The organism is Streptomyces sp. TE5632 (assembly GCF_054061295.1).
Window position 1 is genome coordinate 914618 of sequence record NZ_JBSSEA010000003.1, and the last position, 111715, is coordinate 1026332.

Annotated in this window: 108 protein-coding genes, 1 tRNA gene, 1 other RNA gene, 5 pseudogenes and 1 riboswitch (1 of these 116 only partly in view); of the genes and pseudogenes, 54 read left to right on the forward strand and 61 right to left on the reverse strand. The window is 71.8% G+C overall.

Features of this window, described 5'->3' with window-relative positions; all coding sequences use genetic code 11:
- Positions 1-136: 136 nt before the first annotated feature.
- A complete protein-coding gene (locus ACVW19_RS09275; RefSeq protein ID WP_457458293.1) occupies positions 137-1561 on the forward strand; it encodes a sugar porter family MFS transporter in 1425 nt (474 codons plus the stop codon).
- Between the two features lie 8 nt (positions 1562-1569).
- Here ACVW19_RS09275 and ACVW19_RS09280 read toward each other — a convergent pair whose 3' ends face one another.
- On the reverse strand, positions 1570-2214 hold the full coding sequence (locus tag ACVW19_RS09280) for a PhzF family phenazine biosynthesis protein (protein WP_457458294.1): 645 nt from the start codon (positions 2212-2214) through the stop codon (positions 1570-1572).
- Positions 2215-2325: 111 nt separating this feature from the next.
- Here ACVW19_RS09280 and ACVW19_RS09285 point away from each other — a divergent pair.
- Positions 2326-2454, forward strand: a pseudogene (locus ACVW19_RS09285) (iron transporter); the annotation flags it as partial.
- A complete protein-coding gene (locus ACVW19_RS09290; protein ID WP_457458295.1) occupies positions 2420-3427 on the forward strand; it encodes a hypothetical protein in 1008 nt (335 codons plus the stop codon). The pseudogene ACVW19_RS09285 and the gene ACVW19_RS09290, both read left to right, overlap by 35 nt.
- A gap of 42 nt (positions 3428-3469) precedes the next feature.
- On the opposite strand, the gene ACVW19_RS09295 is transcribed toward ACVW19_RS09290, so the two are convergent.
- Together ACVW19_RS09295 and ACVW19_RS09300 are read right to left on the reverse strand one after the other, a co-directional pair.
- Positions 3470-4207 (reverse strand): bifunctional DNA primase/polymerase, encoded by a 738-nt coding sequence (locus ACVW19_RS09295; protein ID WP_457458297.1) that lies wholly within the window; start codon positions 4205-4207, stop codon positions 3470-3472.
- A gap of 195 nt (positions 4208-4402) precedes the next feature.
- Entirely contained in the window at positions 4403-5038 is a 636-nt protein-coding gene (locus tag ACVW19_RS09300) for a TetR/AcrR family transcriptional regulator (protein ID WP_457458299.1), read from the reverse strand.
- A 120-nt stretch (positions 5039-5158) separates the two neighbouring features.
- Here ACVW19_RS09300 and ACVW19_RS09305 point away from each other — a divergent pair, with 120 nt between their 5' ends.
- Complete coding sequence (locus ACVW19_RS09305; protein ID WP_457458301.1) at positions 5159-5422, forward strand: DUF6243 family protein; 264 nt, start codon at positions 5159-5161, stop codon at positions 5420-5422.
- A 32-nt stretch (positions 5423-5454) separates the two neighbouring features.
- Here the strand turns inward: ACVW19_RS09305 and ACVW19_RS09310 are convergent, their stop codons facing one another.
- From ACVW19_RS09310 to ACVW19_RS09320, 3 genes are read right to left on the reverse strand one after another with little or no spacing between them, the layout of a single operon-like run.
- Complete coding sequence (locus ACVW19_RS09310) at positions 5455-6471, reverse strand: small ribosomal subunit Rsm22 family protein (RefSeq protein WP_457458303.1); 1017 nt, start codon at positions 6469-6471, stop codon at positions 5455-5457.
- Positions 6472-6505: 34 nt separating this feature from the next.
- The gene (locus ACVW19_RS09315; RefSeq protein WP_457464502.1) at positions 6506-7624 is read right to left on the reverse strand and encodes a serine hydrolase domain-containing protein; all 1119 of its coding nucleotides are present in this window, start codon (positions 7622-7624) and stop codon (positions 6506-6508) included.
- An 11-nt stretch (positions 7625-7635) separates the two neighbouring features.
- Positions 7636-9015, reverse strand: coding sequence for a multidrug effflux MFS transporter (locus ACVW19_RS09320; protein ID WP_457458305.1), 1380 nt, complete (start codon positions 9013-9015; stop codon positions 7636-7638).
- Positions 9016-9155: 140 nt separating this feature from the next.
- Between ACVW19_RS09320 and ACVW19_RS09325 the strand changes: the two genes are divergently transcribed.
- On the forward strand, positions 9156-10181 hold the full coding sequence (locus ACVW19_RS09325; protein ID WP_457458307.1) for a Gfo/Idh/MocA family protein: 1026 nt from the start codon (positions 9156-9158) through the stop codon (positions 10179-10181).
- Between the two features lie 254 nt (positions 10182-10435).
- On the opposite strand, the gene ACVW19_RS09330 is transcribed toward ACVW19_RS09325, so the two are convergent.
- A complete protein-coding gene (locus ACVW19_RS09330) occupies positions 10436-10762 on the reverse strand; it encodes a nuclear transport factor 2 family protein (RefSeq protein WP_457458309.1) in 327 nt (108 codons plus the stop codon).
- 128 nt (positions 10763-10890) lie between these two features.
- On the opposite strand from ACVW19_RS09330, the gene ACVW19_RS09335 reads away from it, so the two are divergent.
- The 3 genes from ACVW19_RS09335 (at position 10891) to ACVW19_RS09345 (ending at position 13156) form a co-directional block, all read left to right on the forward strand.
- Complete coding sequence (locus tag ACVW19_RS09335; protein ID WP_457458311.1) at positions 10891-11433, forward strand: DoxX family protein; 543 nt, start codon at positions 10891-10893, stop codon at positions 11431-11433.
- Between the two features lie 198 nt (positions 11434-11631).
- A complete protein-coding gene (locus tag ACVW19_RS09340; protein ID WP_457458313.1) occupies positions 11632-12678 on the forward strand; it encodes a PP2C family protein-serine/threonine phosphatase in 1047 nt (348 codons plus the stop codon).
- Positions 12679-12754: 76 nt separating this feature from the next.
- The gene (locus ACVW19_RS09345) at positions 12755-13156 is read left to right on the forward strand and encodes a MazG-like family protein (RefSeq protein ID WP_457458315.1); all 402 of its coding nucleotides are present in this window, start codon (positions 12755-12757) and stop codon (positions 13154-13156) included.
- A gap of 112 nt (positions 13157-13268) precedes the next feature.
- Here ACVW19_RS09345 and ACVW19_RS09350 read toward each other — a convergent pair whose 3' ends face one another.
- Positions 13269-13997, reverse strand: coding sequence for a lytic polysaccharide monooxygenase (locus tag ACVW19_RS09350; protein ID WP_457458317.1), 729 nt, complete (start codon positions 13995-13997; stop codon positions 13269-13271).
- Positions 13998-14538: 541 nt separating this feature from the next.
- Here ACVW19_RS09350 and ACVW19_RS09355 point away from each other — a divergent pair.
- Both ACVW19_RS09355 and ACVW19_RS09360 read left to right on the forward strand, forming a co-directional pair.
- Positions 14539-14799: a hypothetical protein gene (locus ACVW19_RS09355; RefSeq protein WP_457458319.1), complete on the forward strand. Its 261-nt coding sequence runs from the start codon at positions 14539-14541 to the stop codon at positions 14797-14799.
- A 423-nt stretch (positions 14800-15222) separates the two neighbouring features.
- On the forward strand, positions 15223-20394 hold the full coding sequence (locus tag ACVW19_RS09360) for a class I SAM-dependent DNA methyltransferase (RefSeq protein ID WP_457458320.1): 5172 nt from the start codon (positions 15223-15225) through the stop codon (positions 20392-20394).
- Between the two features lie 76 nt (positions 20395-20470).
- Here the strand turns inward: ACVW19_RS09360 and ACVW19_RS09365 are convergent, their stop codons facing one another.
- The 3 genes from ACVW19_RS09365 to ACVW19_RS09375 form a co-directional block, all read right to left on the reverse strand.
- Positions 20471-20671, reverse strand: coding sequence for a DUF397 domain-containing protein (locus ACVW19_RS09365; protein ID WP_457458321.1), 201 nt, complete (start codon positions 20669-20671; stop codon positions 20471-20473).
- Positions 20668-21537, reverse strand: coding sequence for a helix-turn-helix domain-containing protein (locus ACVW19_RS09370; RefSeq protein WP_457458323.1), 870 nt, complete (start codon positions 21535-21537; stop codon positions 20668-20670). Before ACVW19_RS09370 ends, ACVW19_RS09365 begins: the two co-directional genes overlap by 4 nt.
- A gap of 288 nt (positions 21538-21825) precedes the next feature.
- Positions 21826-22911: a hypothetical protein gene (locus ACVW19_RS09375; protein ID WP_457458324.1), complete on the reverse strand. Its 1086-nt coding sequence runs from the start codon at positions 22909-22911 to the stop codon at positions 21826-21828.
- Between the two features lie 175 nt (positions 22912-23086).
- Between ACVW19_RS09375 and ACVW19_RS09380 the strand changes: the two genes are divergently transcribed.
- A complete protein-coding gene (locus ACVW19_RS09380) occupies positions 23087-23557 on the forward strand; it encodes an ATP-binding protein (RefSeq protein WP_457458326.1) in 471 nt (156 codons plus the stop codon).
- Between the two features lie 347 nt (positions 23558-23904).
- Here ACVW19_RS09380 and ACVW19_RS09385 read toward each other — a convergent pair whose 3' ends face one another.
- Positions 23905-24354 (reverse strand): VOC family protein, encoded by a 450-nt coding sequence (locus tag ACVW19_RS09385; RefSeq protein ID WP_457458328.1) that lies wholly within the window; start codon positions 24352-24354, stop codon positions 23905-23907.
- Between ACVW19_RS09385 and ACVW19_RS09390 the strand changes: the two genes are divergently transcribed.
- The 3 genes from ACVW19_RS09390 (at position 24316) to ACVW19_RS09400 (ending at position 27882) form a co-directional block, all read left to right on the forward strand.
- Positions 24316-24891 carry an IS607 family transposase gene (locus ACVW19_RS09390; protein ID WP_452986005.1) on the forward strand — a complete coding sequence of 192 codons (576 nt, stop codon included), beginning with the start codon at positions 24316-24318 and terminating at the stop codon, positions 24889-24891. The two genes, ACVW19_RS09385 and ACVW19_RS09390, sit on opposite strands and share 39 nt — an antisense overlap.
- Positions 24884-26512: an IS200/IS605 family accessory protein TnpB-related protein gene (locus tag ACVW19_RS09395; protein WP_457458330.1), complete on the forward strand. Its 1629-nt coding sequence runs from the start codon at positions 24884-24886 to the stop codon at positions 26510-26512. Before ACVW19_RS09390 ends, ACVW19_RS09395 begins: the two co-directional genes overlap by 8 nt.
- A gap of 725 nt (positions 26513-27237) precedes the next feature.
- On the forward strand, positions 27238-27882 hold the full coding sequence (locus tag ACVW19_RS09400; RefSeq protein ID WP_457458332.1) for a dihydrofolate reductase family protein: 645 nt from the start codon (positions 27238-27240) through the stop codon (positions 27880-27882).
- Positions 27883-28174: 292 nt separating this feature from the next.
- On the opposite strand, the gene ACVW19_RS09405 is transcribed toward ACVW19_RS09400, so the two are convergent.
- The 5 genes from ACVW19_RS09405 to ACVW19_RS09425 are packed head-to-tail and all read right to left on the reverse strand — an operon-like array spanning position 28175 to position 32086.
- A complete protein-coding gene (locus ACVW19_RS09405) occupies positions 28175-28621 on the reverse strand; it encodes a lipoprotein (RefSeq protein ID WP_457458334.1) in 447 nt (148 codons plus the stop codon).
- A 12-nt stretch (positions 28622-28633) separates the two neighbouring features.
- Positions 28634-29464, reverse strand: a complete 831-nt coding sequence (locus tag ACVW19_RS09410; RefSeq protein WP_457464504.1) for an ABC transporter ATP-binding protein — start codon at positions 29462-29464, stop codon at positions 28634-28636.
- 38 nt (positions 29465-29502) lie between these two features.
- Complete coding sequence (locus ACVW19_RS09415; protein WP_457458336.1) at positions 29503-30294, reverse strand: ABC transporter permease; 792 nt, start codon at positions 30292-30294, stop codon at positions 29503-29505.
- A complete protein-coding gene (locus ACVW19_RS09420) occupies positions 30291-31094 on the reverse strand; it encodes an ABC transporter permease (RefSeq protein ID WP_457464505.1) in 804 nt (267 codons plus the stop codon). Before ACVW19_RS09420 ends, ACVW19_RS09415 begins: the two co-directional genes overlap by 4 nt.
- A 26-nt stretch (positions 31095-31120) precedes the next feature.
- Positions 31121-32086, reverse strand: a complete 966-nt coding sequence (locus ACVW19_RS09425; RefSeq protein WP_457458338.1) for an ABC transporter substrate-binding protein — start codon at positions 32084-32086, stop codon at positions 31121-31123.
- 232 nt (positions 32087-32318) lie between these two features.
- Here ACVW19_RS09425 and ACVW19_RS09430 point away from each other — a divergent pair, with 232 nt between their 5' ends.
- Positions 32319-33098, forward strand: a complete 780-nt coding sequence (locus ACVW19_RS09430) for an IclR family transcriptional regulator domain-containing protein (RefSeq protein ID WP_457458340.1) — start codon at positions 32319-32321, stop codon at positions 33096-33098.
- Positions 33099-33383: 285 nt separating this feature from the next.
- Positions 33384-34190 (forward strand): thioesterase family protein, encoded by an 807-nt coding sequence (locus ACVW19_RS09435; protein WP_457458342.1) that lies wholly within the window; start codon positions 33384-33386, stop codon positions 34188-34190.
- Between the two features lie 37 nt (positions 34191-34227).
- On the opposite strand, the gene ACVW19_RS09440 is transcribed toward ACVW19_RS09435, so the two are convergent.
- The 3 genes from ACVW19_RS09440 to ACVW19_RS09450 all read right to left on the reverse strand — a co-directional run bounded on the left by ACVW19_RS09440 (position 34228) and on the right by ACVW19_RS09450 (position 37028).
- On the reverse strand, positions 34228-34794 hold the full coding sequence (locus tag ACVW19_RS09440) for a GNAT family N-acetyltransferase (protein ID WP_457458344.1): 567 nt from the start codon (positions 34792-34794) through the stop codon (positions 34228-34230).
- A 221-nt stretch (positions 34795-35015) separates the two neighbouring features.
- Positions 35016-36002 carry a polysaccharide deacetylase family protein gene (locus ACVW19_RS09445; RefSeq protein WP_457458346.1) on the reverse strand — a complete coding sequence of 329 codons (987 nt, stop codon included), beginning with the start codon at positions 36000-36002 and terminating at the stop codon, positions 35016-35018.
- Positions 36003-36035: 33 nt separating this feature from the next.
- The gene (locus tag ACVW19_RS09450; RefSeq protein ID WP_457458347.1) at positions 36036-37028 is read right to left on the reverse strand and encodes a glycoside hydrolase family 11 protein; all 993 of its coding nucleotides are present in this window, start codon (positions 37026-37028) and stop codon (positions 36036-36038) included.
- A gap of 455 nt (positions 37029-37483) precedes the next feature.
- On the opposite strand from ACVW19_RS09450, the gene cutA reads away from it, so the two are divergent.
- Together cutA and ACVW19_RS09460 are read left to right on the forward strand one after the other, a co-directional pair.
- Complete coding sequence (gene cutA, locus ACVW19_RS09455) at positions 37484-37807, forward strand: divalent-cation tolerance protein CutA (protein ID WP_457458348.1); 324 nt, start codon at positions 37484-37486, stop codon at positions 37805-37807.
- A 178-nt stretch (positions 37808-37985) separates the two neighbouring features.
- Positions 37986-39884, forward strand: coding sequence for a DEDDh family exonuclease (locus ACVW19_RS09460; protein ID WP_457464507.1), 1899 nt, complete (start codon positions 37986-37988; stop codon positions 39882-39884).
- A 200-nt stretch (positions 39885-40084) separates the two neighbouring features.
- Here the strand turns inward: ACVW19_RS09460 and ACVW19_RS09465 are convergent, their stop codons facing one another.
- Genes ACVW19_RS09465 through ACVW19_RS09475 form a run of 3 tightly spaced genes read right to left on the reverse strand, consistent with a single transcriptional unit; the run spans position 40085 to position 41445 of the window.
- Positions 40085-40417 (reverse strand): hypothetical protein, encoded by a 333-nt coding sequence (locus ACVW19_RS09465; protein ID WP_457458349.1) that lies wholly within the window; start codon positions 40415-40417, stop codon positions 40085-40087.
- Positions 40414-40941: a DUF6232 family protein gene (locus ACVW19_RS09470; RefSeq protein ID WP_457458351.1), complete on the reverse strand. Its 528-nt coding sequence runs from the start codon at positions 40939-40941 to the stop codon at positions 40414-40416. The genes ACVW19_RS09465 and ACVW19_RS09470 overlap by 4 nt, the downstream gene beginning before the upstream one ends.
- Before the next feature lie 45 nt (positions 40942-40986).
- Positions 40987-41445: an ATP-binding protein gene (locus ACVW19_RS09475; protein WP_457458353.1), complete on the reverse strand. Its 459-nt coding sequence runs from the start codon at positions 41443-41445 to the stop codon at positions 40987-40989.
- Here ACVW19_RS09475 and ACVW19_RS09480 point away from each other — a divergent pair.
- Positions 41434-41544, forward strand: a pseudogene (locus ACVW19_RS09480) (DUF397 domain-containing protein); the annotation flags it as partial. The gene ACVW19_RS09475 and the pseudogene ACVW19_RS09480 sit on opposite strands and share 12 nt — an antisense overlap.
- A 97-nt stretch (positions 41545-41641) precedes the next feature.
- On the opposite strand, the gene ACVW19_RS09485 reads toward ACVW19_RS09480, so the two are convergent.
- Positions 41642-42988 carry a serine/threonine-protein kinase gene (locus tag ACVW19_RS09485; RefSeq protein ID WP_457458355.1) on the reverse strand — a complete coding sequence of 449 codons (1347 nt, stop codon included), beginning with the start codon at positions 42986-42988 and terminating at the stop codon, positions 41642-41644.
- Positions 42989-43257: 269 nt separating this feature from the next.
- A complete protein-coding gene (locus tag ACVW19_RS09490) occupies positions 43258-44358 on the reverse strand; it encodes an NAD(P)-dependent alcohol dehydrogenase (RefSeq protein WP_457458357.1) in 1101 nt (366 codons plus the stop codon).
- 296 nt (positions 44359-44654) lie between these two features.
- Here ACVW19_RS09490 and ACVW19_RS09495 point away from each other — a divergent pair, with 296 nt between their 5' ends.
- Positions 44655-45320, forward strand: coding sequence for an NADPH-dependent F420 reductase (locus tag ACVW19_RS09495; RefSeq protein WP_457458358.1), 666 nt, complete (start codon positions 44655-44657; stop codon positions 45318-45320).
- A 163-nt stretch (positions 45321-45483) separates the two neighbouring features.
- Here the strand turns inward: ACVW19_RS09495 and ACVW19_RS09500 are convergent, their stop codons facing one another.
- Both ACVW19_RS09500 and ACVW19_RS09505 read right to left on the reverse strand, forming a co-directional pair.
- Complete coding sequence (locus ACVW19_RS09500; RefSeq protein ID WP_457458360.1) at positions 45484-46032, reverse strand: hypothetical protein; 549 nt, start codon at positions 46030-46032, stop codon at positions 45484-45486.
- 181 nt (positions 46033-46213) lie between these two features.
- Positions 46214-46510 carry a hypothetical protein gene (locus ACVW19_RS09505; protein ID WP_457458362.1) on the reverse strand — a complete coding sequence of 99 codons (297 nt, stop codon included), beginning with the start codon at positions 46508-46510 and terminating at the stop codon, positions 46214-46216.
- Positions 46511-46738: 228 nt separating this feature from the next.
- Here ACVW19_RS09505 and ACVW19_RS09510 point away from each other — a divergent pair, with 228 nt between their 5' ends.
- Together ACVW19_RS09510 and ACVW19_RS09515 are read left to right on the forward strand one after the other, a co-directional pair.
- Positions 46739-47887: a site-2 protease family protein gene (locus ACVW19_RS09510; protein ID WP_457458364.1), complete on the forward strand. Its 1149-nt coding sequence runs from the start codon at positions 46739-46741 to the stop codon at positions 47885-47887.
- Between the two features lie 103 nt (positions 47888-47990).
- On the forward strand, positions 47991-48857 hold the full coding sequence (locus tag ACVW19_RS09515; protein WP_457458365.1) for a hypothetical protein: 867 nt from the start codon (positions 47991-47993) through the stop codon (positions 48855-48857).
- 192 nt (positions 48858-49049) lie between these two features.
- Here the strand turns inward: ACVW19_RS09515 and rnpB are convergent.
- The 4 genes and pseudogenes from rnpB to ACVW19_RS09535 all read right to left on the reverse strand — a co-directional run bounded on the left by rnpB (position 49050) and on the right by ACVW19_RS09535 (position 51791).
- Positions 49050-49453, reverse strand: an RNA gene (gene rnpB, locus ACVW19_RS09520) — RNase P RNA component class A.
- A gap of 115 nt (positions 49454-49568) precedes the next feature.
- Positions 49569-50348 (reverse strand): annotated as a pseudogene (locus ACVW19_RS09525) (DMT family transporter); the annotation flags it as partial.
- A 19-nt stretch (positions 50349-50367) separates the two neighbouring features.
- On the reverse strand, positions 50368-51198 hold the full coding sequence (locus ACVW19_RS09530) for an AraC family transcriptional regulator (RefSeq protein ID WP_457458367.1): 831 nt from the start codon (positions 51196-51198) through the stop codon (positions 50368-50370).
- A gap of 26 nt (positions 51199-51224) precedes the next feature.
- Positions 51225-51791: a Uma2 family endonuclease gene (locus ACVW19_RS09535; RefSeq protein WP_457458368.1), complete on the reverse strand. Its 567-nt coding sequence runs from the start codon at positions 51789-51791 to the stop codon at positions 51225-51227.
- A 134-nt stretch (positions 51792-51925) separates the two neighbouring features.
- On the opposite strand from ACVW19_RS09535, the gene ACVW19_RS09540 reads away from it, so the two are divergent.
- The 4 genes from ACVW19_RS09540 to eda all read left to right on the forward strand — a co-directional run bounded on the left by ACVW19_RS09540 (position 51926) and on the right by eda (position 54847).
- Positions 51926-52684, forward strand: a complete 759-nt coding sequence (locus ACVW19_RS09540) for a MerR family transcriptional regulator (RefSeq protein WP_457458369.1) — start codon at positions 51926-51928, stop codon at positions 52682-52684.
- Positions 52681-53280, forward strand: a complete 600-nt coding sequence (locus tag ACVW19_RS09545) for a hypothetical protein (protein ID WP_457458371.1) — start codon at positions 52681-52683, stop codon at positions 53278-53280. The genes ACVW19_RS09540 and ACVW19_RS09545 overlap by 4 nt, the downstream gene beginning before the upstream one ends.
- Before the next feature lie 49 nt (positions 53281-53329).
- Positions 53330-54112 carry a peroxide stress protein YaaA gene (gene yaaA / locus ACVW19_RS09550; RefSeq protein ID WP_457458373.1) on the forward strand — a complete coding sequence of 261 codons (783 nt, stop codon included), beginning with the start codon at positions 53330-53332 and terminating at the stop codon, positions 54110-54112.
- A gap of 72 nt (positions 54113-54184) precedes the next feature.
- Entirely contained in the window at positions 54185-54847 is a 663-nt protein-coding gene (gene eda, locus ACVW19_RS09555; RefSeq protein WP_457458374.1) for a bifunctional 4-hydroxy-2-oxoglutarate aldolase/2-dehydro-3-deoxy-phosphogluconate aldolase, read from the forward strand.
- Here the strand turns inward: eda and ACVW19_RS09560 are convergent.
- Genes ACVW19_RS09560 through ACVW19_RS09570 form a run of 3 tightly spaced genes read right to left on the reverse strand, consistent with a single transcriptional unit; the run spans position 54822 to position 57883 of the window.
- Entirely contained in the window at positions 54822-56210 is a 1389-nt protein-coding gene (locus ACVW19_RS09560; RefSeq protein ID WP_457458376.1) for a bifunctional RNase H/acid phosphatase, read from the reverse strand. The genes eda and ACVW19_RS09560 overlap by 26 nt on opposite strands.
- Positions 56211-56222: 12 nt before the next feature.
- Positions 56223-56966 (reverse strand): zinc ribbon domain-containing protein, encoded by a 744-nt coding sequence (locus tag ACVW19_RS09565; RefSeq protein ID WP_457464509.1) that lies wholly within the window; start codon positions 56964-56966, stop codon positions 56223-56225.
- On the reverse strand, positions 56963-57883 hold the full coding sequence (locus ACVW19_RS09570) for a Nif3-like dinuclear metal center hexameric protein (protein ID WP_457458378.1): 921 nt from the start codon (positions 57881-57883) through the stop codon (positions 56963-56965). The genes ACVW19_RS09565 and ACVW19_RS09570 overlap by 4 nt, the downstream gene beginning before the upstream one ends.
- Before the next feature lie 197 nt (positions 57884-58080).
- Here ACVW19_RS09570 and ACVW19_RS09575 point away from each other — a divergent pair, with 197 nt between their 5' ends.
- Both ACVW19_RS09575 and ACVW19_RS09580 read left to right on the forward strand, forming a co-directional pair.
- On the forward strand, positions 58081-59424 hold the full coding sequence (locus tag ACVW19_RS09575; RefSeq protein ID WP_457458380.1) for a hypothetical protein: 1344 nt from the start codon (positions 58081-58083) through the stop codon (positions 59422-59424).
- 97 nt (positions 59425-59521) lie between these two features.
- Positions 59522-59695 carry a hypothetical protein gene (locus tag ACVW19_RS09580; protein ID WP_457458382.1) on the forward strand — a complete coding sequence of 58 codons (174 nt, stop codon included), beginning with the start codon at positions 59522-59524 and terminating at the stop codon, positions 59693-59695.
- 116 nt (positions 59696-59811) lie between these two features.
- Here the strand turns inward: ACVW19_RS09580 and ACVW19_RS09585 are convergent, their stop codons facing one another.
- Entirely contained in the window at positions 59812-60669 is an 858-nt protein-coding gene (locus tag ACVW19_RS09585; RefSeq protein WP_457458384.1) for a MaoC/PaaZ C-terminal domain-containing protein, read from the reverse strand.
- A gap of 93 nt (positions 60670-60762) precedes the next feature.
- Between ACVW19_RS09585 and ACVW19_RS09590 the strand changes: the two genes are divergently transcribed.
- Positions 60763-61326, forward strand: coding sequence for a response regulator (locus ACVW19_RS09590; protein ID WP_457464511.1), 564 nt, complete (start codon positions 60763-60765; stop codon positions 61324-61326).
- Here ACVW19_RS09590 and ACVW19_RS09595 read toward each other — a convergent pair.
- The 3 genes and pseudogenes from ACVW19_RS09595 to ACVW19_RS09605 form a co-directional block, all read right to left on the reverse strand.
- Positions 61270-62013 carry a class I SAM-dependent methyltransferase gene (locus tag ACVW19_RS09595; protein WP_457458386.1) on the reverse strand — a complete coding sequence of 248 codons (744 nt, stop codon included), beginning with the start codon at positions 62011-62013 and terminating at the stop codon, positions 61270-61272. The two genes, ACVW19_RS09590 and ACVW19_RS09595, sit on opposite strands and share 57 nt — an antisense overlap.
- 264 nt (positions 62014-62277) lie before the next feature.
- Positions 62278-63465 (reverse strand): MFS transporter, encoded by a 1188-nt coding sequence (locus tag ACVW19_RS09600; protein WP_457458388.1) that lies wholly within the window; start codon positions 63463-63465, stop codon positions 62278-62280.
- Positions 63386-63853: pseudogene (locus ACVW19_RS09605) on the reverse strand (MFS transporter); the annotation flags it as partial. The gene ACVW19_RS09600 and the pseudogene ACVW19_RS09605, both read right to left, overlap by 80 nt.
- Before the next feature lie 56 nt (positions 63854-63909).
- On the opposite strand from ACVW19_RS09605, the gene ACVW19_RS09610 reads away from it, so the two are divergent.
- The 4 genes from ACVW19_RS09610 (at position 63910) to ACVW19_RS09625 (ending at position 67042) form a co-directional block, all read left to right on the forward strand.
- Positions 63910-64572 carry a class I SAM-dependent methyltransferase gene (locus ACVW19_RS09610; protein WP_457458390.1) on the forward strand — a complete coding sequence of 221 codons (663 nt, stop codon included), beginning with the start codon at positions 63910-63912 and terminating at the stop codon, positions 64570-64572.
- Between the two features lie 59 nt (positions 64573-64631).
- The gene (locus tag ACVW19_RS09615; protein ID WP_457458392.1) at positions 64632-65636 is read left to right on the forward strand and encodes an N-acetylmuramoyl-L-alanine amidase; all 1005 of its coding nucleotides are present in this window, start codon (positions 64632-64634) and stop codon (positions 65634-65636) included.
- Between the two features lie 157 nt (positions 65637-65793).
- On the forward strand, positions 65794-66615 hold the full coding sequence (locus ACVW19_RS09620; RefSeq protein WP_457458394.1) for a hypothetical protein: 822 nt from the start codon (positions 65794-65796) through the stop codon (positions 66613-66615).
- 133 nt (positions 66616-66748) lie between these two features.
- Positions 66749-67042: a hypothetical protein gene (locus tag ACVW19_RS09625; RefSeq protein ID WP_457458395.1), complete on the forward strand. Its 294-nt coding sequence runs from the start codon at positions 66749-66751 to the stop codon at positions 67040-67042.
- Between the two features lie 37 nt (positions 67043-67079).
- On the opposite strand, the gene ACVW19_RS09630 is transcribed toward ACVW19_RS09625, so the two are convergent.
- The 3 genes from ACVW19_RS09630 to ACVW19_RS09640 are packed head-to-tail and all read right to left on the reverse strand — an operon-like array spanning position 67080 to position 70347.
- Positions 67080-68156 carry a prenyltransferase gene (locus ACVW19_RS09630; RefSeq protein WP_457458396.1) on the reverse strand — a complete coding sequence of 359 codons (1077 nt, stop codon included), beginning with the start codon at positions 68154-68156 and terminating at the stop codon, positions 67080-67082.
- Positions 68153-68929, reverse strand: a complete 777-nt coding sequence (locus ACVW19_RS09635) for a class I SAM-dependent methyltransferase (protein WP_457458398.1) — start codon at positions 68927-68929, stop codon at positions 68153-68155. Before ACVW19_RS09635 ends, ACVW19_RS09630 begins: the two co-directional genes overlap by 4 nt.
- Positions 68923-70347: a glycosyltransferase family 4 protein gene (locus ACVW19_RS09640; protein WP_457458400.1), complete on the reverse strand. Its 1425-nt coding sequence runs from the start codon at positions 70345-70347 to the stop codon at positions 68923-68925. The genes ACVW19_RS09635 and ACVW19_RS09640 overlap by 7 nt, the downstream gene beginning before the upstream one ends.
- A 306-nt stretch (positions 70348-70653) precedes the next feature.
- Between ACVW19_RS09640 and ACVW19_RS09645 the strand changes: the two genes are divergently transcribed.
- The 8 genes from ACVW19_RS09645 to ACVW19_RS09680 all read left to right on the forward strand — a co-directional run bounded on the left by ACVW19_RS09645 (position 70654) and on the right by ACVW19_RS09680 (position 79714).
- Positions 70654-71274 (forward strand): TetR family transcriptional regulator, encoded by a 621-nt coding sequence (locus ACVW19_RS09645; RefSeq protein ID WP_457464513.1) that lies wholly within the window; start codon positions 70654-70656, stop codon positions 71272-71274.
- A gap of 272 nt (positions 71275-71546) precedes the next feature.
- The gene (locus ACVW19_RS09650; protein WP_457458402.1) at positions 71547-72938 is read left to right on the forward strand and encodes an endo-1,4-beta-xylanase; all 1392 of its coding nucleotides are present in this window, start codon (positions 71547-71549) and stop codon (positions 72936-72938) included.
- Positions 72939-73051: 113 nt separating this feature from the next.
- Positions 73052-73191: riboswitch (cobalamin riboswitch) on the forward strand.
- A gap of 112 nt (positions 73192-73303) precedes the next feature.
- Complete coding sequence (locus tag ACVW19_RS09655) at positions 73304-74596, forward strand: prenyltransferase/squalene oxidase repeat-containing protein (RefSeq protein WP_457458404.1); 1293 nt, start codon at positions 73304-73306, stop codon at positions 74594-74596.
- Positions 74593-75255, forward strand: a complete 663-nt coding sequence (locus tag ACVW19_RS09660) for an SCO2322 family protein (RefSeq protein WP_457458406.1) — start codon at positions 74593-74595, stop codon at positions 75253-75255. Before ACVW19_RS09655 ends, ACVW19_RS09660 begins: the two co-directional genes overlap by 4 nt.
- Before the next feature lie 40 nt (positions 75256-75295).
- Positions 75296-76408 carry an energy-coupling factor transporter transmembrane component T gene (locus tag ACVW19_RS09665; RefSeq protein ID WP_457464514.1) on the forward strand — a complete coding sequence of 371 codons (1113 nt, stop codon included), beginning with the start codon at positions 75296-75298 and terminating at the stop codon, positions 76406-76408.
- Entirely contained in the window at positions 76405-78081 is a 1677-nt protein-coding gene (locus ACVW19_RS09670) for an ABC transporter ATP-binding protein (RefSeq protein ID WP_457458408.1), read from the forward strand. The genes ACVW19_RS09665 and ACVW19_RS09670 overlap by 4 nt, the downstream gene beginning before the upstream one ends.
- Complete coding sequence (locus ACVW19_RS09675; protein ID WP_457458410.1) at positions 78078-78938, forward strand: ECF transporter S component; 861 nt, start codon at positions 78078-78080, stop codon at positions 78936-78938. The genes ACVW19_RS09670 and ACVW19_RS09675 overlap by 4 nt, the downstream gene beginning before the upstream one ends.
- A 359-nt stretch (positions 78939-79297) precedes the next feature.
- Positions 79298-79714, forward strand: coding sequence for an aggregation-promoting factor C-terminal-like domain-containing protein (locus ACVW19_RS09680; RefSeq protein WP_457458412.1), 417 nt, complete (start codon positions 79298-79300; stop codon positions 79712-79714).
- Between the two features lie 115 nt (positions 79715-79829).
- Here ACVW19_RS09680 and ACVW19_RS09685 read toward each other — a convergent pair whose 3' ends face one another.
- From ACVW19_RS09685 to ACVW19_RS09695, 3 genes are all read right to left on the reverse strand, one after another.
- Entirely contained in the window at positions 79830-80216 is a 387-nt protein-coding gene (locus ACVW19_RS09685) for a hypothetical protein (protein ID WP_457458414.1), read from the reverse strand.
- Complete coding sequence (locus tag ACVW19_RS09690; RefSeq protein WP_457458416.1) at positions 80213-80479, reverse strand: hypothetical protein; 267 nt, start codon at positions 80477-80479, stop codon at positions 80213-80215. The genes ACVW19_RS09685 and ACVW19_RS09690 overlap by 4 nt, the downstream gene beginning before the upstream one ends.
- A gap of 75 nt (positions 80480-80554) precedes the next feature.
- Positions 80555-82633, reverse strand: a complete 2079-nt coding sequence (locus ACVW19_RS09695; protein WP_457458418.1) for a bifunctional glycosyltransferase 87/phosphatase PAP2 family protein — start codon at positions 82631-82633, stop codon at positions 80555-80557.
- Positions 82634-82968: 335 nt separating this feature from the next.
- Between ACVW19_RS09695 and ACVW19_RS09700 the strand changes: the two genes are divergently transcribed.
- Positions 82969-83640 (forward strand): O-methyltransferase, encoded by a 672-nt coding sequence (locus tag ACVW19_RS09700; RefSeq protein WP_457458420.1) that lies wholly within the window; start codon positions 82969-82971, stop codon positions 83638-83640.
- A 30-nt stretch (positions 83641-83670) separates the two neighbouring features.
- Here ACVW19_RS09700 and ACVW19_RS09705 read toward each other — a convergent pair whose 3' ends face one another.
- Positions 83671-84063: a hypothetical protein gene (locus ACVW19_RS09705; RefSeq protein WP_457458422.1), complete on the reverse strand. Its 393-nt coding sequence runs from the start codon at positions 84061-84063 to the stop codon at positions 83671-83673.
- Between the two features lie 151 nt (positions 84064-84214).
- Here ACVW19_RS09705 and ACVW19_RS09710 point away from each other — a divergent pair, with 151 nt between their 5' ends.
- The gene (locus ACVW19_RS09710) at positions 84215-84649 is read left to right on the forward strand and encodes a DnaJ family domain-containing protein (RefSeq protein ID WP_457458424.1); all 435 of its coding nucleotides are present in this window, start codon (positions 84215-84217) and stop codon (positions 84647-84649) included.
- Between the two features lie 31 nt (positions 84650-84680).
- Here the strand turns inward: ACVW19_RS09710 and ACVW19_RS09715 are convergent, their stop codons facing one another.
- Together ACVW19_RS09715 and ACVW19_RS09720 are read right to left on the reverse strand one after the other, a co-directional pair.
- Positions 84681-85184, reverse strand: coding sequence for a hypothetical protein (locus tag ACVW19_RS09715; protein ID WP_457458426.1), 504 nt, complete (start codon positions 85182-85184; stop codon positions 84681-84683).
- A 5-nt stretch (positions 85185-85189) separates the two neighbouring features.
- Positions 85190-85894: a hypothetical protein gene (locus ACVW19_RS09720; RefSeq protein ID WP_457458428.1), complete on the reverse strand. Its 705-nt coding sequence runs from the start codon at positions 85892-85894 to the stop codon at positions 85190-85192.
- Between the two features lie 124 nt (positions 85895-86018).
- Here ACVW19_RS09720 and ACVW19_RS09725 point away from each other — a divergent pair, with 124 nt between their 5' ends.
- On the forward strand, positions 86019-86510 hold the full coding sequence (locus ACVW19_RS09725) for a GNAT family N-acetyltransferase (protein ID WP_457458430.1): 492 nt from the start codon (positions 86019-86021) through the stop codon (positions 86508-86510).
- 33 nt (positions 86511-86543) lie between these two features.
- Here ACVW19_RS09725 and ACVW19_RS09730 read toward each other — a convergent pair whose 3' ends face one another.
- Complete coding sequence (locus ACVW19_RS09730; protein ID WP_457458432.1) at positions 86544-88685, reverse strand: MDR family MFS transporter; 2142 nt, start codon at positions 88683-88685, stop codon at positions 86544-86546.
- 352 nt (positions 88686-89037) lie between these two features.
- Here ACVW19_RS09730 and ACVW19_RS09735 point away from each other — a divergent pair, with 352 nt between their 5' ends.
- Positions 89038-90081 carry a peptidoglycan-binding domain-containing protein gene (locus ACVW19_RS09735; protein ID WP_457458434.1) on the forward strand — a complete coding sequence of 348 codons (1044 nt, stop codon included), beginning with the start codon at positions 89038-89040 and terminating at the stop codon, positions 90079-90081.
- Between the two features lie 76 nt (positions 90082-90157).
- Here the strand turns inward: ACVW19_RS09735 and ACVW19_RS09740 are convergent, their stop codons facing one another.
- Positions 90158-90823, reverse strand: coding sequence for an HAD-IA family hydrolase (locus tag ACVW19_RS09740; RefSeq protein ID WP_457458436.1), 666 nt, complete (start codon positions 90821-90823; stop codon positions 90158-90160).
- Positions 90824-91082: 259 nt separating this feature from the next.
- Positions 91083-91664 carry a TMEM165/GDT1 family protein gene (locus ACVW19_RS09745; protein ID WP_457464516.1) on the reverse strand — a complete coding sequence of 194 codons (582 nt, stop codon included), beginning with the start codon at positions 91662-91664 and terminating at the stop codon, positions 91083-91085.
- Positions 91665-92087: 423 nt separating this feature from the next.
- On the opposite strand from ACVW19_RS09745, the gene ACVW19_RS09750 reads away from it, so the two are divergent.
- From ACVW19_RS09750 to ACVW19_RS09765, 4 genes and pseudogenes are all read left to right on the forward strand, one after another.
- Positions 92088-92732 (forward strand): HNH endonuclease family protein, encoded by a 645-nt coding sequence (locus ACVW19_RS09750; protein WP_457458437.1) that lies wholly within the window; start codon positions 92088-92090, stop codon positions 92730-92732.
- A 67-nt stretch (positions 92733-92799) separates the two neighbouring features.
- Entirely contained in the window at positions 92800-94533 is a 1734-nt protein-coding gene (locus ACVW19_RS09755) for an alkaline phosphatase D family protein (protein ID WP_457458439.1), read from the forward strand.
- Between the two features lie 293 nt (positions 94534-94826).
- A complete protein-coding gene (locus ACVW19_RS09760) occupies positions 94827-95279 on the forward strand; it encodes a DoxX family protein (RefSeq protein ID WP_457458441.1) in 453 nt (150 codons plus the stop codon).
- A gap of 168 nt (positions 95280-95447) precedes the next feature.
- Positions 95448-96051 (forward strand): annotated as a pseudogene (locus tag ACVW19_RS09765) (DedA family protein).
- A gap of 43 nt (positions 96052-96094) precedes the next feature.
- Here ACVW19_RS09765 and ACVW19_RS09770 read toward each other — a convergent pair.
- The gene (locus ACVW19_RS09770; RefSeq protein WP_279336262.1) at positions 96095-96328 is read right to left on the reverse strand and encodes a DUF2277 domain-containing protein; all 234 of its coding nucleotides are present in this window, start codon (positions 96326-96328) and stop codon (positions 96095-96097) included.
- A gap of 104 nt (positions 96329-96432) precedes the next feature.
- On the opposite strand from ACVW19_RS09770, the gene ACVW19_RS09775 reads away from it, so the two are divergent.
- Positions 96433-96786, forward strand: a complete 354-nt coding sequence (locus ACVW19_RS09775; protein ID WP_457458443.1) for a hypothetical protein — start codon at positions 96433-96435, stop codon at positions 96784-96786.
- A 66-nt stretch (positions 96787-96852) separates the two neighbouring features.
- Here the strand turns inward: ACVW19_RS09775 and ACVW19_RS09780 are convergent.
- Positions 96853-96924: transfer RNA gene (locus ACVW19_RS09780), tRNA-Val, on the reverse strand.
- Between the two features lie 268 nt (positions 96925-97192).
- Here ACVW19_RS09780 and ACVW19_RS09785 point away from each other — a divergent pair.
- Positions 97193-98635 (forward strand): hypothetical protein, encoded by a 1443-nt coding sequence (locus ACVW19_RS09785; RefSeq protein WP_457458445.1) that lies wholly within the window; start codon positions 97193-97195, stop codon positions 98633-98635.
- A gap of 65 nt (positions 98636-98700) precedes the next feature.
- Positions 98701-98928 carry an FmdB family zinc ribbon protein gene (locus ACVW19_RS09790; RefSeq protein ID WP_109382529.1) on the forward strand — a complete coding sequence of 76 codons (228 nt, stop codon included), beginning with the start codon at positions 98701-98703 and terminating at the stop codon, positions 98926-98928.
- A 66-nt stretch (positions 98929-98994) separates the two neighbouring features.
- Here ACVW19_RS09790 and ACVW19_RS09795 read toward each other — a convergent pair whose 3' ends face one another.
- From ACVW19_RS09795 to ACVW19_RS09805, 3 genes are all read right to left on the reverse strand, one after another.
- Positions 98995-99807 carry an HAD family hydrolase gene (locus ACVW19_RS09795; protein WP_457458447.1) on the reverse strand — a complete coding sequence of 271 codons (813 nt, stop codon included), beginning with the start codon at positions 99805-99807 and terminating at the stop codon, positions 98995-98997.
- A complete protein-coding gene (locus tag ACVW19_RS09800; RefSeq protein ID WP_457464518.1) occupies positions 99807-102545 on the reverse strand; it encodes a phosphoribosyltransferase in 2739 nt (912 codons plus the stop codon). Before ACVW19_RS09800 ends, ACVW19_RS09795 begins: the two co-directional genes overlap by 1 nt.
- Before the next feature lie 74 nt (positions 102546-102619).
- The gene (locus ACVW19_RS09805) at positions 102620-103786 is read right to left on the reverse strand and encodes an HpcH/HpaI aldolase/citrate lyase family protein (RefSeq protein WP_457458449.1); all 1167 of its coding nucleotides are present in this window, start codon (positions 103784-103786) and stop codon (positions 102620-102622) included.
- A gap of 184 nt (positions 103787-103970) precedes the next feature.
- On the opposite strand from ACVW19_RS09805, the gene ACVW19_RS09810 reads away from it, so the two are divergent.
- Entirely contained in the window at positions 103971-104897 is a 927-nt protein-coding gene (locus ACVW19_RS09810; RefSeq protein WP_457458451.1) for a TerD family protein, read from the forward strand.
- A 21-nt stretch (positions 104898-104918) separates the two neighbouring features.
- Here ACVW19_RS09810 and ACVW19_RS09815 read toward each other — a convergent pair whose 3' ends face one another.
- The 6 genes from ACVW19_RS09815 to ACVW19_RS09840 all read right to left on the reverse strand — a co-directional run bounded on the left by ACVW19_RS09815 (position 104919) and on the right by ACVW19_RS09840 (position 109509).
- Entirely contained in the window at positions 104919-105656 is a 738-nt protein-coding gene (locus ACVW19_RS09815; protein ID WP_457458452.1) for a TerD family protein, read from the reverse strand.
- 157 nt (positions 105657-105813) lie between these two features.
- Entirely contained in the window at positions 105814-106950 is a 1137-nt protein-coding gene (locus ACVW19_RS09820) for a DUF475 domain-containing protein (RefSeq protein ID WP_457458454.1), read from the reverse strand.
- 75 nt (positions 106951-107025) lie between these two features.
- Positions 107026-107601: a TerD family protein gene (locus tag ACVW19_RS09825; protein ID WP_457458456.1), complete on the reverse strand. Its 576-nt coding sequence runs from the start codon at positions 107599-107601 to the stop codon at positions 107026-107028.
- A gap of 133 nt (positions 107602-107734) precedes the next feature.
- On the reverse strand, positions 107735-108310 hold the full coding sequence (locus tag ACVW19_RS09830) for a TerD family protein (protein ID WP_042170048.1): 576 nt from the start codon (positions 108308-108310) through the stop codon (positions 107735-107737).
- Between the two features lie 132 nt (positions 108311-108442).
- Entirely contained in the window at positions 108443-108901 is a 459-nt protein-coding gene (locus ACVW19_RS09835; RefSeq protein ID WP_363035543.1) for a peroxiredoxin, read from the reverse strand.
- A 170-nt stretch (positions 108902-109071) separates the two neighbouring features.
- Positions 109072-109509, reverse strand: coding sequence for a DUF3052 domain-containing protein (locus ACVW19_RS09840; RefSeq protein ID WP_055595440.1), 438 nt, complete (start codon positions 109507-109509; stop codon positions 109072-109074).
- Positions 109510-109926: 417 nt separating this feature from the next.
- On the opposite strand from ACVW19_RS09840, the gene aceE reads away from it, so the two are divergent.
- A protein-coding gene (aceE, locus tag ACVW19_RS09845; protein ID WP_457458460.1) for a pyruvate dehydrogenase (acetyl-transferring), homodimeric type crosses the window boundary here: on the forward strand, positions 109927-111715 show its 5' portion. Its footprint extends 959 nt past the window's final position; the window shows 1789 of its 2748 coding nt (coding positions 1-1789); its start codon is at positions 109927-109929; its stop codon lies beyond the right edge, outside the window.

Below are 111715 nucleotides of genomic sequence, written 5' to 3' on the forward strand. Positions count from 1 at the left end.
CTCTTCCGAACCGAGCGCCGCCCTCCGCAGTGTGTGCACCTGCCGCGGCGCTCCCTGTCCTTGCTTCTCGCTTCTCGCTTCTCGCACCTCACCCGAGGCGGACGGCAACGACACACATCACCACAGGAGTCCATAGGTGACGAGCACAGCACGACAACCTGCCGCCGGAGGCCTCGCGGCCCGGCCGGACCGGCTGCGTCACGTCGTCTTCGTCGCGGCGTCCGCCGCGATGGGCGGCTTCCTCTTCGGCTACGACAGCGCCGTGATCAACGGCGCCGTCGAGGGCATCAGGGGACGGTTCGACGTCGGCGCCGCCACGCTCGGCGCCGTCATCGCCATCGCCCTGCTCGGCGCGGCCGCCGGCGCCATGCTCGCGGGACGGCTCGCCGACCGCGTCGGCCGCCTCCGGGTGATGCGGCTGGCCGCCCTGCTCTTCCTGGCCAGCAGTATCGGCTCGATGCTGCCGTTCACGGCGTGGGACCTGTCCTTCTGGCGCATCGTGGGCGGCGTGGCCATCGGCATGGCCTCCGTGATCGGCCCGACGTACATCGCCGAGGTCGCGCCCACCGAGTACCGCGGCCGGCTCGTCTCCTTCCAGCAGGCCGCCGTCGTGCTGGGCATCGCCGTCTCCCAGCTGGTCAACTGGATGGTGCTCGCCCTCGCCGACGGGGACCAGCGCGGCAGCCTGCTCGGCCTGGAGGCGTGGCAGGTCATGCTCGGCATCGCGGCCGTTCCCGCCGTGGTCTACGGTCTGCTGGCACTGCGCATCCCGGAGTCGCCGCGCTACCTGATCTCGGTCGGCAGGACCGGCGAGGCCAAGGACGTGCTGCGCACCCTCGAAGGCGCGCAGGTCGACCTCGACGCCCGGGTGGCCGAGATCGAGCAGGCCATGCGCAGCGACAAGGCACCGCGGTTCAAGGACCTCCGCGGCCGCTTCGGCCTGTTGCCGATCGTCTGGGTCGGCGTCGGTCTGTCGGTCTTCCAGCAGTTCGTCGGCATCAACGTGATCTTCTACTACAGCTCCTCGCTGTGGCAGTCGGTGGGCATCGACCCGTCGAGCTCGTTCTTCTACTCGTTCACCACCTCGGTCATCAACATCGTGGGCACGGTGATCGCGATGGTGCTCATCGACCGGGTCGGCCGCAAGCCGCTGGCCGTGACCGGTTCCGCCGGTATGGCGGTCTCCCTCGCGGCCGTCGCCTGGGCGTTCTCCCACAAGACCGGAACGGGCGCCGACATCTCGCTGCCCGACACCCAGGCCGCCGTCGCGCTGGTCGCCGCCCACACCTTCGTCCTCTTCTTCGCCATGTCGCTGGGCGTGGCGGTCTGGGTGCTGCTCGGCGAGATGTTCCCCAGCCGCATCCGCGCGGCCGCGCTCGGTGTCGCCGCCTGCGCGCAGTGGATCGCCAACTGGCTGGTCACCGCGACGTTCCCGAGCATGTCGGAGTGGAACCTGTCCGGGTCGTACGTGATCTACGCGATCTTCGCCGCGCTGGCGGTCCCGTTCATCCTCAAGTGGGTGCCGGAGACCAAGGGCAGGACGCTGGAGGAGATGGGCTGAGCCCGGGCTCAGCGCTCCAGGAGCACCCGGCCGCCGATCTCGGTCCAGCCGTGCGGCTGCGGTGCGGTCAGGATCTGGGAGCCCGCGCCCTGAGTGATGTTCAGGGCGCGGCCCAGCCGGTCGGTGAGCAGGAGGGCGGCGGCGCCGGTCGCCTCGTCCTCGTCGATGCCGTCGTCGCGGCCGGGGAAGGCGCGGGCGCGGATGCGGCCGGCCGCCTCGTCCTCCCAGGCCCAGGCATAGACCCACTCCCCCTTCGGGGGTACCGCCAGGTCGTCGACCTCGGCGGCGGTCGCGTACTGGCGCAGGGTGCGCGGCGGCACCCACTCCGCGCGCGCCTCGATCCAGCAGAACTCCCCGTCCTGCCGTGCGCCCACCACCCCTGCCGGGGTGACGAGTTCGGGTACGTCGAGCAGCCAGGCCGCGCCGACGCACGGGTGGCCGGCGAAGGGCAGGCGCAGGGTCGGGGTGTAGATGTCGATCACCCCGCGCTCGGGGTCGTCGACGAACACGGTCTCGCTGAAGCCGAGTTTCGCGGCGAACTCCTGCCGGTCGCTCCGCTCGGGCAGCACGGAACCGTCGCGGACGACGCCGAGTTCGTTGCCGTACCCGTCCCGGGGGCCGCAGAAGACGCGCACCACGTCGTAATCAGACACGAGAGCATTCAAGCATCGCGCGTCCGCGGTACCGGTCATCCCCACCAGGGACGGCTGACGTCGACGGGCCCCGGCCCGGCCGCTTCCCGCTCCCGCCCTCGCTCCGGCTCGGTCACGGTGTGGCCGCTGTGTCCCGTCCGCATGTTCGCGCTGTCCCTCGTCCCGGTAGGGTTCGCCTCCGGGAAGGGGAAGGTGAAGAAACCGGATGAGCAGGGATCTCGGCCTTCGAAGGCTCCGCGGGTTCGACCGGAGCGCGCTGCTCGCGGCATCGGTGACCGCCCTGTCGTTGACGGCGAGCGGCTGCGTGGTGGTGCACGGCGAGCGCGAGGTGCTTCCGGCCACCACCCGCGCCGAAGCCGCGCAGGCGCTCCAGGAGTTCACGGCCGCTTACAACAAGGCCGATGAGGCGTACGACAGTTCCCTGGACGCCGAGTACACCACCGGCGCGCTCGGCGACATCGACAAGGCGCGGCTGACGGCCGGGAAGGCCAACAACCCGGAGGGCAACCCCGGGCACTCGCCGCTGAAGCTGACGGACGCGAAGTTCACCATTCCCAAGAAGGCCGGCTGGCCCCGCTGGTTCCTCGCGGACGCGGCGGGCAACAAGGGCGGCGACGTGCGCTGGCTGCTGGTGTTCACCCGCAGCGGTCTCGAGGAGACCTGGGAGGCGGCGTACCTGACGCTGGTGGCCCCGGACGACATACCCGGGTTCCCGCTGGACAAGGACGGCTGGGCCGAGGCCGTCCCCGCCAACGCCACCGATCTCACCGTGCCGCCCGGCGAGTTGAGCGCGACCTACGCGACGTACCTGAAAAACGGCGGGGACGGGAAGGGCGGCGGTGCCACCTTCGCCGAGGGCCCGCACACCAGCGTGTGGCGGGCGCTGCGCACGAAGCAGTCGGAGCGGCCGGGGCTGGCCACGCAGTACATCGACGAGCCGCTGACGAACGGCGACTACGCGCCCCTGGCGCTGCGCACCGAGGACGGCGGGGCGCTGGTGTTCTTCACCACGCGCCACTTCGAGAAGCAGACCGCCGCGGACGGGGCGTCCGTGCCGGCCCCGAACAAGGATGTGCTGGCGCTGACCACGGGTGAGATCCGGCAGACCCTGACGATGGAGTTCGTCTCCAACGAGGTGGCGCTGGACCCGGGCGACGGCCAGGTGGAGATCCTGGGCCGGATCCAGGGGCTGACCTCGGCGAAGGGCGAGTAGGGCCGGGACCGCGCGGTCCGGGCAGCGGGTCCTTGCGGGACGTTATCGGCGCAGGGGCCAGGCCGTGGTCGCCTGGTCGGGGTGCTCGACCGCGTGGCGGGCGCAGGCGTCGGTGAGGTACTCCAGCAGGCTCAGCGGGTCGGGCAGCGGATGCTCCGGACCGCGTACCCAGTGCACCGACCGGTTGTCGTCACCGGGCAGCCGCGCGGGCGGTACCAGGACGTAGGAGCCGCGGCAGTGCCAGCGCAGGCCGGGGTGCTCGTCCATGGTCTCGGGGTGGCAGTCCAGCTCGCACGGCCACCACTCGTCCTCGTCCTCGGGGGTGCCCCGGGTGAGGGTGAAGAACAGTATGCGGCCGTCGTCGCTCTCCGCGACGGGCCCGACCTCGACCCCTGCCGCCAGCAGGCTCTCCAACGCCTTGCGACCGGCGTTCAGGGGCACGTCGAGTACGTCGTGCACCATGCCGGTCGCGGTGATGAAGTTGGCCTGCGGCTGGTGGCGGGCCCAGCGCTCGATCTGGGCGCGGTCGGTGGTGGACTGCGTCTGCCAGGCGAACGAGACCGGATGCCGGGCGGGGGTGGGACAGCCGACGCGGTCGCACGAACATCGGTATCCGGCGGCGGGGTGGGCGGCGGGCGCGAGCGGCAGTCCCGCGCCGGCGGCGGCGAGCAGCAGTTCCTCACGGCCGCCTTCGTCGACGGCCGGTTCCGGGCGGCGGCCACGCAGCCACCGGGAGAGTTTGCCCTGCCTGCCGGTCCTGCCGCCGAACTCCGCGCTCATCTAACTCCTCGCCTCGCCCTCGTGCCTTTCAGCATGCCCTATGGTCCCACCCTCGTGCGCATCGGGGGGCCGGAGCCCACAATAGGCGCACCTGGGACAAGCGGTGCACGGACCGGACGAGGGGTGCCCCAGGGGGCGAAAGGTGCACCCCGGGGTACGCCGGCGTGACCGGGGAGGCAGCGCGGGCGCTCCCGGTCAGCGGGGGGCGAGGCCGTTCAGGGCGTAGTCGACGAGGGTGTCGGTGTACTCGTAGGTGATCGGTCCCGTGTACTGCAGCCAGCGCTGGGCGAGCGGGGAGACGAAGAGTTCCAGGGCGATGCGCGGGTCGATGTCGGGGCGGACCTCTCCGGCCTCCTGCGCGGAGCGCAGCCGGTCGACGTACAGCTGGAGCGACGGTTCCAGCAGCTTGGCGACGAACCTCCGGCCGAGCTCCTCGTTGACGACGCCCTCGGCGGCCAGCGCGCGGGACGGCGCCTCGAAGGCCGGGTCGCGCAGTTCGTCGACCGTGGCCCGCAGGACGAGTTTGAGGTCGGCGGCGAGGTCCCCGGTGTCCGGGATCCCGTACGTCCCGCCGCTTTCCGGTTCCTGTCCGGCGGCGCGGGCGGCCTGCTCGCCCAGGTCGAGGAACGCCTCCAGCAGGACGTCCGCCTTCGACGGCCACCACCGGTAGATCGTCTGCTTGCCGACGCCGGCGCGGGCGGCGATGCCCTCGATGGTGGTCTTCGGGTAGCCGACCTCCACGACCAGGGCGATGGCCGCGTCGTAGATGGCACGGCGGGAGCGCTCACTGCGGCGGGTGGAGTCGGGGGGTGCGGGGTTGTTCGTGGCCATGGGCCGAATTTATCAGGTTGACAAGACGGTGCGTCTCGCCTGACAGTGAGGGAGATCGCATCGAGACGATACGTCTCGTCACGTGCGTCCGCGGAGTGCGCTCACCGGAAGGAGATCACCATGTCCCGAGGCGGAGCCGGGAACATGCTGGGCGTCGGCGGCGCCCGGAAGCACCTCGGCCGCGAGGCCCTGCGTGGCGGGGGGCGCGACGGCCGCGTCGGGGGCGGCCTCGACCCCCGGGCCCAGAAACGCGAGCTGCTGCGCAAGCTCCAGGAGCAGCGGAAGGAACAGCAGAAGCAGCAAGGACAGCAAGAGCAGCAGGAAGAGCAGGAACAGCAGGAGGACCGGGAGGGAGGGGACCCCGGGCAGGAAAGCCGGCCCTAGTCCCCTCGTCAGACCTCTCGCCGGCCCTCTCGTCAGTCCCCGCTGTCGTCGGCCGCCGGCGGCCAGGGGTCGCCCCAGGACGTGTCCCTCGCCGCCCGGTACAGGTCGCCGTGGCGCTTGGTCACGGTGGTGCGGCTCAGGGCCGGGTCCCTCTCGCAGAGGTCGAGGAGGACCTGGCCCTTGCGGATCTGCGGCTTGCGGACGACGCGGGCGGCGGCCGGGGCGGCGGGCAGGCGGGTGGCGGCGACGTAGCTGAACTTCTCGTCCTCGTACGGCAGGGAGCCGCCCTTGACCTGGCGGTGCAGTGAGGAACGGCTGACCCGGGCCGCGAAGTGGCACCAGTCCGTGCCGGGGACGATGGGGCAGGCGAGGCTGTGCGGGCAGGGGGCGGCGACCCGGAAGCCGGCCGACACCAGCCGGTCACGGGCCTCGATGACGCGGGTGTAGCCGTCGGGGGTGCCGGGTTCGACGATCACGACGGCCTGCGCGGCGCCGGCGGCGGCGTCGACGAGGGCGGCGCGGTCGGCGGCGGTCAGTTCGTTGAGGACGTAGGAGACGGTGACGAGGTCGGTGCGGTCGAGGGTGAGCTCCGTGCCGATCCGGGAGCGGTGCCAGCGGGTGTCCTTGAGCGCGGGGTTCGCGGCGGCGAGTTCCCGGCCGAGGGCGAGTGCGGGTTCGGCCCAGTCGAGGACGGTCACCGGCCGCTCCCCGCCCCAGGTGGCGCTCACCGCCCAGGCGGCGGCGCCGGTGCCGCCGCCGATGTCGACGTGGTCGCCGGGCGTCCACCCGGGCACGGCGTCCGCGAACGCCGCCAGCGCCGACCGTACGGCCTCGAAGGTGGCCGGCATGCGGTACGCGGCGTAGGCGGCGACGTCCGCGCGGTCCCGCAGGATGGGCGCCCCGGTCGGGGTGGCGCCCCGGTAGGTGGCGATCAGCCGCTCGACGGCCTGCGCGGCCCGCCGCGGCGGGAGCCCGTCGAGCAGCCCGGCGAGCGCGCCGCGCAGGACGTCGGCGGGAGGAGTGGGGGAGGCGGGAGCGGGGGCGTTCACCTGGAAATTCTATGGCGCGGGCCGGCGGCCGGGTTCACCTCCCCCGGACCGCGCGGGCCACCCGCGTGGCCGCACGTGCGCGGGGGCCGTTGGCCGGGGTCGGGGGGCGGCGGGGGTGGACCGTGTTGGCGAGCAGGACGAGGTAGGTGCCCGTGGCGCGGTCGAGGACCAGGGACGTGCCCGTGAAGCCGGTGTGGCCCGCCGCTCCGCGGCCCGCGAGCTCCCCCATGAACCACGGCTGGTCCACGGCGAAGCCCAGGCCCGGCGGGGCGAGGAGCAGCTCCACGAAGTCGGGTCCGAGGATGCGGGCGGGGCCGTGGGCGCCGCCCGCCAGCAGGGCATGGCAGAAGACCGCCAGGTCGCGGCCGGTGGAGAAGAGGCCGGCGTGGCCCGCGACCCCGCCGAGCGCCCAGGCGTTCTCGTCGTGCACCTCGCCGCGCAGCATCCCCCGGTCCGCCTTGGCCCACGGCCGCCGCTGGTCCTCGGTGGCCGCCGCGCCCGGACACGGGCCGAAGTCCGTGGCGGTCATGCCGAGCGGCCGGGTGATGCCGTCGTGGACGAGCGTGTCGAGCGTGCGGCCGGTGAGGCGTTCCAGGACGTGCTGGAGCAGCAGCATGTTCAGGTCGGAGTAGCGGTACGTGCCGGGCGCCGCGACCGGCCGCTCGGCGCGCAGCAGGGCGAGCCGTTCCGCGTCGTCGGCGCAGTCGTACAGGGGGAGTTCGGGGCGCAGCCCGGAGGTGTGGGTGAGCAGGTGCCGGACGGTGATGCCGTGCCGGACGGCCGCGGGGAAGTCCGGCAGGTACGCGCCCACGCGGGCGTCGATGCCCAGGGTGCCCCGCTCGATCTGCTGCACGGCGGCCACCGAGGTGAACAGTTTGGTCAGGGACGCCAGGTCGAAGGGGGTGTCCACGGTCATCGGCACCCGGTCGTCCGGTGGCAGTTCCACCGCGGTGTCCGTGTGTTCGTCGTACGCCGCGTAGCGCACGGCCCAGCCCGCCGCCTCCTGCACGGCGAGCACCGGGCCGCGGCCGACGGCCACGACGGCGCCCGCCGCCCAGGGGCGTTCCCCGGTGGTACCGGCGTGCACCTCGCGGACGAGGGCCCGGAGTTCGCGGGGGTCGAGCCCGGCCCGTTCGGGGGTGCCGTGGCGCAGCCTCGGGGCGCTCAGCTCTCCGCCTCCGCCCGTTCGGTTCCGCGTGGGCGGGAGGTGACCGGGGCCGCCGCGCCCGTCCGTCCGCCCCGGGGGCGGCACAGGCCCGTGAAGCAGGCCAGCGCCACCAGGGCGGCGGTCAACTGGACGACGGCCATCGGGACGGCGGTGTCCTCCCCGGCGATCCCGACCAGCGGGGAGGCGATCGCACCGACGAGGAAGGACGCCGTGCCGAGCAGGGCCGAGGCGGCACCGGCGGCCTGCCGGGTGCGCATCAGGGCGAGGGTCTGGGTGTTGGGCATGGTGATGCCCATCGCGGACATCAGCACGAACAGCGCGGCGGCCACGGGCACCAGCCCGACCTCGCCGAACACACCCAGCGACATCAGCAGCAGCGCGACCGCGGCGACGACCACGACGCAGAGCCCGAAACCGAGCACCCGGTCCAGCCGGACCCGGCCGACCAGCACCTTGCCGTTGATCTGCCCCATGATCATCAGGCCGATCGAGTTGAGCCCGAACAGCAGGCTGAACGTCTGCGGGGAGGCCCCGTAGATCTCCTGGACGACGAACGGGGAGGCCGCGACATAGGCGAAGAGGGAGGCGAAGGCGAATCCTCCGGTGAGCATGTAGCCGGTGAAGACCCGGTCGGCGAGCAGTCGGCGCATCGAGCCGAGGGCCGCGACGAAGCCGCCGCCGTGGCGGTCGGCGGGGGCCAGCGTCTCCGGCAGCTTCGCCCAGACCAGGGCCGCCAGCAGCACCCCGAGGACGGCGAGGACGACGAACACGCCCCGCCAGTCCGTCACCCGCAGGACCTGCCCTCCGATGAGCGGTGCCATGATCGGCGCCAGGCCGGAGATCAGCATGAGGTTCGAGAAGAAGCGGGCCATGGCCACGCCGTCGTACAGGTCGCGGACCACCGCCCGCGCGATGACGATGGCGGCCGCGCCCGCGAGGCCCTGCAACAGCCGGAAGACGACGAGGAGTCCGACGGTCGGCGCGAACGCGCACAGCACGGTGGCGACGACGTAGACCGCGAGGCCGATGAGCAGCGGGCGGCGGCGTCCCCACCGGTCGCTCATCGGGCCGACCACCAGCTGCCCGAGCGCCATGCCGGCCAGACAGGTGGTGAGCGTGAGCTGGACGGTGGCGGCGGACGCCTGCAGGGACCGGGTGACCTCCGGAAGGGCGGGGAGGTACATGTCCGTCGCCAGCGGGGGCGTGGCGGTCAGACCGCCCAGGAGGAAGGTCACCAGCAGGCCGGTGCGGCCGGCGGTTGCGCGGAGCGGCGGCGCCGCGCTCGCCGCCGGGTTCGTCGTCGATTCTTCCGTCGAGTCCGTTTTTGCCGTCGAGTTCGCCGTCGAATTCGATATGGACGCGCCGCCCTCGGGCATGTGGCCCCTCCCTTTCCGCACCATCGGCTCCCTATGCTCTCAGCTCGTACGGAGTGCTCGGCGTCGACGACGATGTCATGGGAGCGCTCCCATCGACCTCCGCGGCCGATGTGCCGACGACACGAGCAGGGGTGGGGCGGATGACAGGGCGGAACGTGCGCTGGGGAATCCTGGCGACCGGCGGGATCGCCGCGAGGTTCGCGGCGGATCTGGCAGCTGCGGCACACAGCGGCTCCGCCGCGGGGCCGGGCGCGGAGATCGTGGCGGTGGCCTCCCGGTCGGCGGAGTCGGCGCGGGCGTTCGCCGACCGGTTCGGGATCGGGCGGGCGTACGGCGACTGGGAGTCGCTCGCACGGGACGAGGAGGTCGACGTCGTCTACGTCGCCACTCCGCACTCGGCGCACCGGGCGGCGGCCGGGCTGTGCCTGGAGGCCGGGCGGAACGTGCTGTGCGAGAAGCCGTTCACGCTCAACGCGCGCGAGGCCGGGGAACTCGTCGCCCTGGCGCGCGACCGGGGGCTTTTCCTGATGGAGGCCATGTGGATGTACTGCCATCCCATGGTGCGGCGGCTGAAGGCACTGGTCGACGACGGCGCGATCGGCGAAGTCCGCACCGTGCGGGCCGACTTCGGGCTGGCGGGGAACTTCCCGGCCTCGCACCGGCTGCGGGACCCCGCGCTGGGCGGGGGCGCGCTGCTGGACCTCGGTGTGTATCCGGTGTCGTTCGCACAGCTGCTGCTCGGGGAGCCGTCGGACGTCGCGGCGAGGGCGACGCTCTCCGAGGAGAAGGTCGACCTCCAGACGGGTGCGCTGCTCTCCTGGGACGACGGCGCCCTCGCGTCGGTGCACTGCTCCATCGTTGGTGGTACGGAGACCTCGGCGTCGATCACCGGTTCCGAGGGCCGCATCGACGTCCCGTACGGCTTCTTCTTCCCGGACGGGTTCGTGCTGCACCGGGAGGGCCGGGAGGCCGAGAAGTTCACGGCCGACCCGGCGGACGGGCGCCGTGACACGCTCGGCCATGAGGCCGCCGAGGTGATGCGCGCCCTGCGGGCCGGTGAGACGGAGTCCCCGCTCGTCCCGCTGGACGGCACGCTCGCCGTGATGCGGACGCTCGACGCGATCCGCGACCGCATCGGCGTCCGCTACCCGGGGGACGCCGCGTGACCCCCGCTTCACCGACGGACCGTCAGGCCGAACCCGGCCCCCTCTGATCCACACAAGCGGAATACGAACATCCGCAGCATTGCGGCCCACAGCGGACATATGCTCAACTCTCCTGCACCAAAGCTTCACATTTGGGGCAGCAGGCTTCCGCAGGCCACTTTCAGGGGGAGGGCAGCCGTTCCACCGCACCGGCAGGGGGGTGGCCCCGCGTGGGACCGCGGGGCACGCGCCGGTGGGTGGAACGGCTGCCGTGATCAGGCCTGGCCGGTCTCGAAGCGGCTGATCCTGCCGTCGTCGTCGACGGTGAAGCTCCAGCGGGTGCGCATCTCGCCCCAGGTGTCGTTGCGGTAGCGGACCAGGAGGCTGCGTCCGTCGTCGGACTCGTTGTCGACGTCCATGTGCCCGTGGGAGGAGAAGACCTCCCGGTCGATCCAGTCGGTGAGATCGCGGTCGTCGCCGTCGTCCGCCATGGTCGCCCCGGGCGCGAGCAGGGCCATGAAGCCCTCCCGGTCATGGTTGTTGACCGTGGTGACGAAGGCGCGGACGGCGGGGTCGCTGAGACGGGAGGTCTGGATCGTCATGCCTGCCAGCGTGCTGCCGGGCCTCGGCCGCCGCCACCCGCCGCCACCCGAACGGCGGGCGGCGGCGGGCCGGGCGGGACGCCGGGGTGCGACGGTGGTCACGCGAAGCGACTGCCCCGGGAGACGACGTGACCTGTTACGACCGACGCGATCTGGGCCTGCTGCTGCTCCGGCTGGGGACGGGCGGGGCGCTGGCGGCGCACGGCGCGCAGAAGCTGTTCGGCTGGTTCGGCGGTGGCGGGATCGAGGGCACCGGCCAGTTCATGGAGGCCGTCGGCTATGTGCCCGGCAAGGCCAGCGCGACGGCGGCGGGCCTCGCGGAGGCGGGTGGCGGCGCGCTGCTCGCGCTCGGCCTGGCCACTCCGGCGGCGGGTGCGGCGGCGGCCGGTGCGATGGCGGGCGCGGCCGCCGTGCACGCGCCCAACGGCTTCTTCAACCAGGAGGGCGGCTACGAACATGCCGCGACCCTGGGCCTGACGGCGGCCGGCCTCGCCGTCGCGGGGCCCGGCCGCCTCTCGGTGGACCACGCCCTCGGCCACACTGCCGACCGGAGCTGGATGGTCTTCGCGGCCTTCGCCGCGACCGCGGCGGTCACCGCGGCGGTCGTGGGCGCACGCTCCAGACGCCTGCGCAGGGCGAAGGAGGGCGAGCAGGAGGCTCTGTTCGAGTAGTTCCGGCCGGCTTCGGCCGGCTTCGACGCGTACTGCCATCGTGGCGCTCCGGTCGCCGGGGTCGGGGATGCGGCAGAGACTGAAACCCGGATTCTGTCCAGGAACACCCCGGAGCGCAGGAGAATGGGCCCCACCCGCGCGTTACCGCCCCGCAGAAGGCGGTGGCTTCGATGGCTGCCGGCCGCGCTGATCCTCTGTGTGTTCGCCCTCGACCTCCTCACCCCGCGCGGCATGAGGGTGTTCCCCCTGCTGGCGGCCGCCCCCGTGCTGGTCGCGCCGTGGTTCTCCCTGGCCGGGACGATCGCCACCGGCGGGGCGGCGCTCCTCGCCGCGGTGCTCCTGCCGCTGGTGAGAGGCAGGCTGCCGTTCGGCGTCGACGACATCGTCCCGTTCTCCACCTTCGTCACCCTGACCTTCCTGGCCGCGGTCGTCAACCGGCTGCTGACTCGCGAGCGGCGGCAGTTGAAGAACGCCCGCGAGGTCGCCGAGGCCGTCCAGCGCGCGGTGCTCCCCTCCCCGCCCGGACGGATCGGGCGGCTGGCCGTGGCCGTCCGGTACGAGGCCGCCGCGCGGGAAGCCGCCATCGGGGGCGACCTGTACGCGATCCACCCCACTCCCCACGGCATCCGGCTGATGATCGCCGATGTCCGGGGCAAGGGCCTGGGCGCGGTCCGAACCGTCAACGCGCTGCTGGGCACCTTCCACGAGGCCACCCTTCGCGCTCCGGACCTGCCCGGTGTGGTCCGCTGGCTGGAGGAACGGGTGCAGGAGGACCACGTCGCCGAGGACGGGGCAGGACTCGAGACGTTCGTCACCGCCGTCATCGCCGAGTTGTCCCCCGACGGCTCCACCCTGCGCATGGCCAATCGGGGGCACCCGGCGCCGTTGCTGGTCCACCGCGGCCGGGTCCGCCCACTGGAGCCGGGCACGCCTTCACTGCCGCTGGGTCTGGCCGACCTCGGCACCCCGAACGTCCTCCCGGACATCCCCGTCGACCAGTACGCCCTGTCCGAGGGGGCGGTCCTGGTGCTGTTCACCGACGGCGTCGTCGAGGCCCGCGACCACCGCGGGGTCTTCTACGACCCCGTCCCGCGGCTGTCCCGCCCCCTCCCGCCGGACCCGGACCACGTGCTGGACGTCCTGCTCGCCGACCTGTACCGGTACGCCGCGGGATGCCTCGACGACGACGTAGCGCTGCTCGCCATCGGCCTGCCCCGCGACGCGGACGACGGCCGGCGCGTTTGAGGAAACCCCGCTGCTCGGCCGGCCCTGCGCGTAGGACCGCCGGGTACTGTCCGTGGCCTGTGCCAGGGTCTGAGGCATGAGCGATCCGAGCACGACCCCCTCCGTGTCCCCCGCCCCCGCCCTCTCCCCCGCCGTGACATCCGCCGCTCTCTGGGACTCCGTCGACGCCCTGCACGCCTGGCTGGACGCGAACCGTGCGGTCGACGGCCGGGAGGGCCTGCTGCTGCGCGTCCTGAAGCTGTCCGAGGAGGTCGGCGAGGTCGCCCAGGCGGTGATCGGCGCGACCGGTCAGAACCCGCGCAAGGGCACCACCCACGGATGGGACGACGTCCAGGCGGAGTTGTGCGATGTCGCGCTCACGGCCCTGGTGGCGCTGCGCGGTCTCACGCCCGACGCCCGCGAGGTCTTCGCCCGCCACCTGGACCAGCTCACACGACGCTCTCTCGGAGCTCCACGCCAGGACCCGTCAGCCGATTGATCCTGTGGCGGATCGTAGGGAGCCGACAGGGTCGAGGTCCCCACGACCCGCAGAACCGGTGCGGCGGGCGCCGCGTGGGGCCGGCGTGCCGCACCGGTCTCACTCAGCGGGTCTAGCAGGCGCCCAGGTCTTCCCAGACGCCCCAGTCGCCGGCCGCGCCGGGCTTCTCGCCCGTCGTCCACCACTTGGCGCGGTAGGTGCGGCCGTCGTGGGTGACGGTGTCGCCGTTGTTGTAGACGGCACCGGCGTTCCAGGTCGGCGCGGCGCAGGAGCCCGGCTCGTTGCCGCCGCCGTTGCCGCCGCCGTTGCCGCCACCATTGCCGTTGCCGGTGACGTTGACGTCGATGCAGGCGTAGAAGGCGTTGGAGGTGTCGGCCACGTTCCAGACGGCCAGGACCTTCTGGCGACCCGTCAGGTCACCGAAGTCGACCCGGTGGTTGACCTCGGCGGGAGGCTGCGCGCCCCGGTCGTTGAACTCGGCGATCTTCCGGTCACCGACGTAGTACTGCCAGGTGTCGGTGGCGTGCCGTGCCGTGATGCGCCAGTTGAAGGTGTGCGACTTGCCGACCTGCGCGACCCGCCAGGGCTTGCTGTCGTCGTCGAGGTCGGAGAACTGGGCGTTGCCGCCGCTGCAGCTGCGCAGGCCCTTGGGGCCCTCGACGCTCTGCGGCTCGTACTTGATCTGACCGCAGTCGACGACGCCCTTGGCGCACTGGTCCTGGCGGCTGCCGGGGTCGGTCACCCAACCGTGGGCACTGGCCGTACCCGCCGGAAGACTGACGGCGAGGAGGGGGGCGACCAGGGCTCCGACAGCCAGGGACGCTCGCCTTTTCATGTCCATGAAATGACTCTTTCTTCGGCGTACATGAGAACCGGCCACGGAGCACGACATCGCCAACCGCACCCGAGGTGCACCGCGCATGTCACGTGCGCCTGCGCCGACGAGGGCGCAGCGCGCGGTCGCGCCGCCGTGGCAGAGACCACCTTTCGCCCCGGCCCACGAAGGCACCGGGACGGGGACGAACACCGGTCTAGACCGGTGTTCGTAGGTCTAGACCATAGCGAGGAACCTGGAACCATCAAGTCCACTTCCCCGAAAGGGAGTTGGCAGGGAGTGACCGAAAGATCTCGGAGCATCACTCCCGTTACGGCGGAGACGACATACGGGCAGGTGAGACCACCGCAGGCCACCGACCACCACCCGAGCCGTCGACCGTGGCCCGCACCTCGGCGGCATCGCACCTGCGCGTGAACTTGCTCTCACGGGGGCGTCCCTCCATGAGGTACGGGTCCGGGACAGGCCTGAGAGCGCCATGATGGGGATCCAGGGATCGCACACCTGTGGGCCGAACAGGCCGACACTCCATGGCGAGGAGCCCGACATGTCCACCGGATCCGCGGACAGCCCCGCGACGCTCTACGGCCCCGTCTCCGTAGTCCTCGGCAGCGCTGCTCTGTTGGCCGCGGTGTTCGCCGGCTTCGTCGGCATCGCGATCCCGCTCCTGTTCGGCAGCCTCGCCGTCACCTTCGCGCTCCTCGGCCTGGGCCGCGGACTCAACCGGGGCCAGTGCGTCCTCGGCCTCGCCACCGGTTCTCCGGGCGTGCTCTACCCGATCTTCCTCGCCGCCGCCCTGAGCGTCTGACCGACGGGCTCAGCGCCTACGGCGGCGGTGGTACCTCGACGGTCTCCCCGCACGTCGCGGGTCTCGCGGTGCCGCACCTGGGCGCCGACCCGGGCACGGCCCGGTCAAAGGGCGTCGCCCCTCCCCCACCGTCCCCCTTGACCTGCGCATCTGCCCCAGTGAAGGTGGTTCACGCGGTTTGCCGTGCGTAGGGCACAGTGGAGCGGTACAACAGCGTCGGCGGAACAACGGCGACAGCGGCGCGCACAACGGACAGGGGAGGCAGCGGGTGACCGCCCAGCAGAGACCGGCACCGCACCGGACGGCCACGACCTGACCACGCTGGAGGCGGGCGTCCCGGACGCCCGCTGCCGCGCGCCCCGGCCGTCCTGGTCCCGGACCCGGACGCCCCTCGACCTGTGACCCCTCGAGAAGAGACCGGACATGACGTACGACTCCCTGGTCAACCGCGGAGACTACTTCTCGGCGCACTACCTCGCCGAGGTGCTGCCCAAGGACCTCAGGACGGGGCTGCTGAACACCTGGAAACAGCGCGAGGACGAGGCGCGGGCCAGGTCGGAGGCCGAGGCGCGGCGGGCCGCCGGGCAGGACGACGGGGCCGTCACCGCCGCCGGGGAGGACGGCACCGGTCCGGAGCCGCTGCCCGTCACCCCCCGGGCCGGCCTGCGGGACCTGCGCCGCCGCTACTTCCGCGCCCGCTCCTTCTTCGCCCTCCCCGAGGACGAGGACGGCACGGCCGCCGCCCAGGACACCGAGGACGACGCGGCGACCTACGACTCCCCCGCCTGGCGGGAGCAGGTCCGCGCCCTCAACGCCCGGGTGCTGCACGCCCTCGGCTACGACGCCAAGCCGCGCACGCTGACCGTGACGCGCGCCGACCAGCCGTACGAGGTGCGGGTGGCGCACGCCGAGAAGGGCCTGGTCGCGGTGGACTGCGGCTGGGCCGCCGAACCCGACGCCGCCCTCGACCCGCAGGGCCCCGGCCGCCTCCTCGACCCCGTCCCGCTCGACGGCCGCGACACGGTGCCGACCGGCTCCAGGCTGGCCTCCTTCCTCTTCGCCTGCGAGGACGCCCCGCGCTACGTCCTGCTGCTGGTCGGAGGTGTCGTCGTCCTCGCCGACCGGATGACCTGGGGCGAGGGCCGCTACCTCGCCGTCTCCCTCGACGTGGCCCTCCAGCGCAACGACACCAAGGCCGGCGGCGAACTCGACACCGTCGCGGCGCTGTTCGGCGCGGACTCGCTGCGCACCCCGGAGGAGGGCGGCGAGAACCCCCTCGCCGAGCTGGTCGACAAGTCCGCCAGACACGCGGTGGGCGTCTCCGGCGAACTGCGCGACGGCCTGCGGCTGAGCGTGGAGCTCATCGCCAACGAGGTCCTGGACCGCATGCGCGAGGCCGGCGTCCGCCCGGAGGAGGTCAAGGAACTCCCCGAACTGGGACGCCAGTTGACCCGTGAGTCGCTGCGCTACCTGTACCGGATCCTGTTCCTGCTGTACGCGGAGGCCCGCCCCGAGCTGGGCATCCTGCCCTCGGACTACCCCGAGTACCAGATGGGCTACGGCCTCGGCCGCCTCGGCGAGCTGATCGCCGAGCGCGATCTGGTCGACGAGAAGTCCCGCCAGGGCTTCTACCTGTACGAGTCGCTGGACCTGCTGTTCAGCAAGGTCCAGGAGGGCCACCGCCCCCGGCGCACGCACGGCGAGCCCGCGTCCGACTCCGAGCCGGTGTCCGAGGACGTCGGGCTGCGGTTCGAACCGCTGCACTCCAAGCTGTTCGAGCCCGCCTCGATCCAGCTGATCGGCGCGCGGTCCGTCGCCGATCCCCGCGTCGACGAGGACGAGACCGGCGAGCCCGCCCACCTCGACACCCGGCTGCGCAACGCCACCCTGTACCACGTCCTGCGGCTGCTGATGCTCACGCGCGGCCGCAAGGGTGAGCGCGGCGGGTTCATCTCCTACGCCCAGCTCGGCATCAACCAGCTCGGCGCCGTGTACGAGGGCCTGATGTCGTACTCCGGTTTCGTGGCCGGCGAGGAGCTGTACGAGGTCGCCAAGGGCGGCGATCCCGAGGGCGGCTCCTGGCTGGTCCCGGCCTCGCGGGCGGACGAGTACGCGGACTCCGTCTTCGTGCGCAGGAAGGACGAGGAGACGGGCGAGGAGGTACGGGTCCGGTACCGGCCGGGGTCGTTCGTGTACCGGCTGTCCGGGCGCGACCGGCAGACGTCGGCTTCGTACTACACGCCCGAGTCGCTGACCAAGGTGACCGTGCAGCTCGCCTTGCAGCACCGGCTGGATCAGGACGACACGGTCACCGCGGCGCGGGAGCTGCTGGACTGGAAGATCTGCGAACCCGCACTGGGCTCGGGCGCGTTCCTCAACGAGGCGATCAACCAGGTCGCGGCGGAGTACCTGCGGCGGCGGCAGGACGAGTTGGGCATCGCCATCGACACGGAGAAGTACGCGGTCGAGCTCCAGAAGGCCAAGGCGTACATCGCCCTGCACAACTCCTACGGCGTGGACCTCAACAACACGGCGGTGGAGCTGGCGGAGGTGTCGCTGTGGCTCAACACCATGCACCCCGGCATGGAGGCCCCGTGGTTCGGCCTGCACCTGCGGCGGGGCAACTCGCTGATCGGCGGCCGGCGGGAGGTCTATCCGCCGGAGAAGCTCAAGAAGGCGGCCTGGCTGGGCACCACCCCGGAACGGTTCCCCCTGACGGAGGCGGGCGGCGGCCTCCCGGTCACGGTGACCGAGCGCACCACCCGGAGCGGTTCGGTGCAGCGGGTCACGGAGAACGCCGTGCACCACTTCCTGCTGCCCGCGAAGGAGTGGGGCGCGGTCGCCGCCGAGAAGGAGGCCAAGGCCCTCGCCCCGGAGGCGGCCCGCGCACTGGCCGCCTGGCGCAAGATGATCACCCGGACGCCCACCGCCAAGCAGGCGGAACGGCTCCAGGCGCTGGCCCGGCGGGTGGAGTTCCTGTGGGACCTCGTCGTCCGCCGCCTGGAGATCTCCGAGCGGGACATCTCGCGGCGGATCCCGGTGTGGGGCGCGGAGGACGGCTGGTTGCGGTCGCCGGAGGAGGCGGTGCGGCGGGAGAAGGTCGTCGCGGACCTGACGGCGCCGGACACCCCGTACTGGCGGCTGAAGACGCTGATGGACGCCTGGTGCGCCCTGTGGTTCTGGCCGGTCCAGGAGGCCGCGCTGCTGGACGGCACGCACGAGGTGTACGCGCAGGCGGGGGCGGAACTGCCGGACCTCGACTCCGAAGCGTCCCAGGTGCTGCTGTCCTGGGAGACGGCGGACCTGTTCGGTGAGGTCACCGGCAGCAGCGAGCTGACGGCGGGCTCGGTGGAGCGCCGCCGGACCGGCCGCCGCAAGGAGGCCGTCGGCCGGCGGAAGCGGGCGGCGGTGCCGCTGGCGGGGCTGGACGACTGGCTGGAGTTCGCGGAGGCGCTGATCGGCACGCAGGACGTGCCGGCGGACTCACTGGTGGCGGAGTTCGACTCCCTGGCGGAGCTGGAGCCGTACGAGGACGCCCTGCCGGGGTTGATGGGCATGGAGCACTTCTACGAACTGGAGTCACGGTTCCCCTGGGCCGCGGTCGCGGGGGACGTGGCGAAGGCGCAGGGGTTCTTCCACTGGGAACTGGACTTCGCGCAGGTGTTTGTGCAGGGTGGGTTTGATCTGCAGGTGGGGAATCCGCCTTGGGTAAGGCCTACTTGGCAGGAGAATCAGGTTCTCGCAGAGCTGGATCCGTGGTTCGTTCTGGCGGAGAAACCAAGTGCGGCGGAGTGGCGCCTACACAAGGAAGAAGTACTAGCCACACACGCGGACGGCCGAGGCTTTGTCCTGAACGAACTGGCCACCCACGCCGGGTCCGCGGCAATGCTCAGCAGCCCGACCACGTATCCGCTTCTTCTTGGCACCCGAAGCGACCTCTACCGCGCATTCATGGCTCAAGTGTGGCGGCACATGGCGCTGCGCGGCAGTGCGGGCCTGATCCATCCAGATACTCATTTCGCGGGCGTACGCGAAGGCGCTGTCCGGGCTGCCGCATATCAACACCTCCGAGTGCACGCACATTTTGTAAACTCGTCCAGGTGGGCATTCGATGACCTCAACTGGTCCCAAGAATTCGGAATGCACGTCTACGGCACGCCGCAGGAGCCTGACTTCCTCCACCTCAGCGAGCTCCGCGGCGCCGAGGTCCTGCCGGATTCACTGACCCACGGTGGAGAAGGCGCAACACCCGGCATCAAGCACAGCGGCTCATGGGACATCCGACCGCACCGCGAGCGCGTGGTGCATGTGACCACGGATTTGCTGGCCAGTTGGCATGCCCTGACAGGCTCGACAGGCGAAGCGGCACAGGCTCCTTTGCTGTATCCCGTCCTCATTGGCGAGCAAGGAGCTATCGAGGCACTAGCCGCCTATCCCTACGCCCTGGCCGACTACCACCCAATGATCACAGGTGGATACAACGAAACTAACGCTAAAAAGGATGGAGTGATCTGCTGGAGGAACAAGGCTGCCCCCGAGCTCACGGATGTCATTCTTCAAGGACCCCACTTCGCCTCAGCGCTTCCCTTTTCAAAGGAGCCGAGGATCCCCTGCCGTAGCAACAGGGACTGGGACTTGCTCTTCCCGGCGGAACTGTCCGAGACGTTCGCCCCTGTGACCAACTATGTGCGGGCGACTGATGAGACCACGTACCTCGCGGCACAGGACTCCTGGCTCGGAAAGCCGTACACCTCGTACTTCCGGCTGGCCTGGCGGAGAATGATCCCCTTCGACAGTAGTCGCTGCCTGCACGCCGCCCTCATCCCGCCTGGCCCGGCTCACATCCATGCCGTGCAGTCCATGGCCATGCCCGACAACCGACTCACCACGCTCAACGCCGGCTTCTGGGCAGCCCTCCCCCTGGACTATCTACTTCGAATCACCAGTCGCTCTGATCTCCAAGTTGCCGAAGCGCGCAAGATGCCCGCCCCTGATCCGAAGCACCCCCTTGCCTCTGCTCTCCTCCTTCGCACCCTTCGCCTAAACGCCCTCACCCTCCACTACGCCCCTCTCTGGACGGAACTGTTTGATCGTCAGTGGGCAGGCTATGAGGACTGGGCTAATCCCCATTGGCTCCGACTGAGGCCTCTGGCCGCCGACCTCAAGCCGACCTGGGAGCACAGCACTCCACTCCGTACCGAGCACGAACGTCGCGCCGCCCATGTCGAACTCGACGCCCTCGTCGCCGCCTGGATCGGCATCACCGCCGACCAACTCGTCGCGATCTTCAAGTCCCGCTACCCACAGCTGTACAACTACGAGTCAGTGACCTACTTCGACGCCAACGGCCGCAGGATCGCAGGCGATTTCAACGTGTACGGTCACGGCCAGACCAAGCAGGACTACCTCGATCTCCTCGCCCACCTGGAAGACCCGGAGCGCACCCCGCCCCCGGCCGGTTACCAGGCCCCTTTCTACAAGGCGGACCGTGAGGCCGAGATGCGGGCCGCGCACGCGCACTTCCAGGCGCGGCTGGACGCCGAGATCGCCGCAGGCCGCTGGACGCCACCCGAGCCGATGCCCGTGGACGCCTGACCGCCAAACCGGCCCGGACATGCCTGTGCCCTGTGACTCCCCTCGGAGCCACAGGGCACAGCAGCAAGACAGCGACTCAGCCGATCCGGTCGGCGGCGAACCCGACGAACGCAGCCCACGCCCCCGAACCGACCGCCACACTCGGACGGTTCGTGTCCTTCGAGTCCCGCACGTGCACGGTGTGCGGGCAGGTGGCCACCTCCACGCACTCACCACCAGCTCCGCCGCTGTGACTGCTCTTGAACCAGTCGAGCTGGACGGTCTCTTCGACGCTCATAGTTCCTCCAGCGACTTCTCGATGTAGGCCAAGGACTCACGCGGAGTGAGAGCTTGTGCTCGGATGATCCCATAACGCGACACGATGCCACGGACCTCTGTTCGCTCCGACACGATTGTGCTCCGTCCCTGCGCCTCCAGATAAGCCACCTGATCATCACCGTCTCTGTGCAGCACGGTGAACGGTCCATCCACTCCGGCGTTGTCCTCTCGGTCCAACGGCATGACCTGGATCTCTACGTTGCGGTATGCACCGACGAGCAGCAGTTGTTCCATCTGCCCACGCATGACAGCACGACCGCCCAATGGCCGCCGTAGGACCGACTCATCGATGACAAAGCTCACGAGCGGAGCAGGCTTGCGGGCGAAGACTTCCTGCCGAGCCAGCCGTGCAGCAACGCGCTGCTGGACGGTCTCCTCATCCAGCAAAGGGCGCCACATCTCGAACACAGCCCGCATGTATTCCTCGGTCTGCAGCAGTCCAGGCACCGCATGGGTTCCGTAGACCCACAGCTCAACCGCCTCCGCCTCCAACCGAGCCGCATCCCGGAAGAACGCTGGATACTGCGCCCGCGCGACCTCCTCCTTCATCTCCTTCAACAGCCCGCCTGCATCCAGCAGTTCATCCACCGCGTCGATGAACTTCGGCGGAGGGATCCGCCGTCCCTGCTCGTAGGCCGCGATGGTGGACGGCGAGTATCCCGTCCGCGCACCGACCTCCGGCCGCTCCAGCCCCGCCCGCAACCGGCACAGCTTCATCTGCCGCCCGAACACCCGCAAGATGCCCGTCCCCGGCTCCGGGGAAGCCGCCCCCGCCTCTCCCCGCTCGGCCGTCGTCTCCCCCGGCTCCCGCACCAGTTCACTCATCGCCGTTCACCTCCGCCGCCTACCGGCCGGTCCGCCCAACTCCCCCGCCTCGCCGAGGGACACGGCCCGCCCCGCCTACAAACGCCACCGGAACGCCTACAACGCCCCCGGTCGGCCTCACCCAGCACCAACGTAGAACGCGGAACGCGAGGGAACCGGTGAACGATCACGGTTCACCAGAACGAGTGCTGGAGGCCCTGGAGGCCGGTACCGGGGCGAGCGCAGCCACAGGGAACCGGAATCACCCTCGACTCTCCACGAGGTGTTCACCTTCCTTCGCCCTCTCGCTCAAGGTGACGCCAGAGTCCAGCGGTTGAGCGTTCCGCTCCCGTCGTCGTAGGTGAGCCAGGTCCCGTCGCCCAGCGGGCGTACGTCGCTGTCGACGGGGCCCGTCGGGTACGTGACCATCCCGCGTGTCCGCAGGGTGCGGGCGTCGAGCAGCCAGTGGCGTGCCCGCTCCGGGTCCTCGTCGGAGTCGGCCGTCGAGGCGATGACGGTGTCGGCGTCGACGAAGCCGCAGCCGTAGTCCCAGGAGGGCGGATCCTCCTCGTCGTCGGCCGGATCGGGCTCCCGCTCGGCGAGCACGGTGCCGTCCAGGGCGTGCAGTCGCAGGTCCGCTCCGTAGTGCTCGACCGTCAGGAAGCCGGGGTGTCCCGCGTGGACGTCCGTCAGGATGCGGTCCAGGCCCTCGTTCAGGCCCCGGGCGGTCAGCTTCTCGCCGTCCCAGCGCGCCCAGTGCAGCAGGATGCCGTCCTGACCCATGCCGATGCCCAACCCCATGTGGACACCGTCCGGGTGGGAGAGGTGGTTCGAACCGGCCGCCGCGCTGTCCAGGGGCAGCCACGCCAACTCCCGCCCGTCACGGGCGTCGAGGACGACCCAGCGCTCCTCCCAGCCTCCTGGCTCCGGCTCCGGCTCCGGCTCCGGCTCGGCCACGACATGCGCCCACACGAGCCGTCCGTCGTCCGAGATCCGGCAGGAGCCGTGCTCCGAACCACGGCACACCTCCTGCTCGTCCCCCGTGTGCGGGTGATCGAGCTCGGGACTCCAGCAGCCGTGCCGGTACTCCCACAGCGTCTCCCCGCCCGCGCTCACGGCCCGTACCGCGCGCTGTCCCGAGAACACCGCGAACGTGCCCTCGGGACTCACCGAGTGGACTCCGCGGTCCCATCCCGGCCAGGGAAAGGGGAAAACGGCCGCCGGCGCGCGCTCCCCCGCGAGCAGCTCGTGGAGGTCGTAGACCTCCAGCTCGTGCCCGTTCCGGAGGAGGGCGCGGCGCGAACCGTCTCCGCGGCTCTCCAGCGCGAAGCCGTGGACCAGCGCGCCTCCACCCGGCAGCCTCACCGAGTCGCGCAGTTGTGCGGTGATCGACATGGCCCGAAGGTAACGGACCCCGCTGACAACGCGGGGTGCCGCATGACCATCGGCGGACGGCGCTCTCAGGAGGCCGCCGCTCGCCGCCCACACCGGCCGCCCCGTCGCATACGGCTCCCCACCGTAGGCGCGTCGTACCTGTTCACCGGCGCGCGGCGGGCGGGACCGTGGGCCCATGGACATCCACCCCGCCGCGCCCACTCGGCGCGCCGAGACGCAGGTACCCGCGCGCGCCGAAGAGTTCGCCATGCAGTTCACCTCCACCCCGCGCGACGCCCGTCTGGCCCGGCACCTCGTGTCACACCGGCTCCACGAGTGGGGGCACCCGTACGGCACCCCCGTGAACGAGACCGTCACCCTCATCACGGCGGAGCTGACCACGAATGCCGTCACCCACGGCCGGGTCCCCGGCCGGGATTTCCACCTCCGGCTGTCGCTCGTGCCCGGCACCGTCACGGTGGAGGTGTCGGACACCCGCGCGGAGCGGAAGCCGCACCTCGATCCGGCGGCCGGCCCGTCCGAGGAGGAGTCCGGCCGGGTACTGCTCCTGGTCGACGCCCTCGCGAGCCGCTGGGGCGTCGTGCCCCGCCACACCGCCCCCGGCAAAGTGGTGTGGGCCGAGGTCGGCTGCTCGTCGATCCGTTGACCGCCCGGCAGGACGGCGGCCCCGACGTGTGTGATGCCGGGCATGCGCCCACGTCCCGGGGAAGGCACACCGTCCCGAAGTCGTGAGCACTTCGGCCGCTACCGCCCCGATGCCGCTCGTTTGAGCACTTGAGTGACACATACCCGCCGACTGCTCACGGTTTTCCACAAGGCACCCGCCTCCGCCGCCACGGCCCCGGGACCACAAGGGCCTCCCACACCGTCCGACGGAACGCCATCCGCATCAGGCCCCACCTACGCCGAGCCGACCAGCAGCACGGTCTACATCTCCAACCTCCCGACCGTCCGGCTCCGTTCGGAGCCCGGGCGGTTTCTCCTCGCGTGCGGTCAGGACCGGGGACGGTTGCGGCACAGACAGAACGGATGCCCGGCCGGGTCGGTGTAGACCTGCCAGCCGTAGCCGGACTCGCCGACGAAGCTCTTCTGGAAGGTGGCGCCCAGCTCGATCACCCTGCGCTGCTCGGGCTCGAACTCGTCCACCTCGAAGTCGAGGTGGAACTGCTGCGGATGCTCCTGGCCCGGCCAGCTGGGCCGCTGGTAGTTCTCCACCCGCTGGAACGGCAGCTCGACGCCGTCGTTGCGCAGGTTGACCCAGTCCTTGGTGCTGATGTCGGTGTTGATCTCCCAGCTCAGCAGCTCGGCGTAGAACTCGGCCAGCTTCCAGGGGTCTTCACCTGCTGGTCCTCGAAGTCGGTTAAGTGAGCGTAACCATGTGTGAGTGAGTGTCGTTGCCAGGGTGTGAATCTGACGGAATGGGCGAAGGCGCAGGGCGTGCATCCGCAGACCGCGTATCGCTGGTTCCGTGAGGGGACCCTGCCGGTACCGGCTCAGCGGGTCGGGCCACGCACGATCCTGGTGAACATCGACGCGAACACCACGCCCGAGGCCATCGGAGGTCTGGGCCTGTATGCCCGCGTGTCCTCGCACGGTCAGAGGACCGATCTGGAACGCCAGGTCGCTCGGCTGTCGGCGTGGGCGGCGAAGACCGGTCACCGAGTCGTTCGTGTTGAGGCGGAGATCGCTTCCGGGATGAACGGCTGCCGTTCCAAGGCCCGGCGTCTGCTGGCCGACCCGGACGTGACCTGCGTGGTGGTGGAGCACAAGGACCGGCTCGGCCGGATGAACGTCGAGCTTGTCGAGGCTGCCTTGTCCGCGACGGGCCGTCGCCTGCTGGTGCTGGACGACGGTGAGGTCGAAGACGACCTGGTGCGGGACATGGTGGAGGTGCTGACGTCGTTCTGTGCCCGGTTGTACGGGCGCAGGTCGGCAAAGAACCGCGCCCGCAAGGCACTGGAGGCCGCCGAACATGGCTGACCTCCGCCCGATCGCCGCGCCGTTCGTCGCTCTCGGCCCGTCCGGCGTGGCGGTTCGTGACCGCCTCAAGTACCTCACGCCCGAGGACGAGAAGGTGCTCAAGCTGGTGGGCGTGCACCTCGGATCGCTCGCGTCGAAAGACCTCAAAGCCCGCTGCATGGACGGACTTGAACACTCCACCGACACATGGGCGGCGCGGAAGCGGGAGCTGACGGCCCAGTCGTCCTCGCGGTGGGCGGGAAGTATCACCAAGGCCACACACGACCAATGGGCACTGGCCCGGCGCGGACAGACAGCGCACCTTCAGTCTCTCGAAGCCGACGTCCGGACAATCCGGCACCGCCTGTCGCTCCCGGTCGGCGAGAAGGGTGGCAAGCGCGTTCCGGGCGGCTACCGCTCCGCCCACGAATGGTTTCACAAGACGCGCCGCCTTCATGTCCTCGAAGACCGACTCGACAAGGTCCGCGCCGACCGTGACAACGGCGTCGTACACGTGACGCGGGGCGGCAAACGCCTGCTCGACACCCGCCACCACCTCGACGAGGCGCAGCTCACCGGGACCGAATGGCGCGAACGCTGGGAGGCGGAGCGCCGGTTCCTCGCCGCTGACGGGGAGTCCGGCAAAAGGTTCGGGAACGAGACGATCCGTATCTCGCCCGACGGCGAAGTGTCGATCAGGCTCCCGGCCCCGCTCGCCGGCCTGGCGAACGCCAGGCACGGCCGGTACGTACTCGCCGCGAAGGTGCGCTTCCCTCACCGGGGCGAGGAGTGGGCCGACCGTGTGGAAGCGAACCGGGCGGTTGCCTACCGCATCCACTACGACGTGCGGCGTGGGCGCTGGTATGTGACGGCCTCCTGGCAGATCCCGCCGACGAAGACCGTCCCGATGGAAGCAGCCCTCGCCCACGGCGTGATCGGTGTGGACACCAACGCCGATCACCTGGCCGCGTGGCGCCTCGATGCCCATGGGAACCCGATCGGCCGTCCCCGCCGGTTCGGCTACGAGCTGTCCGGCAGCGCGGACCATCGTGACGCCCAGGTGCGGCACGCCCTGTCGCGGCTACTGAACTGGGCGAAGTCCTGCGGTGTCACAGCCATCGCGGTCGAAGACCTCGACTTCACGGCGGAGAAGACCCGCGAGAAGCACGGCCGCCGACGCCGCTTCAGACAGATGATCTCGGGCATACCCACCGGCAGGCTGCGTGCCCGGCTGACCTCGATGGCCGACCAGACCGGCATCGCGATCATCGCCATCGATCCGGCGTACACCTCGAAGTGGGGCGCCCAACACTGGCAGAAGCCGATGGCCACCCTCACTCGTAAGACCACCCGTCACGATGCCGCGAGCATCGCGATCGGGCGACGCGCCCAAGGGCATCCGATCCGGCGACGGACGACACCGCCCCGTGCACACCAGAGCGATGCGCACGGGCATCGGACCGCCCAGGCCCGACCGGCGGTCCCTGGGCGTGAGGGACCCCGCCCCCGCATCCCCGGACCACGGACACGATCCGTGTCGCCGGACGCGGCGAGAACGCGGGCGACCAGGACACCCAAAACCGTTCGGGGTGTCCGCAGTGACCAGGTATGGGTCCAAGACTCACTCCTGCTCACTGATTAGGAACGGTCGGGGCAGTCGAGGATCACATCGGTGAACGTCAGCATCCGATCACCACAGGTCGCGGCACCGGACGCCCGCGACGCATTAGTCGGCGCACCCCAGGACTTGGCCGGCGACGCTCGGTCAGGCCAACAGGGCGTGTTTGCATGAGGGGTCGAATCCGCATGGCCGAACAGCGGCCTCGGCACACGCCCGTACCCGCAACTACGCAGCGGGTACGGGCGGGAGAACGTCGTGGCGGCGGGCCCGGTCGGCCCGGGGCGATACGGCTGAGGTGCTCCCAGGACCGGTACAGATCCGCTTGGGCCCGGTCCATCTCCAGGACGTGTTCGTCCACGCACTCCTCCGGCACCGCTCGGTACGTGATGACCAGCCTCGGGTTCGCAGAGGTCGCGGACGGGTCGAGCGCCTCCCGCCGCTCGCGCTCGTCCTCGGCGCGGACCTGCGCGATGTCGTCGGCGACCTCCTGACAGTCGACGACGTACGTGCCGGTCTACATCGGCTCCCCGGCGGGGGCTTCCGCGTGTCCCCAGCCCCTGCAGATATGTGTCGGTAGTAATTTGCCGCCCCAGCGGAGGCCCTTCACACCCGCAGCCTGACCAACCAGGCGAACCTCCCGGGTCAGGGCAGCAGGTAGTCCGATTTCTGGCCGGTCACGGACGCAGCGATGAGTTTTTCCGGCCTGGAGAGTCTCACCACCGTTGTCGACAACACAGGAGAAACACGTGGCTCAGCTTCTGAAAGTCCAGAACTTCACCGTCTCAAGTGACGGATACGGTGCCGGTGAGGACCAGAGCCTGGAGAGGCCGTTCGGCCACGCCGATCCCGGGGACATGTTCGCCTGGGCCGGCGCCACGGCGAGCTGGCCCGGGCGCACCGACCCGGGGGGCAGCCGCGGTCTCGACGACTACTTCACGCGGGACTTCGCCCACAACATCGGCGCCGAGATCATGGGCCGCAACAAGTTCGGGCCCCAGCGCGGGCCCTGGCAGGACCACGAGTGGCAGGGCTGGTGGGGGGACGAGCCCCCGTTCCGCACCCCGGTGTTCGTCATGACCCACCACAAGCGTCCGTCGTTCACGCTCTCCGACACCACGTTCCACTTCGTCGACGGCGACCCGGCCACGGTCCTCGAGCAGGCGCGGGAGGCGGCGCAGGGCAAGGACGTCCGACTCGGCGGCGGGGCCACCACCATCCGGCAGTTCCTCGACGCCGGCCTCGTCGACACCCTGCATGTGGCGGTCTCGTCGGTGAAGCTCGGTTCCGGGGCACGGCTCTGGGCGTCATCCGATGAGCTGCTGGACCGGTTCCACCTGGAGGTCGTGCCCAGCCCGAGCGGCGTGACACACCACCTGTTCTGGCGCAAGTGACACGAGGGCTCACTCGGGGATGTCAGCACGACCGATGCAGGCGTTTCGATCGAACGCCCGCATCCGACCCGCTCCGGCCCCCGAACGCGACCACCAACCCGGTGAACCTCCCCGGTCAGAGCACTGGACGGCTGTTTCGGCGGTGAGGCCGACGCGGGTGATCACGGTGCGGGCGGGCATCGGAGTTCCTTTCTCCCGGGGTCGGCCCGGTCTCCAACACGCCGGGCCGCCCTCACTCCCGGAGGAAGGGACGAGGGCACGACCGGCTCGCCCGGATCAGGGCTCGGTCACCTCACTGCAGGGACAGGCCCTCGGGTGAGGTGAGCCCCTCGGCGGGGTCGGCGCGGAAGGTCGCCGTCCATGCCTCGGGCGAACACGAAACACCGTTGGGGTGTTGCTCCGTCAGCCGTGCGCGGCGGCTGGCGTCCACGACGACCCGGTCGTCCCGCGCCGCCGTCACCTTCAGCCGCACCGGGACGGTGGCGGCGCCGATGTCGTCCGGAAGCCGGACCGACACCCCTGCGATCGGGTCGTCCGCGTCGCCGGACTTCTGCTCCTCGCACCTGTCGTCCACGCACACGCGGATCACCGCCGCGTCCGTGCCGCCGAAGTCGGCGGGCCGCCACACCACGGCGACCTCCGAGTCCATGTCCGCCTGGGTGCACGCGCCGTCCCGGCCGAAGACCGAGCAGCCGGTCAGAGCCGCCGCCGCACCAAGGGTGAGCAGGATGCGCCGCACGTCAGGACCTCGTCACGGTGCCGGGGAAGGCGGCGCGGTGTCCGTGTCCGTCTTCTGGGGCGGTACGGCGCCCGTCGCCCGTTTCGCGGCCTGGATCTGCTCGTAGACCCGCGTACGGAGTTCCGTGAAGCGCGGGTCGGCCCGGGTGTGCAGCTGGTCGCGTTCGGCCGGGAGGTCGATCGTCAGCTGTTCCTGGACCACCGTCGGGGACGAGGACAGGACGACGACCCGCTCGCCCAGGTAGACGGCCTCGTCGATGTCGTGGGTGACGAAGAGGACGGTCACCCCGAGCTCCTGCCACAGCCGCCGGATCAGGTCCTCGAGGTCGGCGCGGGTCTGGGCGTCGACGGCCGCGAACGGCTCGTCCATCAGCAGCACTTCGGGCTCGTGGGCGACGGCTCGCGCGATGGCGACGCGCTGCTGCATGCCGCCGGAGAGCTGCCAGGGGTACGCGCCCGCGGCGTCGCCGAGACCGACGGCGTGCAGGGCGTGCTCGACCAGCTCACGGCGGCGGGCCTTCGTCAGGTGCTTCTTCTGACGCAGCGGCAGCTCGACGTTGTCGCGCACCCGCAGCCACGGGAAGAGGCTGCGGCCGTACTCCTGGAACACGACGGCCATGCCGGGCGGCGGGCCGGTGATGCGGTCGCCCTGCAGCAGGACTTCCCCGGAGGTGGGTTCGAGCAGGCCGGCGATGCACTTGAGGAGCGTCGTCTTGCCGCAGCCGGACGGGCCGACGAGGCAGACCAGTTCGCCGGCGTCGAGGGAGAAGGTGAGGTCGCGCACCGCCTCGACGTGCCGGCCGTGTCCCTCGTAGACCTTCCGCAGGCCTCTTACGTCGAGCATGTGCTGTCCCTTTCCGGCTTTCACGCCGCTTTCCTTGCTCATGACGCCCTCCGGGACCGGCGCAGGCCGTGGTACCAGGCCAGGGCCCGGCGTTCGACCATCTGGAACACCAGGGCGAGCAGCACGCCGAGCAGTCCGAGCAGCAGGATGCCGCTCCACATGCCCGGGATGGCGAAGCTGCGCTGGAACTGGACGACGGCGAAGCCGAGTCCGTTGCTGGCCGCGAACATCTCGCTGATGACCATCAGGATGACGCCGATCGACAGCGCCTGCCGCAGGCCCGCGAAGATCTGCGGGCTGGCGGAGCGCAGTATCAGGTGGCCGAGGCGCGCGCGGCCCTCGATGCCGTAGGACCGGGCGGTGTCGGCCAGCACGCTGTCGATGGCCCGTACGCCCTCGACGGTGTTGAGCAGCACCGGCCAGACGCATCCGGAGACGATGACGACGATCTTCATGGTGTCGCCGATCCCGGCGAAGAGCATGATGACGGGCACCAGGACGGGCGGCGGCACGGCGCGCAGGAACTCCAGCACCGGTTCGGTGGTGGCCCGTACGCGCGGGAAGGAACCGATGACGATGCCGAGTGCCACGCCGAGGACGGCCGCGCCGGCGTAGCCGAGGAGCAGCCGGGTGATGCTGGGCACCACGTCGGCGGCGATGCGCTCGGCGGTCCACACCTCGCGCCCGGTCTCCAGGATGGTGCTCAGCGGCGGCCAGTAGACGTCGGTGCTGCCGGCGGAGGCGAACCACCAGGCGGTCGCGAGGAGGACGGGCAGGCCGAAGGCGAGCAGCAGCCGCAGGGCCGCGGTGCGCAGGGTCGGGCGTTTCATGTGGTCACCTCGCCCCGGACGGACTGGTGCCAGGCCAGCGAGCGGCGCTCGACGGCACGTGCGCCCAGGTTGATCAGGACGCCGATCAGTCCGGTGACGGCGACCAGCGCGTACATGTCGGGGACGGCGTGGGAGGTCTGCGCGACGGCGATGCGGGAGCCCAGACCGGGCGTGCCGATGATGAGTTCGGCGGTGATCGCGAGTACGAGGGCGACGGCCGCCGCGAGCCGGACGCCGGTCATGACGTACGGCAGGGCGGTCGGCCACAGCACGTGGCGGATCCGGGCCCAGGTCCCCAGGCCGTAGGAACGGGCGGTCTCCTCCGCGACGGGGTCCAGGTCCTGGACTCCGTAGAGGACCTGGACGAGGACCTGCCAGAAGGCGGCGTAGACGACCAGCAGCAGCGTGGAGCGCAGGTCGGTGCCGAAGAGCAGGACGGCGAGGGGGATCAGCGCCACCGAGGGGATCGGCCGCAGGAACTCGACGGTGCTGGCCGTCGCCTCGCGCAGATACGGGACCACGGTGATCAGCACGCCGGCGGCGATGCCCGCGACGGTGGCGATGAGCAGTCCGAGCGCCCAGCCGGTGAGGGTGTCGCCGAGCGCCGTCCAGAAGGCGGCGTCGGAGACCTCCTCCGCGAGGGCGGCGGCGATCGTGCTGGTGGGCGGCAGGTAGTCGGGGGACACGAGGCCGAGCCGGGGCACCGCCTCGACCAGCGCGAGGAAGCCGCCGAGGCCGGCGAGGCCCAGGAGGGCGTTGCCCGGCCCCGGGCGGCGGGCGCCCGGGGCGTCGGTCTTCACGGCTGTCCGTGTCACGGCTGTCTGTGTCACGGCAGCAGCTTGTCCAGGTCGGGAGCCTTCTCGAACAGGCCGTCCTTCTGGCCGAGTTCGCCCAGCCGCTCGAGGGAGGCGCGGTTCGGCTCCTCGGGCCAGCTGGGGAGCGTCATGGCCTTCAGCGTCTTCTCGGGGATCTTGGTGTAGGTGGAGAGGATCTCGCGGACCTCGTCGGGGTGGTTGTTGGCGTAGGCGAGGGATTCGCGGGTCGCCTCGGCGAACTTCTTCACCAGCTCCGGGTCCTGCTGGGCCACCTTGTCGGAGGTGAAGTAGAGGGCGACGGTGAGTTCGGGCGAGATGTCGACGAAGTTGGAGGCGACGACCCGGCCGCCCTCGCCCTTGACGACGGCGAGCGACGGCTCGACGACCCAGGCGGCGTCGACCTGTCCGGCCTGCAGCGCGGCGGGCATCTGGTCGAAGGCGAGCTCCACGAACTGGACCTTCTCGGGGTCGCCGCCGGCCTTGCGCACGGATTCCCGTACGGAGGTGTCGCCGATGTTCTTCAGCGTGTTGACCGCGACCTTCTTGCCGACCAGGTCCTTCGCCGACTTGATCGGGCTGTCGCCCTTGACGACGACGCCGCCGAAGTCGGCGCCCTCCTTCCCGGTCGAGGCCACGCCGTTGGCGACGCCCCGCACCGGCACGTTCTGGCTCTGGGCGATCAGGAGCGAGGTGGTGTTGCTGAACCCGAACTGGAACTGTCCGCTGGCCACGCCCGGCACGATCGCGGCGCCGCCCTGGCCGGACTCCAGCGTGAGGTCGAGACCGCGCTTCTTGTAGAAGCCCTGCTTCTCACCGAGGTAGATCGGGGCCACGTCGACGATGGGAATCACGCCGACCTTCACGGCGGTGGTGCCGTCGGACGACTTGCCGGAGGACCCGGATTCGGACGAACCACAAGCGGTCGCGGTGAGCGTGAGCAGAGCGACGGCAGCGACTCCGGCTGACAGACGACGCACAAGGCCTCCCCAAAAGATGCACTTCTCGATGTGTGCGCAGACATGTGTGCGCGGACCGAACGAAAGTTCTTGCCGGGAACCTATGGTTCACCCCAGGGAGGGTCAACCCCTTGACAAGGGCAACTTTCAACAACTTTGAACCGCCGTCCGGCGCCAGTTGACGGCCACCGGCCGCCGCCATACCGTTCTGCCACCGCACCGATGTTCGGCATGCAAACGGGGGAGGTCGCCGATGGGTGGTCAGGAACGGGAAGCGCATTTCGTGCAGTCCCTGGAGCGCGGACTCGCCGTCATCCGCGCCTTCGACGGCGAGCGTCGCGAACTGACCCTCAGCGACGTCGCCCGCATCTGCGACCTGACCCGCGCGGCCGCCCGGCGCTTTCTGCTCACCCTCGCCGACCTCGGCTACGTCACCACCGACGGGAGGCTGTTCCGCCTCACCCCACGCGTCCTGGAACTCGGCTACGCGTATCTCGCCGGCTCCTCGCTGCCCGACATCGCCGAGCCCCACCTCGAGGAACTGGTCGCCGAGGTCCGCGAGTCCTCCTCCCTCTGCGTGCTCGACGGCGACGACATCGTCTACGTCAGCCGCGTGCCCACCACGCGCATCATGACCGCCACCATCACCGTCGGCACCCGCTTCCCCGCCCATGTCACCTCGGTCGGGCGGGTGTTGCTCGCCCATCTCCCGGACGAGCAGCTCGACCAGCACCTCGCCAGGTGCGAGCTGCGCCCGCTGACCCCCCGCACCATCGTCTCCCCGCCGCAGCTGCGCGCCGAACTCCAGCGGGTCCGCAAGCAGGGGTACGCCATCATGGACCAGGAGCTCGAGGTGGGTCTGCGCACCGTGGCCGCCCCGGTCCGCGACGGGGAGGGCACCGTCGTCGCCGCCGTCAACATCCCCGTGCACGCGAGCCGCAACTCCGTCGACTCGGTACGCCGCGACCTGCTGCCCGCACTCCTGGCGACCGTGGCCCGGATCGAGGCCGACCTGCACGTGGTCAGGCGCTGACGTTCCACACGGGTCCACGCGGGCAGTTCGACGGTCGCGTCCGTCAACGCGTGTGCATCGGCGGGGCGTCGAGACCAGTGCCGGGGGCACCACCGGGCCGGCTGGTCCCGGCTGTTCGCCACCCTGCTCGCCGCCTGAACCCGACATCGCACCGACAAGATGATTGCAGTGTGCACATTCTCACGTAGCGAGACGCCCGGGTGGCGGTAGCGTGCCGGGCAGCAGCTGACGTGACGACGGTTCCGGCCGCCCACGACGCCCGTGTCACCGAAGGAGAAGCGTCCCTTGCCCACTCCCACCGCACCCCGGGGCAGTTACTTCGAGCCCATCGACGACCACCGCTACAAGCCGACGACACACGCGGGCGGGGCCTGGGACCCGGACGAACAGCACTTCAGCCCGCTGGGCGGACTCGTGGTCCACGCCATCGACCGCCACCGGGCCGCCGGACCGGACAACGCTCTGGTGCTCTCCCGGATCAGCTACGACATCCTCGGCCGCCTCGCCCTCGACGAGTGCGAGATACAGGTGGAGACCATCCGTCCCGGGCGGACCATCGAACTCCTCGAAGCGGTCGTACGGATCGCCGGTCGCCCGGTCGTCCGGGCCCGCGCCTGGCTCCTGGCCGGCCTCGACACCACCGCGGTCGCGGGCAGCCCCGTCGACCGCCTCACCCCGCCCGAGTCGCTCACCACGTGGCCGATGGCCGACGTCTGGTCCGGCGGTTACGTCGCCTCCCTGGACGTCCGCCCGGTCGCACCGCCCCAGCCGGGGCGTACGACCGCCTGGCTCTCCACGCCCCTCGACCTGGTCGCCGGTGAGCCCGTCAGCCCCCTCGCGTCGTATCTCGCCCTCGTCGACACCGCCAACGGCATAGCCGTCCGGCAGCCGCCCACGGTGTGGATGTTCCCCAACGTGGATCTGACCATCCACCTCCACCGCCAACCACGAGGCATCTGGACCGGGCTGGACACCACGGTCAGCTTCGGCCCCTCCGGACAGGGCCTCACCAGCACGGTCCTGCACGACGTCGACGGCCCGGTCGGCCAGGCCCAGCAGATCCTCACGGTCCGGCCCCAGCCGGGGGCATGAGGATCTGCCGCATACGCGGGGAAGGCCGACGCGAAGATCACCGCACCGATGGGCGCTGGTGTGTGGCCCAGTGTTCGGCGGCGGTGATGCCGAGCAGCACGACGTCGTGGTGGCTGCCGGCGAAGAATTCATGCTGGCGAAGCCGCCCCTCCTCGACGAAGCCCAGCCTGCGGTAGAGGGCGAGGGAGGCGTCGTTGAAGGCGTGGACCTCCACCTCGCACTTGTTGTAGCGCTGTTCGGCGAACATGTAGGTGAGGATGAGTTCGGTTGCCTCGGCCGCGTATCCCATGCGGCGGTGCTCGCGGCTGATCTCGATACCCGTCTTGAATCGTCCCGCACGGCTGTCGGTCTCTCCGACTGTGACAGACCCTGCGAACGCGTGGTCGGCCAGCACCTCGACCACCAGGCGGAACGCGTCACCCCCCGGCGGACGCCCAGCCCGCTCAGCGGTCCAGGAACGGAAACTCTCAGCAGAACGCGGAGGCTCGACCAGGTCGGCGTCGCGGACATCGAAGGTGTTCCGGGTCAAGTCACGGAAGCCCTCCCAGTCTTCGGGCTCGACACCTCGCAGGCGCACCTTCTCACCGGTCCACATGTCGCCCATAACGCCTACCACTTCACTGTCGATTGCAGGTGCTGACGGCCATGCGCTTCAACTTCGCCGTGTCGGGCCCCCTTCGAACACCGGGGAACACAACCCGCCGCGCACCCCGAGTCCGCTGATTTTCCACACCGCGGGTGCTCCCTTCACCACCGCCGCCCGCGGCAGGGCGCGCCACAGGACTGTGGCACGGCGGCCGGAGACCACCGTGCCACAGGCGCCGGTCAGCCCGTGCTGCAGGAGACCGTCGGCCAGGTCCAGTTGCCGTTGGTCTGGATGGTGACACCCCAGTTGTTGCCGCTGCCGTTGGGCCGGGCGGTCAGCACCTGCGCGCTGGGATAGCTCGCGCTGACGTTCCAGGTGGACAGCACCTTCGCCGGCGACGGCACGTTCATCGTCACCGTCCAGTCGCTGGACCCGGTGACGGAGACGTTGAGGTTGTACCGGTCGCTCCACTGCTGACCGGCCGACAACGTCGCGGCACAACCACCGCCACCACCACCGCCACCACCGCCGGATCCGTCGGGAGCGACCGCGCGGCCGGTCTGCGGCGAGATCATGCCGGAGCACAAGCCCTTGCCCGCCAGGGTCTGCGCGATGCGCGGGACGGCCGCGAGCGTGTTGGCGGGCCAGTCGTGCATGAGGATGACCTGCCCGTTGCCCAGCCGGGAGACAGCCTGCACGATCGCGTCGGTACTGGCGCCGTTCCAGTCCTGTGAGTCGACGTCCCAGATCACCTCGGTCAGCCCGTACTTGGCCTGGACCGACCGCAGCGTGGAGTTGGTCTCGCCGTACGGCGGGCGGAACAGCTTGGGCGTACCACCGCCCGCGCTCGCGATGGCCTGCTGGGTCCGGGAGATCTCCGAGTCCATCTGCGACTGGCTCTGCTGGGTCATGTGCGGATGGGTGTAGCTGTGGTTGCCGACCCACATGCCGGCGTCGACCTGGGCCCGGACCAGGGACGGGTACTGGGCCGCGTACTGGCCCTGGTTGAACATGGTGGCCCGCAGCCCGTTCTGCTTCAGCGCGTTGAGCAGGGCCTGCGTGTTGCCGCTGGACGGGCCGTCGTCGAAGGTGAGTCCGACATAGCCGTTGCAGGCGGCGGCCTGTGCCGGAGCGGCGTCGGCGACGACGGTGCCCGCCGCGGCCAGCGCGGCGACGGCCATCCCGGTGACCAGGGAACGTAAGGACGAACGGAGTCTGGTGCGCATACGAGTGGGTCCTCCTCACTCCTCGTGTCCGGTTCAGCCCGTGCTGCAGGAGACCGTCGGCCAGGTCCAGTTGCCGTTGGTCTGGATGGTGGCGCCCCAGTTGTTGCCGCTGCCGTTGGGCCGGGCGGTCAGCACCTGCGCGCTGGGATAGCTCGCGCTGACGTTCCAGGTGGACAGCACCTTCGCCGGCGACGGCACGTTCATCGTCACCGTCCAGTCGCTGGACCCGGTGACGGAGACGTTGAGGTTGTACCGGTCGCTCCACTGCTGACCGGCCGACAACGTCGCGGCACAACCACCGCCACCACCACCGCCACCACCGCCGGATCCCGTGCCGCCGACCGTGATGTTGGAGCTGCCGCTGCTCTGGTACCCCTCGGTCGCCATGATCATGTAGTTGAAGGTGCCCAGGTTCATGCCGTTCCGGGCCCATGCGTCGAAGTGGTTGCCGGTGGTGATGGTGCCGCCCGTCCGCTTCGACTGCCGGACGCTCCAGTACTGCTGGAAGGTCCTGGTGCCCTCGATGGAGGGGGCGTTGTAGCGGGTCGTCTCGTAGATGTCGTACGTGCCGCCGTCACTGGTGACGGTGCCCTTGAACGTCCCCGTGGGCCGGTAGGTGCCCCAGTTGTCGACGATGTAGTACTCCACGAGCGGGTTGGTCGACCATCCGTAGAGGGTCAGGTACGCGTTGCCCGACGGGTTGAAGGTGCCCGAGTAGGTCACGCTCCGGCGCCCGCCGGTGCTCCAGCCCTTGCCGGCGACGAAGTTGCCGGTGTTGCGCCACGAGGTGCTGTACTGACCGCCGGACCCCATGTTCATGGAGACGGTGCCCTGGCTGTCGGTCCAGAACGAGTAGTGGTAGCCGTTGTCGGTGCCGGTCTGGTTCGTCGTGACGACCGTGTCGGCGTGGGCGGTGCCCGGCAGCAGCATCGCGGCCAGAGCGGCCAGCGCGATGGCCCACGCACTTCTGACGAGCAGCGGGACGGGATCGCCTCTGCGGCGCCTCGGTTGGGCGAGCACGTTCATGGGGGGGTTTCCTCTCCTGGAGGTTCCACGACGGCGCCAGTGTTGGCCTGCACGCGTCAGACGTCAATACTTTCGGTCATCATTTCGAAACCTTCGACATCCACTCGGACCCGCAAATGGCGAGGAACGGCCAGCTCAGGCATGCATTCATACCAAAGTCAGCACTTGTACAAAAGGGCTTTCAATATCTAGATCAGAAATGCCGAGACACCAAATCGAAAGTTTCGAACCCTTCGGAGGGGCAGGTCCGCCGACGGAAGGTTCACGAGACTCCCCTCTTGGTCCGCTCGTAGAAGGAGCAGGCAGGGCGGTTCGGCGGTCGGGGTCCACGCGGTGGCCGTCCCCGTCTCCCGGGCGGAGTCCCCCAGGAGATCGCGGAACCGGACCAGACCGGTACCAGGGCGCCCCGGGCGCGCCGGGTACGGTCCGAGGACGCCGTACGAAGGAGACCGACCGTGGCTGAGTACCTGACCGTTCTGACCACGACCGACACCGCCGAGAAGGCCGAGGCCCTGGCCGCCGGCGCGGTGGAGGCCGAGGTGGCGGCCTGCGCGCAGATCGACGGGCCGATCACCAGCGTGTACCGGTGGGAGGGCACGGTACGGACGGACCGGGAATGGCGCGTGCTGTACAAGACGACCGCCGAGCGGTACCCGGAACTGGAGGCACACATCAAGCAGGCGCACGACTACGACACCCCGGAGATCATCGCCACCCCGGTCACGCACGGCAGTGACGCCTACCTCTCCTGGGTGAGCCAGGAGACGGCCAGACGCTGACCAGGAAGCCATTCCGACAGAAAAGCAGCATTCACGACAATCCGGCCGTGACGGCCTGAGTCGGCACCCCGGCCCGGACCGCCACCGGACAGGAGCCGGTGCCCCAACGGGTTTTCGGATGAGGGCAAACCGGCATGCAGGTTGAAGGAGGGTCCCATATCGCATCATCATGAGCACCATGAGTCTCGCCTCCACCTCCTTCGACGTGCCTGCCACGGACGATTACGCCCACGACTGGGCACTGGTCGATGTGGAGACCTCAGGGCTCACGGCCCGGCGCGACCGAGTGCTGTCCGTCGCGGTGATCACCATCGGTCCGGACGGTGAGCAGACCGGAGAGTTCTCGACACTGCTCAACCCGGGGTGCGATCCCGGGCCGGTGAATGTGCACGGGCTGACCGCCGAGCGGCTGCAGGACGCACCGACCTTCGACCTGGTCGCCGGGCAGATCGGCGCGATGCTCCAGGACCGGGTCCTGGTCGCTCACAACGCCCAGTTCGATTACGACTTCCTGGCCCATGAGTTCGCCCGTGCGCGGATGTGGCTGCCGGTGTCGCAGCGGCTCTGCACCCTGGCCCTGAACCGCCAGGTCGATCCACCGACGGACGACATGAAGCTCGGCACCCTCGCCGCCCACTACGGCGTCCCCCAGCAGCGTGCTCACGATGCGCTGGACGACACCCGTGTCCTGGCCGGGATCCTGCGAGCGTCCCTGCGCGAGGCAGCCCGGCTCGATCTCCCCTTGCCGCTGGTGACCTGCCCGCCCCGGGCAGAGTCCCGGTTCACTCCGAAGCCGCCCAAGGCTCCCTGCGCCTACCGCAATCCGGGACGGCTGACCCCCGGCGGGCCGCTCCGGCAGGGGATGAAGGTCGCGATCACCGGTGAGACCGCCCATGCCCGGGCGGAGTTGGTCGGGCGGGCGGTTGCCGCCGGACTGAACATGATGACCTCCGTCAGCCGGCACACCAGCGTGCTGGTCACCAACGAAGCAACGTCCGGCTCGGCAAAAGCCCGACGCGCACACGCCGAAGGCGTGCCGGTCATCGACGAGCACACCTTCCTCCAGCTTCTGGCCGCCGTACAGCCGGGGACGGCACACGAGGCGACAGCCGCCGCGGCCGCCCGGACGGCTGAGCCCGAAGCAGCCAGGCCCCTGGAGCCCACGTCCACCACCACTGCCGTACCCGCTCCGGAAGCATCAGCCCTCCCCCCGCCTGCCCCGAGTACGGCAGTACCCGCTCCGCGTCGACCGGCGTCCTCGGACAGCAGCCCGAACAAACCTCTGGCAGGGCGCCGGGTGCTGGTACTCGGTGGGATCCACGCAGCTGCCGCGGCAGCCCGCACCCGGGTCGTCGAGCAGGGCGGGTCCGCGGCGGTCAACCTCTCCGCCAGCGTCACCGACGTCGTGCTCCTGCCGGGAGGGGAGGCTGACCGGCGGATGAACCGCATCACCGCCCTTCAACTCCCCGTGCACGACCCGCACTGGCTCACCGCTCCGACCACCACCGTTCGCAACGCGACGGCTCTGCGGCCCCAGGAACCACACGTGGTGCCGAGGGGCGGCGTCATCGACCTCCCCGTGCCACCTGGCGCACCCGCGCCCGAGTGGCACGTCACCGCCGGCTGGGTTCCGCAGGCCGACTGTGAGATCGACGTCGTCGCCTTCCTCCTCGACGAGGACGAGCAGGTCACCTCCGACGAGGACTTCATCTTCTACGGGGCTCCGGAGAACCCCGCCGGGACGGCGCGGCTGCTGACCGGAGGCCCTGCCGAACAGACCATCGCCCTCGACCTGGCGTCCCTGGCGCCTGCGACGCGCAGAGTCGTCGTCGCTGCGGCCATCGACGGCACCACCACCTTCAAGACGGTCGGTGCGATCCAGATCGGTGCGGCCCCCGGCAGCAGCGGGGGGTCTCTCGCCCGGGCCACCCTGGACGCCGCCACCACCGAACGCACCATGCTGCTCGCGGAGATCTACCGCAGAGGTCCGGTCTGGCGCCTACGCGCCGTCGGCCAGGGCTACGACCACGGCCTCGACGCCCTGGCACGTGGATACGGAGTCGACATCGCCGACTGAACGACGTGCCGTGACTGATGACCGATCGACATCCGCTTTTCCGTGGACGAGGCGGATGGAGTCACCCGCCGGACCTCGTCGTCGAGTTCAGGCGTGTTCCCATCACGCCCATGCCTGTCCCAAGTACAGCCAAGGCGTGCCCCAGGCACACCCAGGACACGCCCATTGCTGTCAACCTGCACAGCCGCCGATCGGCCGCCTCAGCCCGCCAGCAGCGCCTTCGCCGCAGTGATCACCGGCAGGCCCACCTCACCGACCAGTGCCGCGATGCCGGAGATGCGCTGCACCAGGCCACGTCGGCGCTCCGGCGACGTCTCCTCGGCGATCGAGTCGGCCGCCGCCTCCACCTCTGCCCGGTCGTTCTCGTCCAGGTGCGGGAGCAGCTTCTCGATCTCCCGCAGGAGGGCCTCCACCGCTGGCCCTCCTGCGGTCGCGCCGACGGTCTTGCCGCCGGCCACGATGTCACCGGAACCGGTGTGCTCGGCCTTGCCGATGCTGCCCGCGCCGTACTGCTGAATGTGGTCGCCGCTCATGATGTCCCGATGCTCCCGCTGCCGCTGTGCTGGGCCTTGCCGATGCTGCCCGTGCCGTACTGCTGGATGAGGTCGCCCTGCACCGCGTGTGCCACGTTGATGACCGTCTGCGCGACGTCGGGGTTGCCGATCGCCTTGGTGACCTCGTGGACCAGCTGCTGGATCTCCTCCTGCCGCGTGGACCAGATGGCCTCATGCTGGGTGCCGGAGGTGTTGAGGACCAGGCCGTACACCGGGGGCTTCTGCAGGGCCGAGACCAACTTCCAGATCAGAAGCGCCTCGACGACGAGGAAGACGACCGTTCCCACGGTGTCGGCCGCAGCAGCGAAAATGCCGCCCAGGATGAACCAGCCGATGCTCCGAAGGATGAACTTCTTCCATGCGGCCCCCTTGTCGACGGTCATTCGTCTCTGGCCGACATGGGAGATGTTGCGCAGCGGATACGCTTCGCCACCCACCCACAACACACCTTCATTGATTGCTACTTGGGCCACCAAAGGACCCTCCTGTCCACTACCGGGCACCGAGGTATGGAGCGTAACGAAGCCGATGCGGAAACGCGACGGAAATCAGCCCTCCAACTTCCCGTGGATCCGCCCCGGCCGGCCGGAGAACAGGTACTGCTCCCACACCGTCCTGCCCGGAGCGCCGGGCCGTGGGCGCCAGTCCCAGCTCGCCGCCAGACGCGAGACGAGCAGCAGTTCCCGGCCACCGGACTCCTCGGCGCCCGCGGCCTCCGGGCCGACGGCGGGGCGTTGGGGCACCCGTTCGGCACGGGCGTCGGAGACCTCGACGTGGACGGTACGGCCGTCGGCCGGGGCGTGCACCCGCAGGTGGAAGTCCCGGCCGGGGACATGCCCGTGCACCACCGCGTTGGCGGTCAGCTCCGCGACGACCAGCACGATCGCGTCGTGGGCGTCGGTGCCGTACGGGATGCCCCAGGCGTTCAGCCGGACGGCCGTCAGGCGACGGGCGAGGCGGGCTCCGCGCGGTGTGGAGGTGAAACGCATCGCGAAGGTGTGGTGCACGTCCGGGACTCCAAGGCCACCGCCGGGCCCGTCCTCACGGTGACGCGTGACGCGTGGACGGGGTTCGTCGGGTCGGCCCTGCCGGAGCGGAGCGTCTGAGGCACGTACGGTCGCGAGGGCCCTGCCGGTTCCTTCGGGTCGGCAGGGCCCTCACGTGCGCCAGGTGCCTGACCGGCTTCCAGCCCCTGCCCGGGTCTCACCCCGGATGGCTCACGGCCTTCGGGACGGTGTCCACGGGCCCTGCCGGGTCCGCCGGAACCGGCGAGGGCCCGCCGGGCCGCGGGGGTGGGAGGGGGTGGCCGACAGCGGCGGGTTCATCGCCCGGCCGGCGCTCGGACGCGGGCAGCGGGACCGTCGGCGCCGTAGGCGTCCGCTCCCAGCTGTCGTCCAGGAGCGTGGGCGTGCAGCCGCCGGGGCCGTCCGCCCCCTCGACGACCCACTCGATGTCCTCCGTGTTCACGAGGCCGTAGAAGCCCGGGTCGTCCTCCGCCCAGGGGGCGTCCGGCGCCTCGCCCTCGTCGACCGCCTTCTGCGCCAGCTCCCGTACGACGGGGTCGGCACGGCCCTTGAGCGCCTCGGGGGGCAGCTTCGGCGTCAGGTCGGTGGCGGCGACCCGCTCCCGGAGCTGCTCCGCAGCCTGTTCGAGGGTCAGGCCGGCGTCGGTGAGCAGGGTGGACAGGCTCTCCCGCACCCCGTCGAGATGCGGACGCCGGAGCGGTTCGGCGACGATCACCCGGCCCAGCAGCGGCAGAAAGGCCGGATCGACGCCTTCCCACGTCGGGGGCACCATCAACGGCATGTAGGGATACGGCGCCCGGCCCGTCAGCGCGAAGAAGAGGGTGGCGCCCAGGGCGTACACGTCGGCGGGGGCCTCGACGTGCTTGCTGTCGCGCAGTTGCTCGACGGGCATGTAGGGGCGCGTGCCCAGGCGGTCCCCGGTCCGGGTGAGCGCCTGGCTTGACTGGCGCTCGGCCAGCACCGCCAGGCCGAAGTCCAGCACCACCGGCCCGTCCGGGCCGAGCACGACGTTGCTCGGCTTGAGGTCGCGGTGCAGCAGCTTCGTCCCGTGAATGGCGGCCAACGCGTCCACGAGGGCCAGCCCGAGCGCCGCGCACGGCCCGACGGGAAGGGGTCCGGACTCCTTCACCAGGGTGTGCAGCGACGGTCCGGCGATGTAGTCCATGGCGAACCACGGCTCACCGGCCTCCGGGTCCGCCGCGCGCAGCGCCGGGACCCGGTCCCCGGCCACCGCGCGGATGGCGTCGATCTCCCGCGCGAACCGCTCGCGGGCCTGCGGCTGGCCCAGCAGGGACGGCTGGATCATCTTGACCACGACGAGCCGCGACGGGTCGGCCACCTCGTCACGGCCACGATCATGATCGGGCTCGATCAGCCGGTAGGCCGCGACCATCTCGTCGGAGAGGCCCTCCAGCGGGATTTCGCGCGCCAGATAGGCGACGCCCATGCCACCCGCGCCAAGCCGGGCGAGCAGTTCGAACGGTCCCACCACACGCGGGTCCGTATTGGTGTCCAGCGGCTTCATCGGCGCTCTCGTATCCCCACACTCTCGTCACGGTCCTCCCCCGGCCACACCGGCGCACCACAGTCTACGGACTGTGACCGGATGAACACGGACGGCTCGACCGGGCAGCCGAAAGCTTGAAGCGGCCGTGTTCCAGAAGCCGTTGAGGGGCGCACGAGCTCAACGGCTCGCGCACCCCTCGCGTTCGGACCGCGGGGCCCGCGGGACTCGATCCCCTGCCCCCGACCTCGACAGCCCTCGGCCGGAACGCCGGAAGGCGTCAGAAGACGTCAGAAGACGACGACCGGCTTGACCGCCGCCCCACTGGCCGAGTCGGCGAACGCCTCGTTGATCGCCTTGAGTTCGTAGGTCTGCACGAGCTCGTCGAAGGGGAATCGGCCCTGCTGCCACAGCTCGACGAGGCGGGGGATGAAGACCTGCGGGACCGCGCTGCCCTCGATGACGGTCTTGAACGTCCAGCCCTTCAGGAGGGATTCGCCGATCTCGAAGGGAACCGTCGTACCGGCCGCCGCGGCTCCGACGAGCACGATGGTGCCCCGGATCGCCAGGGCGTCCAGCGCCTGGGTCAGCAGAGCCGGTACGGCGGTGGTGTCCACGACGTAGTCCACGCCCTTGCCGCCGGTAATCCTCTTCAGCTCGGACACGACGTCGGCGCTGCCGGAATTGACGGTGTGGGTGGCGCCGATCCGCCGGGCCAGGTCCAGCCGGGAGTCGTGCAGGTCCACGGCGACGATCGTGGTGCAGCCGGCGACCTTGGCCGCCATGACGGCCGCCGAGCCCACCGCTCCGGCCCCGAAGACCACCAGGGACGTGCCCGCGGCAGGCTGCAGCTCGTTGAGCACCGCTCCGGCACCGGTCTGCAGGCCGCAGCCCAGCGGGCCGAGTTTCTCCAGCGGTACGTCGGCCGGAACCTTGACCACGCTGCGCTCCACGACGTTGGCGTAGGTCGCGAAGGAGGACTGGCCGAAGAAGTGGGAGGACACCTGCTCCCCGTTCACGGACAGGGAGGTGGTGCCGTCGGAACGCCGGCCGCCGAAGCACTGCTCGTAGGCGTTCTCGCAGTAGGTCGGGTTCCCGCTCATGCACTGCGCGCAGACTCCGCAGGACGCGGCCGACAGGACCACGTGATCCCCGGGCGCCACACTGGTGACCGCGCTGCCGACCGCCTCCACGACGCCGGATCCCTCGTGGCCGAGGACGGCGGGCAGCGGGGTCGGGTACACCTGGTCCCGCACGATCGCGTCCGTGTGGCACACACCGGTGGCGACCATGCGGACCCGGACCTCGCCCGGTCGAAGGTCGTCCAGTTCGAGTTCCTCGATCGTCAGCGGCTTCGACTCGCCCCGGGCGACAGCGGCGGTGACGTTCATGGCACAAACCATCCTTTCGCTCCTGCGTCGTGCGGATAGTTGAACCGTAAACTACTTTGCGGGTAAACGCTAACCGGGGTTCAGGGGGGTGTCCGAGCAGGGGCGACCGCCACGGTGTTCCGTTTCCTGAACGGATGACGGTGGCTCCGATGGGGTGGGAGGTCGTCACGGGTGGCAGGTGAGCGGGTGGGGAAGTTCCCGCCGGGAGCGTTCGGTACCGGCGCGGCATGCGGCATCAGCCGGAAGAACCTCGATCGGTGGCAGCGGCCGTCCGGGGGTGCGAGGGTGGAAGGCATGTGACGTCCATCGAGGAGCAACGCATGATCGTCACCATCGTCGGTGCCGGGAACATGGCCCGCGGCATCGGTACCCGGGCATTGGCGGGCGGGCACTCCGTCCGTCTGCACGATCACGGGAGAGCCAAGGCGGAGGAGCTGGCCACCGCACTGAGTCAGGCCACCCCAGGAGCGGACGTCACGGCGGTCGACGCCGAGGCTGCGGCCGACTCCGACATCGTGGTGCTCGCCCTGCCCTATCCGGCCGGACGCGAGGTCGCCGCCGAGTGGGCCGGCACCCTGGCGGGGAAGATCGTCGTCGACATCTCCAACCCGGTGGATTTCACCACCTTCGACTCACTCGTCGTACCCCCCGGCACCTCCGCCGCCGAACAGATCGCCGCCGCCGCGCCGGAAAGCCGGGTCGTCAAGGCCTTCAACACCACCTTCGCCGGGACGCTCACCACGGGGGAGGTGGCCGGCCGGCCACTGGACGTCTTCATCGCCGGAGACGACGAGGCGGCGAAACAGACCGTCACGGGCCTGGTCTCCTCCGCGGGGCTGCGCCCCCTGGACGTGGGACCACTGCGCCGGGCACGCGAGTTGGAAGCCTTCCAGTTCCTGCACATGGCGTCCCAGGAACGGCTCGGCCTGAACTGGTCCAGCGCCATCGCGATCCTGCCGTGACAGCCGGCGCATCGGTTTCCTCTCTCCCCGACGCAACGCGCGGTGGCTGTTCCCAGCGACTGTCCGGGACTGCGTCGACCACGTGCCGGCACGCACCACGCACCACGGAAAAGGTTCGGCGCGCGGTCGGTGTTCTGCGCAGGAACGACGGGCTCCGGACTCTTCACCCGGAAGGGTCGGACGCGCAACGGTGTTCCATCGCGCGGCTTTTGAGCCTTCGCCGACGGCGCCTCGCCGTCGGCGAAGGCCGCGGCCGTCTCCGTCGTCGGCGTGGCTCCCTGGCCAGCGCCCTCCAGGAACTCTCCGTCTCCTCGGCGGCCGGGAGGGGCTGCCGCCAAGGGGTGGACGCGTCGTTGTCCGGCGTGCAACGCCGGAGCCGTTCCGCCATGACCTCTGCGTCGTCCCGCACCGAGACGGCCAGGAGGCTGAAGGGAGCCGTGGGCCGCAGTTCGACGCACACCACGGGCCTGCCGGGCCGTACCGCCACGAAGTCCTGTCCGCCGGGGTGCCCCCGCGTGCCGACGCACAGCACGCCGGGAACCCAGACGCCGTGCAGAACCACTCCGCGCAGGGCCCGCCACCAGCTGGGCTCCACCGTCACCCGGCGTACGGCCGCCAGCGGCACGCGCACACTTCCGCGGCGCGCGGCGGCCTTTTCCCACCACGGCAGGCGCACCACGAGGTCGTCGCCCTGCACGAGGATCCGTGCCATGTTCGCTCCCTCCCTTCCATGCTCGCTGCAGGCCGGGGTGGCGGCACGAGGGACGAGACCGGCCGCGCGCCGCGGAAGTGTGCGCGTGCCGCAGACGACAGGGCATCGGTCCGCACGGCACTACGCGCGTCAGGGCACGGAGATCCACTGCGTCATGCCGCCCGGACGGCTCGGCACAGAGCTACCGCTGGGGGACGCCGAGTTCGCGGCCGCGGTAGAAGCCCTCCCGTTCCTCGGCGACGTACGGGGCCATGGCCGCACGCCGTCGCGCCTCCGCCTCGGAGGACCGCCACGCGTCGCAGGTCTCCCGGGAGTCCCAGAACGACACCCCGGTGATCTCCTGTCCGTCCTCGGACCAGTAGGCGTAGGCGCGGCGGAGCCCCTGCGGGGCGGGTTCCGGCTGCCACGCCTTCTCGAAGTCCTCCAGGGTGTCCGGCCGAATGCGCCGCGTCGTCACCCAGACGAAGTGCTCTTCCATCGCAGCCTCCTCCGCAACACCGGTCGGCTCGCCGAGCTCTCTTCGACCACCGTAGGCCCGCGGCACGATCTCTGCCTGCCTGGGACGCCGACACCGCCGATCCCGGCTCGCATGCCTGGTCGTACGGACCATTTCCTGTTACGGGGCCGACGGCAGACCATGGAAGGGAGAAGGGAGAAAGGGAGAAGGCAGTGCAGTCGGGGGCGGGACTCGTCGGCGGTGAGGGCGATGAAGGGTTCGATCCGGCTCGGGAGTGTCCGGGGCCTGGCGCTGCGGGCGCACTGGAGCGTGCCGTTGCTCATGCTGCTCCTCGCGTACGGCCTGGCGGCCCGGACACTGCCCGGGTACGTGCCGGGCCTGGCGCCGGTGGTGTACGCGGTCGCCGGAGTGGCCGGAGCCGTGCTGCTGCTGGCGAGTCTGGTGGTGCACGAGGCCGCGCACGCGCTGACGGCTCGCAGGGCGGGGATCTCCGTGCAGGACATGACGCTGTGGGCGCTGGGCGGGGTCACTCGGATGGACCAGCCGACGACACCGCGGACGGCCTTCCTGGTCGCCGTCAGCGGGCCGCTCGCCAGCCTGCTGCTCGGCGGTGTCGGCGTCGGCGCGGCTGCCGCGGTCGCGGCGACGCTGGGCTGGCGGATCCCGGTCGCCGTACTGGGCTGGCTCGGCGGCACGAACCTGTTGCTGGGCGTCTTCAACCTGCTGCCCGCCGCGCCCCTGGACGGAGGCCGGCTGACGCAGGCCCTGCTGTGGTGGCGTACGGGGGATCGCGAGCGGGCTCAGCGGGCGGCAGGACGCGCTGGCCAGGTCGTCGGCATGGCTCTTGCCGTCCTGGGCTGGCTGGCGTTCGCGCGGGGACTGCCGGCGGGGTTGTGGCTGATCGTCGTCGGCCTGTTCGTTGCGGGCGCCGCGGCGGCCGAACGCCGGTGGGCCGAGCTGGTCACAGCCCTGCGGGGCGTACGGGTCGGGCAGGCGATGACCACTCCGGTGGTCACCGGCCCCGACTGGCTGACCGTGGACCGCTTCCTTTCCGAGGTGACCACGCGGGCGGGGCACTCGGTGCTGCCGCTGCTCGACTTCGAGGGCCACCCCAGCGGCGTCGTACAACTGCGCCGACTGGCCGGCCTGCCGTCCGGGAAGCGGGCGTCGCTGCGGGTACGCGACCTCGCGACCCCGCTGTCCCGATGCACGCTCGCCGCACAGGACGAGCTGCTGAACTCCGTCCTGGAGCGTCTCGGCACCGCCGGGGTCCTCCTGCCGATCCTCGTGATGGACGACGGCCGGCTGAGCGGAATCATCACCGCGCACGACATCGACCGGTTCCGCCGGAACTCGCGGCTTCCGTCGGCGCCCCCGCCGCCCCCCGGGCCGCCGTGAGAACGTTCGGCTTCCGTGTCCGGAGCGATCGGGCGCCCTCACGAGCCCCGTGTGCGGCAGACGTCCTGGGCCGTCGGAAGCGGGACATGATGGAGGTGCAGACGTGTTCCGTGAGGAGGAGTACGGCATGGCCGGGTCAGGTTCTGGCGGCACCGAGGGCGCGGAGGGCGGCAAGGCGCGGTTCGACGACATCTACGACCGGCCGGATCCGCGCGCGTACTTCAGGCGGCTGGCCCCGCTGGAGTACGAGATCCCGCACCACGCCCAGCCGGTCTTCCGGCGGGTCGCCGCCGCACGGGCCGCGCTCGACGACGGCCGGCCGCACGGGTCGGCGGTGCTGGACGTGTGCTGCTCGTACGGGATCAACGCCGCGCTGCTCAACCACGACGTGACGCTGGCGGAGATGTACGAGCGGTACACCTCCCCTGCCTGCCGGACGATGTCGACGGCGGAACTGGCAGCGCGGGACAAGGAGTTCTACGCCGAGCGGCGCCGACCGGACGCGGTGCCGGTCTTCGGCCTGGACGTCTCGGCACCCGCCGTGCACTACGCGCTCGAGGCGGGGCTCCTGGACGCCGCCTTCACCGACGACCTCGAACAGGGCCCGCCCGGCCCCGGGCTGAACCGCGCGCTCGCCGAGGTCGGCCTCATCACGCTGACCGGCGGCGGCAGCTATGTCACCGCCCGAACGTTCACGGCGCTGCTGGACGGCACCCGGAGACCGGTGTGGGTCAGCGCGTTCGTGCTGCGGACGGTGTCGTACCGACCGATCGTCCGGGCCTTGGCGGCACACGGCCTGAGCACCACCGTCGATGTCTCCCACACCTATCCGCAGCGCCTCTTCACCGACGAGCGGGAACGGCGGTACGCGATCGCGGCGGTACGGGCGCTGGGCGGCGACCCCGCGGGGCGCGAGGAAGCCGGTCGTTTCCACACCCTGCACTACGAGTCCCGACCCGACACACCGTGACAGCCGCACAGTGCGCAACCGGCGTCCGGCACTTCGCTCACGTCACCGTGGGCGGTGTGGACGAGTCGGCCCGCCCCGCCCGCAACCCCACCCGCGCGGGAGCCGTCTCACACCCGTGGTACTGCCCTCCGCCGGAAACAACCACGACCGCCCCGGAACAGGGTGCTCTCGCAGGTCGGTGACCTGGGGCGGCAGACGAGTCGGGCTGTACGCCGGGTTCTGTTCCGGTGGGTCCTCGCGGGCCCGCCGGTGACGGCCATCCATCTAGGGCCGGCGTTGCCGCCGGCCTCGTGCGGTCTACCCGCGGACTCGGGCGGGCAGCCCTCGAACGTCCGCGCAGAGCGCTTTTGACGGCGCTCCTCTTGACCTTGCTCCGGGTGGGGTTTACCTAGCCGCCTGAGTCACCCCAGGCGCTGGTGGTCTCTTACACCACCGTTTCACCCTTACCCGGCGCCTGAGCGCCGGGCGGTCTGCTTTCTGTGGCACTGTCCCGCGGGTCACCCCGGGTGGCCGTTAGCCACCACCCTGCCCTGTGGAGCCCGGACGTTCCTCGGGAAGCCCCGCAAGGGACTCCACGCGGCCGCCCGCCCGGCTCGTCTGCCGTGCCGACCATGGTACCGGGCGTGAGCGGGGCCTCGGTGCCGCGGCCGTCGCCAGGACCGAGCCGGTGAGGATCAGGGCGAAGGCGGCCAGGACCGTCGCGGTCAGGGGCTCGCCCAGGAGGAGCACCCCGGCCGTCACCGCGACCGCCGGGTTGACGTATGTGATGACGGTGGCCCGGGTCGGCCCCGCCTCCTTGATCAGCTCCAGGAAGGCGATGAACGCGACCGCCGTGCAGACGGCGCCCAGGCCCGCGAGGGCGGTCAGGGCACCGGCCGAGGGCAGCTCGGTCGGCCGTGTGAGCAGTGCGGCCGGGGCGTAGACGAGTGCCGCCAGGGTCAGGCAGACCGCGGTGAGCTGGAGGGACGGGACCTGCTTCAGATGGCGGGCGGCGATCAGCGGGGCGATGGCGTAGCCCAGTACCGTCACCAGCACCTCGGCGAGCGAACGGGCGTCGCCGCCGGTCAGGTGCGGGACGGTGAGGACGCCGACGCCCACCAGACCGAGCCCCAGGCCGGTGAGGCGGCGTGCGCCCAGGCGCTCCGTGTCGCCGAAGAACCTGGCGAACGCCACGCCGACGATGGGGACGCCCGCGATCAGCAGGCCGGCGGTGGAGCTGGAGAGGTGGCGTTCCGCGGAGGTCAGGGTGTACCAGGGGCCGATGATCTCGATGACCGCGAAGGCGAGCAGGGGGCGCCAGTGGGCGCGGACGGTCCCGGTGAGACCTCCTTGCCGCAGGGCGAAGGGCAGCAGGAGCAGGGCGCCCAGGGCGCAGCGGGTGAAGACGACCCCGGACGGGGACACCTCCTCCACCGCCACCTTGATCATCAGATAGGGGATGCCCCAGACCACTCCCATCAGGGAGAACAGGAGCCAGCCGCGTGCAGTCATGCGGCGAGTCTCGGCCGGGTCAGCGCCCGGTGTCTTGAACGCTGTTGCGGTACGCCGCCGGGGTCACCCCGAGGACGCGGCGGAACCAGCGGGTCAGGTGGGCCTGGTCCGCGAAGCCCACGAGTCCGGCCACTTCGGCGGGGCGCAGCCCGGCCTCCAGCAGGCCGCGGGCCCTGGTGACCCGGTACTGGGCGAGCCAGGCGTAGGGCGGTATCCCCATCGTCGTGCGGAAGGCGCGCAGCAGTTGGTACCGGGACAGGCCGAGGTCGGTGGCGAGGGCCGCGAGGGAGGGCGGGGCGAGCAGTTCGTCGGCGAGGCGGTCGCGGACGGCCAGGGCGATGCGCCCGGCACCGGGGAGCGCGCCGGTGTCCGCGCGGGCGGTGGAGTGGCGGTGCGCGAGGGCGGTGAGCAGCCAGGGCAGCCTCGACTCCGCCTCCAGGGGGTCGGGGCAGGCGCTGACCTCGGTGTGCGCGCGGCGCAGGGCGCCGGCCAGTTCGGGGTCGTGGAGGACCGGCTCGCGGAAGTGCGGGAGACCGGTGCCGCGGGTTCCGTCGGTGAGCAGGGCGGGGACGGCGTACAGGGCGCGGTAGGCGTAGCCCTCGGGGGCGGCGGGGCCGCCGGTGTGCATCTCGCCGGGTTCGAGGACGACGATGGAGCCGGGTCCGGAGACGATGCGCCCGCCGCGGTACGCGATGGCCTCCAGGCCGCCGGTGGTCACGCCGACCGTGAACTCGTCGTGGGCGTGCGGGGCGTACTCGTGCCGGTCGAAGCAGGCGGTGAGCAGGTCGACGGAGGGCCCGCAGGTCCCGAGCCGCGCCCTGGTCCAGCGGGCCTGCTCCCGTACGTTCATCACCCCGCACCTCCGACCCCAGGGGATCAGAGGAAGTCGGCGGTGTCCAGGTCGAAGGCGAAGGGGGCGGGGAGGGGCAGCGGCTTGCCCAGGGGGCGGGTGGACTGCTCGCAGTAGGTGTCCCCTTCCGGAGTGCTGAACAGGGTGATCGAGGCGGCCTCGCGGTCGACGAGGAGGTAGAGGGGGATGCCGCCGCGGGCGTAGCAGCGTGGCTTCGTCGCGCGGTCGATCTCGGGTTTGGTCCAGGTCACTTCCACCACCAGGGCGACGCCTTCGCCGGGCATCCATGGGTCGGCTCCCCGGTGGAGGCGCCGTTCCGTGGGGGCGAGGGTGCCGTCGGGGATCACGTGGTCCTGCGGGCAGGCGGCGGCGCCGCTCAATTTCAGTCCTTTGTTCCCGGAGAAGTCCATGGCGGTTCGGGAGCGGGTGTACATCTGGCTTGCGATCAGGCTGAGGCAGTGCGCGTGGGACCCGTCGGGCAGTGGGGTGAGGACGAGTTCGCCCTCGATGAGTTCCGCCCGGAATCCCTCCGGCGGGTCGAGGACGACGAACCAGTCCAGCAGAAGCTGCTCCGAGATCGGGTCGTAGGTCATCACGATGCTGTGCCTCTCTTTCGGTCGCTTGCCAGGCTGGGTCCCGCAGTCGTTCCTCGTCGCGCCCGCCGGGTCCCGTTCACCCGACCGTGCTCGCTTGACCCTGTCGCGGCGTCAACGTTTCTACTGGGGGCATGCGGATCGGAGAACTCGCCACGGCCGTCGGTGTCACCACGCGGACCGTGCGGCACTACCACCATCTGGGGCTGCTGCCGGAGCCGGAGCGGCGGGCCAACGGGTACCGGGACTACACGCTGCGGCACGCCGTCGTGCTGGCGCGGATCAGGCGGCTGACCGAGCTGGGGCTCGGGCTGGCCGAGGTGCGGGACGTGCTCGCGGACGACGCCGGGAAGGACCTCGTCGAGGTGCTGACCGAGCTGGACGAGGACCTGGCCCGGCAGGAGGCGGCGATCCGGGACCGCCGGGCGCGGCTGCGGGCCCTGCTGGAGACGGAGGGCGGGCTGACCGCCGAGGGGCCGGTCTCCCCCGAACTGGCCACGCTCTTCCGGGAGATGCCGGACGTGTCCGGCTCCCCCATGGCCGCCAAGGACCGGGAGATGCTCGCGCTGATCGAGACGACGGCGGACCCGGAGGAGCGGGCGCGGTTCATGGAACTGTTCAGCGGTGTGATGGGTGCGCCGGGCGGGATGGAGCGGGCGCTCGACGCGTACGCGCTGCTCGACGCGCTCGTCGACGCCGCGCCGGACGACCCCCGGGTGGACGAGGCCGCCCACGCCCTCGCCGCGTGTCTGCCGGCCGAACTGCTGCCGGACGACGTCGCCGTCGACCAGGACCACAGCTTCCTGCGTGCCTTCTACGCCGACTTCGCCCCCGCCCAGGCGGAGGCGATCCGCCGGACGATGCGGATCGTCGTGGAGGGCGGACGGTCATGAGGGCCCTCAGGGGCGCCGGGGTCCTCGTCCGGCACGAGCTGCGGCTGATGGTGAGCCTGGTGCTGTGGCTGGCGCGGCGGACGCACGGCGTCGGGGGTGGGACGGCCTTCAGGTACGCGCGGGGGCACGGCGCGGTGATGTTCGGGTTCGCGTTCGTGTGCGTGGTCGAGACGGTGGTGATGTCCGTGCTGCTCCTCGACTGGCCGACGGTCCACGCGGTGGTGCTCTTCCTGGACGTGTACACCGTGGTCGTCGTCGTGGCGCTGCACGCGGCCAACGTCGTACGCCCTCACGTACTGGACCCGGCTTCCGGCACGCTGCGGATCCGCCGCGCCATCCACGTCGACCTGCGGATACCGCTGGAGCGGATCGCCTCCGTCCGGCGTGAGCTGCGGATGAGCCACGAGCGGGCCGACGGTGAGCTGAACGTCGAGGTCGGCTCACAGACCACGGTCACGCTGGAACTCACGGAGCCGGTCACCCACGTCACGTTCTTCGGGCGGCCCCGGGAGGTGCGGATCGTACGGTTCCACGCCGACGAGCCCGACGCCCTGGTCCGGGCGCTGGCGACGGGGCGGTGGGCCGCTCAGGCGTAGCACCCGGCACCGTACGCTGTCGGCTGGGTTCTACCGTGAGGAGCAACGCGTGCTTGTCCTGCTGCCGCCGTCCGAAGGCAAGGCCGCTTCCGGCCGCGGCGCCCCGCTGAAGCCGGAGTCCCTGGCGCTGCCGGGGCTGGCCGAGGCCCGGGAGGCCGTCCTCACCGAGCTGGTGGAGCTGTGCGCCGGTGACGAGGACGAGGCGCGCGAGGTGCTGGGGCTGAGCGAGGGGCTGCGGGGCGAGGTCGCCAAGAACGTGGAGCTGCGCACCGCCGGGGCCCGGCCCGCCGGGGAGATCTACACCGGGGTGCTCTACGACGCCCTGGACCTGGCCTCGCTCGACCCGGCCGCCCGGCGCAGGGCCGCCCGCCGACTGCTGGTGTTCTCGGGGCTGTGGGGCGCGGTCCGGGTCACCGACCGGATCCCCTCCTACCGCTGCTCGATGGGCGTACGGCTGCCGGGGCTCGGGGCGCTGGGGGCGTACTGGCGTACGCCGATGGCCTCGGTGCTGCCGGAGGCGGCCGGCGAGGGTCTGGTGCTGGACCTGCGGTCGGCCGCGTACGCGACGGCGTGGAAGCCGAAGGGGGAGGTGGCCGGGCGTACCGCGACGGTACGGGTGCTGCACGCGCCGACCCGGAAGGTGGTCAGCCACTTCAACAAGGCGACCAAGGGGCGGATCGTCCGCAGCCTGCTGACGTCCGGGACCGCACCGGAGGACCCCGCCTCCCTGGTGGAGGCGTTGCGGGATCTCGGGTACGTGGTGGAGGCACAGGCACCGGGGCGGGCGGGGACGCCCTGGGCGCTGGATGTGCTGGTGGACGAGGTTCACTGACCCGCACCACTCCATTGCACCCTGCGCAATGACCTTTGCGCAGGGTGCTTCGGTGAAGGCAGGATGACGGCCATGAGTTCATCCCTGCCCTCGTCGGCCCCCTCCGCCTCCGTGCTGGATCTCGCGCCCGTCGTGCCCGTCGTCGTGGTGGAGGACGCCGCCGACGCCGTACCGCTGGCGCGGGCGCTGGTCGCCGGTGGGCTGCCCGCGATCGAGGTGACCCTGCGGACCCCCGCCGCCCTGGACGCCGTCCGCGCGATCGCCGCCGAGGTGCCGGACGCGGTGGTCGGGGCCGGCACCGTGATCACACCGCGGCAGGTGGGCGAAATCGTCGCGGCCGGGGCGCGGTTCCTGGTCAGTCCGGGTTGGACGGACGGACTGCTGGAGTCGATGCTGGCGTCCGGGGTGCCGTTCCTGCCGGGGGTGTCGACGGTCTCGGAGGTCGTGGCGCTGCTGGAGCGCGGGGTGCGGGAGATGAAGTTCTTCCCGGCGCAGGCGTCGGGCGGCACGGCGTATCTGAAGGCGATCGCCGGTCCGCTCCCCCAGGCCCGCTTCTGCCCGACCGGCGGGATCGGCCCGGACTCCGCACCGGACTATCTCGCGTTGCCCAACGTCGCCTGCGTGGGCGGCAGTTGGATGCTCCCGTCGGATGCGGTGGCGGCTCGCGACTGGGCCCGGATCGAACGGCTGGCCCGCTCGGCGGCGGACCTCAGCGCAGGTGGGACGTCTCGTTGAACAGCCGGACGCTGGCGTTGCCGTCGCCGTAGTACGCCACCGCCGACAGCGAGGCCGCCGACAGTTCCATCCGGAACAGGGCCTCGGGCGGGGCGCCCAGGGCGAGGCGTACGAAGGTCTTGATCGGGGTCACGTGGGTGACGAGCAGGACCGTGCGGCCCGCGTACGCGGCGGTCAGCCGGTCCCGGGCGGCCGCGACCCGGTTCGCGGTGGCCGCGAAGCTCTCCCCGCCGCCGGTGGGTTCGGCGTCCGGGGAGGACAGCCAGGCGTTCAGGTCGTCGGGGTGGCGTTCGCGCACCTCGGCGAAGGTGAGGCCCTCCCACGCGCCGAAGTCGGTCTCGCGCAGCCCGTCGTCGACGGTGACGTCGAGGCCCAGGCGGGCGGCGACGACGCCGGCGGTCTCGCGGGTGCGGGCCAGCGGCGAGGCGACGATCGCCTGGACGGTGCCGCGCCGGGCGAGGTGGGCGGCGGTCCTCTCGGCCTGCTCCCTTCCGACGTCGGAGAGGGAGGGGTCGCTGCCGCCGCTGCCGGAGAACCGTTTCTGGGGGGTCAGCGGGGTCTCGCCGTGCCGGAGGAGCACGAAGGTGGCCGGCGGGCCCATGTCGGCGGGCGCCCAGCCCGATGAGGGGGTGGTGGCGACCGGCGCCGGACCGCGGGCGGCGGCCGTCCCGGTGCCGGGGGCGGCCACGGCCTGCGCGGCCCGGACGTCGGCTGCCGCCTTTCCGGCGGGGGCGTTCACGGCAGGGGCGTTGCCCGCATCGGCGTCGGCACCGGCGACCCCGGCGGCGGCCTCGGCCGCGCGCGCCCGTGCCGCACCGGCGGCCGCGTCCGCGGGCGAACCGGACCGCTCGGGCAGCTCGGACGGCTCCGGCCGCCCAGACGGCTCCGGCGTCACGGGCCGTGTGCCCGGTGTGTCCAGTGCGGCGCGCGAGTCCGAGGCACTCCACGCCTCACCCCGCGCCCCCGCGTCCATCGCCTCGTTGGCCAGGCGGTCCGCGTGCTTGTTCTGCTCGCGCGGGATCCACTCGTAGGTGACCCGGCCGGGCGGGAAGACCCGCGCCGCTTCGGCCGCCAGCGGCTTGATGCCGGGGTGCTTGATCTTCCAGCGGCCCGACATCTGCTCGACGACGAGCTTGGAGTCCATCCGGACGTGGACCGTGGCCTCCGGGTCCAGCTCACGGGCGGCCCGCAGACCGGCCAGCAGGCCCGAGTACTCGGCGACGTTGTTCGTGACGACGCCGAGGTGCTCGGCCGCCTCCCGCAGCGTCTCCCCCGTCGCCGCGTCGCTCACCACGGCCCCGTAACCCGCGGGTCCGGGATTGCCCCGTGACCCACCGTCGGCCTCGACGATGAACTCCCGCACCGGAGACAACCCCTACAGCCCCGACTCTGCGGTGCGGACCAGGATGCGGCGGCAGTTCTCGCAGCGCATCACCGTGTCGGGCGCGGCCTGGCGGATCTCGTTCAGCTCGGTGATGGCGAGCTCCTGGCGGCAGCCCTGGCAGCTGCGCGCGTACAGCTTCGCCGCGCCGATGCCGCCGTGCTGCTCGCGCAGCTTCTCGTACAGCTTGAGCAGGTCCGCGGGAATGACTCCGGCGACGACCGCGCGCTCCTTGGTGACCGTGGCGGCCTCGCCGTCGATCTCCGCGCAGGCCGCGTCCCGGCGGCCGGTCGCGTCGTCGATCCGCGACTGGACGGAGGTGACCCGCTCGGCCAGCTCGGCGACCCGCTCCTGCGCGGACTCGCGGCGCTCCATGACCTCCAGGACGACGTCCTCGAGGTCGCCCTGGCGCTTGGCGAGGGAGGCGATCTCGTGCTGGAGGTTCTCCAGGTCCTTGGGCGAGGAGACGGCGCCGGAGTCGAGGCGCTGCTGGTTGCGGGCGGCGCGCTGGCGCACCTGGTCCACGTCCTGCTCGGCCTTGGTCTGCTCGCGGGCGCAGTCGCTCTCCTCGGTCTGCGCGGCCACGTGCAGGTCGCGCAGCTGGGCGAGGTCCCGGGTCAGCGACTCGATCTCGGCGTGCTCGGGGAGCGACTTCCGCTTGTGCGCGAGTTGCTGGAGGCGGACGTCGAGGTCCTGGACGTCGAGGAGTCGGATCTGGTCGGCGGACGCGGCGTTCAGTTGGGGGCTCCAGATGCATCGGAGTGGGAAGGGGCGCGCGAGGCGCTCCCCGGAGGGGTGGTGGTGGGCGACGGGTGGACGAAGGACGCCGCGTGGGCGGTCCAGGGGTCGGTGACCGTCGCGGAGACGTGGACCCGAAGGCCCCATCCGTGACGGTCGGAGATCTCGTCGAGCTGGGCTGCGGCCAGCTCGCACCAGGGCCACTCGGTGGCCCAGTGCGCCGCGTCGAGCAGCGCGAGGGGACGGTGGGCGGCATGGTCCGCCGCGAACTCCGACGCCGGGTGGTGGCGCAGGTCCGCGGTGAGGTACGCGTCCACGTCGGCCGCCCGGACGTAGGCGAAGAGGCTGTCGCCGGAGCCGCCGCTGACGGCGACCCTGCGGACGAGCGCCTCGGGGTCACCGGCGACGCGGATGCCCTGCGCGGTGGCGGGGAGGCGTTCGGCGGCGCGGGCGGCGAAGTCGCGGACGGTCAGCGGGTGGTCCAGTTCGCAGACCCGGCCGAGCCCGCGGCGGCCCTCGGGGTCGGTGGTGTCCGGCACGAGCGGCCGTACGACGCGCAGGTCGAGCGCGCCGGCCAGGGCGTCGCTCACCCCGGGGTCGGCCGTGTCGGCGTTGGTGTGGGCGACGTGCAGCGCGATGTCGTTCTTGATGAGCCTGTGCACCACGCGGCCCTTGGCGGTGGAGGCCGCGACGGTGGTCGTCCCGCGCAGATAGAGCGGGTGGTGGGTGATCAGCAGGTCGGCGTTCAGCTTCACCGCCTCGTCGACGATCTCCAGGACGGGGTCGACCGCGAACAGGACCCGGCTGACCTCCTGGTCGGGGTCGCCCGTGACGGTGCCGACCGCGTCCCAGGACTCGGCCCGCTCGGCGGGCCACAGGGTCTCCAGCGCGGTGATGACTTCAGACAGACGGGGCACAAGCGCAAGGCTACCTGCCCCTTTGGTCCTGCAGTACCGGTGCGGGCACCTGGAACGGACCCGATACCGGCGAGCACATAAGCCCTCGTTTCCTCAGGTGAATCGTTCCTGGAACACCCTTATGTGTGAAGCGGGGGCCGCCGGGTCCTCCGCCCGCGCGTACGAAAACTACGTTCGTCGCCGGAGGTGACCGAACGATGACGATGTGTGCGATCAAGCCTTCGACGGGCCACTCGGACACCGGGCACGCGGACACGGAGCACGGGTCCCGTACGGAGAAGGCGGGCCGTACGGAGAGCACGGACCGTGCGGAGGGCGAGGGCGGTACGGAACACGGGGACGGAAGACCCGCGCCGGGCTGCGTCCTCACCGCCGACGGTTCCTACGCCGCGCGCCTCGCCCCCGTCGACGACTCCCTGGTCCCGGAGCGCTGGACCCTGGACGGCCCCGAGCCCTACGCGGTACCGCTGCCCGGTGGCCGGCCCGAGGAGCCCGGGACCGAGGTGCAGCCCCTGGGCGACGGGCGGGTCCTCGTCCACCGGCCGGCGGACGGGCGACACGACGGGCAGCACGACGGGAGGCGCCAAGGGAGGCACACCTTCTCCCTCCTGTACCCGACCGGTCCCGGGACCGGTGAGCTGTTGCTCGGCGCGATCGCGTGCCCGGACGAGGGGACCCGGTTGCGGCTGCTGCCGCCCGCCCCGTGCGGGCGGCGGGCGTACGCCGTGTCCGTGGGCCCGCGGTCGACGACCCTGTGGCTGGTGGCGGGCGGCACCTTCGGGCCCGAGCGCCTCACCGAGATCCCGGGCCGCTGCTCGGGCGGGGTGTGGCTGGACCGCACCGGCCGGATGCTGGCCCTGGACCGGGAGACCGGCGGGCGCACCAAGTCGGTCGTGGTGGACCTGGGCCGCGGGGGCGAGGTGTCGCCCCTGTTGCAGCTCGCCCCGGAGAGCGACGACCGGGTCCTGCTCGCCGACCCGGACAGCGGGCTGTTGCTGATCCGCTCGGACGCGCCCTCACCGGGCCGGGCCCGGTTGGGCTGGGGGGTGCTGGGCAGCACGCTGCCGGTGCGCTTCCCGGAGTGCCTGCGGCTGCCGGACTGCACGGTCACGCCGTTCGCGATCCAGCCCGGCCAGGCGCTGACGCCGGAGAGCTGCGCGGTGGCGCTGCGCATCAACAGCACGGCCGGCGCGGACGGCGCGGACGGCGCGCTCGGCAGCTGGGTCGGGGTGTGGCGGCCGGGGCTGCGGCAGATGCGCCATCTCCCGGCGCCCGAGGGGTGGTTGGCCGGAACCGGGTTGTGGACGGCGGACGGGGTGCTGCGGCTGCCGTGCGCCACACCGGCGGTGCCGTGCGCGGTGGCCCTGCTGTACCCGCCGGCACCGGAGCGACAGCGCGGGGAGGACGGCCCGCACGCCCCGTCGAAAGCGGAGTCCCCGGCACCCGCGCCTGCGGCCGGTACCGCGATGCGGACGACCGTCCCCGCGCCCCGCCCCGTCCCCCTGCAACAGGCGCCTCTGGGACCGCTTGTAACGAAGTAGTGGCGGTTGGCGTGGCCGTCCGGATGCGTACCGTGACCCGCCGGTTAAACTCACCCGGTTGCAGGAAAGATCAGTTTTACGGGGTGAGTTTCTCTCAATGAACGATGCCAGCACGAACCAGTCGCAGACCACCGACGGCGACGGCGGGCAGATCGCCGCCGGGCAGGGCAGGCACCGCGGACCGGTTTCCCAGCAGGACTCCACGGTGGCCCCTCGGGGTCGTCACCGCAGGCCCGCTGAGGAGAACGAGCAGTCGGGGCAGGCCGCCTGACGGCACGTCGGACATCAGTCGGACATCAGGTGGATCGGTAACCGGCCCCGCCCGTCGCACGACGGGCGGGGCCGTTCCCGGTCCGTCACGTTTCCTCGGCCGCGGGCCGGTTCAGTTCAGGAGTGCTCGACGACGGTGTCGGCGAGCACTGGCGCGTCGTCCCTGTCCAGGGCGCTCACGGTCACCCGCACCTCGCCGGACCCGCGCCACATGCGGATCCGCAGTGTCTCGCCCGGGTGGACGACCCCGGCGAACCGGGTGACATAGCGACGGACGCGGGTGACGTCCCCGCCGAGCAGTGTGTCGACGACCGCCTTGAGCGTCATGCCGTAGGTGCACAGCCCGTGCAGGATCGGCCGCTCGAACCCGCCGAGTCGCGCGAACCCTGGGTCGGCGTGCAGCGGGTTCCAGTCGCCGGAGAGGCGGTAGAGCAGCGCCTGGTCCTCCCGGGTCGTCCGCTCCACCGTCAGGTCGGGCGGCCCGGCGGGGGGCTCGCGCCGCGCGGACGGACCCCGGTCGCCGCCCCAGCCGCCCGCGCCGCGTACGTGGATCTGCGCCTCGTCGGTCCACAGCGGGCCGTCGGCGTCGGCGACGTCGGTGCGCATCACCAGGACGGCCGCCCCGCCCTTGTCGTACACCGCCGCGATACGGCTGGTCGCGGTGGCGGTGCCCGCGACGGGCAGGGGACGGTGCAGGGTCAGCGACTGGCCGGCGTGCAGGACGCGGGCGAGGTCGACGTCGACGCCGGGCATCGACAGCCCGGCGATCACCCCGGGGGCCCCGGCGCCCGCGACGGTGGCGAAGCTCGGCAGGACGTGCAGCCTGGACTCCAGGGTGTAGCGCAGTTCGTCGGGGTCGGTGGCGGGAACGCCCGCGCCGATGCCGAGGTGGTAGAGCTGGACGTCCTTGCGCCCCCAGGTGATCTCGTCGGTCCGGGGTTCGGCGGCGAGCGCCTTGGCTGCGTCGATGGGCATGGGGTCTCCCGGTTCTGGAACGCGTACAGGTGAGGACGGGGGCGTGAAGCGGCACATTCCGCCCGTTCGTCCTACGCTTCGTCCGTGAACGAGATGCCCCGGGACCACCGGCCCGCCACCTCCGTCCGGGTCCTGCTCGCGGAGGACCCCGGTACGCGGCACGGGGCGCTCGCCTTACTGCTCCGGATGGAGCCGGGCATCGAGGTCGTGGCCCAGGTGGCGGCGGGGGGATCGGTCGTGGACGCGGCGCTCACCCACCGCCCCGACGTCGCCCTCCTCGACCTCGGGCCGGCCGGTCCGAGCGGCCCGGGCGGTCTGGACACCGCCGCCGCACTGCGCGACCAGGTGCCCGACTGCCGGGTGCTGATCCTCACCACGGCAGGCGGGCCCGACCGGCTGCGGCGGGCCATGGCGGCGGGGGCCGCCGGTTTCCTCGTCAAGGACGGGTCGGTGCGGGAACTGGTCTCCGCGATCCGCCGGGTGCTGGCCGGGGAGACGGTGATCGACCCCGCGCTCGCGGCCGTGGCGGCGGCCGACACCGCCGACACCACCGCCCCGCCGCCACCGCTCACGGCCCACGGCTCCGCCCCGGGCCTGCCGTCATGCGTCCCGCTGGAACAGGGCCGCCCAGAGGAAGTCCTCCCCGAAGAGCGGTGAGTCCTCCGGTTCCTTCCGCATGCGGCGCAGTTCGATCCCGGTCAGGTCCGCGAAGATCCGGCGCAGCGACTCGTCCGTGTAGGCGAGCCCGCCCCGGAGGCCGCCCTGCCCCCGGTAGAACTCCGCGTCGGACAGCTCCGAGCCCATGCCGCCGGCCGCGAAGCAGGTGAGCGCGAACCTGCCGCCCGGGGCGAGGACCCGGTCGAGCAGCGCGAGGTGGCTGATCCGGCGGTGCGGGGGCAGGTGGTGGAAGCAGCCGGAGTCGTACACCAGGTCGTACGGCCCGGCGAGTTCCCCGCCGTCACGGGTGAGGGCGAAGGCGTCGCCGCAGTGGAACCGGACGCCGCGCGCACCCGTCTCGCGGGCCCGCTCCCGTGCCCAGCCGACGGCGGCCGGGGAGAGGTCGACCGCGTCGACCTCGAAGCCGTGCGCGGCCAGATACAGCGCGTTGCGCCCGGGGCCGCAGCCCACGTCGAGCGCCCGGCCCCCGGTGAGCAGGCCCCGCTCGACGTACGACACCAGGCTCTCGTCCGGCTTCGCCACGAAGAACGGCACCGGCCGGGAGCGGTCGGCGTAGAAGCCGTCCCACCAGCCGGCACCCTGCTGCGTCCACCGGTCGGCCTCCGGTGCGAACAGGCCGTCCAGCAGGCCGAGTACGTCGTCCACGGTGCGTGTGCTCCGGTCCATCCGGGCCCCCTTCCGTATGCGGCGAACGTATCCGCAGGGGGCGTGAAGTCCCAGGCCAGCGGGGCTTGTTGGGGCTTCCGCGGAGGCTTCGGCGACCCCTGGGAGGGGCCGGTGCGACCGGCGCCGAGGGACCGTTCGGGGGCGGGGAGGAACACCCGCCCCGGCCCCCGCCGCGAGCCGTCACGGCACCTCTCCGACCGGCCCGACGCCCACTTTCTCCACCTGGTTTCCCCCGCTGCTCCCCGCTGCTCCCTCAGGGCGCTCTCAGTGCGCCGCCGTGGCTCTCCGGGGCAGCCAGAGCCACATCAGCACCATCCCGGCGGCCAGCACCACCGCCCCCGTGCGGAACGCCAGCGCGTATCCCTCGGTCAGGGCCTCCGGGGTGGTGCTGCCTCCCGTACGGGTCGCCGCGATCGTCGACAGGACCGCCAGACCGAGCGAGCCGCCCATCGTGCGCGAGGTGTTGATCAGTCCGGAGACCAGGCCGGCCTCCTCGGGGGCCGCGCCGGAGGTCGCGAGCGCGGCGAGCGGGGTCCCGGCGAGGCCCCCGCCCAGCATCATCAGGATGCCGGGGAACATGATCGACGTCAGATACGCCCCGTCCGCCGTCATGGTCGACTGCCAGGCGAAGCCGGTCATCGCGACGAAGGTGCCGAGCACGGCCACGGTGCGCGCCCCGGCCGCCCGCATCAGCCGGGGCGCGACCTTGGAGCCGACGACCACGGCGAGCGAACTCGGCACCAGGGCGAACCCGGCTTCCAGCGGGGTGTAGCCGAGGACGTTCTGCGCGTAGAGGGTCATGAAGAACCACATGGAGAACATCGCGGCGCCGCTCAGGAACATCGCCACGTTCGCCGACGACACCGACCGCACCCGGAACAGCCCCAGCGGCATCAGCGGGGCCTTGGCCCGTGCCTCGACGAGGAGGAACAGCACGATGAGGGCGAGCCCGGCGAGCAGCGGCACCAGGGTGGGCGTCGCCGTCCAGCCCTCGGCCTCGGTCTGGGAGATGCCGTAGGCGAGGGTGGCGAGGCCGGCCGTCACGAGCAGCGCGCCGGGCAGGTCGAGCCGCCGTCCGTCCCCGGCCCGGCCCTCCGCCAGCCACCAGGCGGCCCCGGCCAGCACCACCACCCCGATCGGCACGTTGATCAGCAGGACCCACCGCCACGACAGCGTGTCCGTGAGCAGCCCGCCGACGAAGCCGCCGGCCGCGCCGCCGCCCGCCCCGACGGCGGTCCAGGTCGCGATGGCGCGGGCGCGGGCGGCGCCCTCGGGGACCGCCGAGGTGACGATGGTCAGGGTGGAGGGCGCCAGGACGGCCGCCCCGAGCCCCTGCACCGCCCGCGCCAGCAGCAGCTGCCAGCCGTCCTGGGCCCAGCCCGCCGGCCAGCGAGGCCAGTGTGAACAGGCCGAGGCCGACGAGGAACATCCGCTTGCGTCCGTAGAGGTCACCGGCGCGTCCGCCGAGCAGCATGAAACCGGCGAAGGCGATGGCGTACGCGTTCACCACCCACTGCAGGCCCTGCCCGCTGAGCCCGAGGCCGGTCCGCATCGACGGCAGCGCGACGTTGACCACGGAGATGTCGAGCACGACGAGGAACTGCCCGGCACACGCGAGCGCCACCGCCAGCCACGGAGGAGGCGCGCTGGGACGGGGTGTGCGGGTGACGGTGGTGTCCGGAACTTCGAGCATGGACGTCATGGTCTCAACCGGCGAGCACCCCTTGCATCGGGAATTCGCCGGGACGGGCCCTGGTCCTTCCGACCTAGGACGCCCCGGTGCCGCCCGCAGCGGCGCCACGAGCCCCCCGTCCGCCGCTCCCGACAGGTACGGCACCATGGGCACCCCGAGACGCGTACGACCGGACGCGTACGACCGAGAGGACGCCGGAACCGATGCCGACGCCGAACCCCCCGGCACCCGAGCCCGAGATCCTGGCCGCGTTCGAGGCGGCGAAGGGCTTCATGCCCGCGGACGAGGGCCTGGCCCTGTACGCGGCGGCGGCCGAGGCGGGACGGCTGGGCCTGCCCCTGCTGGAGGTCGGCACCTACTGCGGCCGCTCCACGATCCTGTTGGCCGACGCGGCCCGCGCGGCCGGTGTCACCGCGCTCACCGTGGACCACCACCGCGGCAGCGAGGAGCAGCAGCCGGGCTGGGACTACCACGACCCGGAGACGGTCGACCCCGAGCTGGGCGTGATGGACACCCTGCCGACCTTCCGCCGCACGCTCCACCGGGCGGGCCTGGAGGACCACGTGGTCGCCCTGGTCGGCCGCTCCCCGGTGATCGCGGCCCTGTGGAACTCCCCCCTCGCCCTGGTCTTCGTCGACGGCGGCCACACCGACGAGCACGCCACGGCCGACTACGAGGGCTGGGCCCCGCACGTCGCCGAGGGCGGCCTGCTCGTCATCCACGACGTCTTCCCCGACCCGGCCGACGAGTTCACCGGCCAGGCCCCCTACCGCGTCCACCTCCGCGCCCTGGCCTCCGGCGCCTTCACGGAGGTCTCGGCCACGGGCTCACTGCGCGTCCTGCGCCGTACCGGGGACGGAATCTGAGGCTCGGAGGCCGTCCCAGGGGGACGATGGCGATGCGCGGCGGCCGCTAGGGTGGCCAGGTGTCGTACACAGGCCCCGACTTCGATCCGCCTCCTCCGTCCCGCCGCTCCCGGCGCGGGCTCCTGACCGCGGCGCTGGCCGCGCTCGTTCCGGGGGCGCTGCTCGGGTGGGCCGTCTACGCGGCCATGGGCGGGTCGGGGGACGACAAGGTCGGCGGGAGCGCTGCCGCGGGGGCCGCGGGGTCCTCGGCGTCGGCTTCGTCGCGTGCGCCGTCCTCCGCCGGCGCCTCACCGTCGGACGAGTCCGGCGCCCCGGACGGCGGGAAGCCGAGCGACTCCGCCACTTCCGGCTCCCCGTCCGGTTCCGCCTCCGCGCCGCCCGCCGGGTCCGGGCCGCTCAAGGGGAAGGTCGTCGTCATCGACCCCGGGCACAATCCGGGCAACTTCCGGCACACCGCCGAGATCAACCGCCAGGTGGACATCGGGACGAACTCCAAGGAGTGCGACACCACCGGCACGTCCACCGACGACGGTTACACCGAGGCGAAGTTCACCCTGGACGTCGCCCACCGGATGCGTGGACTCCTCGAGGAGCAGGGCGCCACGGTGAAGCTGACCCAGGACGCCGACCGGCCGTTCGGGCCGTGCATCGACGAGCGGGCCGAGATCGGCAACAAGGCGAAGGCGGATGCCGTCGTGTCGATCCACGCGGACGGTTCGGGCGCCGGGAACCGCGGCTTCCACGTGATCCTCCCCGGCTCCGTGCGCTCCGGCGCGGCGGACACCCGGGCCATCGTCGGCCCCTCCCGCGAACTCGGTGAGCGCATCGCGGGCAACTTCGTACGCGTCACCGGCAACGCGCCCTCCAATTACGTGGGCGACGGCACCGGACTCGTCACGCGTAAGGACTTGGGCGGTCTCAATCTGTCAACGGTTCCCAAGGTGTTCGTCGAGTGCGGCAACATGCGCGATAGCAAGGACGCGGCACTTCTGACCAGCGGTGCCTGGCGGCAGAAAGCGGCGCAAGGAATCTCCGAGGGAATCGTGAGTTTCCTGCGCGGGTAGGGATCAGCGCGCTGATCCAGGCGGACAGCCCGATCGTGCGGACGATAGTGTCGTTCCTACGACGAGGGGTCACCCCCGCGCTTCACACCGGGCCCCGAGGGCGAGGTGGTGACAGCGACGCCTCTACCGACGACGAGACGACCCAGAAGGACCTGAAGTGAATATCCGCTCCCTCACTCGAGGCGACGGCGTGGTGATCGGAGCAGCGGTATTGCTGTTCATCGCGTCGTTCCTCGACACGTTCGGCGGCGACGAGGACAACATCCCCAACGCCTGGGACAACCTGGGCCTGGTGATGAGCCTGTACATCGCCGGCATCGCCGGTGCGGCTCTCATCGTCATGGCCCGCGCGCTGCCCCAGCCGCCAAAGGTCGCCGGTCTTGACCTGGGTCAGCTCGGTGTGGCTCTGACGATCTTCGCCGCGTGGACATCCTTCTGGACGATCATCGACCCGATGGGGGCGTTCGACGATCTCCTCTCCGGTCTCGGCGGCAAGGAGCCCGACACCGGCGCAGGCCTGATCCTCGGCCTGATCGCCGCCCTGCTCCTGGCCGCCGCCGCCGTGGCCACCCCCCTGGTCCCCGCCCTCAAGGGCGCCCTCGTCCCGGCGGCCCGTCCCGCCGCCCCGCAGCCCTACGGAGCCCAGCCGCCCGCCGGTTACGGCTACCCGGGTGCGCAGCAGGCCGGTTTCGGCGGTCAGCCGCAGCCGGGCCAGCCCGGTCAGCCCGGTCAGTCGTTCGGCGGTCAGCAGCCCGGTCAGCCGGCCGCGCCGCCCGCCGCCGACTTCTCGCCGTTCTGGTTCGCCGTTCCGGTGTCCCGGCCGCTGTTCCCGGAGGACGGTTCGCAGACGCCGATCGCCGAACTGGCCCCCGGTACCTGGTACCTGGCCGTCGAGCAGCGCGGCCCGGCCCTCGTCGCCCAGACGCAGGACGGCCGCCGCGGTGTGCTCCAGGACACCTCGGGCATCCAGCGCGGCTGACCTCCGCCCCGTACCGTACGGCCCCTCGCCCTTCCGGGCGGGGGGCCGTTGTCGTGCAGCTGAATTCCCGCGGAATTCACGGTGTTGACCGTCGTTCGGGTTTGCATCGGGATTCCGGGGCCAGACGGACATCATGTCCCCTCGAAATCGCACGGGTTCCACCTCCGCGGGGACGGTCGTCGCGGTGATCGCGGACATCATGGCCGTCATTCTCGGACTGTGGATTCTGATGTACCTGTTGGACGCCAACCGGGCCAATGACCTGGTCCAGTTCGTCCATGACGCGGCCTCCTGGCTGGCCGGCTGGTCGCGTGACCTGTTCACGTTCGACGCGGAGTGGGCGCGGGTGGTCGCCGGATACGGACTGGCCGCCGTCGTCTACCTGTTCGTCGGCCACGCCATCGCCAACCGCCTCCACCGGCGCTGACCGGACCTCCCCGGTGCCTTCCCGGCGCCTGAACCTCTCAGTCCAGGGCGCAGCAGTCCGGGTCGAGGCCTCGGGGCAGGCGGTCGCCGCCGAAGACCGCGCAGGTGGCCTCGTGGCCGCCGAGCGCGGCGACGGCCAGCAGCAGCGAGCCTGCCGTCCAGGTGGTCAACTCGACCGGCCAGATCGCCTCGTCGTCGAAGACGTACCCCGTCCAGTACAGGCCGCTCTCCGGATCGCGCAGGTGCTGGATGGACTGGAGGATCTCCAGCGCCCAGTCGGACTCGCCCACCGCCCACAGGGCCAGGGCGAGTTCGGCCGACTCCCCGCCGGTCACCCACGGGTTGGGGATCACACAGCGCACCCCGAGCCCGGGGACGACGAAACGGTCCCAGCCCTCCGTGATCCGGGCCTTGGCCTCCGTGTCGGTGAGGGCGCCGCCCAGTACGGGGTAGTACCAGTCCATCGAGTAGCGGTCCTTGTCGAGGAACCGCTCCGGGTGGTGCCGGATCGCGTGCCGGAGCGCGCCCGCCGCCAACTCCCAGTCCGGCTGCGGCTCTTCCCGCTGCTCGGCGATGGCCAGCGCGCAGCGCAGCGCGTGGTGGACGGAGGAGCAGCCGGTGAGCAGCGCGTCGGTGGTGGCCGTGCCGTCGTCGTCGCGCCGCCAGCCGATCTGCCCGCCGGGCTGCTGCAGTTTCAGTACGTACTCCACCGCCGCGTACACGGTGGGCCACATGCGGTCCAGGAAGGTGTCGTCGCCGGTGGAGAGGTAGTGGTGCCAGACGCCGACGGCGACGTAGGCGACGAAGTTGGTCTCCCGGCCCCGGTCGGTGACGTCGTGCGGGTCGCCGTCGGCGTACGCCGCGTACCAGGAGCCGTCCGCCAACTGGTGCCTGGCCAGCCACAGGTAGGCCCGCTCGGCGGCCTCGCGGGCGCCGGCGGCGTCCAGCGCCATCGCGGCCTCGACGTGGTCCCACGGGTCGAGGTGGTGTCCGCGGAACCACGGGATCGCCCCGTCCTCACGCTGCACGGCGAGGATGCCCGCGACGGTCGCGGCGGCCTGCTCGGCGGTGAGGACCCCGGGCAGGACGAGGTGTTCTGTCCGGGAGGTGGTCACTTGGCACCCGCCCCGGCCTCGGCGCCTGCCCCGGTGTCGGCATCGGCGTCGGTGCGCGGCAGATGCGGTTTGGTCGCGTAGGCCACGAAGCTCTTGCCGATCACGGGGTTCAGCGCCCGCTCGGCGACCCGGGTGGCCAGCGGCTTCTTCATGATGTCCCAGACCAGCAGTTTGTGGTACGCCCGCACCGGCAGCGCCTTGTCGTTGTCCACGCCGAAGGCGCACTTCAGCCACCAGTACGGCGAGTGCAGCGCGTGCGCGTGGTGGGTGCCGTAGGGGCGCAGACCGGCCTCGCGCATCCTGGCCAGCAGCTCGTCGGCCTTGTAGATGCGGATGTGGCCGCCCTCGACCTCGTGGTAGGCGTCGGACAGGGTCCAGCACACCTTCTCGGGCCCGTAGCGCGGGACGGTGACCGCGATGCGGCCGCCGGGCTTGAGCACGCGGACCATCTCGGCGAGGACACCCTTGTCGTCGGGGATGTGCTCCATCACCTCGGAGATGATCACGACGTCGAAGGACTCGTCGGGGAAGGGCAGCGCGAGGGCGTCGCCCTCCATCGCCGTGGCGGTGGCCCCGGCGGGCGCCTCCCCGGCCTCCTTCATCGCCGCGAACCACTTGGCGACCTCGCGGATCTCCTCGCCGTTCTGGTCCAGCGCCACGACCCGCGCCCCGCGCCGGTAGCACTCGAACGCGTGCCGACCGGCTCCGCAACCGAGGTCCAGGACACGGTCGCCCGGGGCGAGCGGGAACCGGGAGAAGTCGACGGTCAGCACGTGGCCCTGCTTTCGCGGTGGGAGGTGACGGGTTCTTCTGCGACGAGTGCCGGGGCCGCCGCGGGACCGGCGACGACGGGATCGGCACCTGCGGCCTCTGCAGTCTCTGCCGCCTCTGCGCGGGCCATCGCCTCGCGGTAGCGGGCCACCGTGCCCTCGGCCGCGCGGGCCCAGGTGAAGTGCCGCAGCACCCGCTCCCGGCCGGCCGCGCCGAGCCGCGCGCGCAGCTCGGGGTCGCCGAGCAGTCGGTTCAGCCCGGCGGCCAGCGCGCCCGCGTCGCCGGGCGGGACGGCCAGGCAGGTCTCGCCGTCGCGGCCGGCCACCTCCGGGATCGCGCCGCCGGTCGTGGCGAGCAGCGGCGTGCCCGTGGCCATGGCCTCGGCGGCCGGGAGCGAGAAGCCCTCGTACAGCGACGGCACACAGGCGACCTGGGCGGAGCGCACGAGGTCGACCAGTTCCGCGTCCGAGATGCCCTTGACGAACTCGACGGCGCCCTCGAGCCCGTAGTGCTCCATGGCGTGCGCGACGGGCCCCTTGGTGGGGCGCTTGCCGACCACGACGAGGTGGGCCTCGGGCTGCTCGACGCGGACCTTCGCCAGCGCCTCGACGAGGAAGACCAGGCCCTTGAGCGGCACGTCCGCACTGGACGTGGTCACGATCCGGCCCGGTACGACGGGTACCGACGCGTCCGGCGAGAACAGGTCGGTGTCGGCGCCGATGTGGACGACGTGGATCCGGTCCTGCCGTACGCCCAGGTGGTCGACGATCTCCTCGCGGGAGGTGCCGGAGACGGTGAGCACGGAGGGCAGCCGGCGGGCCACCCGCTTCTGCATCCTGGTGAAGGCGTACCAGCGGCGCACCGAGGCGCGCCGCCGCCTGCTCCCGGCGGCGTCCAGCTCCAACTGCCGGTCGACGGTGATGGGGTGGTGGATCGTGGTCACCAGGGGCGCGCCGAGGTCGCCGAGCAGGCCGTAGCCGAGCGTCTGGTTGTCGTGCACGACGTCGAAGTCGCCGCGCCGGGCCCGCAGATGACGGCGGGCCCGCAGGGAGAAGGTCAGCGGTTCGGGAAAGCCGCCGGTCCACATCGTGCCGACCTCGAGCGCGTCGATCCAGTCGCGGTACTCGTCGCGGCCCGGGGTGCGGAAGGGGTCGGGCTGGCGGTAGAGGTCGAGGCTGGGCAGCTCGGTGAGGCTCAGCCCGTCGTAGCCCTCGTCGAGGACGGGGTAGGGCTGGGCGCCGATGACCTCGACCTGGTGCCCGAGGCGGGCGAGTTCGCGGGAGAGGTGGCGCACGTAGACGCCCTGTCCGCCGCAGAACGGGTTTCCCTTGTAGGTGAGGAGTGCGATGCGGAGCGGTCGCAAGCCATCGGCGGCGGAGGGACCCCGCGAGGGCCCGGCCTGACTGGCCTCAGCGGTCACCCTGGGCCCCCTTCTCCCTGCACGGTCCCGCGACTCTACGTCGGGACGTTAACCTGGAACAAGTTTCAGAGTTGATCGTTCCGAGGCTCCGAATCTACCGGCAGGTAGGGACGCCGGGAGCAGTGGATCAGGTGATTCACGCCACGGCGGGACGCGTGCCATGCTGTCCGATCACCAACCCTCACCGACGGTAACGGAGCGGGGCCCATGCCCGCGGAAGCCAACACCAAGAAGGCGGCCAAGGCGGCGATGCCGCCCAAGCCGAACAAGACCGGCAGGGCCGGCGAGGCGGACAAGGCGGTGCTCATGGAAACGGGCACCACCGGAGCCTCCCCCGCCTCACCCCTGACCGAGCGGCAGGAGGCGCGCAGGCGCCGCATCCTGGACGCGAGCGCCCGGCTGGCCGGCCGGGGCGGCTTCGACGCGGTGCAGATGCGGGAGGTCGCGGAGTCCTCGCAGGTGGCACTGGGCACGCTGTACCGCTACTTCCCGTCCAAGATCCACCTGCTGGTGGCCACCATGCAGGACCAGCTGGAGCGCATGCACCGCACCCTGCGGAAGAAGCCCCCGGCGGGCGACACGGCCGCGGAACGGGTCACCGGGACCCTGATGCTGGCCTTCCGCGCGCTCCAGCGCGAGCCGCAACTGGCCGACGCGATGGTGCGCGCGCTGACCTTCGCGGACCGCGGCGTGAGCCCGGAGGTCGACCAGGTCTCCCGCCGGACGACGATGATCATCCTGGACGCCATGGACCTCGGGGACCCCACCCCGGACCAGCTCTCGGCGGTCCGCGTCATCGAGCACACCTGGCACTCGGCCCTGATCACCTGGCTGTCGGGACGCGCCTCGATCGCCCAGGTCAGGATCGACATCGAGACGGCGTGCCGACTGATCGACTGGACGGCCCCGAAGGGTGAAGCACCGTGAAAGCGAAACTTTCGACGCCTTTCCGTTAGCCGCCGCGCGTCGCCCCCTCCTTCACTGCCGGTCAACCTTCGGCCATCCGTGGCCCAGTTGTGCGTGAACGGTTGACCGTCCCTACGGTCATTCGTATCGTCTGCGCTGCCATTCGGAGTCGAGCCCGAAACTTTCGAACCCGGATGCGGCGGAGTACGGCACGGCACGGCAGGCAATCCCCGGCATCCGCGCGACCCGCACACGGAACACGGGACCCCCACCGGAGAAGGGATGACATGTTCATGATTAGAACTGGAACCATCGGGATCGGAGGGAGCGCGGGAAGAGGCACCGGCATCAGGGCCGGCCTCCTCACCACCGCGCTCCTCACCGTCACCGCGCTCGTGGCCCTCCCCCAGAGCACCGCCCACGCCGCCGACACCCTGGGCGCGGCGGCGGCCGAGCAGGGCCGCTACTTCGGCGCCGCGGTCGCCGCGAACCATCTGGGCGAGGCGCAGTACGCGGCCACGCTCAACACCGAGTTCAACTCGGTGACGCCGGAGAACGAGATGAAGTGGGACGCCCTCGAGCCCGGCCGCGGCTCGTTCAACTTCGGCAACGCCGACAGGATCGTGGACCACGCCCGGGGCCGGGGCATGTCGGTCCGCGGGCACACCCTGGTGTGGCACTCGCAGCTGCCCGGCTGGGTCTCCGGCCTCGGGGCCTCCGACCTGCGGTCGGCGATGAACAACCACATCACCGAGGTCGTGCGGCACTACCGGGGCCAGATCCACTCCTGGGACGTGGTCAACGAGGCGTTCCAGGACGGCGGCAGCGGCGCCCGGCGCAGTTCGCCCTTCCAGGACCGGCTCGGCGACGGCTTCATCGAGGAGGCCTTCCGCACCGCCCGCGCGGCCGACCCGAACGCCAAGCTCTGTTACAACGATTACAACACCGACGGCGTCAACGCGAAGAGCGACGCCGTCTACACCATGGTCCGGGACTTCAAGTCCCGTGGCGTGCCCATCGACTGCGTCGGCTTCCAGTCCCACTTCAACAGCGCCTCCCCGGTCCCCTCCGACTACCGGGCCAACCTCCAGCGCTTCGCCGACCTCGGCGTCGACGTGCAGATCACCGAGCTGGACATCGAGGGCTCGGGCACGTCACAGGCCACCAACTACGGCAATGTCGTACGGGCCTGCCTCGCGGTGTCACGGTGCACCGGCATCACGGTGTGGGGCATCCCGGACAAGTACTCGTGGCGGTCGGGCGGCACGCCCCTGCTGTTCGACGACAACTACAACAAGAAGCCCGCCTACCACGCGGCGTTGAGCGCGCTCGGCGGTTCCGCTGATCCCGGCGGCCCGGGCGACCCGGGCACGCCCGGCGCCGCCTGCACCGCCACCTACACCACGGCGGAGGACTGGGGCAGCGGGTACAACGGCAAGGTGACCGTCACGGCCGGCAGTTCGGCGATCAGCGCCTGGAGCGTGAAGGTCACCATGACGCCCCCGCAGAAGGTCTCCTCGGTCTGGAACGGCTCACCGACCTGGGACAGCAGCGGCAACGTCATGACGGTGCGGTCCAGCTGGAACGGCACGGTCGCGGCCGGATCCTCGACCAGCTTCGGCTTCACGGTGACGAGGAACGGCAACTCGACGCCCCCGCAGCTCGGCCCCTGCACGGCCTCCTGACCGAATTCCCGCCCGCCCCACGGGACCCCACGGACCGGCCCGCCTCCGCCGACGAGGCGGGCCGGTCCGTGGCGACGTGACCTCGGCCACCTCGGTTCAAGCCACTTCTGACCACTTTCTTACGTACGGGTAGAGTGACGGCGTCGTCATCACCCGTACGGGGGGAAGCCGGTGCAATTCCGGCGCTGACCCGCAGCCGTGAGCCGTCCACCGGGACGGCGAGCCGGAATGCCCCGAACGGTTCGTGACCGGCTCACGCGCCCGGCGGTCCGCCGGGGCGCGGCACCGTCGAGGTATACGGAGCCGAGCCGCCGGGATGTCCCGTGCTGCCCGGCTCCCCACAGGGAGAGAGGCATCCGCCGATCATGAACATCCGTAGCAGCGCAGCGGTTCTGGCCGCCGTCGCCGTGATCGGTGCCGCCGTACCGGCCGCCGCCGACTCGTCCCCGTCCCCCTCGCCGTCCCAGCAGGCCCTGCCCGCCGCCCTGTACGGCGACGGCGACCCGCAGTACGACGGCGTGTGGCGGCAGTCGCTCGCCCTGCTCGCCCAGCACACGGTGGGCGTCGAGCCGCCGAAGTCGTCCGTCGACTGGCTGGCGGGGCAGCAGTGCGCCGACGGCTCGTTCGCCCCGTACCGTGCGGACACCGGCACGGCGTGCGACGCCAAGACCATGGTCGACACCAACCAGACCGCCGCCGCCGTCCAGGCCCTCGCCCCCCTCGGCGGGCACGAGGCCGTCACCGGCAAGGCCGTCGACTGGCTGAAGTCCGTGCAGAACAAGGACGGCGGCTGGGGCTACATGGCGGGCGGGGACAGCGACGCCAACTCCACCTCCGTCGTCATCGGCGCGCTCGCCGCGGCGGGCGAGAAGCCGGCCGAGGTGGTCAAGGACGGCAAGTCCCCCTACGACGCCCTGCTGAAGCTGGCGCTGCCGTGCGACGACAAGGGCGACAAGGGCGGCAAGAGCAGCAAGAGCGGGGACGACGGCGCGGGCGCGTTCGCCTTCCAGCCGGACAAGAAGGGCGAACTGGTCGCCAACGCCGACGCCACGGCGGCGGGCGTGGTCGGCGCCCTCGGCGCGGGCCTGGTGGTCGAGCCCGGCAAGGGCGGGTCGAAGGACGCCGGTTGCGAGAAGGCGGACACGCCCGAGCAGGCCGCCGCCAACGGCGCCGCCCACCTCACCGGTGTACTCGCCGAGGACGACCACCTCGTCTCCGCCCTCCCCGGCTCCGAGGACCAGCCCGACTACGGCAACACCGCCGACGCGGTGGTCGCGCTCGCCGCGCAGGGCGCCACCGAGCAGGCCGCGAAGTCCGTGGCCTGGCTGGAGAGGAACGCCGCCGACTGGGCCGCCCAGGGCGGCCCCGCCGCCTACGCCCAGCTGATCTTCGCCGCCCACGCGACCGGCACCGACCCGCGCGCCTTCGGCGGCACCGACCTGGTGAAGCAGCTCACGGCGACCGGGCCGGCCGCCGAGAAGTCCTCGCAGACGGCGAACGACGACAAGGCCGGGCAGGACGAGAAGGACGGGACGAAGGCCGAGTCGGACTCCGGGTCCGGCCTCTGGTGGACCGCCGCGATCGTCGGTGTCTGCCTCGTCGCCGCTGTCGGCGTCGTCCTCCTGCTGCGCGGCCGGAGCAGGAAGCAGCAGTCGTGATACGCCGGGCCACCGTGCTGTTCCTGGCCGCGCTCCTGCCGCTGCTGGCGGGCGTGGGCCAGGCGCAGGCCGCCGGCTACCGGTACTGGTCGTTCTGGGACCTGGACGGCGACGCGTGGACGTACGCCACCCAGGGTCCGTCCACGGCCCGTCCCGCCGACGGCGACGTCCAGGGCTTCCGGTTCGCCGTCAGCGAGGACTCCGCCGACGCAACGCGGCCCCGGGGCGCCGCCGACTTCGCCGCGATCTGCGCGAAGACCCCGGCGAAGGACGGCGAGAAGCGGGTGGCCCTGGTCATCGACTTCGGTACGGCCGCCGACGCCCCGTCCGGCGAGGCCCCGCCGGACGGCCGCACCGCCTGTGCCCGGGTCCCCGCGGACGCCACGACGGCCGAGGCCCTGGCCTCCGTCGCCAAGCCCCTGCGCTACAACACCGACGCCCTGTTGTGCGCGATCGCGGGCTACCCGGAGAAGGGCTGCGGGGAGCAGGTGTCGGGCGGCAGCGCACCGGCGCCCGAGAAGGAGGACGGCGCGAAGTCCTCGGCGCCGTCGGCGTCTTCGGACGACGGCGGTGGCCCCTCGCTCGGTCTGGTCGCCGGGATCGCCGTGGTGGCGTTGCTGGGTGCGGCGGCGGTCCGGCAGGTACGCCGTCGTGGCTAGCGGTGCCCGACCGCGGGGGCACACCGGCACCGGACGTCCGGTGCCGTCGGGTGCCCCCGCCTCGCGCCGCCGGCAGGGCAACGCCCTGCACCCCGGCGCCTGGTGGCTGTGGGCCCTGGCCCTCGGTGTCGCCGCCACCCGTACCACCAACCCCCTGCTGCTCGCCCTCCTCGTCACCGTCTCCGCGTACGTCGTGGCCACCCGCCGTCCGAACGCGCCCTGGGCCCGCTCCTACGGCGCGTTCGTCAAGCTGGCGCTCGCCGTGCTCGCCATCCGCCTGCTCTTCGCGATCGTCCTCGGCTCCCCCGTCCCCGGTACGCATGTGCTCGTCGATCTGCCCGAAGTCCCGCTCCCCGAGTGGGCGCAGGGCATCCGTCTGGGTGGCGAGGTCACGGCCGAGGCCCTCACGTTCGCCCTGTACGACGGCCTGAAACTGGCCACGCTGCTCATCTGCGTCGGTGCCGCGAACGCCCTCGCCAACCCCTCCCGTCTGCTGAAGGCCCTGCCCGGCGCCCTGTACGAGATGGGGGTGGCCGTCGTCGTGGCACTGACGTTCGCGCCGAACCTGATCGCGGACGTCCAGCGACTGCGCGCCGCCCGTCGGCTGCGGGGCCGTCCCGACCGGGGTGTCCGGGGTCTGCTGCAGGTCGGACTGCCGGTCCTGGAGGGTGCGTTGGAGCGTTCGGTCGCGCTCGCCGCCGCGATGGACGCCCGCGGTTACGGCCGTACCGCGCAGGTCCCGGACGGGATCCGCCGTACCACCGCCGCCCTCACCCTCGGCGGGCTGCTCGGCGTCTGCGCCGGAACGTACGGTCTGCTCACCGCCGCGGGCGCCGTCCACGGCCTGCCCGTGCTCCTGGCCGGTCTCACCGCCGCGCTCGCGGGCCTGTGGCTGGGCGGCCGGCGTTCCCTGCGCACCCGTTACCGCCCGGACCACTGGGACGCCCGCGCCTGGCTGGTCGCCGGCTCCGGCGCGGCGGTCGCGGCGCTGCTGGCGCTCGCCGCCGCGCGCGATCCGGCGGCCCTGCACCCCGGCGTGGTGCCGCTGGTCGCGCCCACGCTCCCCCTGTGGCCGGCGGCGGCCGTACTGATCGGCCTGCTCCCCGCCTTCATCACCCCCGCCCCCGAGGACACCGGCAAGGAGCCGTCGTGATCCGCTTCGAGAACGTCTCCGTGACGTACGACGGCATGCCCGAACCCTCCGTACGGGGCGTCGACTTCGAGGTGCCGGAGGGTGAACTCGTCCTGCTCGCCGGCCCGTCGGGGGTCGGCAAGTCCACCGTGCTGGGCGCGGTCAGCGGCCTCGTCCCGCACTTCACCGGCGGCACTCTGCACGGCAGGGTCACGGTGGCCGGCCGCGACACCCGCACCCACAAGCCGCGCGAACTCGCCGATGTCGTGGGCACGGTGGGCCAGGACCCGCTGTCCCATTTCGTGACGGACGTCGTCGAGGACGAACTCGCCTACGGCATGGAGTCGTTGGGTCTGCCTCCGGAGGTGATGCGGCGCCGCGTGGAGGAGACCCTGGACCTGCTGGGCCTGGCCGACCTGCGTGACCGTCCCATCTCGACGCTCTCCGGCGGCCAGCAGCAGCGGGTCGCCATCGGCTCGGTGCTCACCCCGCACCCGCGGGTGCTGGTCCTGGACGAACCGACGTCCGCGCTGGACCCCGCGGCGGCCGAGGAGGTCCTCGCGGTCCTCCAGCGCCTGGTCCACGACCTCGGCACCACGGTCCTCATGGCCGAGCACCGGCTGGAACGCGTCATCCAGTACGCCGACCAGGTGGCGCTGATGCCGGGGCCGGGCGAGCCCCCGCTGCTCGGCACGCCGGCGGAGGTGATGGCCGCCTCCCCGGTGTTCCCGCCGGTGGTGGCGCTGGGCCGGCTCGCGGGGTGGTCCCCGCTGCCGCTGACCGTGCGGGACGCGCGCCGTCGGGCGGCCGGGCTGCGGGAGCGGCTGGCCGACGCGACGACCCCGCCGCAAGGGCCCGCTCGGAAGACCGCCGGGGACGCGATGCCCGTGCCCTCCGGTCGGCGCCTGTTCAAGCGCACGAAGGCGGACGCCTCAACTCCCGCCCACGTGGCCGAGGTCCGCGCCCTCGCCGTCCGCCGTGACCGCGTCCAGGCCCTGCGCCGCATCGACCTGACGGTCGCCCCCGGCGAGACGGTCGCCCTGATGGGCCGCAACGGCGCCGGGAAGTCGACGCTGCTCGGCGCCCTGGTCGGTCTGGTCGAACCGTCCGCCGGTTCGGTCCGCACCGGTGACGCCGTGCCCCACCGCACCCGTCCCCGCGACCTGGTCCGCCGGGTGGGACTCGTCCCGCAGGAGCCGCGCGACCTGCTGTACGCGGACACGGTGGGCGCGGAGTGCGCCGCCGCGGACCGGGACGCGGAGGCGGAACCGGGCACCTGCCGCGCCCTGTTGTCGGAGCTGCTCCCCGGGATCACGGACGACACGCACCCCCGTGACCTGTCCGAGGGCCAGCGCCTGACCCTCGCCCTGGCCGTCGTCCTCACCGCCCGCCCGCCCCTGCTCCTCCTCGACGAGCCGACCCGCGGCCTGGACTACGCGGCGAAGGCCCGCCTGGTCGCCGTGCTGCGGGGGCTGGCCGCCGAGGGCCACGCCATCGTCCTGGCCACGCACGACGTGGAACTGGCGGCGGAACTCGCCCACCGGGTGGTCCTGCTCGCCGAGGGCGAGGTCATCGCCGACGGGCCGGCGGCCGAAGTGGTCGTCGCCTCACCGTCCTTCGCCCCCCAGGTGGCGAAGATCCTGGCCCCGCAGCAGTGGCTCACGGTCTCCCAGGTGCGGGCGGCCCTGTCATGACCCCCGCACGCACCCCAGCCGCCGCCCCCACTGCCACCGGTGCGCAGCGCCAGGCGCGGGCCGTCCGTCTGGGCCCGCGCTCGCTGCTGGCGCTGGCCCTGGTGAGCGCGGTGGGCGTGGCCGCCTTCGGCTGGCCCTTCCTGGCCCCGCCCGCCTCCACCCTCAACGCCCACGCACAGGACGCACCGTGGCTCTTCGCGGGGCTGCTCGTGCTGCTGGTCGCGGTGGTGACGGCGACGATCTCGGAGTCGGGCCTCGGCCCGAAGGCGGTCGCGATGCTGGGCGTCCTGGCGGCGACGGGCGCGGCCCTGCGCCCCCTCGGCGCGGGGACGGCCGGCCTGGAACCCATGTTCTTCCTGATGGTGCTGAGCGGCCGGGTCCTCGGTCCCGGCTTCGGCTTCGTGCTCGGCTCGGTGACGATGTTCGCGTCCGCGCTGCTCACGGGCGGGGTCGGCCCGTGGCTCCCGTTCCAGATGCTGGCGATGGGCTGGTTCACGATGGGCGCGGGCCTGCTCCCGGGCCCGGACCGCCTCCGGGGTCGCACCGAGCTGTGGATGCTCGGCGCCTACGGCTTTCTGGCGGCCTTCGCCTACGGCACGGTGATGAACATGGCGGGCTGGCCCTTCATGGCCGCCCTCGCCTCGGACATCTCCTTCGACCCGGACGCGTCGGTCCCCGCCAACCTGGCCCGCTTCGTGGCGTACTGCCTGGCCACGTCCCTCGGCTGGGACCTGGGCCGGGCCCTGCTCACCGTCGTCCTGGCCCTGACCCTGGGCGCCCCGGTCCTCCGCGCCCTGCGCCGCGCCACCCGCCGAGCGGCTTTCGAGACGCCGGTCACCTTCACGGGGCACCCCTGAGTAATCGCCCCGTACGCCCATGGTGACGGCGACGGCCGGTCACGGTGAACCACCCCACATGGCCCCGATCACATACGAAGCGGCGTCGTAGCCCTCAGTACGCCCCCGCCCCCGTGCCCCACCCGCGCCGACCTGCGCGCATGACCACGGCCACACATCGGCAAAGCGCATCAAATGCGACCGCGGCTAGTAAATACGGTCATTGCGGACGAACCCTCGGAGCTGTTTCTGTGGAGCAGTCGCCAGGCGCCGACGTGCCCCCCCACGGGCCGCGGCGCCGACGTATGCCCCGCCCCGCATCACATGCGGTCCGGCATCGGGCTTACGGCGACCGCCCTGCACCCGAAGAAAGGCCCCACGTGTCCGCCGTTTCCATCCTCCGCACCGTCGCCACCCCGAAGAAGGCCCTCGCCGGTGCCGCCCTCGCCGCCGCGACCTGCGGCACGCTGATCGCCGCCACCCCCGCGCAGGCGGCCCCCACGGCCACGGCCTCGGCCCAGGCGACCGCGCAGCAGATGATCGGCGACTCGGCGCAGTACCAGTGCTTCTCCAACATCGTCCAGCGTGAGAGCGGCTGGAACCCGACCGCCACCAACGCCTCCAGCGGCGCCTACGGCCTGGTCCAGGCCCTGCCCGCCACCAAGATGGCCTCGGCCGGTTCCGACTGGAAGACCAACCCCACCACCCAGATCGAGTGGGGCCTCGGCTACATGAACGAGCGCTACGGCAGCCCCTGCGCCGCCTGGGACTTCTGGCAGTCCAACAACTGGTACTGACCCAACCGGCACCAGCCCCCCCTGCACCACCCGCACCACCCCGCATACCGAAGGCGGCGGCCCCCTGATCCCCGGGGCCGCCGCCTTCGCCGTTCACTCCGCGTCCTCGGCGACCTCAGCGCTCGAGGTCGAGTACCGGCACACCACGCCCCTCGTACGCCTTCGCATCAACGGTGGCGACGAGTGCGTCGGCCCCCCACTCGGGCAGATGCCGTGCCGCGTGAATCGCCGCTCCCACTCCCGGCGGCACGCCGTCCCGCTCCATCCGGGCGACCACCAGCACCGCCGGACAGTCCAGATCGACCGTGCGGACGGCCTCCAACTGCCCGACGTGCTCGGCGATCCCCAGGTGCTCCCGGTCGGCCTCCAGGACCGACAACGTGGGCACCCACAGGCGCGTCTCCGTCTCGAAGTGAGCGCGGTGGACGAGCGCGGACACCTGCCGGTTCCCCGACAGCGCCAGGAGAGTCGGTGTGTCGAGGACGAGATGGTGGAGGATCACGCGTCGGCCTGGCCCCGCTGCTGGGCGAACGCCTCCCGGAGCCTGCGTCCCATCGCCGCGCTCTCGTCGTCCGTCACCTCGACGCCGAAGTGCTCGGCGAGGTAGGCCCGCGTCCGCTCAGCCCGTTCCCGACGCTCGTCCTCGGTCAGCGTCGACTCCGCGTACTCCTGCACGAGCGTCCGGATCGACGTCCCCCGGGACTCCGCAATCACCGCCAACCGGTCCCGCACCTCGGCAGGCACCCGGATCATCGCATCAGCCATGGACGGAGCTGTATACGCCCGCGTATACAGCTCCGTGCCCTCAGATGCGCGCGAGCGGCCCGGCGGTCGGCGCGGTCAGGCGCGCTCCCGCTCCGCCGGCTCCGGTCTCTCCCCCCGCTCCGGACGCGCCGCCTGCTGCGGCACCGCCGGCGCGCCCTCGGCCACGGGCGCCGCAGCCGCGGCCGTGCGGGCGCGTGGGCCCTGGAGGAGGTGGGTCAGGCCGAAGCCGGCGGCGACGACGATCGCGCCGCCGGCCGCGTCCAGGATCCAGTGGTTGCCGGTGGCGACGATCGCGGCGGCCGTGAACAGGGGGTGCAGCAGGCCGAGTGCCCTCATCCACAGCTTCGGGGCGATGATCGCGATGACCACGCCGCACCACAGGGACCAGCCGAAGTGCAGGGACGGCATCGCCGCGTACTGGTTGGTGAGGGCGGTGAGGGTGCCGTAGTCCGGCTCGGAGAAGTCCTGGACGCCGTGCACGGTGTCGATGATCCCGAGGTTCGGCATCAGGCGCGGCGGGGCCAGCGGGTAGAGCCAGAAACCGAGCAGGGCCAGCAGGGTGGCGAAGCCGAGACTCGCGCGGGCCCAGCGGTAGTCGACCGGGCGGCGCCAGTACAGCAGCCCGAGGACCGTGAGCGGGACGAGGAAGTGGAACGACGTGTAGTAGAAGTCGAAGAAGTGCCGCAGCCAGTCGATCTTCACGACGGCGTGGTTGACCGTGTGCTCGATGTCCAGGTGGAGCACGCGCTCGAGGTCGAGGATCTGCTGGGCGTGCTCCTCCGCGCGCTCCCTGCCGCCGGTCGCCGCGAGCCGCACCTTGGAGTAGGCGGCGTAGGTGACCCGGATCAGCAGCAGCTCCAGCAGCAGGTTGGGGCGGCTCAGGACCCGGCGCAGGAACGGCAGCAGCGGGACGTACCGGAAGCGGGTCGGCACGGGCGGGGCGTACCGGGTCGGGACGGGTGACCCGAAGTACGGCGAGGTGCGCGACAGGAACGGGATCACCGTGGCGGCGGCGAGCGCGGCGAGCAGCACCACGTTGTCGCGGACGGGGTGGAGGACCGCCAGGTTCGGCAGGATCATCTGGGCGGGCAGCGTCATCACCAGGACGACGGCCACCGGCCACAGCAGCCGGTCACCGGCACGTCTGCCGACGGTGCCGACGAGGGCGAGCAGCACCCACAGCAGCTGGTGCTGCCACGCGGTCGGGGAGACGGCGATGGCGGCGCAGCCGGTGATCGCGACCGCGAGCAGCAGCTGGCCGTCGTGGGCGTAGCGGACGGCGCGGCGCAGACCGAGCGTCACGACGGCCGCGCCGAGCAGCAGGAAGAGCCCGATCTCGAGGGGGCCTTCGAGGCCGAGGCGGAGCAGGGCGCCGTGCAGGGACTGGTTGGCGAGGTCGTCGGCCCGGCCGCCGAGGCCCACGCCCGCCACGTGGTGCACCCAGTAGGTGTACGAGTCCTGCGGCATCGCGGCCCAGGCGAGCACGGTGCTCGCGGCGAAGGTGACGCCGGAGGCCGCGGCGGCCCGGCGGCGGCCGGTGAACCACAGCAGCGGGGCGAAGAGCAGCAGGGTGGGCTGGAGGGCGGCGGCGACACCGATCAGCGCCCCGCCGGTCCGCTGCCCGCGGGCGACGAAGCAGCCGAGCAGGACGAGCAGGACGGGGATGACGCTGGTCCGGCCGAGCCACAGCGTGTTGCGCACGGGCAGCGACAGCATGAGCAGGCTGATCGCGACCGGCGCGGCCAGCAGGGCCGTGCGCCGGCCGACCGGCTGGGGCAGGGCGCGGACGGCGACCAGACCGAGGGCGACGACCAGCAGCAGCGTGCCGAAGGTCCAGCCCCAGCCCAGGGCCTGTTCGGCGGATCTGCTGAGCGGTTTGAGGACGAGCCCGCTGAAGGGGGTGCCGGTGAAGCGGGTCGACTCGTAGAGCGAGCCGCTGACCTGCGGCACCCCGTCGTGTCCGAACCAGGTCTCGAGGTCCGTGAGCCGCTCTCCGCGCGGGGTGGTCAGGACGGCGGCGACCTGTCGTACGGCCAGGACGGCGGCGAGCAGCCACAGTCCGAGGCGCACCGTGTGCAGACGTGTCCGGGTGCCGTCGACGGTCGTGGCTCCGAACGCCTCCGCCGGTCGCCCCCTGTGTTCCGCGTTCGCCACGCCTCGTCGGCCTCCCGCCCCGTTGGTCCCACACGTCCCGCGCGTGGGGGTACCTCCGCAAACCTTATGAGGCCCGCGCCGCCCTCGGAAGGAGACGCAGGCAACCCCCGCTTCACCTGCCGTCCGTCCTGCTTCGGTCCGGCTTTGGTCCGGCTTCAGTCCTGCTTCGGTCCGGAAGACGATGAACGGCGGGAGGTCGGGTTGCCCGCGGGGACGCGAGACGGATCACATGGAAGGGTCGGTGGCGTCGGCCTCATCGGCCGCACGAGTCGGCTGGACCGACCGAACGCCGACCGCACACCGACCAGACGGAGAAAGACGAGAGGTGTAAGGGCATGAGCGAATCGCAGCTCTGGCACGCGGTGGACGACTACTTCGCCGCCCGTCTCGCACCCGACGACGAGGTTCTGGCGGCCGCCCTGCGGGACAGCGAGGCCGCCGGGCTCCCGCCCATCGCCGTCGCCCCCAACCAGGGCAAGCTGCTCCAGCTCCTCGCCCAGACGCAGGGCGCCCGGTACATCCTGGAGATCGGCACCCTCGGCGGCTACAGCACCATCTGGCTGGCCCGCGCCCTCCCGGCCGACGGGCGGCTGATCACGCTGGAGTACGAGCCGCTCCACGCCGAGGTGGCCACCCGCAACATCGGACGCGCGGGCCTGGACCGGCTCGTCGAGGTGCGGGTGGGCCCGGCGCTGGAGTCGCTGCCCCGGCTGGCCGACGAGAACCCGCCCCCGTTCGACCTGGTCTTCATCGACGCCGACAAGGTCAACAACCCGCACTACCTGGAGTGGGCCCTGAGGCTCACCCGCGCGGGCAGCCTGATCGTCCTCGACAACGTCGTCCGGGGCGGCCGGGTGATCGACGCGGACAGCACCGCCCCGGACGTGCTGGGCACCCGCGCCGCCCTCGATCTGATCGGCAGCCACCCGAGGCTGGCCGGTACGGCGGTCCAGACGGTCGGCGGCAAGGGGTACGACGGCTTCGCGCTGGCGCGGGTGCTGGAGTGAGCCGGTGGGCCCTCGCGGTGCCTGCCGGCCTCACACCTCGTGGTAGAAGCCCACGTTGACGCTGCGCGGGGCGGCGCGGTCCAGGATGACGACCTCGCCGTTGCCGCCCCGGGGCAGCGCGACGCTGCCGCCGTAGGCGACCGGGTGGACCTGCTCACCGACGGTCAGCCGGACCTCGGAGGACGGCTCGGACAGCGAACCGCGCAGCCAGCTCAGGTACCAGGTGCCGTCCTGGGCGCACTGGAACTCCAGATGGACCCTGGAGACGAACAGCCAGTCGTCCGGCGTGGAGAGCCGGCACACCGACCTGTCCCGCCCCACCCGCAGCACGGCGCCCGGCTCGCTCGGCGCTTCGGCCATGAGCATGCCGGCCGTGGCCCCCGATTCCTCCGCGGACACGGCGGCCATGGTGAGTTCGAGCACGTGCGCTCCTCCTGAGACGTTCTGGCGGGCCGGGGGCCGGCCCTGCGGCGGCCAAAACGGCCTGGCGCGGCGACCGGTACGACTCGCCCGCTGCCGCCGAATGATAAAACGCCCGGTTCCACCGCGTCTGCCCGGTGGGCACAATGGTCATATGACCGAGCGAAAGCCGCCGGGCGTCGACTTCGAGTCCTGGGTGGACAAGCAGATCCGTGACGCCGAGGCGCGCGGGGAGTTCGAACGGCTGCCGGGGGCGGGCAAGCCGCTGCCCGCCGACCTGGAGTCCCCGTACGACGAGCTGTGGTGGGTCAGGCGGAAGCTGGCCCGCGAGGGCCACTCCGTGCTGCCGCCGACGCTGGCCCTGCGCAAGGAGGCCGAGGACGCCCTGGCGGCGGCCTACGCGGCCCCTTCCGAACGGATCGTGCGGAAGATCATCACGGACGTCAACGCCAAGATCCGCGACATGATGTTCAAGCCCCCGCCCGGCCCCCCGCTGGGCAAGAAGCCGTACGACGTCGAGGACGTCGTACGGCAGTGGCGGGAGCGCCGGGCGGGGGCGGGGGACGGGCCACAGGGCCCGCCCGTCTGACAGCCCGCCGGTTGCTCAAAACCGGTCCCGGTCAGGCGCGCAGCAGCCGTTCCGCCAGCTCGCGGTAGTCCCGCAGGGCCAGGCGCAGCTGCTCGGTGTCGGTCGCGGTGCCGGTCACGGCGGTGTCCGGGCCCTCGCCCCCGTCCGCGGTCTGCCAGGACCGGCGCAGGGTGCGGCGCCGCTCGGTCACCGCGTCGGTGAAGCGGGCGGCGAGTTCCTCCAGCATGTGATCGGCCTGCTCCACGGAGTCCCTCGGGGCGTCCACGAACCCGGCCACGGCGTGCTGCAACTGCTCGGAGAGCGTGTGCCAGTGGTCGTCCGGGAGCAGACGGGTGCCGTCCGCCCTCTCGGGGTCGCGGTCACCGCCGTGGCGGGCTCCCTCCTCGTGGACGTCACGGCGGGGGTCGCCGTGCACGTCCTCGGGGAGGCCGTCGTGGGTCCCGGGAGCGGTCGTTCGGCCGGTCGGGCGGACGGTCGTGGTGAAGGGCGCCTCGCCCGTCGGTGCGTCGCCGGGGCGCCGGGTCGTGTCGGTCATCTCGCTCAGCTCTCCTTCGCCTGTCGCCGGTGGAGCAACGACGGCATGTGGGGGGAGCGGCCGTGCGCGGCCGTCTTCCCGCGGGTGCCGTGCGGGCCGGTGCGTCGGTCTCCGCCGTCGTGACGGGACGGCCGCACCAGGTCGTCGAAGAGGGCGCGCGCCTCGACCATCGCCTCGCGCATCTCCTCGGTGTCCGCGCCGCCTTCGTGCGTGCCGTGCGTGCCGTTCGGGCCGTGCGTGCCGTCGGCGCGGGCCTGCGCCACCCGGTGCACCCGCCGGTAGCCGTCGACGTGCCGGGCGTGGTGCACGGACAGCGCGGCGAGCTGCTCCTCGTACTGTCCGCCGCCGGGGAAGCCCCGGGCGGAGGCGAGGTCGGCGAGCAGCCGGTCCGCCTCGGCGACCGCGTCCCGCGGCGAGTCGACGAACCGCTCCTGCGCGGCCGTCCAGCCCGCCTCGTACCTCTCCCGTTCGGCGCGCTCCAGCGGTCGTGTCCGCAGGTCGCCGTGGAGCTGTACGCGCTGGGCCAGTTCACGTTCGGCGGCTTCGGCGTCTCCGTCGTGCCGGGCGACGGCCCGGTCGTACTCGGGTCCGAAGCGCCGCTTCAGGTGCGCGCCGCGGTACGGACCGCGGGCGCGCAGGGTCAGTACGGCCGCCGCGACGACAACGACCGCCACGATCACGATCAAAGCGATGATCAGGCCAGTGGACATGGATGCCTTCCGGTGTGTCGGCCAACCGGCACTCCTCACGCGCCGGTTCACCAGACGGGTAGCCGAAAGGTCGGCCCGTAAACAGGAGTTGCGCATCCGGTGACGGATGGACGCAGAATGCGCCATGACGTGGACCATCCGCCCCGAACCCCCCGGCTCCCCCGTCGCCGCCGCGCTCTGGCGGGCGTACTACACCGAGGTCAGCGACCGCTGGTATCTGCTGCACGAGGGACGCCGGACCGACCCGGCGGAGCTGGAGCGCGAGGTCGCCGCCCAGTCGGGCGCCGACCTCGTGCCACCGCGGGGGCGTCTGCTGGTCGCGCGGTACGCGGGCGAGCCGGCGGGCAGCGCGGGGGTCCGGCTGCTGGACGCCGCGACCGCCGAACTCACCCGGGTCTTCGTCCACGAGGCGATGCGCGGCAAGGGCGGCGCGGCGCTCCTGGTGGGCGCCGCCGAGGAAGCGGCCCGCGCGTCGGGGGCCACCCGGCTGATCCTCGACACGCGCTCGGACCTCGTGGAGGCCCGTGCCCTGTACGCCCGACTCGGTTTCACCGAGACCGAGCCGCACAACGCGGTGCGGTACGCCGAACACTGGTTCGCCAAGCACCTCGCGTGAACCCCCCGCCTGCCCCCGTCCGAACCACCCGGCTCAACCGACGGGCGCCTCCGGCCGCTCGCCGTGCGGGCCTTCCGGGCTGTCGTCGTGCGGGCCTCCGGCTCGTGATCCGCCCGGTTCCTCCGTCAGTTCGTGCGCCAGCCGCACCAGATCGGTCGGCCGGTCCGGCCCCCACCGGTCGCCGAGCAGCTCGGCCAGGAACTCCTCCTGCGCCCGCGCCAGCCGCTCCACGACCGCGCACCCGTCGTCGGTCAGTACGAGGCCGGGGCCCCCGCGTGTGACGAGGTGCCGCGCCTCGGCCTGGCCTGCGGCCTCCAGGACGACGGCGAGCGGGATGGTGCCGTGCTCGGCGAGCAGGGCCGGTTCCACCGAGCCGCGCTTCCTGATCTCCAGCAGCAGCCAGCTCGTCGCGGGCAGCAGGTCGCAGCCCGCGCGGACGGTGGTCGTCCGGTAGATCTCGCGCCGTCCCTCGTGGGTGCCGAGCAGCGACAGCGCGCGGTCCGCCTCGTCGGGGGACGACCGCTCCACCGGCCTGCCGGCCGGCGCCCCGGTGCCGTCGGGCGCGGGGACCGAGGCGCGCAGCTTGTCCTCCTTGAGCAGCCAGGCCAGTGCGAAGCCGAGGAGGGCGAGGGGAACGGCGTACAGGAAGACGTCCGTGATGGCGGCGGCGTACGCGTGGACGGCTTCGGGGCGCAGGGCGGCCGGCAGGTCCGCCATGCCGCGCGGGTCGGCCTGCAGCGCGTCGACGGAGACGCCGGGCGGGAGCCGGGTGTCGCGGAAGGCGTCGGTGAGCCGGTCGCCGAGGCCGCTCGCGAAGATCGTGCCGTAGACGGCGACGCCGAAGGAGGCGCCGATGGAGCGGAAGAAGGTCGAGCCGGAGGTGGCGACGCCCAGGTCCTGGTAGGAGACGGCGTTCTGCACGATCAGCACCAGGACCTGCATGACCAGCCCGAGCCCGAGGCCGAAGACGAAGAAGAAGGTGCTCATCACGGCGGTGGAGCTGTGCTCGTCGAGCTGGTGGAGCAGCAGCAGGCCGACGGTGGTGACGGCGGTGCCCGCGAGGGGGAACACCTTCCAGCGGCCGGTGCGGCTGACGATCTGTCCAGAGACGGTCGAGGCCGACAGCGTGCCGAACACCATCGGCAGCATGTACACACCGGACATGGTCGGGCTCACCCCATGGACCATCTGGAGGAACGCCGGCAGATAGGTCAGCGCGCCGAACATGGCGAAGCCGATGATGAAGCTGATCACGACGGAGAGCGTGAAGGTGCGGATCCGGAACAGTTTCAGCGGCAGTACGGGTTCGGCCGCCCGCCGTTCCACCGCGACGAAGACGACGGCGAGGACGACGCCCAGCACCGCGAGGACGACGATCTGCGGCGAGCCCCAGCCCCAGGTGGTGCCGCCGAGGGAGGCGACCAGGACGAGGCAGGTCGCGACGGAGGCGATGAGGAAGGTGCCGAGGTAGTCGATGACGTGCCGGGTGGATCTGCGCGGGATGTGCAGCACCGTCGCGATCACGGCGAGCGCGACGACTCCGAGGGGCAGGTTGACGTAGAACACCCAGCGCCAGCTCAGATGTTCGGTGAACAGTCCGCCGAGGAGCGGCCCGAGGACACTCGTCGTGCCGAAGACCGCGCCGAACATGCCCTGGTACTTGCCGCGTTCACGGGGCGGGACGAGGTCGCCGACGATCGCCATGGACAGTACGACCAGTCCGCCGCCGCCCAGCCCCTGGAGCGCGCGGAAGGCGATCAGCTGGGGCATGTCCTGCGCCGTGCCGCACAGCGCGGAACCCAGCAGGAAGATGAGGATGGCGAGTTGGAACAGCCGCTTGCGGCCGTACTGGTCGCCGAGCTTGCCCCACAACGGGGTGGCCGCGGTCGAGGCCAGCAGATACGCGGTGACCACCCAGGACAGGTGCTCCAGACCGCCCAGTTCGCTGACGATGGTGGGCAGCGCGGTGGCCACGATGGTCTGGTCGAGGGCGGCGAGGAGCAGACCGAGGAGCAGCGCGCTGATCGAGACGACGAGGTTCTTGGCCGCCTGCTCCGGGGGGCCTGCGTCGGAGGGCGGCGGCCCGGCGGCGGAGGGCGGCAGCCCGGATCCGGCACCGGGTGAGGGCCGCGTGCTGTCCGCCCGCTCCGTCCTACCGTGCGCGTCCCCGGCCATGGCGACCTCCACAGGTTCTGGTTTCCCGGGTCCATCGTGATCGGTATGACCGTTTTTCTCCTGTCGAACAATCCGTTGAGCCGCCCGTCGAGCGCCTCCGGAAGACCGCATTCCGGGGGCTTGTGCATCAGGCTGTGGAGAAGATCTGCATAATCTCTGGAGATCACGAGGGGAGGGACAACGCGTGGTACAGCCAATGGGAACCCCGTGCCCGGAGTGCGGTGCGCCCAGGAACAGGGACAACACTCCGTCCTGCGCCTGCGGTCCGCGCGCGTCCGACGCCCTTCGCGACGCCCGTACGGCTCAGGCGGCAGCGGTGGAGGACTTCCATCCGCTCCGTATACGCCCATACGTGGAGTTCGACGACGGAACGCCGGCGACTACGCCGAATGCCGCTCCGGGGCACGACGCCGCGCCCGAGCACGACGCCGCACTCGAGCACGCTCCCGGGCCGGAAGCCGGACGAGAGGCCGTGCCCCCCGCCCCGGCCGAGGACCGACCGGTCGCGCCGCCGGCCGCCGCCGACGCGACCGTGCAACTGCGCGCCGTCCCGCCGGGCGCGACATCCGCGCCCCCCTCCGCCACACCCGAGCCCACGCCCGCGCCCACACCGCTCGCCGCGCCGCTCGCGCCGCCCACGACCGCGCCGAGCGCCACCGACCTCCACCTGTTCGAGGCCACCCGCCCGACCCGGACGGTGCCCGCCGCGGCGGGGCCGGCCACGGACCTGGACCCGGACGCCGGGGGGCCCACCCCCCGGGGCCGCCGCCGTCGCCGTAGCGTGCTGCTCGCGTCCGCCGGGGCCGTCGTGGCGGTGGCCGGGGCCGCCGGGTGGGCGAGCGGGCTGTTCGCGTACGAGGCGCCGTCCCGGGACGGCGCGCTGCCGGACGACGTGCGGGTGAGCGTGCCGGACATCCCGTCGGCCTCGCCCTCGGCCTCCGCCTCGCCGTCCGAGAGCACGAACCCGACGGCCTCACCGTCACTCCTGGTCTCGGCCTCGGCCTCGCCGTCCGAGAGCGCGAGCCCGTCGGCGTCGCCGTCGGTCTCGGCGTCGGAGTCCAGCGCTTCGGCGACCCCGTCGGACACGGCGGAGCCGTCGTCGGCCGCGCCGACCACCGCCCCGGCCGACGCCCTTGAGGAGGGGACGGACGAGGAGGAGCCCGAAGTCACCGGTGCCGTGCTGCGTCGCGGCGACCACGGGCCGGAGGTCGTCGAACTCCAGCAGCGTCTGCGCCAGTTGCACCTGTACAACAGCGAGATCCACGGCCGGTTCAACCGCCGGGTGGAGGACGCGCTGCGCAACTACCAGTGGTCCCGGGGCATCAGGGGCGACGAACTGGGCGTGTACGGACCGGAGACCCGGAGCCGGCTGGAGTCGGAGACCCGGGAGCCGTAGGCCGGCGGGCCGGGCGAGCGCTACGCGCCCGCGCTTCCGGCTCCGCCTCACCCACGACCACGCCTACGCCTACGCCTCAGGCTCCGGTGACGTGCAGCAGCATCGTCCCGTCCGCCTCCTGCTCGACCCGCACCCGGGTCAGGTCCCGTACCGCCACGTCCGGGGCGTGGAATCCGGCACGGGGGCCGATCCCGACCACCCGCATCCCGGCCGCGCGCCCCGCGGCGATACCCGCCCCGGAGTCCTCGAAGACCACGCAGTCGGCGGGGTCGACGCCCAGTTCCGCCGCGCCCTTGAGGAAGCCCTCGGGGTCGGGCTTGCTCGCGCCGACGGACTCGGCGGTCACCCGCACCTCGGGCAGCGCCAGCCCGGCGGCGGCCATCCGGGCCGTGGAGAGGCCGACGTCGGCCGAGGTCACCAGCGCGTGCGGCAGGCCGTCGAGCGAGGCGAGGAAGTCACGGGCGCCCGGTATCTCGACGACGCCCTCGGTGTCCGAGGTCTCCTCGGCGAGCATGCGCGCGTTGTCGGCGTGGTTCTGCGCCATCGGCCTGTTCGGCAGCAGCAGCGCCATCGAGGCGTAGCCCTGCCGCCCGTGCACGACCTTCATGACCTCGTCCCCGTCGAGCCCGTGCCGTTCGGCCCAGCGCCGCCAGACGCGCTCGACCGAGGCGTCCGAGTTGACGAGGGTGCCGTCCATGTCCAGCAGGAGGGCGCGGGCGGTGAGTACGGCGGTGGCCGTCATCGGCAGCTCCAGAGCGCGGGGGCGGGGCCGGGCCCGGGTGCGGGCCGGGCGTGGGGCCCGAAGGAGACAAGGCGGCCCCGCCCGCCGGTCAGGGAGAACGGGCGGGAGCCACTTTGTTCACCCACGGTACAAAACCTGCCCGGCATCCCGCCAGCCCCTCCGCCAACCGTTCACAATTCGTTGGCCCCGCCGCCGCTCCCGCACCCCTTCGCGGGGCCCGGGTGCCCGGCGCCCGGCACCCGGGCGGCCCTCGGGCCGGTCAGCCGGTGACCGCCTCCCACAGGCTCCACACCCCGAGCCCCAGCATCAGCAGCGCCGCGATCCGCGTGATCAGCTTCAGCGGCACCCGCTTCATCAGGGCCTTCCCGCCGACGATGCCCAGCCCTGCCACCGCCCACAGCGCGAGCACCGCGCCCAGGCCGACGGAGAGCGGGTCGTCGTAACGGGCGGCGAGGTTGGCCGTCATGATCTGGGTGAGATCGCCGAACTCGGCGACCAGGATGAGCATGAAGCCCGCTCCGGACACCTTCCAGAAGGACTGGTTCTCCGGCTTGCGGATCTCCTCCTCGTCCTCGTCCTTCCTGAACAGCAGCACCGCCGCACCGCCGAGGAAGAGCACACCCGTGATCGCGCTCACGAGCTGCTGCGGCAGCAGGGTGAGCACGCTCCCCGCCGCCACCGCGAGCGCGACGTGCACCGCGAAGGCGGCGGCGACACCGGCGAAGACGTAGGAGGCCCGGTAACGGGTGCCCAGGACGAGGCCGGCGAGCGCGGTCTTGTCCGGCAGCTCGGCCAGGAAGACGACGCCGAACACGACGGCCGTCACGGTCAGGTTGATCAACGGTTCCTCGATCGGTCGGGGCTGCCCCACCGAGAGTGCTGTGCGTTCGCGGACACCTCGGCACGGCAGCACACGTGGCACCCGCGCCGAGAGGCACGGGCGGTGCACTGCTTGCCGAAGGTCTCGCCGGCCGGCCCCTGCGGGACCTGCCTCCGGGCGCCGGCTCAGACGGGGCTGAGCAGTATGTCGACGGTCCGGCGAAGGGCTACTCCCCCTCTGCGCCGTCCATGGTACGCGAGGCGCCGCGGACCGTCTGTGCGCGCGGACACATCACACCCGCACCACATCCACACCGCCCCGACCCTAGACATGTCATGGTCGCGTCATTAACTTCTCACCGAACCCACCCCTCCCCGTAACAAAGCGAGCCGAGCATTCCCCTGCTCGCACTTCAACGGACCCGCCCCACAAGGGAGTTCGCACATGCCGAAGTTCTACGCGCGTCGACGGCTGAGCATAGTCGCGGCGCTCACCGGGCTCATCGCCTCCGCCGGAATGCTCAACGGCCCGAGCGCCTCCGCCGCCCTCCCCACCCCGGTCAGCGCCTCCACCGCCCGTACCTACCTCGCCTCGCTGCCCGTCTCCACCGAGGTCCGCACCGGCTACAACCGCGACCTCTTCCCCCACTGGATCACCGTCAGCGGCACCTGCAACACCCGCGAGACGATCCTCAAGCGCGACGGCACAAACGTCGTCACCGACTCCTCCTGCGCGGCCACCAGCGGCAGTTGGTACTCCCCGTACGACGGCGCCACCTGGAGCGCCGCCTCCGACGTCGACATCGACCACGTCGTCCCGCTCGCCGAGGCCTGGGACTCCGGCGCCCGGAACTGGAGCACCTCCCAGCGCCAGGCATTCGCCAACGACCTGACCCGTCCGCAGCTGCTCGCGGTCACGGACAACGTCAACCAGTCCAAGGGCGACAAGGACCCCGCGGAGTGGATGCCGTCCCGCACCGCCTACCGCTGCACCTATGTGCGTGCCTGGGTGCAGGTGAAGTACCACTACAACCTGTCGGTCGACTCGGCCGAGAAGTCCGCCCTCCAGGGGTACCTCGCGAGCTGCTGAGTGCCGGGTTCTCCCCGCCGACCTCCGTCGCTGCGTACCGTACGGGGCGACGGAGGAAGGGGACACCATGACCGCACTGCGCCTCGGACCACTGCTGAGGTACGTCGACGGTTCGTCCGCGACCGTCTGGGTCGAGACGAGCCGGCCGGGCACCGCCGAGGTGCGCTGCGCGGACGGGTCCGGCGGGACGGCCCGCACCTTCCAGATCGCGGGCCACCACTACGCGCTGGTCGAGGTGACCGGCCTGACCCCGGGTACGGCGACGCCGTACGAGGTGCTCCTCGACGACAGACGGGTGTGGCCGCTGCCCGAGGAGGAGCCCTTCCGGTCCCTCCCGCCCTCCGTCATCGCCGCATCCTCTCCCGTCGCCGACCCCGCCACCGACTCCACCACCGGCCCCGGCCTGCGCGTCGCCTTCGGCTCCTGCCACTGGGCGGCCCCGCCGACCGGCGAGCACGACCCCGTCGGCCCCGACGCGCTGCACGCCCTGGCCACCCGCATCGCGGCCGACCCGGACGGGGAGCGGCCCGACGTGCTGCTCCTCCTGGGCGACCAGGTGTACGCCGACGAGACCTCCGACGCGACCCGCGCGTACCTCGCCGCCCGCCGCGACCTCGGGGACCCCCCGGGCGGCGAGGTGGCGGACTACGAGGAGTACACCCACCTCTACGACGAGTCCTGGCTCGACCCCCCGGTGCGCTGGCTGCTGTCCACCGTCCCCACTTGCATGATCTTCGACGACCACGACGTCGTCGACGACTGGAACACCTCCGCCTCCTGGGTCGCCGACATGCGCGCCACCTCCTGGTGGGGGGAGCGGGTGCGCAGCGGCCTGATGTCGTACTGGGTGTACCAGCACCTGGGCAACCTCTCCCCGCGCGAGCTGGCGGCGGACCCCTTGTACGCGTCCGTCCGGGAGAGCCCCGACGGTACGGAGGCGCTGTGTGCCTTCGCCGCCGAGGCCGAGGCGGACGCGGCCTCCACCCGCTGGAGCTACCGGCGCGACTTCGGCCGGGTGCGGCTGCTGATGGTGGACAGCAGGGCGGCCCGCGTCCTGACGGAGGGCGAGCGTTCGATGCTCGACCCGGGCGAGGCGGCGTGGCTGCGCGAGCAGGTACGGGACGAGCGCGGCGCGTACGACCACCTCCTCATCGGTACGTCCCTGCCCTGGCTGCTGCCGCACCTGGTGCACGACGTCGAGGCGTGGAGTTCCATGCTGTGCCGGGGCGACAAGGGCCCCCGGTGGGCGCGGGTCGGGGAGCGGCTCCGGCGCGCGGCGGACCTGGAGCACTGGGCGGCGTTCCCGGAGTCCTTCGGGGAGCTGGCGGAGCTGATCGCCGAGGCCGGTACGGGGCCGGACGCCCCGGCGACGGTGTCCGTGCTCTCCGGTGACGTCCACCACGCGTACACGGCCGAGCCGAGCTGGCCGGGGCGGGAGCCGGACGCCCGGGTGACGCAGCTGACCTGCTCCCCCGTGCACAACTCCATTCCCCTGTCGATCCGGTTGGGTTTCCGCTTCGGCTGGAGCGCCGCCGCCCGGACCCTGGGCCGCGCCTTCGCCCGGCACGGGGGACCCAGGAAGCCGCCGGTCACGTGGCGCAGGACGGGCGGGCCCTGGTTCGGCAACCAGCTCATGACGCTGACGATGCGGGGGCGTTCGGCGGTGCTGCGACTGGACCACGCACGCACGGAAAAGCCGAGGGAGACAAGGCCGGAGACCGGAAGCGGACGGCGGACGGGGGCGCGGCTGAGGCCGGTGACGGAGATCCGGCTGAGCGATCAGCGGGGGGTGGCCGAGTGATACGGCGTCAGAAACCGTGAGATGTCCGTGAGATGTCCGTGAGATGTCTGCGGCTTGATTGCGGGGCGGCTGCGGCACGGGGTGTGGGTTCGGTCACACCGTTGAACGCGCGGGTGGGGGCGGAGCCGTATTCACGTGCGGCGGCGGACGGTCGGCCTTCCAGGAAGGCGGTTCCCCGTGGCCACATGGTGAACTCGCGAGCACGGGTCAGGGGCACCTGACGTGGGCCCACGGCTCGGCTCCGTTCCCGGACCGGTCCCCTCCGGGCCGGCCTACCGAAGGAGACCTCCCCCATGTCCGGACGCCTCGACAGCGCCCAGCCGTACGCCCTCGGCCTGTTCCGGATCGTCGTCGGGCTGCTGTTCTCCTGCCACGGCGCCGTCGCACTGCTCGGTGTGCTCGGCGGCGCGGACGGAAAGGGCGGCACCGTCGAGCTCGGCGCCTGGCCCAACTGGTACGCGGGCCTGATCGAACTCGTCGGCGGCAGCCTGGTCCTGCTCGGACTCGGCACCCGCGTCGCCGCGTTCATCTCGTCCGGCGCCATGGCCTACGCCTACTTCAGCGTGCACCAGCCCGAAGCCCTGTGGCCCGTCCAGAACGACGGCGAGGGCTCGGCGATGTACTGCTGGGCCATGTTCCTGCTGGTGTTCACCGGCTCCGGCGCCTTCGGCCTGGACCGGCTGTTCACCCGGCGCGCTCGCGCCGCGCAGCCGAAGCCGACGGAGCAGAACCCGGTCGCCGCCTGACGGACCGACAGGCCGGGACACGAACTCCAGGCACCGGGCACACGAACCTCCCGTGACCTTTCCGTCACATGCCCGGCGTAGGCTGGTCGGCTGTCAAGGCCACCCCTGCCGCTCCCCCCGCGACAACGCGGCACGGTCTGGCCCACGGGGGAGCCAAGGGGAGTTCGGGTGGAGAGTTTCGGGTTGCTGGTCGGCAGTCCATGGGTCTACGCGGTGGTGGCCCTCTCGGTCCTGCTCGACGTGTTCCTGCCGGTGCTGCCGAGCGGGGTCCTGGTGATCACGGCGGCCACGGCCGCCGCCGCGGGCACCGCGACCGACGTGCCCGACATCCTGGCGCTGACCCTCTGCGCCGCCACCGCCTCCGTCCTGGGCGACCTGGTCGCCTGGCGTCTCGCCTGGCGCGGCGGCGCCCGTCTGGACCGGGCGATCGCCCGGTCCCGCCGGCTGACCGGCGCGCAGGAACGTCTCGGCTCGGCGCTGGCCCGAGGCGGCGGCGGCCTGGTCGTCCTCGCCCGTTTCGCCCCGGCGGGCCGCTCGCTGGTCTCGCTCGGCGCGGGCGCCGCCCGCCGCCGGGCCCGCGACTTCCTGCCCTGGTCGGCGCTGGCGGGCCCTGTCCTGGGCCGCCTACAGCGTGGCCCTCGGTTACTTCGGCGCCCACTGGCTGGGCGCGTCCTGGCTCGCCACCGCGGTATCGGTCGGCGCGCTGTTCGCGGCGGGCGCGGGAGCGACCTACCTGGTGCGCCGGCACCCGGTACCGGCGGAGGCCTCGTAGGGACGGCGCGGCCGGGGCGTCGTGGTGGACCGGGACCGCCCGCTCACCCCGCCTCTCGCGCCGCGCCCGCGCCGCGCACCTCCAGGCCGTCCAGCAGTTCGGCCGTGGCCTCGGCGATCGCGTCCACGGCCCGGTCGAAGACCTCGCGGTTGTGGGCGGCCGGCGCCCGGAAGCCGGACACCTTCCGCACGTACTGCAGGGCGGCGGCCCGGATCTCGTCCTCGGTGGCCTCCTCGGGCAGGGCGGGCGGACGCAGGGTCTTGATACTCCGGCACATGCCCCCAGTCTCGCCCCGCCGGGCCCCTGCGGGCCACGAGGGTGAACCACCGGGAGACCCCGAGCAACTCACCACCCAAAATCGAACAGGCGTATCATCGGGGTGTGGCTGCGACCTATGACTTTCCGAGTGATCTCCTCGCCGGTCAGGAGGAGTTGCGTCAGGTCCAGGCCGAGTTGTCGGCCCTGTTGAAGCGGCTTCCCTGGTCGGTGGAGCCCGTCGACGGGTTCAGCGACGACACCGGCCGGCGCCGGGTCGAGCGCCCCGCCTCGCCCGGCTGGACCGACGACGAACAGGCCGAGGTGGAGAAGCTGCGGCGCCGGGAGCACGAGCTGGTGGTGTTCGTCAGCACCCATCGCTACTGGTCGGAGCTCACCGGCGCCGACCGGGTCCACGCCCGCTCCCGGCTGAAGCACGCCCACGAGAACCCGCCGGAGGGCACGGAGCGGTCCCCGTGAGGGCACCGCCGTCCACAGCGAGAAGGGCCCCCGGAACGTCTCCGGAGGCCCTTGATCGTCACACGGTGGGCGCGGACGGTTTCGAACCGCCGACATCCTGCTTGTAAGGCAGGCGCTCTACCCCTGAGCTACGCACCCGGGACCCGGACGCACCGCCCAGGCCGAATCGACAGCCTACATGGCCCGGGGCGCGGTCCGGAAAACGCCCGTCCCGACGGCGGCCCGGCACCCTGCCACCGGGGTTCCTCCGGGGTGCCCCGTGACGACACCGGTTCCCATGCGGTGAACCTCCACACCGGCGACGGAAGTCTCACGGTCCGTACGACGAACCGACCGACCCGTGTGTTCGTCCTCCACCGGTGGGACAATGGCACCGGCAGGGCGAACGACAGTACGGGAGAGGGATGTGACGGCGACACCAGAGCAGCCGTACTCGCCGTCGAGACCACGCGTGCACCGCACGCGTGGTGTTCTGTCTCCTCCCTCGTGGCCGCGCCTTCACACGGCGCGCCTCCGCCGGGCGGCCGGCCCGCTCCGGGACACGCTCGTCCTGATGACCCTGCCGCTGGTGGCGGCTCCGGCGCTGGCCGCCGCGTTCGCCGGTGGCGGCACCCGGCGCTGGTTCGGCGGACGGGCCGAGAACCAGCGGGCCGAGGCACAGGCCGCCAAGGACGCGGCGGCGGCCGCGTTCTACGAGCTCGACACCGCCCAGCGGGATCTGCGGATCTCCATCGAGACGATCACCGCCGTCGACAGCTCCCCCGCCGCCCGCCGGGCCGTCGCCGACTTCGAGGCGCTCGGCCGCCTTATCGACGAGGCCAGTCACCAGTACATCGACGCCGTCGACGCCCATGACCTGGACCGCGACGACCTGGAGGCCTCGGCCGCCTCCCGGGCCCGCACCGAGCTGACCGCCGCCAAGGGCGAGCTCGACCGGGTCAAGCGGGAACTGGACCGCTTCACCGACGGACTGGGTCCCCTCCTCGGCAAGGCCGAGACCCAGCTGGCCCGGCTCGCGCCCGCCGTGGAGCGTGCCCGGCAGGCCCTGCTCGCCGCGTCGAACGCGCTGGACACCGTCCGCGGGTCGGGGCTGCGGGCGGACGACCTCGCCGCCCGGCTCGCCGCGCTCTCCCCGGAGCTGACCAAGCTGAACCAGGGCGCCGGGCAGCACGGCGTGCCGCAGACCCTGGAGCGGGCCGAGCAGGTCACGCGTCAGGCCGAGGCCGTCCGCGCGGAGGCCGACCGGCTGCCGGAACGGGCCGCCGAGACCGACCGCCGGCTGGTCTCCCTGCGGACCCGCGCCCAGGCCCTCACCACCCGGTCCGCACAGGTGGAACCGGTCCTCAGCGAGCTGCGCCGCCGCTTCACCGCCGCCTGCTGGCAGGACCTTCAGCACGTCCCCGAGGTGGCCGCGGAGAACGTGCGCCAGGCCGAGGGCAGGCTCGCCGAGGCGAGAACCGCGCGCGAGGAACAGCGCTGGGCGGACGCGACCGCCCTGCTGTCGACCGTACGGGCGCTGTTGAACACGACCGACGAGGCCGTGTCCGCCGCCGGTGACCGGCTGCACCGGCTGAACGCCGTGCAGAAGGACCCCGAGCAGGAGATAGAACGCACCCGCTTCGCCATCCGGGACGCCCAGCGCCTGGCCATGGCCGGCCGCCACACCCCGGACCCGCGCCACGCGCAACCGCTGGACGCCGCCGTGGCCCGCCTGGACCGGGCCGTCGACGCCCTGGATGGCCGTCACCCCGACTACTGGCACTTCCTGACGGAGACGGAGGCGGTCCGCGAGTCGGTGGCACAGGTGGTGGCCCTGATCCGCGAGGACCGCGGCGGCTCCGCCGGCTGACCGGCACGTCGCTCCCGCGCCCCGCTCCCCCGCCACGAACGGGGGCGGCCGGTTAGCCTGTGCTCATGCCTCGTTATGAGTACCGCTGCCGGACCTGCGGCGACACCTTCGAACTGAGCCGTCCCATGGCGGAGTCCGCCGCCCCGGCCGACTGTCCGTCGGGACACGACGACACGGTGAAGCTCCTGTCCACGGTCGCCGTGGGCGGTGCCGCCTCCGCCCCGGCCGCCGCACCCCGTGCGGGCGGGGGTGGCGGGGGCGGTGGCTGCTGCGGCGGGGGCTGCTGCGGCTGACGGCCCCGGCCGCTCCCCCGATCACCGGCAGGGACCCCGCCCTCGGCGGGGTCCCTGCCGGTGTCGTCAGTACGGCGTGCGGGCCGTGTGCAGGAACTCCCGCAGGATGCGCTCGCCGGCCAGCACCCCGCGCTCGGGCAGTGCCGTGACCCCGGGGGCCGCCCAGCCGGCGTCGGCCAGTTCGCCGTGGCCGGGGCGCCAGCCCCGGTCGGCGGCGAGCAGCAGGTCGGCGTCGAGGAGGGAGTCACCGGCCGCGAGGGTGAGGTCGGCGCCGGTGCGGCGGGCGACCTCACGCATGGCCGCGCTCTTGGTGAGCGGCTTCGGCACGGCGTAGATCTTGCGGCCCTGCAGGGAGACCGTCCAGCCCCGGTTCTCCGCCCACACGGCGAGTTCCTTCACCCACTCCTCGTCCAGCAGCCGGCGCTCGACGACGAGGTAGGCGAAGAGGTCTTCGGCGACCCGGTGCTTGAGGGTCCAGGCCGGTTCGGCGGTCCGCAGCAGATGGTCCTGCACCTCGGAGAGCGGGGCGCACTCGGCGGCGAGGCGCGCGGTCACCCGGGCGTGCCAGTCGGGGTCGGACACGCCGTCGACCAGGAGATGGCCGCCGTTGGCGCAGATGGCGTAGGCCGGCGGGGGGCCGGGGAGGCTGATGCGCCCGTACTGCTCACGGGTGCGGGTGGTCGTCGGTACGAACACCGCGCTGTCACCGAGTTCGGCGAGCAGTCCGGCCGCCGACTCCGTCATGAAGGACAGCGGGCGGCTCTCGTAGGTCTCCACGCACAGCAGGCGGGGCGCCTCGGCGTCGGGCACGGCCAGGGCGAGCGCGCCGGCGGAGTAGATGAGCGTGCGGTCGAGGTCACTGGCGACGAGGACGGACATCAGCGGGTCACCGCCCTGCCGTCGGCGCCGGTCGCGCCGCGCGTGTACCGGGGGTGGATCAACCCGACGCAGGTGTACGGGAGTCCGTCGACCTCCTCGACGGGGACGCCCCGCTGTTCGGCCAGCAGCCGGACGTGGTCGAGGTCGCGGCCCGCCCCGGCCCGCGCCAGTATCTTCCAGGGCACCCGGCGCAGCAGCACCCGGGTGGTCTCGCCGACGCCGGGCTTGACGAGGTTCACGTCGTGGATGCCGTACTCCTCGCTGATGCGTTCGACGGCGGCCCAGCCCTCCCAGGTGGGGGTGCGGTCGGTGGCGAGCAGTTCCTTGGCCTGGGCGCAGGCGGCGTCCGTGACCTCGGGGAAGCGTGCGGAGACGGCGTCCAGGAAGGCCACCGAGGCGTCCGCGTCGGCGAGTTCGCGGTAGAACTTGGCGCCGTGGAAGTCGTCCGGGCCGACCAGGTCGGCCCGGAGCACGGTGCGTGAAACCAGGCCGGAGACGGTCGAGTTGAGGCAGGCGGAGGGGATCAGGTAGTCCTCGCGGGTGCCGTAGGTCCGTACGCAGGAGCCGGGGTCGGCCAGCACCGCGATCTCCGGGTCGAAGCCGGTGACGCCGTGGGTCTTCTCGAACTCCTCGACGGCCTGCGCGAGTTCACGGGTGATGGCGCCCTTGCCGGTCCAGCCGTCGACGAAGACGACGTCCCGGGGGTCGTGCCGCTCGGCCAGCCAGCGCAGTGCGTTGGCGTCGATGCCGCGGCCGCGGACGATGGAGACGGCGTAGTGCGGGAGGTCGAGTCGGTGCCGGTGCTGGGCCCAGCGGCGCATCAGGATGCCGACGGGGGTGCCCGCGCGGGCCAGGGAGACCAGGACCGGGCGGGGGGACCGCTCCGCGAGAACGGTCTCGGTGACCACGCCGACCGCGTGGGCGAGGCGGGCCGCCGAGGTCTCCAGGGCCGCGTGGAACAGCCGCTGGTACTGCTCGCTCGGCTGGTACTCGACGGGCAGCGACTCGGCGTAGTGCGCGCCGCCGCTCTGGACGGCCTCCTCGCGCTCCTCGGTCGGCGCCTCCAGGGCGACGTCCGAGAGGTCCTGGAGCAGCCAGCCGACCTCCTCGGGCGCGTACGAGGAGAAGGCGGGGCCGCGGAGGGGCTCGGGCAGCATGGAGACGGGCCTTTCGAGGGCGTCGGGTCCGGCGGGTACGTCGGGTCCGGCAGGCCCGTCGGAGGGCGCGGGGACGTACGACGGTATGACCGCGAGGAGGACCTGCGGGGTGTGCGCGGCGAGCTCGGCCAGCAGACCGCCGGGCGCGTGCAGCGCGGGGGTGTCGGCGGCCGAGTCGACGACGAGGACCACGGCGTCGAAGCCGGCGCCCGCGACGTTGTAGGCGTAGCGCTCGCCGGGGCCGTCGGCGGGGTCGTCGTGGGCGGGGAAGACCAGCCGGGTGCGTATCGCGTAGCCGGGGTCGTCGACGGCGAGGACGGGTGAGCGGGTGGTGGTCGAGAAGCGCACCTCGGTGCCGGTCGCCCCGGCCGGCGCCTGCTCCGGCCGCTGCCCCGGTTCCTGTTCCAGCTTCCGCTCCAGCGCGTGGGCGAGGCGGAGCGGGGCGTACATCAGCTCCTCGAAGCCGAGAACGAGAATGCGGCCGCGGCGGGCACCGTCGGGGAGTGCCTCGGCGAGGCGGGCCGCCATTTCGGGGAGTGCGCTCTCCAGGCGGGCGCGGTGCGCGGGGGTGAACCCGTGCCGTCCGCCGTCGGGAAGGCCGGGAGGCCAGCGCAGATCCACGCGCGTGAGCTTGTCGTTCGGGTGCGGGCCGTCTCGGGTCGATCGCGCCCACGCGGCGGTAGCCGCAGCTTCGGCTACGTCCCGCGCCCCCCGGGGGTGATTCCCACCGTCGGCTTCACGGCCGAGGGCACCGGCATCCCCCTCCAGGGGCGCGGGGAACGGCGCGACCGGCCCCGACGGAGCCGCAGTCGACCGACCACCTCCCGTGGCACTCCCGTACCGCGCCACCAGCTCCTGTCCCTTCTCCAGGACGCCCTCCGGCAACCGCACCGTGCCCGACGCGGTCGTCACCAGGTCGATTCGCGCTCCGATCTCGCGAGCGAACTCGTCCAGCCGCCCGGCGTCGGCGGGCGAGCGCATGTCGACCAGGGCGACCACCACGTACCGCCGCCGAGGATGGCGTGCGTGCAGGTCGCGGATGGTGTTCAGGACCGTGTTGCCGGTGGAGAACTCGTCGTCGACCAGGACCAGCGGCCCGTCCCCGGCCAGCAGCCCGGGGTCCTCGGGGAGCAGCAGGTGCGAGGTCGCGTGGGAGTGGGACTCCTCGAAACCGCCTGCCGTGGCCACCCCGGGGACCGGGCGGCGGGTGGAGTGCAGACAGGGGGCGACGCCCAGGCCGTCGGCGACCGAGTGGCCGAGGCCGGTCGCGGTCTCCGCGTACCCGAGGACCACGGCCCGGTGGGCCTGTTCGCCCAGCAGTTCGCGGACCCGGCGGCCGAGGGCGACACCGTGGCCGTACACGACGGACGGCGGGCTGGGTACGTGCTTGCCGAGGACGTTGGACACCAGCAGGTGGGCCCGTTTGGGGTTGCGGCGCAGGGCCAGGCCCAGCAGCCCGGTCAGCCGGCCGTCGCCGGCCAGTTCGACGCCGAGCCGCTCCGCGACCCAGCTCCCGGACCAGACACTCCCGCCGGTCGTGCCCTCGCCGGTCGGCGACCCGTCGCGCGCCTCACGGCGCACTGCCTCGTTCACTGCCTTCTCACTGCCTTCTCACTGCCTTCTCCATGAGTTTCCCTCGCCGTCGCTCCGGTACGTCACTCCGCCAGGCCGGCCGCGAGCAGCTCCACGAACCCGATGTCCTCGTTGGCGACGCCGAAGACCTCGGCGCGCAGCAGGGTCCGCTCGGCCCAGGCACGGTGCGGCTTCACCTCGTTCATCTTGTTCGTGTACGCCGACCTCAGGACGCCCCCGCCGTCGCGTTCCGGCCGGAGGATGTCCTGCGCGTCGCTGTACTCCTCGTGACTGACGACGGACAGCGCGTGCACGGGCAGCACGTGCGAGGGGTGGATGCAGGTCTTGCCCTGCAGTCCGTTGGCCCGGTCGAGGGAGATCTCCCGCAGCAGGCCGTCCATGGCGTGCTCGATCAGCGTCGCGCGCAGTTCCACGGCCTGTACCTCCAGGAAGGGGCTCTGCCGCAGTTGTGGCTTGAACATGCGTTCCTGGACCCGGAAGTACTCCCAGACCGGTCCCGTCACGGTGAATCCGGTGCCGTCGGCGCGGGCCAGCATGTTCACCACGTCGGCGATCACGGAGGCGACGATCTGGATGTCGTAGGCGGTCATGTCGGGGCCGCGGCGCAGCCCGTACGGGGAGCAGAAGTCGGTCACACCGAGGCGCAGGGCGAGGACCCGGTCGCGGTACTTGCCGACCGCGCGGAGGATGCCTTCGAGGGTCTCCACGCGTGTCTCGCGGTAGAGCAGCTCCGGCGACTCCAGTACCGGCATGGCGAAGAGGCGGTGGCCGCTCTCGGCCTCGGCGAGGGCGAGGGCCTCCAGGAAGGGCACGCCGCGTTCCTCGGTGAACTTCGGCAGGACGAATCCGGACAGCAGCGAGAGGGCGGGGCCGAGACGCCGGACGAGGTCCGGTATCTGGTCGGGGGTCCGGACCCGGATGAACAGCAGCGGCAGATCGGCCGCCGGCCGGGCGGCCAGGTCGGCGAACTGGCGGACGAGGTTCGCCTCGCCGGCGAGCACGTCCTCGTCGCCGATGGAGTCCTCGAGGCACAGCACCATCGAGACCACGCCGCGCCCGGCCTGCTTGACGATGTCGTCGGCGAGCCGGGGGCGGGTCGCGGGGCTGTACAGCGTGGCGCCGAGGGCCGTGGAGAGCAGGTGGGCCGGTGACTCCTGCGTGAACACGCCCGGCTCCCGGTGGAAGAGACGTTTCCGCACCGCCGGGGCGATCTGTCCGAAGTGACGCATTGAACTCCCCCGTGGCCGCTGGGCATGCTGTGGAATGTCGGAAGGTGGCCGGTAATAGTACGTACGGAGCGATGTCGGCGGTTCCCGCCCGGTGTGAACTCCGGGTGTCCCGGCCGTGTCGTTCCCCTACCGTCTCGCCACCCCCGCATTGTCGTGACCAGGACGGAGAGGGCAGGATGACCGTATGACGCACGCCATGCTGAAGGGGTCGAACGTCCCGCTCCAAGCCACCACGGTACGCGCCGTCCTGCGCTGGTCCCCGGGGCAGGGGGTGCCGGACGTGGACGCGTCCGCGCTGCTCCTGGGGCTCGACGACCGGGTGCGCTCGGACGAGGACTTCGTCTTCTACAACCAGCCCCGGCACCCGTCCGGCACGGTGTGGCGGCTCGGCAAGAAGCGGGGCGCCGAGGGGCTGACCGACACGATCCAGACAGACCTCGACGGGGTCGAGGACGGCGTGGGGCGGATCCTGCTGGTGGCGTCGGCGGACGGCGTCACCTTCGACCAGGTGCACACGCTGCGCATCCTGCTGTTCGACGCGCAGGCGCCCGACGCGGAGCCGCTGGCGTACTTCGACGTCACGCCGGAGACGGGCCAGGAGACGGCGCTGATCTGCGGTGAGCTGTACCGGCGCGGGGAGGGCTGGAAGTTCCGGGCGCTCGGCGAGGGCTACTCGAACGGACTGAAGGGCCTGGCGACGGACTTCGGCATCTCGGTGGACGAGTCGGAGGCGGCGCAGGACCCCTCGGCCGCCGACCCCGGCCGGCCGGACACGTCCGCCGAGACCGGGACCTCGGTCCGTCCCGACGCGCTGACCCAGCCGCAGGCCCCGGCCGCGGCGGACCTGTCCGGGCCGCTGCCGCCCGAGCAGCCGGCGGGGGTGCCGGCGCAGCCCGCGTACGGGTATCCGCCGCAGCAGCCCCCGGCCGCGCAGCCGGCCTACGGCTACCCGCAGACGACCGGGCGGCCCGCCTACGGCTACCCGCAGACGTCACCCGCGGCGGCCGCCGCGGGAGCGCCGGCCGGCTACGGCTACCCGCCCCCCGCGCCCGGCGCCCCCGACCCCGACTTCCGCCTGCCCCCGCAGGGACCTCAGTTCATCGGGCGGTAGGCCCCGGCCCGGGTGGGGCCCCTAGCGGTCCGCCTTCGACTTGAAGCCGCGGCCCCACTGCAGGCCCCACCCGTACAGCCGGTCGAGCTCCGCCTGGAAGCCGTAGACGAACTTCACCTCGCGGTGGACCACGATCTCGCCCTTGACGTTCTCGATCATCACCACCGCGCAGGAGCGGGCCTGCGGATGACGTTCGTCCAGGCCTATCTCGATCCGCGGGCCGTTGCTCGGGAACAGCGTGACGACGGCGTGCGTACGGTCGAACGCGGGCGTCTGGTCGTAGATGTACGCGAAGACCAGCAGGCGTTTGATGTGCTCACGCTGGTCCAGGTTGACGTAGATCGTCTCACCGGACGCCGAGCCGAACCGGTCGTCACCGCTGAGCTTGACGTACGGCGCCGCGTTGACGTCGCCGAGGAAGCCGCCGAGCGGCTGGACCACGCCCTTGGTGCCGTCCTGGAGTTCGTACAGGCAGCCCAGGTCCAGGTCGACGTTGACCATGCTCTGGCTGTGGGCGACGACCTCCGGGGGCTTGAGCGCCTTGAGCGGGTGCCGCAGCAGGCTCTCCCGCTGGGAGCCGCTCAGGTCGGAGGTCCGCATCCGCCAGCTCAGGTTGATCCGCAGATGGCCGTTGGCCGCGCCCTGTTTGGTCAGGGACACCTGTGCGTGCCGTTTGGTCAGCTCGATGGCGTTGGTGGCCGCGTTGCCCGAGTCGAAGGCGGTCTCTTTCCCGCGCCACAGTCCGTCCAGAAAGCCCATTCCCGCCCCAAGTCCGCTCGTGGAACCCCGCCGGCCCCGCTGCCGTGCCGTCCCGCCGTCCCGCTGTTCCGCCGCCCCCGCGACGGCCGACGGGGCGGCCCCGAGGAGTGGTCCTCGACGGCCGCCCCGAACAGAGCGTTCCTCACGCGGAGGGCTGTCACACCCCGGACGAGACCTCGGTCTTCTCCGGGGTCCCCCCGGCCGCCGCGATCGCCTTGTTGCGGCGCACGGAGGACCAGAAGGAGGCGCCGATCAGGACGACACCGATCAGGCCGGTGATGATCTCGTTGATCTCGTACTGGATCGTGACGAGCAGCAGGGCGGCGAGCGCGCCGATGGCGTAGTGCGCGCCGTGCTCCAGGTAGACGTACTCGTCGAGGGTGCCCTGGCGGACCAGGTAGACCGTCAGCGAACGGACGTACATGGCGCCGATGCCCAGGCCCAGGGCCATCAGCACGATGTCGTTGGTGATGGCGAAGGCGCCGATCACGCCGTCGAAGGAGAAGGACGCGTCCAGGACCTCCAGGTAGAGGAACATGAAGAACGCGGCCTTGCCGGCCATCGCGACCGCCGTACGGGGCTTTCCGGCGCGCGCGGCCTTCTCCTCCGCCTCGTGTTCGCGTTCCTCCTCCTCTTCGAGTTTGTCCTCGAAGTAGCCGGAGAGTCCGCCCACGATCATGTAGGTGATCAGACCCCCGATGCCGGCGAGGAGGACGGTCTCCGCCTTGTCGACGTGGAGGCCGCCGTGCTGGTGGGCGTTGGCCCCGACGGTCAGGGAGGCGATCAGCAGGACGATCAGCGCGATGCAGACCGACAGCATGTCGACCTTGCCGAGCTTGGAGAGCGGGCGCTCGATCCAGGTCAGCCACTTGATCTCCCGGTCCTCGAACACGAAGTCCAGGAAAATCATCAGCAGGAACATGCCACCGAACGCGGCGATCGACGGGTGGGCGTCGGTGACGAGTTGCTGGTACTGGTCCTTGTCGTTGAAGGCGAGCTTGACCGCCTCGATCGGACCGAGCTGGGCACTGAGGGCGACGATCACGACGGGGAAGACCAGCCGCATGCCGAAAACGGCGATCAGGATGCCGATCGTGAGGAAGATCTTCTGCCAGAAGGCATTCATCTTCTTCAGGATTCCGGCGTTGACCACCGCGTTGTCGAAGGACAGCGAGATCTCGAGGATCGACAGGATCGCCACGATGCCAAAGGCGGTCCACCCCCCGAAAAGGATCGCTGCGACCAGACCGAGCGCGGTGACCGCGAACGACCAGCCGAAGGTTTTCAGAACCACTGGCTACCCCATCATGTGTTGGGGGCTCCACCGGACGATCTCCGGAGGAGACTCTCCCCGCTGCCGAAGTCGGCTTTACGAAACGTTGACTCCGAAGTCTAGAGCGATGCCCCGCAGCCCGGACGCGTACCCCTGCCCCACCGCCCTGAACTTCCACTCGCCCTGATAGCGGTAGAGCTCGCCGAAGATCATCGCGGTTTCGGTGGAGGCGTCCTCCGACAGGTCGTACCGGGCGAGTTCCTGGCCGTCCGCCTGGTTGACGACACGGATGAAGGCGTTACTGACCTGGCCGAAAGCCTGGCCGCGGTCGTCCGCCAGATGGATGGAGACCGGAAAAACGATCTTGTCGCACCGGGCCGGCACCTTGGAGAGGTCCACCAGCAGGGACTCGTCGTCTCCGTCGCCCTCGCCGGTGAGGTTGTCACCGGTGTGCTGCACCGAGCCGTCCGGGCTCGTGAGCTGGTTGTAGAAGATGAACCACTCGTCCCCCATGACCCGGCCGTCGCTGCACACCAGTGCGCTGGCGTCGAGGTCGAAGGGGGCTCCGGTGGTGGAGCGTGCGTCCCAGCCGAGCCCGACCATCACCTGTGTGAGGTTCGGTGCGGCCTTGGACAGGGAGACGTTTCCCCCCTTGGCAAGCGTGACGCCCATCTTGCTGATCCCTCCCCGGATGACGTTTCTCAGGTGGTCCTGCGCCTCCGGCGCCACACGTAAACCGTGCGGCGCCGGACGGAACAGCCGTACGAGGCGGCCGGGCCCGGGCGGCGCCCGGGACGTGACCGTCTCAGACGTTCACCCCGAAGTCCTGCGCGATGCCGCGCAGGCCGGAGGCGTAGCCCTGGCCGATGGCGCGGAACTTCCACTCGGCACCGTGCCGGTACAGCTCGCCGAAGACCATGGCGGTCTCCGTGGAGGCGTCCTCCGACAGGTCGTAGCGGGCGATCTCGGCGCCGCCGGCCTGGTTGACGACGCGGATGAACGCGTTGCGCACCTGGCCGAAGGACTGCTGGCGGTTCTCGGCGTCGTAGATGGAGACCGGGAAGACGATCTTCTCGATCTCCGCCGGGACACCGGCGAGGTTGACCTTGATCTGCTCGTCGTCGCCCTCGCCCTCACCGGTGAGGTTGTCGCCCGTGTGCTCGACCGAGCCGTCGGGGCTCTTGAGGTTGTTGAAGAAGACGAAGTTGGCGTCGTTGGTGACCTTGCCGGTGTTGTTCACCAGCAGCGCGCTGGCGTCCAGGTCGAAGTCGGTGCCGGTCGTGGTGCGGACGTCCCACCCCAGTCCGACGATGACCGCGGTCAGGCCCGGCGCCTCCTTGGTCAGCGAAACGTTGCCGCCCTTGCTGAGGCTGACTCCCACGAGTCCTCCAGTGATGTCCGGGGGCGGGAAGCCCCGTCGTGCGTTGGATGTCCGATCAACGTGTCGATCCTAGTGATGGGTTCCCGACCGCCGCAGGCCCCGGGGCGGGGAATCACGGGGTGTCGGACGTGCTCACAGCGCGTCGAGCGCCTCGACGTACTCGTTCAGGTCACGTGCGTCGGGCAGCGCGTTGACGACCGTCCAGCGCACGATGCCCTCCCGGTCGATGACGAAGGTCCCCCGCACGGCGCAGCCCTTGCCCTCGTCGAAGACGCCGTACGCGCGTGAGACCTCTCCGTGCGGCCAGAAGTCCGACAACAGGGGGTACTCCAGGCCCTCCTGCTCGGCGAAGACGCGCAGGGTGTGGATGGAGTCGTTGGAGACGGCGAGCAGCTGGGTGTCGCGGTCGGCGAGGAGCGGCAGGTTGTCGCGCAGTTCGCGCAGCTCCCCGGTGCACACGCCGGTGAAGGCGAAGGGGTAGAAGACGAGCACCACGTTCCGCTGTCCGAGGTGGTCGGACAGTCGTACGGGCGCGCCGTGGTTGTCCTTGAGCTCGAAGTCGGGGGCCTTGTCGCCGACCTGGATCGCCATCGCCTCGTTCGTCCCTTCGGGGGTGCTGTTCCCGGTTCGTTCCCGGGGACCACCCTACGCACGGGGCACGGCAGTGGGCCGGACGGGCCGAGCCGGTCGGCCCGTCCGGGTTCGAACGGGGTGCGGCCCCGGCGGCGGGAGTGCCGCCGCCGGGGCCGCCTCCGCCGTGGCTACCTCCTGGACTTGGCTGCCTTCGGCGTGGCCAGCCGGCTGCCGCTCCAGTCCTTGCCCACGCTGACGCTCTTGGCTGCCGTCAGGCCCGCCGTGGTGGCGGCCTCCGAGACGTCACTCGGCTCGACGTAGCCCGAACGGCCTGTCTTCGGCGTGAGGAGCAGGATGGCACCGCCCTCTTCGATGTACGTGCCGGCGTCCACCAGCGCGTCCGTCAGGTCGCCGTCGTCGTCGCGGAACCACAGCACAACGGCGTCAGCCACGTCGTCGTAGTCCTCGTCGACCAGGTCGCTCTCGATGACGCCCTCGATGGCCTCGCGGAGCTCCTGGTCGACGTCGTCGTCGTAGCCGATCTCCTGGACCACCTGCCCGGGCTGGAACCCCAGCCTGGCGGCAGGGTTCGTCCGCTCCTCCGCGTGGTCCGCGGTCGCGCTCACGGTTTGCCTCCTGATCATGGTTTGGGAATCTCGCCAATCGTCACAGCCGCGCGCAGGTGCGCGGCTGTGGCCGTAGTCCACACGGGCGGGGCGGTTCGCGCAAGTACCCGGCCGCAGGGACCGCCGAAACGGTGACGATCCTGGCCGGGTCACCGCAACTCCAGGCACATCATCCTGGCCCACAGTGATACACACCACACCCTTGTGCCCTCTATGGGCGTTTGGGAACCGTATACGGGTACGAGACTCGCACGAGTCCGTGGCCCGTTCCGTATGCCACCGTACCGGGGTCGCGGCCGGGTTACCTATCGGTAGAGATGACGTGTGCGGCCCGCGGGTGGACGATGGGGAGCGCGCAGACGGCTAAATCAGTGAAGCAGCGGCCCTTTCACGGCCCTCTGACAGGTAAGGAACAGCGTGGCTTCCGCATCCGATCGCAACCCGATCATCATTGGTGGCCTTCCGAGTCAGGTGCCTGACTTCGACCCCGAGGAAACGCAGGAGTGGCTCGACTCCCTGGACGCCGCCGTCGACGAGCGCGGCCGGGAGCGGGCCCGCTATCTGATGCTGCGGCTGATCGAGCGCGCACGCGAGCGGCGCGTGGCCGTGCCCGAGATGCGCAGCACGGACTACGTCAACACGATCCCCACCCGCGCGGAGCCGTTCTTCCCGGGCAACGAGGAGATCGAGCGCAAGATCCTCAACGCGACCCGGTGGAACGCCGCGGTGATGGTCTCGCGCGCGCAGCGGCCCGGGATCGGCGTCGGCGGCCACATCGCCACGTTCGCGTCCTCGGCGTCGCTGTACGACGTGGGCTTCAACCACTTCTTCCGCGGCAAGGACGCGGGCGACGGCGGCGACCAGGTCTTCTTCCAGGGCCACGCCTCCCCGGGCATCTACGCCCGCGCGTACCTGCTGGACCGGCTCACCGAGCGGCAGCTGGACGGCTTCCGGCAGGAGAAGTCGAAGGCGCCCGAGGCGCTGTCGTCGTATCCGCACCCGCGGTCGATGCCGGACTTCTGGGAGTTCCCGACGGTGTCGATGGGCCTCGGCCCGATCGGCGCGATCTACCAGGCCCGGATGAACCGCTACATGCAGGCGCGCGGCATCACCGACACCTCGAAGTCGCACGTGTGGGCGTTCCTCGGCGACGGCGAGATGGACGAGCCCGAGTCGCTGGGCCAGCTGTCCATCGCCGCCCGCGAGAACCTGGACAACCTGACCTTCGTCGTCAACTGCAACCTGCAGCGCCTCGACGGGCCGGTGCGCGGCAACGGCAAGATCATCCAGGAGCTGGAGTCCATCTTCCGGGGCGCCGGCTGGAACGTGATCAAGCTCGTCTGGGACCGCACCTGGGACCCGCTGCTCGCCCAGGACCGGGACGGTGTGCTGGTCAACCGGATGAACACCACTCCGGACGGCCAGTACCAGACGTACGCCACCGAGTCCGGGGCGTACATCCGCGACCACTTCTTCGGCGACGACCACCGGCTGCGCGCCATGGTCGAGGGCATGACCGACGGCCAGATCCTGCACCTGGGCCGCGGCGGTCACGACCACCGGAAGATCTACGCGGCGTACAAGGCGGCCCTGGACCACAAGGGCCAGCCGACGGTGATCCTCGCCAAGACGGTCAAGGGCTGGACGCTGGGTCCGAACTTCGAGGGCCGCAACGCCACGCACCAGATGAAGAAGCTGACGGTCGACGACCTCAAGGGCTTCCGGGACCGCCTGCACCTGCCGATCGCCGACAGGGACCTGGAGTCCGGCCTGCCGCCGTACTACCACCCGGGCCGCGACTCGGAGGAGATCCAGTACATGCACGACCGCCGCAAGGCCTGCGGCGGGTACGTGCCGACCCGTGTGGTGCGCTCCAAGCCGCTCGCACTGCCCGACGACAAGACGTACGCGAACGTGAAGAAGGGCTCGGGCCAACAGTCCATCGCGACGACCATGGCCTTTGTCCGGCTCCTCAAGGACCTCCTGCGGGACAAGGAGATCGGCAAACGGTTCGTACTGATCGCGCCGGACGAGTACCGCACGTTCGGCATGGACTCGTTCTTCCCGAGTGCGAAGATCTACAACCCGCTGGGCCAGCAGTACGAGTCCGTGGACCGGGAGCTGCTGCTCGCGTACAAGGAGGCGCCGAACGGGCAGATGCTGCACGACGGCATCTCCGAGGCCGGCTGCACGGCCTCGCTGATCG

What these genes read in the sequence shown, in the direction of transcription:
- ACVW19_RS09290 (WP_457458295.1), top strand. Translation starts at nt 2,420, where the DNA reads ATGAGCAGGGATCTCGGCCTTCGAAGGCTCCGCGGGTTCGACCGGAGC.
- ACVW19_RS09295 (WP_457458297.1), bottom strand. Translation starts at nt 4,207, where the DNA reads ATGAGCGCGGAGTTCGGCGGCAGGACCGGCAGGCAGGGCAAACTCTCC.
- ACVW19_RS09300 (WP_457458299.1), bottom strand. Translation starts at nt 5,038, where the DNA reads ATGGCCACGAACAACCCCGCACCCCCCGACTCCACCCGCCGCAGTGAG.
- ACVW19_RS09305 (WP_457458301.1), top strand. Translation starts at nt 5,159, where the DNA reads ATGTCCCGAGGCGGAGCCGGGAACATGCTGGGCGTCGGCGGCGCCCGG.
- ACVW19_RS09320 (WP_457458305.1), bottom strand. Translation starts at nt 9,015, where the DNA reads ATGCCCGAGGGCGGCGCGTCCATATCGAATTCGACGGCGAACTCGACG.
- ACVW19_RS09325 (WP_457458307.1), top strand. Translation starts at nt 9,156, where the DNA reads ATGACAGGGCGGAACGTGCGCTGGGGAATCCTGGCGACCGGCGGGATC.
- ACVW19_RS09330 (WP_457458309.1), bottom strand. Translation starts at nt 10,762, where the DNA reads ATGACGATCCAGACCTCCCGTCTCAGCGACCCCGCCGTCCGCGCCTTC.
- ACVW19_RS09345 (WP_457458315.1), top strand. Translation starts at nt 12,755, where the DNA reads ATGAGCGATCCGAGCACGACCCCCTCCGTGTCCCCCGCCCCCGCCCTC.
- ACVW19_RS09350 (WP_457458317.1), bottom strand. Translation starts at nt 13,997, where the DNA reads ATGGACATGAAAAGGCGAGCGTCCCTGGCTGTCGGAGCCCTGGTCGCC.
- ACVW19_RS09355 (WP_457458319.1), top strand. Translation starts at nt 14,539, where the DNA reads ATGTCCACCGGATCCGCGGACAGCCCCGCGACGCTCTACGGCCCCGTC.
- ACVW19_RS09360 (WP_457458320.1), top strand. Translation starts at nt 15,223, where the DNA reads ATGACGTACGACTCCCTGGTCAACCGCGGAGACTACTTCTCGGCGCAC.
- ACVW19_RS09365 (WP_457458321.1), bottom strand. Translation starts at nt 20,671, where the DNA reads ATGAGCGTCGAAGAGACCGTCCAGCTCGACTGGTTCAAGAGCAGTCAC.
- ACVW19_RS09370 (WP_457458323.1), bottom strand. Translation starts at nt 21,537, where the DNA reads ATGAGTGAACTGGTGCGGGAGCCGGGGGAGACGACGGCCGAGCGGGGA.
- ACVW19_RS09375 (WP_457458324.1), bottom strand. Translation starts at nt 22,911, where the DNA reads ATGTCGATCACCGCACAACTGCGCGACTCGGTGAGGCTGCCGGGTGGA.
- ACVW19_RS09380 (WP_457458326.1), top strand. Translation starts at nt 23,087, where the DNA reads ATGGACATCCACCCCGCCGCGCCCACTCGGCGCGCCGAGACGCAGGTA.
- ACVW19_RS09385 (WP_457458328.1), bottom strand. Translation starts at nt 24,354, where the DNA reads ATGCACGCCCTGCGCCTTCGCCCATTCCGTCAGATTCACACCCTGGCA.
- ACVW19_RS09395 (WP_457458330.1), top strand. Translation starts at nt 24,884, where the DNA reads ATGGCTGACCTCCGCCCGATCGCCGCGCCGTTCGTCGCTCTCGGCCCG.
- ACVW19_RS09410 (WP_457464504.1), bottom strand. Translation starts at nt 29,464, where the DNA reads ATGCTCGACGTAAGAGGCCTGCGGAAGGTCTACGAGGGACACGGCCGG.
- ACVW19_RS09415 (WP_457458336.1), bottom strand. Translation starts at nt 30,294, where the DNA reads ATGAAACGCCCGACCCTGCGCACCGCGGCCCTGCGGCTGCTGCTCGCC.
- ACVW19_RS09430 (WP_457458340.1), top strand. Translation starts at nt 32,319, where the DNA reads ATGGGTGGTCAGGAACGGGAAGCGCATTTCGTGCAGTCCCTGGAGCGC.
- ACVW19_RS09440 (WP_457458344.1), bottom strand. Translation starts at nt 34,794, where the DNA reads ATGGGCGACATGTGGACCGGTGAGAAGGTGCGCCTGCGAGGTGTCGAG.
- ACVW19_RS09445 (WP_457458346.1), bottom strand. Translation starts at nt 36,002, where the DNA reads ATGCGCACCAGACTCCGTTCGTCCTTACGTTCCCTGGTCACCGGGATG.
- ACVW19_RS09450 (WP_457458347.1), bottom strand. Translation starts at nt 37,028, where the DNA reads ATGAACGTGCTCGCCCAACCGAGGCGCCGCAGAGGCGATCCCGTCCCG.
- ACVW19_RS09460 (WP_457464507.1), top strand. Translation starts at nt 37,986, where the DNA reads ATGAGTCTCGCCTCCACCTCCTTCGACGTGCCTGCCACGGACGATTAC.
- ACVW19_RS09465 (WP_457458349.1), bottom strand. Translation starts at nt 40,417, where the DNA reads ATGAGCGGCGACCACATTCAGCAGTACGGCGCGGGCAGCATCGGCAAG.
- ACVW19_RS09485 (WP_457458355.1), bottom strand. Translation starts at nt 42,988, where the DNA reads ATGAAGCCGCTGGACACCAATACGGACCCGCGTGTGGTGGGACCGTTC.
- ACVW19_RS09490 (WP_457458357.1), bottom strand. Translation starts at nt 44,358, where the DNA reads ATGAACGTCACCGCCGCTGTCGCCCGGGGCGAGTCGAAGCCGCTGACG.
- ACVW19_RS09500 (WP_457458360.1), bottom strand. Translation starts at nt 46,032, where the DNA reads ATGGCACGGATCCTCGTGCAGGGCGACGACCTCGTGGTGCGCCTGCCG.
- ACVW19_RS09505 (WP_457458362.1), bottom strand. Translation starts at nt 46,510, where the DNA reads ATGGAAGAGCACTTCGTCTGGGTGACGACGCGGCGCATTCGGCCGGAC.
- ACVW19_RS09510 (WP_457458364.1), top strand. Translation starts at nt 46,739, where the DNA reads ATGAAGGGTTCGATCCGGCTCGGGAGTGTCCGGGGCCTGGCGCTGCGG.
- ACVW19_RS09530 (WP_457458367.1), bottom strand. Translation starts at nt 51,198, where the DNA reads ATGAACGTACGGGAGCAGGCCCGCTGGACCAGGGCGCGGCTCGGGACC.
- ACVW19_RS09535 (WP_457458368.1), bottom strand. Translation starts at nt 51,791, where the DNA reads ATGACCTACGACCCGATCTCGGAGCAGCTTCTGCTGGACTGGTTCGTC.
- ACVW19_RS09540 (WP_457458369.1), top strand. Translation starts at nt 51,926, where the DNA reads ATGCGGATCGGAGAACTCGCCACGGCCGTCGGTGTCACCACGCGGACC.
- ACVW19_RS09545 (WP_457458371.1), top strand. Translation starts at nt 52,681, where the DNA reads ATGAGGGCCCTCAGGGGCGCCGGGGTCCTCGTCCGGCACGAGCTGCGG.
- eda (WP_457458374.1), top strand. Translation starts at nt 54,185, where the DNA reads ATGAGTTCATCCCTGCCCTCGTCGGCCCCCTCCGCCTCCGTGCTGGAT.
- ACVW19_RS09575 (WP_457458380.1), top strand. Translation starts at nt 58,081, where the DNA reads ATGACGATGTGTGCGATCAAGCCTTCGACGGGCCACTCGGACACCGGG.
- ACVW19_RS09580 (WP_457458382.1), top strand. Translation starts at nt 59,522, where the DNA reads ATGAACGATGCCAGCACGAACCAGTCGCAGACCACCGACGGCGACGGC.
- ACVW19_RS09585 (WP_457458384.1), bottom strand. Translation starts at nt 60,669, where the DNA reads ATGCCCATCGACGCAGCCAAGGCGCTCGCCGCCGAACCCCGGACCGAC.
- ACVW19_RS09590 (WP_457464511.1), top strand. Translation starts at nt 60,763, where the DNA reads ATGCCCCGGGACCACCGGCCCGCCACCTCCGTCCGGGTCCTGCTCGCG.
- ACVW19_RS09595 (WP_457458386.1), bottom strand. Translation starts at nt 62,013, where the DNA reads ATGGACCGGAGCACACGCACCGTGGACGACGTACTCGGCCTGCTGGAC.
- ACVW19_RS09610 (WP_457458390.1), top strand. Translation starts at nt 63,910, where the DNA reads ATGCCGACGCCGAACCCCCCGGCACCCGAGCCCGAGATCCTGGCCGCG.
- ACVW19_RS09625 (WP_457458395.1), top strand. Translation starts at nt 66,749, where the DNA reads ATGTCCCCTCGAAATCGCACGGGTTCCACCTCCGCGGGGACGGTCGTC.
- ACVW19_RS09645 (WP_457464513.1), top strand. Translation starts at nt 70,654, where the DNA reads ATGGAAACGGGCACCACCGGAGCCTCCCCCGCCTCACCCCTGACCGAG.
- ACVW19_RS09650 (WP_457458402.1), top strand. Translation starts at nt 71,547, where the DNA reads ATGATTAGAACTGGAACCATCGGGATCGGAGGGAGCGCGGGAAGAGGC.
- ACVW19_RS09655 (WP_457458404.1), top strand. Translation starts at nt 73,304, where the DNA reads ATGAACATCCGTAGCAGCGCAGCGGTTCTGGCCGCCGTCGCCGTGATC.
- ACVW19_RS09675 (WP_457458410.1), top strand. Translation starts at nt 78,078, where the DNA reads ATGACCCCCGCACGCACCCCAGCCGCCGCCCCCACTGCCACCGGTGCG.
- ACVW19_RS09690 (WP_457458416.1), bottom strand. Translation starts at nt 80,479, where the DNA reads ATGGCTGATGCGATGATCCGGGTGCCTGCCGAGGTGCGGGACCGGTTG.
- ACVW19_RS09700 (WP_457458420.1), top strand. Translation starts at nt 82,969, where the DNA reads ATGAGCGAATCGCAGCTCTGGCACGCGGTGGACGACTACTTCGCCGCC.
- ACVW19_RS09710 (WP_457458424.1), top strand. Translation starts at nt 84,215, where the DNA reads ATGACCGAGCGAAAGCCGCCGGGCGTCGACTTCGAGTCCTGGGTGGAC.
- ACVW19_RS09715 (WP_457458426.1), bottom strand. Translation starts at nt 85,184, where the DNA reads ATGACCGACACGACCCGGCGCCCCGGCGACGCACCGACGGGCGAGGCG.
- ACVW19_RS09720 (WP_457458428.1), bottom strand. Translation starts at nt 85,894, where the DNA reads ATGTCCACTGGCCTGATCATCGCTTTGATCGTGATCGTGGCGGTCGTT.
- ACVW19_RS09725 (WP_457458430.1), top strand. Translation starts at nt 86,019, where the DNA reads ATGACGTGGACCATCCGCCCCGAACCCCCCGGCTCCCCCGTCGCCGCC.
- ACVW19_RS09730 (WP_457458432.1), bottom strand. Translation starts at nt 88,685, where the DNA reads ATGGCCGGGGACGCGCACGGTAGGACGGAGCGGGCGGACAGCACGCGG.
- ACVW19_RS09740 (WP_457458436.1), bottom strand. Translation starts at nt 90,823, where the DNA reads ATGACGGCCACCGCCGTACTCACCGCCCGCGCCCTCCTGCTGGACATG.
- ACVW19_RS09750 (WP_457458437.1), top strand. Translation starts at nt 92,088, where the DNA reads ATGCCGAAGTTCTACGCGCGTCGACGGCTGAGCATAGTCGCGGCGCTC.
- ACVW19_RS09755 (WP_457458439.1), top strand. Translation starts at nt 92,800, where the DNA reads ATGACCGCACTGCGCCTCGGACCACTGCTGAGGTACGTCGACGGTTCG.
- ACVW19_RS09760 (WP_457458441.1), top strand. Translation starts at nt 94,827, where the DNA reads ATGTCCGGACGCCTCGACAGCGCCCAGCCGTACGCCCTCGGCCTGTTC.
- ACVW19_RS09770 (WP_279336262.1), bottom strand. Translation starts at nt 96,328, where the DNA reads ATGTGCCGGAGTATCAAGACCCTGCGTCCGCCCGCCCTGCCCGAGGAG.
- ACVW19_RS09790 (WP_109382529.1), top strand. Translation starts at nt 98,701, where the DNA reads ATGCCTCGTTATGAGTACCGCTGCCGGACCTGCGGCGACACCTTCGAA.
- ACVW19_RS09795 (WP_457458447.1), bottom strand. Translation starts at nt 99,807, where the DNA reads ATGTCCGTCCTCGTCGCCAGTGACCTCGACCGCACGCTCATCTACTCC.
- ACVW19_RS09805 (WP_457458449.1), bottom strand. Translation starts at nt 103,786, where the DNA reads ATGCGTCACTTCGGACAGATCGCCCCGGCGGTGCGGAAACGTCTCTTC.
- ACVW19_RS09810 (WP_457458451.1), top strand. Translation starts at nt 103,971, where the DNA reads ATGACGCACGCCATGCTGAAGGGGTCGAACGTCCCGCTCCAAGCCACC.
- ACVW19_RS09815 (WP_457458452.1), bottom strand. Translation starts at nt 105,656, where the DNA reads ATGGGCTTTCTGGACGGACTGTGGCGCGGGAAAGAGACCGCCTTCGAC.
- ACVW19_RS09825 (WP_457458456.1), bottom strand. Translation starts at nt 107,601, where the DNA reads ATGGGCGTCACGCTTGCCAAGGGGGGAAACGTCTCCCTGTCCAAGGCC.
- ACVW19_RS09835 (WP_363035543.1), bottom strand. Translation starts at nt 108,901, where the DNA reads ATGGCGATCCAGGTCGGCGACAAGGCCCCCGACTTCGAGCTCAAGGAC.